The sequence below is a fragment of the Enterobacter cloacae complex sp. I3 genome, assembly GCF_014896175.1.
GTDB classification, from domain to species: Bacteria; Pseudomonadota; Gammaproteobacteria; order Enterobacterales; family Enterobacteriaceae; genus Enterobacter; species Enterobacter bugandensis.
Window position 1 is genome coordinate 1 of sequence record NZ_JADBQZ010000012.1, and the last position, 114,004, is coordinate 114,004.

109 protein-coding genes, 1 tRNA gene and 1 pseudogene are annotated in these 114,004 nt (G+C 56.6%); 47 read left to right on the forward strand and 64 right to left on the reverse strand.

The genetic code is table 11. The annotated features are described in order from the left end of the window. Positions 1 to 169: 169 nt before the first annotated feature. From IM271_RS10885 to rraB, 8 genes are all read right to left on the reverse strand, one after another. Positions 170 to 484 (reverse strand): hypothetical protein, encoded by a 315-nt coding sequence (locus IM271_RS10885; protein ID WP_001019184.1) that lies wholly within the window; start codon positions 482 to 484, stop codon positions 170 to 172. A 21-nt stretch (positions 485 to 505) separates the two neighbouring features. Beyond that, on the reverse strand, positions 506 to 712 hold the full coding sequence (locus IM271_RS10890; protein ID WP_193052584.1) for an AlpA family transcriptional regulator: 207 nt from the start codon (positions 710 to 712) through the stop codon (positions 506 to 508). Positions 713 to 878: 166 nt separating this feature from the next. Further along, entirely contained in the window at positions 879 to 1,688 is an 810-nt protein-coding gene (locus tag IM271_RS10895) for a DUF6387 family protein (protein ID WP_193052585.1), read from the reverse strand. Positions 1,689 to 1,798: 110 nt separating this feature from the next. Beyond that, a complete protein-coding gene (locus IM271_RS10900) occupies positions 1,799 to 3,049 on the reverse strand; it encodes an integrase arm-type DNA-binding domain-containing protein (protein ID WP_040252005.1) in 1,251 nt (416 codons plus the stop codon). A gap of 189 nt (positions 3,050 to 3,238) precedes the next feature. Further along, positions 3,239 to 3,323, reverse strand: a tRNA-Leu gene (locus IM271_RS10905). Positions 3,324 to 3,427: 104 nt separating this feature from the next. Then, on the reverse strand, positions 3,428 to 4,150 hold the full coding sequence (locus IM271_RS10910; protein ID WP_193052586.1) for a topoisomerase II: 723 nt from the start codon (positions 4,148 to 4,150) through the stop codon (positions 3,428 to 3,430). Positions 4,151 to 4,180: 30 nt separating this feature from the next. Next, positions 4,181 to 4,939, reverse strand: coding sequence for a tRNA isopentenyl-2-thiomethyl-A-37 hydroxylase MiaE (gene miaE / locus IM271_RS10915; protein WP_193052587.1), 759 nt, complete (start codon positions 4,937 to 4,939; stop codon positions 4,181 to 4,183). Positions 4,940 to 4,986: 47 nt separating this feature from the next. Further along, positions 4,987 to 5,412, reverse strand: coding sequence for a ribonuclease E inhibitor RraB (gene rraB / locus IM271_RS10920; protein ID WP_003862940.1), 426 nt, complete (start codon positions 5,410 to 5,412; stop codon positions 4,987 to 4,989). Positions 5,413 to 5,511: 99 nt separating this feature from the next. Here rraB and IM271_RS20225 point away from each other — a divergent pair, with 99 nt between their 5' ends. The 5 genes from IM271_RS20225 to xynR all read left to right on the forward strand — a co-directional run bounded on the left by IM271_RS20225 (position 5,512) and on the right by xynR (position 8,630). Next, positions 5,512 to 5,607, forward strand: a complete 96-nt coding sequence (locus IM271_RS20225; protein WP_213014347.1) for a hypothetical protein — start codon at positions 5,512 to 5,514, stop codon at positions 5,605 to 5,607. Then, positions 5,577 to 6,581 (forward strand): ornithine carbamoyltransferase, encoded by a 1,005-nt coding sequence (gene argF / locus IM271_RS10925; protein ID WP_193052588.1) that lies wholly within the window; start codon positions 5,577 to 5,579, stop codon positions 6,579 to 6,581. The genes IM271_RS20225 and argF (IM271_RS10925) overlap by 31 nt, the downstream gene beginning before the upstream one ends. Before the next feature lie 277 nt (positions 6,582 to 6,858). Then, positions 6,859 to 7,221: a CHAP domain-containing protein gene (locus IM271_RS10930; RefSeq protein ID WP_193052589.1), complete on the forward strand. Its 363-nt coding sequence runs from the start codon at positions 6,859 to 6,861 to the stop codon at positions 7,219 to 7,221. A gap of 1 nt (position 7,222) precedes the next feature. Further along, positions 7,223 to 7,675 carry a DUF3828 domain-containing protein gene (locus IM271_RS10935; RefSeq protein ID WP_193052590.1) on the forward strand — a complete coding sequence of 151 codons (453 nt, stop codon included), beginning with the start codon at positions 7,223 to 7,225 and terminating at the stop codon, positions 7,673 to 7,675. Between the two features lie 193 nt (positions 7,676 to 7,868). After that, entirely contained in the window at positions 7,869 to 8,630 is a 762-nt protein-coding gene (gene xynR, locus IM271_RS10940) for a DNA-binding transcriptional repressor XynR (protein WP_100170992.1), read from the forward strand. Here the strand turns inward: xynR and IM271_RS10945 are convergent. From IM271_RS10945 to IM271_RS10965, 5 genes are all read right to left on the reverse strand, one after another. Continuing rightward, positions 8,615 to 10,225 (reverse strand): glycoside hydrolase family 43 protein, encoded by a 1,611-nt coding sequence (locus tag IM271_RS10945; protein WP_193052591.1) that lies wholly within the window; start codon positions 10,223 to 10,225, stop codon positions 8,615 to 8,617. The two genes, xynR and IM271_RS10945, sit on opposite strands and share 16 nt — an antisense overlap. A gap of 11 nt (positions 10,226 to 10,236) precedes the next feature. Then, positions 10,237 to 11,619, reverse strand: a complete 1,383-nt coding sequence (locus IM271_RS10950) for an MFS transporter (protein ID WP_193052592.1) — start codon at positions 11,617 to 11,619, stop codon at positions 10,237 to 10,239. A gap of 226 nt (positions 11,620 to 11,845) precedes the next feature. Next, complete coding sequence (yagF, locus tag IM271_RS10955) at positions 11,846 to 13,813, reverse strand: xylonate dehydratase YagF (protein ID WP_193052593.1); 1,968 nt, start codon at positions 13,811 to 13,813, stop codon at positions 11,846 to 11,848. 14 nt (positions 13,814 to 13,827) lie between these two features. Then, the gene (gene yagE / locus IM271_RS10960) at positions 13,828 to 14,736 is read right to left on the reverse strand and encodes a 2-keto-3-deoxygluconate aldolase (protein ID WP_193052594.1); all 909 of its coding nucleotides are present in this window, start codon (positions 14,734 to 14,736) and stop codon (positions 13,828 to 13,830) included. Positions 14,737 to 14,938: 202 nt separating this feature from the next. Further along, the gene (locus IM271_RS10965) at positions 14,939 to 15,391 is read right to left on the reverse strand and encodes a YhcH/YjgK/YiaL family protein (protein ID WP_193052595.1); all 453 of its coding nucleotides are present in this window, start codon (positions 15,389 to 15,391) and stop codon (positions 14,939 to 14,941) included. 675 nt (positions 15,392 to 16,066) lie between these two features. Here IM271_RS10965 and arcA point away from each other — a divergent pair. The 5 genes from arcA to IM271_RS10990 all read left to right on the forward strand — a co-directional run bounded on the left by arcA (position 16,067) and on the right by IM271_RS10990 (position 21,250). After that, the gene (gene arcA, locus IM271_RS10970) at positions 16,067 to 17,287 is read left to right on the forward strand and encodes an arginine deiminase (RefSeq protein ID WP_008501384.1); all 1,221 of its coding nucleotides are present in this window, start codon (positions 16,067 to 16,069) and stop codon (positions 17,285 to 17,287) included. Positions 17,288 to 17,296: 9 nt separating this feature from the next. After that, positions 17,297 to 18,208 carry a carbamate kinase gene (gene arcC, locus IM271_RS10975; protein WP_193052596.1) on the forward strand — a complete coding sequence of 304 codons (912 nt, stop codon included), beginning with the start codon at positions 17,297 to 17,299 and terminating at the stop codon, positions 18,206 to 18,208. 26 nt (positions 18,209 to 18,234) lie between these two features. Continuing rightward, the gene (argF, locus tag IM271_RS10980) at positions 18,235 to 19,239 is read left to right on the forward strand and encodes an ornithine carbamoyltransferase (protein WP_193052597.1); all 1,005 of its coding nucleotides are present in this window, start codon (positions 18,235 to 18,237) and stop codon (positions 19,237 to 19,239) included. 47 nt (positions 19,240 to 19,286) lie between these two features. Next, complete coding sequence (locus IM271_RS10985) at positions 19,287 to 20,690, forward strand: YfcC family protein (RefSeq protein WP_193052598.1); 1,404 nt, start codon at positions 19,287 to 19,289, stop codon at positions 20,688 to 20,690. Between the two features lie 80 nt (positions 20,691 to 20,770). Next, positions 20,771 to 21,250: an arginine repressor gene (locus IM271_RS10990; protein ID WP_028015317.1), complete on the forward strand. Its 480-nt coding sequence runs from the start codon at positions 20,771 to 20,773 to the stop codon at positions 21,248 to 21,250. 3 nt (positions 21,251 to 21,253) lie between these two features. Here the strand turns inward: IM271_RS10990 and IM271_RS10995 are convergent. Further along, positions 21,254 to 21,371 (reverse strand): annotated as a pseudogene (locus IM271_RS10995) (hypothetical protein). Here IM271_RS10995 and IM271_RS11000 point away from each other — a divergent pair. The 5 genes from IM271_RS11000 (at position 21,351) to gbpA (ending at position 24,947) form a co-directional block, all read left to right on the forward strand. Then, the gene (locus IM271_RS11000) at positions 21,351 to 21,455 is read left to right on the forward strand and encodes a pyrBI operon leader peptide (RefSeq protein WP_022646880.1); all 105 of its coding nucleotides are present in this window, start codon (positions 21,351 to 21,353) and stop codon (positions 21,453 to 21,455) included. The pseudogene IM271_RS10995 and the gene IM271_RS11000 overlap by 21 nt on opposite strands. Before the next feature lie 34 nt (positions 21,456 to 21,489). Further along, on the forward strand, positions 21,490 to 22,422 hold the full coding sequence (gene pyrB, locus IM271_RS11005; RefSeq protein ID WP_028015316.1) for an aspartate carbamoyltransferase: 933 nt from the start codon (positions 21,490 to 21,492) through the stop codon (positions 22,420 to 22,422). A gap of 12 nt (positions 22,423 to 22,434) precedes the next feature. After that, positions 22,435 to 22,896, forward strand: coding sequence for an aspartate carbamoyltransferase regulatory subunit (gene pyrI, locus IM271_RS11010; RefSeq protein WP_010427352.1), 462 nt, complete (start codon positions 22,435 to 22,437; stop codon positions 22,894 to 22,896). 73 nt (positions 22,897 to 22,969) lie between these two features. Beyond that, positions 22,970 to 23,356: a 2-iminobutanoate/2-iminopropanoate deaminase gene (ridA, locus tag IM271_RS11015; RefSeq protein ID WP_003863373.1), complete on the forward strand. Its 387-nt coding sequence runs from the start codon at positions 22,970 to 22,972 to the stop codon at positions 23,354 to 23,356. 139 nt (positions 23,357 to 23,495) lie between these two features. Continuing rightward, positions 23,496 to 24,947: an N-acetylglucosamine-binding protein GbpA gene (gene gbpA, locus IM271_RS11020; RefSeq protein ID WP_045259606.1), complete on the forward strand. Its 1,452-nt coding sequence runs from the start codon at positions 23,496 to 23,498 to the stop codon at positions 24,945 to 24,947. Positions 24,948 to 25,032: 85 nt separating this feature from the next. Here the strand turns inward: gbpA and IM271_RS11025 are convergent, their stop codons facing one another. Then, entirely contained in the window at positions 25,033 to 27,417 is a 2,385-nt protein-coding gene (locus IM271_RS11025) for a beta-N-acetylhexosaminidase (RefSeq protein ID WP_193052599.1), read from the reverse strand. A 178-nt stretch (positions 27,418 to 27,595) separates the two neighbouring features. Next, positions 27,596 to 30,304 (reverse strand): magnesium-translocating P-type ATPase, encoded by a 2,709-nt coding sequence (mgtA, locus tag IM271_RS11030; RefSeq protein WP_045259608.1) that lies wholly within the window; start codon positions 30,302 to 30,304, stop codon positions 27,596 to 27,598. Positions 30,305 to 30,694: 390 nt separating this feature from the next. On the opposite strand from mgtA, the gene treR reads away from it, so the two are divergent. The 4 genes from treR to IM271_RS11050 all read left to right on the forward strand — a co-directional run bounded on the left by treR (position 30,695) and on the right by IM271_RS11050 (position 35,777). Beyond that, positions 30,695 to 31,642 (forward strand): trehalose operon repressor TreR, encoded by a 948-nt coding sequence (gene treR, locus IM271_RS11035; protein ID WP_193052600.1) that lies wholly within the window; start codon positions 30,695 to 30,697, stop codon positions 31,640 to 31,642. A 127-nt stretch (positions 31,643 to 31,769) separates the two neighbouring features. After that, entirely contained in the window at positions 31,770 to 33,188 is a 1,419-nt protein-coding gene (treB, locus tag IM271_RS11040; protein ID WP_045259643.1) for a PTS trehalose transporter subunit IIBC, read from the forward strand. Between the two features lie 51 nt (positions 33,189 to 33,239). Further along, positions 33,240 to 34,895, forward strand: coding sequence for an alpha,alpha-phosphotrehalase (treC, locus tag IM271_RS11045; RefSeq protein WP_193052601.1), 1,656 nt, complete (start codon positions 33,240 to 33,242; stop codon positions 34,893 to 34,895). 135 nt (positions 34,896 to 35,030) lie between these two features. Then, a complete protein-coding gene (locus IM271_RS11050) occupies positions 35,031 to 35,777 on the forward strand; it encodes an oligogalacturonate-specific porin KdgM family protein (RefSeq protein ID WP_045259644.1) in 747 nt (248 codons plus the stop codon). A gap of 8 nt (positions 35,778 to 35,785) precedes the next feature. Here IM271_RS11050 and IM271_RS11055 read toward each other — a convergent pair whose 3' ends face one another. Then, entirely contained in the window at positions 35,786 to 36,445 is a 660-nt protein-coding gene (locus tag IM271_RS11055; RefSeq protein ID WP_041911449.1) for a MurR/RpiR family transcriptional regulator, read from the reverse strand. Positions 36,446 to 36,624: 179 nt separating this feature from the next. Here IM271_RS11055 and IM271_RS11060 point away from each other — a divergent pair, with 179 nt between their 5' ends. The 5 genes from IM271_RS11060 (at position 36,625) to nrdG (ending at position 44,261) form a co-directional block, all read left to right on the forward strand. After that, on the forward strand, positions 36,625 to 38,022 hold the full coding sequence (locus tag IM271_RS11060) for a fructose-specific PTS transporter subunit EIIC (protein ID WP_193052602.1): 1,398 nt from the start codon (positions 36,625 to 36,627) through the stop codon (positions 38,020 to 38,022). 10 nt (positions 38,023 to 38,032) lie between these two features. Beyond that, a complete protein-coding gene (locus IM271_RS11065) occupies positions 38,033 to 40,630 on the forward strand; it encodes a glycoside hydrolase family 38 C-terminal domain-containing protein (protein ID WP_193052603.1) in 2,598 nt (865 codons plus the stop codon). 1 nt (position 40,631) lies between these two features. Beyond that, positions 40,632 to 41,204 carry a fructose PTS transporter subunit IIA gene (locus tag IM271_RS11070; protein ID WP_193052604.1) on the forward strand — a complete coding sequence of 191 codons (573 nt, stop codon included), beginning with the start codon at positions 40,632 to 40,634 and terminating at the stop codon, positions 41,202 to 41,204. 369 nt (positions 41,205 to 41,573) lie between these two features. Next, positions 41,574 to 43,712, forward strand: coding sequence for an anaerobic ribonucleoside-triphosphate reductase (gene nrdD / locus IM271_RS11075; protein WP_041911452.1), 2,139 nt, complete (start codon positions 41,574 to 41,576; stop codon positions 43,710 to 43,712). An 84-nt stretch (positions 43,713 to 43,796) separates the two neighbouring features. Next, a complete protein-coding gene (nrdG, locus tag IM271_RS11080; RefSeq protein ID WP_193052605.1) occupies positions 43,797 to 44,261 on the forward strand; it encodes an anaerobic ribonucleoside-triphosphate reductase-activating protein in 465 nt (154 codons plus the stop codon). A 31-nt stretch (positions 44,262 to 44,292) separates the two neighbouring features. On the opposite strand, the gene IM271_RS11085 is transcribed toward nrdG, so the two are convergent. Genes IM271_RS11085 through IM271_RS11130 form a run of 10 tightly spaced genes read right to left on the reverse strand, consistent with a single transcriptional unit; the run spans position 44,293 to position 52,867 of the window. After that, positions 44,293 to 46,203, reverse strand: coding sequence for a PRD domain-containing protein (locus IM271_RS11085; protein WP_193052606.1), 1,911 nt, complete (start codon positions 46,201 to 46,203; stop codon positions 44,293 to 44,295). A 19-nt stretch (positions 46,204 to 46,222) separates the two neighbouring features. Beyond that, positions 46,223 to 47,359, reverse strand: coding sequence for a lactonase family protein (locus tag IM271_RS11090; RefSeq protein WP_193052607.1), 1,137 nt, complete (start codon positions 47,357 to 47,359; stop codon positions 46,223 to 46,225). 25 nt (positions 47,360 to 47,384) lie between these two features. Next, positions 47,385 to 48,125: a KDGP aldolase family protein gene (locus IM271_RS11095; protein ID WP_041911457.1), complete on the reverse strand. Its 741-nt coding sequence runs from the start codon at positions 48,123 to 48,125 to the stop codon at positions 47,385 to 47,387. Beyond that, positions 48,122 to 49,240 carry a DgaE family pyridoxal phosphate-dependent ammonia lyase gene (locus IM271_RS11100; protein WP_028015299.1) on the reverse strand — a complete coding sequence of 373 codons (1,119 nt, stop codon included), beginning with the start codon at positions 49,238 to 49,240 and terminating at the stop codon, positions 48,122 to 48,124. The genes IM271_RS11095 and IM271_RS11100 overlap by 4 nt, the downstream gene beginning before the upstream one ends. Beyond that, positions 49,224 to 50,357 carry an amidohydrolase/deacetylase family metallohydrolase gene (locus IM271_RS11105; protein ID WP_028015298.1) on the reverse strand — a complete coding sequence of 378 codons (1,134 nt, stop codon included), beginning with the start codon at positions 50,355 to 50,357 and terminating at the stop codon, positions 49,224 to 49,226. Before IM271_RS11105 ends, IM271_RS11100 begins: the two co-directional genes overlap by 17 nt. A gap of 42 nt (positions 50,358 to 50,399) precedes the next feature. After that, the gene (locus tag IM271_RS11110) at positions 50,400 to 51,041 is read right to left on the reverse strand and encodes a DUF4310 family protein (RefSeq protein ID WP_003856081.1); all 642 of its coding nucleotides are present in this window, start codon (positions 51,039 to 51,041) and stop codon (positions 50,400 to 50,402) included. Between the two features lie 13 nt (positions 51,042 to 51,054). Next, the gene (locus tag IM271_RS11115) at positions 51,055 to 51,831 is read right to left on the reverse strand and encodes a DUF4311 domain-containing protein (protein WP_023310182.1); all 777 of its coding nucleotides are present in this window, start codon (positions 51,829 to 51,831) and stop codon (positions 51,055 to 51,057) included. Between the two features lie 22 nt (positions 51,832 to 51,853). Continuing rightward, complete coding sequence (locus IM271_RS11120; protein WP_008501409.1) at positions 51,854 to 52,153, reverse strand: DUF4312 family protein; 300 nt, start codon at positions 52,151 to 52,153, stop codon at positions 51,854 to 51,856. Positions 52,154 to 52,155: 2 nt separating this feature from the next. Beyond that, positions 52,156 to 52,518, reverse strand: coding sequence for an SFCGS family glycine-rich protein (locus IM271_RS11125; protein WP_023293430.1), 363 nt, complete (start codon positions 52,516 to 52,518; stop codon positions 52,156 to 52,158). Positions 52,519 to 52,528: 10 nt separating this feature from the next. Beyond that, positions 52,529 to 52,867, reverse strand: coding sequence for a PRD domain-containing protein (locus tag IM271_RS11130; RefSeq protein WP_026080657.1), 339 nt, complete (start codon positions 52,865 to 52,867; stop codon positions 52,529 to 52,531). 449 nt (positions 52,868 to 53,316) lie between these two features. Between IM271_RS11130 and IM271_RS11135 the strand changes: the two genes are divergently transcribed. Then, entirely contained in the window at positions 53,317 to 53,439 is a 123-nt protein-coding gene (locus tag IM271_RS11135) for a Hok/Gef family protein (protein WP_223825222.1), read from the forward strand. Between the two features lie 70 nt (positions 53,440 to 53,509). On the opposite strand, the gene cybC is transcribed toward IM271_RS11135, so the two are convergent. Together cybC and pmbA are read right to left on the reverse strand one after the other, a co-directional pair. Then, positions 53,510 to 53,896 carry a cytochrome b562 gene (cybC, locus tag IM271_RS11140; protein WP_028015297.1) on the reverse strand — a complete coding sequence of 129 codons (387 nt, stop codon included), beginning with the start codon at positions 53,894 to 53,896 and terminating at the stop codon, positions 53,510 to 53,512. Positions 53,897 to 53,936: 40 nt separating this feature from the next. Further along, positions 53,937 to 55,289 carry a metalloprotease PmbA gene (gene pmbA / locus IM271_RS11145; RefSeq protein ID WP_193052608.1) on the reverse strand — a complete coding sequence of 451 codons (1,353 nt, stop codon included), beginning with the start codon at positions 55,287 to 55,289 and terminating at the stop codon, positions 53,937 to 53,939. Between the two features lie 95 nt (positions 55,290 to 55,384). Here pmbA and yjgA point away from each other — a divergent pair, with 95 nt between their 5' ends. After that, a complete protein-coding gene (gene yjgA / locus IM271_RS11150) occupies positions 55,385 to 55,936 on the forward strand; it encodes a ribosome biogenesis factor YjgA (protein WP_126326220.1) in 552 nt (183 codons plus the stop codon). A gap of 73 nt (positions 55,937 to 56,009) precedes the next feature. Here yjgA and mpl read toward each other — a convergent pair whose 3' ends face one another. Further along, the gene (mpl, locus tag IM271_RS11155; protein ID WP_028015294.1) at positions 56,010 to 57,383 is read right to left on the reverse strand and encodes a UDP-N-acetylmuramate:L-alanyl-gamma-D-glutamyl-meso-diaminopimelate ligase; all 1,374 of its coding nucleotides are present in this window, start codon (positions 57,381 to 57,383) and stop codon (positions 56,010 to 56,012) included. 197 nt (positions 57,384 to 57,580) lie between these two features. On the opposite strand from mpl, the gene fbp reads away from it, so the two are divergent. Further along, positions 57,581 to 58,579 carry a class 1 fructose-bisphosphatase gene (gene fbp / locus IM271_RS11160; protein ID WP_028015293.1) on the forward strand — a complete coding sequence of 333 codons (999 nt, stop codon included), beginning with the start codon at positions 57,581 to 57,583 and terminating at the stop codon, positions 58,577 to 58,579. A 148-nt stretch (positions 58,580 to 58,727) separates the two neighbouring features. Next, complete coding sequence (locus IM271_RS11165) at positions 58,728 to 59,084, forward strand: LysR family transcriptional regulator (protein WP_136343870.1); 357 nt, start codon at positions 58,728 to 58,730, stop codon at positions 59,082 to 59,084. Here the strand turns inward: IM271_RS11165 and IM271_RS11170 are convergent. From IM271_RS11170 to ytfQ, 5 genes are all read right to left on the reverse strand, one after another. Beyond that, a complete protein-coding gene (locus tag IM271_RS11170; protein WP_155026588.1) occupies positions 59,056 to 60,627 on the reverse strand; it encodes a methyl-accepting chemotaxis protein in 1,572 nt (523 codons plus the stop codon). The two genes, IM271_RS11165 and IM271_RS11170, sit on opposite strands and share 29 nt — an antisense overlap. 93 nt (positions 60,628 to 60,720) lie before the next feature. Next, on the reverse strand, positions 60,721 to 61,722 hold the full coding sequence (yjfF, locus tag IM271_RS11175; RefSeq protein WP_021240694.1) for a galactofuranose ABC transporter, permease protein YjfF: 1,002 nt from the start codon (positions 61,720 to 61,722) through the stop codon (positions 60,721 to 60,723). Continuing rightward, complete coding sequence (gene ytfT / locus IM271_RS11180; RefSeq protein ID WP_192831207.1) at positions 61,709 to 62,734, reverse strand: galactofuranose ABC transporter, ATP-binding protein YtfT; 1,026 nt, start codon at positions 62,732 to 62,734, stop codon at positions 61,709 to 61,711. The genes yjfF and ytfT overlap by 14 nt, the downstream gene beginning before the upstream one ends. Before the next feature lie 10 nt (positions 62,735 to 62,744). Then, positions 62,745 to 64,247 (reverse strand): galactofuranose ABC transporter, ATP-binding protein YtfR, encoded by a 1,503-nt coding sequence (ytfR, locus tag IM271_RS11185; protein WP_041911465.1) that lies wholly within the window; start codon positions 64,245 to 64,247, stop codon positions 62,745 to 62,747. A 65-nt stretch (positions 64,248 to 64,312) separates the two neighbouring features. Next, positions 64,313 to 65,269, reverse strand: a complete 957-nt coding sequence (ytfQ, locus tag IM271_RS11190) for a galactofuranose ABC transporter substrate-binding protein YtfQ (RefSeq protein WP_021240696.1) — start codon at positions 65,267 to 65,269, stop codon at positions 64,313 to 64,315. 309 nt (positions 65,270 to 65,578) lie between these two features. Here ytfQ and ppa point away from each other — a divergent pair, with 309 nt between their 5' ends. The 3 genes from ppa to IM271_RS11205 all read left to right on the forward strand — a co-directional run bounded on the left by ppa (position 65,579) and on the right by IM271_RS11205 (position 67,380). After that, the gene (gene ppa / locus IM271_RS11195) at positions 65,579 to 66,109 is read left to right on the forward strand and encodes an inorganic diphosphatase (protein WP_041911466.1); all 531 of its coding nucleotides are present in this window, start codon (positions 65,579 to 65,581) and stop codon (positions 66,107 to 66,109) included. A gap of 219 nt (positions 66,110 to 66,328) precedes the next feature. Beyond that, the gene (locus tag IM271_RS11200; RefSeq protein ID WP_028015288.1) at positions 66,329 to 66,913 is read left to right on the forward strand and encodes a hypothetical protein; all 585 of its coding nucleotides are present in this window, start codon (positions 66,329 to 66,331) and stop codon (positions 66,911 to 66,913) included. Then, the gene (locus tag IM271_RS11205) at positions 66,910 to 67,380 is read left to right on the forward strand and encodes a hypothetical protein (RefSeq protein WP_028015287.1); all 471 of its coding nucleotides are present in this window, start codon (positions 66,910 to 66,912) and stop codon (positions 67,378 to 67,380) included. The genes IM271_RS11200 and IM271_RS11205 overlap by 4 nt, the downstream gene beginning before the upstream one ends. Positions 67,381 to 67,694: 314 nt before the next feature. On the opposite strand, the gene IM271_RS11210 is transcribed toward IM271_RS11205, so the two are convergent. Genes IM271_RS11210 through tamA form a run of 3 tightly spaced genes read right to left on the reverse strand, consistent with a single transcriptional unit; the run spans position 67,695 to position 73,548 of the window. Beyond that, positions 67,695 to 68,039: a gamma-glutamylcyclotransferase gene (locus tag IM271_RS11210; protein WP_008501424.1), complete on the reverse strand. Its 345-nt coding sequence runs from the start codon at positions 68,037 to 68,039 to the stop codon at positions 67,695 to 67,697. 2 nt (positions 68,040 to 68,041) lie between these two features. Beyond that, positions 68,042 to 71,818, reverse strand: a complete 3,777-nt coding sequence (tamB, locus tag IM271_RS11215; RefSeq protein WP_193052609.1) for an autotransporter assembly complex protein TamB — start codon at positions 71,816 to 71,818, stop codon at positions 68,042 to 68,044. Further along, positions 71,815 to 73,548, reverse strand: coding sequence for an autotransporter assembly complex protein TamA (gene tamA, locus IM271_RS11220; protein WP_045259622.1), 1,734 nt, complete (start codon positions 73,546 to 73,548; stop codon positions 71,815 to 71,817). Before tamA ends, tamB begins: the two co-directional genes overlap by 4 nt. Positions 73,549 to 73,771: 223 nt before the next feature. Between tamA and msrA the strand changes: the two genes are divergently transcribed. Then, on the forward strand, positions 73,772 to 74,413 hold the full coding sequence (gene msrA / locus IM271_RS11225) for a peptide-methionine (S)-S-oxide reductase MsrA (protein WP_028015284.1): 642 nt from the start codon (positions 73,772 to 73,774) through the stop codon (positions 74,411 to 74,413). 211 nt (positions 74,414 to 74,624) lie between these two features. Next, positions 74,625 to 75,962: a hemolysin family protein gene (locus tag IM271_RS11230; protein WP_028015283.1), complete on the forward strand. Its 1,338-nt coding sequence runs from the start codon at positions 74,625 to 74,627 to the stop codon at positions 75,960 to 75,962. A 75-nt stretch (positions 75,963 to 76,037) separates the two neighbouring features. On the opposite strand, the gene IM271_RS11235 is transcribed toward IM271_RS11230, so the two are convergent. After that, a complete protein-coding gene (locus tag IM271_RS11235; protein ID WP_008501430.1) occupies positions 76,038 to 76,244 on the reverse strand; it encodes a DUF1107 domain-containing protein in 207 nt (68 codons plus the stop codon). A 324-nt stretch (positions 76,245 to 76,568) separates the two neighbouring features. Here IM271_RS11235 and IM271_RS11240 point away from each other — a divergent pair, with 324 nt between their 5' ends. Then, on the forward strand, positions 76,569 to 77,126 hold the full coding sequence (locus tag IM271_RS11240) for a YtfJ family protein (RefSeq protein ID WP_028015282.1): 558 nt from the start codon (positions 76,569 to 76,571) through the stop codon (positions 77,124 to 77,126). Here the strand turns inward: IM271_RS11240 and cysQ are convergent. Next, a complete protein-coding gene (cysQ, locus tag IM271_RS11245; RefSeq protein ID WP_193052610.1) occupies positions 77,120 to 77,860 on the reverse strand; it encodes a 3'(2'),5'-bisphosphate nucleotidase CysQ in 741 nt (246 codons plus the stop codon). The genes IM271_RS11240 and cysQ overlap by 7 nt on opposite strands. 190 nt (positions 77,861 to 78,050) lie before the next feature. Between cysQ and IM271_RS11250 the strand changes: the two genes are divergently transcribed. Next, a complete protein-coding gene (locus IM271_RS11250) occupies positions 78,051 to 79,994 on the forward strand; it encodes a bifunctional 2',3'-cyclic-nucleotide 2'-phosphodiesterase/3'-nucleotidase (protein ID WP_193052611.1) in 1,944 nt (647 codons plus the stop codon). Between the two features lie 40 nt (positions 79,995 to 80,034). Here the strand turns inward: IM271_RS11250 and IM271_RS11255 are convergent, their stop codons facing one another. Next, on the reverse strand, positions 80,035 to 80,421 hold the full coding sequence (locus IM271_RS11255) for a helix-turn-helix domain-containing protein (RefSeq protein ID WP_028015279.1): 387 nt from the start codon (positions 80,419 to 80,421) through the stop codon (positions 80,035 to 80,037). Between the two features lie 84 nt (positions 80,422 to 80,505). Here IM271_RS11255 and IM271_RS11260 point away from each other — a divergent pair, with 84 nt between their 5' ends. From IM271_RS11260 to IM271_RS11270, 3 genes are all read left to right on the forward strand, one after another. Then, positions 80,506 to 81,354: an SDR family oxidoreductase gene (locus tag IM271_RS11260; protein WP_041911470.1), complete on the forward strand. Its 849-nt coding sequence runs from the start codon at positions 80,506 to 80,508 to the stop codon at positions 81,352 to 81,354. A gap of 81 nt (positions 81,355 to 81,435) precedes the next feature. Beyond that, on the forward strand, positions 81,436 to 82,260 hold the full coding sequence (locus IM271_RS11265) for an AraC family transcriptional regulator (RefSeq protein WP_059357775.1): 825 nt from the start codon (positions 81,436 to 81,438) through the stop codon (positions 82,258 to 82,260). Positions 82,261 to 82,335: 75 nt separating this feature from the next. Then, complete coding sequence (locus IM271_RS11270) at positions 82,336 to 83,301, forward strand: DMT family transporter (protein WP_041911471.1); 966 nt, start codon at positions 82,336 to 82,338, stop codon at positions 83,299 to 83,301. A 79-nt stretch (positions 83,302 to 83,380) separates the two neighbouring features. Here IM271_RS11270 and IM271_RS11275 read toward each other — a convergent pair whose 3' ends face one another. Beyond that, positions 83,381 to 85,030: a methyl-accepting chemotaxis protein gene (locus tag IM271_RS11275; RefSeq protein ID WP_059357773.1), complete on the reverse strand. Its 1,650-nt coding sequence runs from the start codon at positions 85,028 to 85,030 to the stop codon at positions 83,381 to 83,383. A gap of 244 nt (positions 85,031 to 85,274) precedes the next feature. Here IM271_RS11275 and ytfE point away from each other — a divergent pair, with 244 nt between their 5' ends. Beyond that, positions 85,275 to 85,937, forward strand: coding sequence for an iron-sulfur cluster repair protein YtfE (gene ytfE / locus IM271_RS11280; protein ID WP_047366985.1), 663 nt, complete (start codon positions 85,275 to 85,277; stop codon positions 85,935 to 85,937). 86 nt (positions 85,938 to 86,023) lie between these two features. Here ytfE and cycA read toward each other — a convergent pair whose 3' ends face one another. Both cycA and fklB read right to left on the reverse strand, forming a co-directional pair. Next, positions 86,024 to 87,433 carry a D-serine/D-alanine/glycine transporter gene (gene cycA, locus IM271_RS11285; RefSeq protein WP_047366984.1) on the reverse strand — a complete coding sequence of 470 codons (1,410 nt, stop codon included), beginning with the start codon at positions 87,431 to 87,433 and terminating at the stop codon, positions 86,024 to 86,026. A gap of 312 nt (positions 87,434 to 87,745) precedes the next feature. Next, positions 87,746 to 88,366: an FKBP-type peptidyl-prolyl cis-trans isomerase gene (gene fklB, locus IM271_RS11290; protein ID WP_008502892.1), complete on the reverse strand. Its 621-nt coding sequence runs from the start codon at positions 88,364 to 88,366 to the stop codon at positions 87,746 to 87,748. Positions 88,367 to 88,599: 233 nt separating this feature from the next. Here fklB and IM271_RS11295 point away from each other — a divergent pair, with 233 nt between their 5' ends. Continuing rightward, positions 88,600 to 89,238 (forward strand): OapA family protein, encoded by a 639-nt coding sequence (locus IM271_RS11295; protein WP_028015272.1) that lies wholly within the window; start codon positions 88,600 to 88,602, stop codon positions 89,236 to 89,238. Between the two features lie 46 nt (positions 89,239 to 89,284). Here the strand turns inward: IM271_RS11295 and IM271_RS11300 are convergent, their stop codons facing one another. From IM271_RS11300 to rpsF, 5 genes are all read right to left on the reverse strand, one after another. Then, positions 89,285 to 90,214, reverse strand: coding sequence for a DMT family transporter (locus IM271_RS11300; RefSeq protein ID WP_193052612.1), 930 nt, complete (start codon positions 90,212 to 90,214; stop codon positions 89,285 to 89,287). A 152-nt stretch (positions 90,215 to 90,366) separates the two neighbouring features. Further along, on the reverse strand, positions 90,367 to 90,816 hold the full coding sequence (gene rplI / locus IM271_RS11305; protein WP_006810372.1) for a 50S ribosomal protein L9: 450 nt from the start codon (positions 90,814 to 90,816) through the stop codon (positions 90,367 to 90,369). A gap of 41 nt (positions 90,817 to 90,857) precedes the next feature. Then, the gene (gene rpsR, locus IM271_RS11310; RefSeq protein ID WP_000135199.1) at positions 90,858 to 91,085 is read right to left on the reverse strand and encodes a 30S ribosomal protein S18; all 228 of its coding nucleotides are present in this window, start codon (positions 91,083 to 91,085) and stop codon (positions 90,858 to 90,860) included. A gap of 4 nt (positions 91,086 to 91,089) precedes the next feature. Beyond that, positions 91,090 to 91,404 carry a primosomal replication protein N gene (gene priB / locus IM271_RS11315; protein ID WP_028015270.1) on the reverse strand — a complete coding sequence of 105 codons (315 nt, stop codon included), beginning with the start codon at positions 91,402 to 91,404 and terminating at the stop codon, positions 91,090 to 91,092. Positions 91,405 to 91,410: 6 nt separating this feature from the next. Beyond that, on the reverse strand, positions 91,411 to 91,806 hold the full coding sequence (gene rpsF, locus IM271_RS11320; RefSeq protein WP_014068637.1) for a 30S ribosomal protein S6: 396 nt from the start codon (positions 91,804 to 91,806) through the stop codon (positions 91,411 to 91,413). Between the two features lie 340 nt (positions 91,807 to 92,146). Between rpsF and yjfY the strand changes: the two genes are divergently transcribed. Then, positions 92,147 to 92,422, forward strand: a complete 276-nt coding sequence (yjfY, locus tag IM271_RS11325; RefSeq protein ID WP_041911476.1) for a DUF1471 family protein YjfY — start codon at positions 92,147 to 92,149, stop codon at positions 92,420 to 92,422. A gap of 139 nt (positions 92,423 to 92,561) precedes the next feature. Here yjfY and IM271_RS11330 read toward each other — a convergent pair whose 3' ends face one another. The 6 genes from IM271_RS11330 to ulaA are packed head-to-tail and all read right to left on the reverse strand — an operon-like array spanning position 92,562 to position 96,969. Beyond that, positions 92,562 to 93,248 carry an L-ribulose-5-phosphate 4-epimerase gene (locus tag IM271_RS11330; RefSeq protein WP_193052613.1) on the reverse strand — a complete coding sequence of 229 codons (687 nt, stop codon included), beginning with the start codon at positions 93,246 to 93,248 and terminating at the stop codon, positions 92,562 to 92,564. Beyond that, positions 93,241 to 94,101, reverse strand: coding sequence for an L-ribulose-5-phosphate 3-epimerase (locus IM271_RS11335; RefSeq protein ID WP_193052614.1), 861 nt, complete (start codon positions 94,099 to 94,101; stop codon positions 93,241 to 93,243). The genes IM271_RS11330 and IM271_RS11335 overlap by 8 nt, the downstream gene beginning before the upstream one ends. A 9-nt stretch (positions 94,102 to 94,110) precedes the next feature. Next, positions 94,111 to 94,761, reverse strand: a complete 651-nt coding sequence (gene ulaD / locus IM271_RS11340; RefSeq protein ID WP_023334265.1) for a 3-keto-L-gulonate-6-phosphate decarboxylase UlaD — start codon at positions 94,759 to 94,761, stop codon at positions 94,111 to 94,113. Positions 94,762 to 94,773: 12 nt separating this feature from the next. Further along, positions 94,774 to 95,241, reverse strand: coding sequence for a PTS ascorbate transporter subunit IIA (gene ulaC / locus IM271_RS11345; protein ID WP_028015266.1), 468 nt, complete (start codon positions 95,239 to 95,241; stop codon positions 94,774 to 94,776). Between the two features lie 9 nt (positions 95,242 to 95,250). After that, positions 95,251 to 95,556 (reverse strand): PTS ascorbate transporter subunit IIB, encoded by a 306-nt coding sequence (gene ulaB, locus IM271_RS11350; RefSeq protein ID WP_003856022.1) that lies wholly within the window; start codon positions 95,554 to 95,556, stop codon positions 95,251 to 95,253. 12 nt (positions 95,557 to 95,568) lie between these two features. Further along, a complete protein-coding gene (gene ulaA / locus IM271_RS11355; protein WP_028015265.1) occupies positions 95,569 to 96,969 on the reverse strand; it encodes a PTS ascorbate transporter subunit IIC in 1,401 nt (466 codons plus the stop codon). Between the two features lie 358 nt (positions 96,970 to 97,327). Between ulaA and ulaG the strand changes: the two genes are divergently transcribed. Further along, positions 97,328 to 98,392, forward strand: a complete 1,065-nt coding sequence (gene ulaG / locus IM271_RS11360; RefSeq protein ID WP_193052615.1) for an L-ascorbate 6-phosphate lactonase — start codon at positions 97,328 to 97,330, stop codon at positions 98,390 to 98,392. A gap of 110 nt (positions 98,393 to 98,502) precedes the next feature. Continuing rightward, the gene (gene ulaR, locus IM271_RS11365) at positions 98,503 to 99,258 is read left to right on the forward strand and encodes an HTH-type transcriptional regulator UlaR (RefSeq protein ID WP_024907324.1); all 756 of its coding nucleotides are present in this window, start codon (positions 98,503 to 98,505) and stop codon (positions 99,256 to 99,258) included. Here the strand turns inward: ulaR and yjfP are convergent. Next, complete coding sequence (gene yjfP, locus IM271_RS11370; RefSeq protein WP_193052616.1) at positions 99,255 to 99,977, reverse strand: esterase; 723 nt, start codon at positions 99,975 to 99,977, stop codon at positions 99,255 to 99,257. The two genes, ulaR and yjfP, sit on opposite strands and share 4 nt — an antisense overlap. A 137-nt stretch (positions 99,978 to 100,114) precedes the next feature. Here yjfP and bsmA point away from each other — a divergent pair, with 137 nt between their 5' ends. The 3 genes from bsmA to IM271_RS11385 all read left to right on the forward strand — a co-directional run bounded on the left by bsmA (position 100,115) and on the right by IM271_RS11385 (position 102,971). Beyond that, the gene (gene bsmA / locus IM271_RS11375; protein ID WP_028015263.1) at positions 100,115 to 100,444 is read left to right on the forward strand and encodes a biofilm peroxide resistance protein BsmA; all 330 of its coding nucleotides are present in this window, start codon (positions 100,115 to 100,117) and stop codon (positions 100,442 to 100,444) included. Between the two features lie 136 nt (positions 100,445 to 100,580). After that, a complete protein-coding gene (yjfN, locus tag IM271_RS11380) occupies positions 100,581 to 100,868 on the forward strand; it encodes a DUF1471 family protease activator YjfN (RefSeq protein WP_032644956.1) in 288 nt (95 codons plus the stop codon). A 171-nt stretch (positions 100,869 to 101,039) separates the two neighbouring features. Next, the gene (locus tag IM271_RS11385) at positions 101,040 to 102,971 is read left to right on the forward strand and encodes a methyl-accepting chemotaxis protein (RefSeq protein ID WP_193052617.1); all 1,932 of its coding nucleotides are present in this window, start codon (positions 101,040 to 101,042) and stop codon (positions 102,969 to 102,971) included. Here the strand turns inward: IM271_RS11385 and IM271_RS11390 are convergent. Further along, positions 102,968 to 104,590 (reverse strand): isovaleryl-CoA dehydrogenase, encoded by a 1,623-nt coding sequence (locus tag IM271_RS11390; RefSeq protein WP_193052618.1) that lies wholly within the window; start codon positions 104,588 to 104,590, stop codon positions 102,968 to 102,970. The two genes, IM271_RS11385 and IM271_RS11390, sit on opposite strands and share 4 nt — an antisense overlap. A gap of 194 nt (positions 104,591 to 104,784) precedes the next feature. Here IM271_RS11390 and IM271_RS11395 point away from each other — a divergent pair, with 194 nt between their 5' ends. Further along, complete coding sequence (locus tag IM271_RS11395; protein WP_193052619.1) at positions 104,785 to 106,059, forward strand: MFS transporter; 1,275 nt, start codon at positions 104,785 to 104,787, stop codon at positions 106,057 to 106,059. Positions 106,060 to 106,149: 90 nt separating this feature from the next. On the opposite strand, the gene rlmB is transcribed toward IM271_RS11395, so the two are convergent. From rlmB to hflK, 7 genes are all read right to left on the reverse strand, one after another. Further along, entirely contained in the window at positions 106,150 to 106,884 is a 735-nt protein-coding gene (gene rlmB, locus IM271_RS11400) for a 23S rRNA (guanosine(2251)-2'-O)-methyltransferase RlmB (protein WP_028015258.1), read from the reverse strand. A 71-nt stretch (positions 106,885 to 106,955) separates the two neighbouring features. Continuing rightward, positions 106,956 to 109,397, reverse strand: a complete 2,442-nt coding sequence (gene rnr / locus IM271_RS11405) for a ribonuclease R (RefSeq protein WP_028015257.1) — start codon at positions 109,395 to 109,397, stop codon at positions 106,956 to 106,958. A gap of 38 nt (positions 109,398 to 109,435) precedes the next feature. Continuing rightward, positions 109,436 to 109,861 carry a nitric oxide-sensing transcriptional repressor NsrR gene (nsrR, locus tag IM271_RS11410; RefSeq protein ID WP_028015256.1) on the reverse strand — a complete coding sequence of 142 codons (426 nt, stop codon included), beginning with the start codon at positions 109,859 to 109,861 and terminating at the stop codon, positions 109,436 to 109,438. Positions 109,862 to 110,053: 192 nt separating this feature from the next. Continuing rightward, entirely contained in the window at positions 110,054 to 111,352 is a 1,299-nt protein-coding gene (locus IM271_RS11415) for an adenylosuccinate synthase (RefSeq protein WP_006178975.1), read from the reverse strand. A gap of 103 nt (positions 111,353 to 111,455) precedes the next feature. Next, positions 111,456 to 111,653 carry a DUF2065 domain-containing protein gene (locus IM271_RS11420; protein WP_047364109.1) on the reverse strand — a complete coding sequence of 66 codons (198 nt, stop codon included), beginning with the start codon at positions 111,651 to 111,653 and terminating at the stop codon, positions 111,456 to 111,458. Between the two features lie 71 nt (positions 111,654 to 111,724). After that, positions 111,725 to 112,729, reverse strand: a complete 1,005-nt coding sequence (gene hflC / locus IM271_RS11425) for a protease modulator HflC (protein WP_028015255.1) — start codon at positions 112,727 to 112,729, stop codon at positions 111,725 to 111,727. 2 nt (positions 112,730 to 112,731) lie between these two features. Beyond that, a complete protein-coding gene (hflK, locus tag IM271_RS11430; RefSeq protein ID WP_028015254.1) occupies positions 112,732 to 113,991 on the reverse strand; it encodes an FtsH protease activity modulator HflK in 1,260 nt (419 codons plus the stop codon). Positions 113,992 to 114,004 lie beyond the last annotated feature (13 nt).

Below are 114,004 nucleotides of genomic sequence, written 5' to 3' on the forward strand. Positions count from 1 at the left end.
GAGATAGACGATTATTCCTGTCAAATTATCATCTGGTAGATCTAGTTTATATTATGTACACCTAATACTTAGAAAACTCTCTCACTGCCTTGCTAATAAACGGCAACCAAAATAATGTAAGTTATTTTGTAAGGTTTTAAGCCAAAATATGGGACCAAACTTTACATTTTTACAAAAGAGTTTTCAGCCCAATATGGTATTGGATTATTCGCTTTGAAAGACTTTTCATTTCTACAGGGCATTTAATAAGCGAGAACCATGTTTCATAGACATAAAACTGATCGAAAATATTAAGCTCAAAAATCGCATCTAGCGGGTCTCTCAGATTCCCAACTAAATACTGGCTTAACCAGTAAACAATCTTTCTGTTAAATTCATTATCAGGTAAGTCATAAATCGCTCCGGGTTCGAAAATCTTACCAAAAAGATCTTCGCCTAAATTGCACATATGGTTTTCTTCACTCATAAATTCTTCGATATTCATAACAATCTCTCCCAGGTTTAATTAAGCAACTTTTATTCTGCTTGTTTCGATAACTGATTGAATCCACTCTTCAACTTCACTCTCGACAAAAGCAACAGCACGAACTCCGATCTTCACTGGTGCCGGAAATCGACCTTCACTGATCAGACGATAGATCCATGCCTTGCCGAAACCAGTTCGTTTCAAGACTTCTGGTAAACGAATTAAGCTTTGATTAGTTGTAGTCATTTGGCTGTCTCCTCCGCTTCCGTTACGAAGATATTAGCCACACAGATTTGTATCTATGAAGGGAATGCTAATAACTGAAAAGTTAGATGAGGGAAGAATGAAAGAAAATTCCGGGGAAGAAAAATATTTACGCCCTCCCCTTGACAATTAACATGATGATTTACAACTAGAAAGAGCCGAGTTCAAAAATCGGTATGTTGAGGAGATGGCTGTTTTTGCTGATAAAGTATTCCAGACTACGGGTTGTTTCTCCATTCAATGACTTTTCTGCAACAGGCCTGTCTGTATCTTTAATGTGTTCTTCTCCTCTGATCTCATTTGTAAAGTCGGGATACAAGACACGAGACAACACCATATTTGAGATTTTTACTTTTTTAAATTTTGCCCAAATCAATAGATCCATCATTGGGATAATATTGTAATCGACAAGTTTTCTTATTTTTGCCAGTCCAATTTTTTCTGTTTTTACTGGCTCAATTTCATATTCTTTCCTGAGAACGGGTAGCATCGTTTGTAAGGCTGTTATAATTTCTTCATCGCTGGACATTCCTAAATCAAATGAAACATACATCTTGCTGCTATTTTGGTTAAGAAAAAAGTCTCTCATAGTTTTTGTTATTGGTTTCTTTTTCAACTCTTTTTTGAAATCGCCATTTTCTTCAAAAAAATCCATGCTAAACATTATTAACTTGTTCTCTAATTTTTTTATATCACCAAAGCTAACCTGCGCAACATGTCTTTGACCCTTGCCAAAATGACCATGATTATTATCTTGTCTGCTTAAAATAGGATTACCTTCAAGGATAGACCTTAAATTTTGGTTATCATCTTCCCATCCAAAATTTACACTGTCGAAAATCGCTTCTCTAAAGGCAAGCTCAGTATGCAGTTCTTTGATTGTAAGTGATTTTAACTGCTCATAGTTTTCGAGACTAAACCAGCTTTTTAATTCTTCATAAGGGCTTACTACTTTCATTAATCCCTCCACTGTATTCAAAGCTTGAATGAGTTAACACTGCTTATTTGAATTACTTCTCCCTTAACAAGATTGATAAGGGAGAGCGATTGATCATCTACTATTCATAGTTAAATCTTTTTAAAATCAAATGGTGAAACTTGTCGTATTCTAAGGAGGTCAAGGTAATCGGCCCACCACTGCAACATAAGCTTTCTCTCATCAAGGTGCTCTGCTTTATGTATGTAGGCAGCACGAACTGAGTTCCGCTCCTGATGGCTCATTTGCCGTTCAACAGCATCTTTCGACCACAAACCGGATTCAATTAAAGCACTACAAGCCATAGCTCTGAATCCATGTCCACAGACCTCCACGGTTGTGTCATAGCCCATAGACCTCAAAGCCTTGTTTACCGTATTTTCACTCATGGGCTTTCTGAAATCATGGTCGCCAATGAACACGAGTTCATGGTCACCGCTGATCTCTTTAATTTCCATCAACACAGACAATGCCTGACAACTCAAAGGAACAAGGTGTGGAGTTCGCATTTTCGAACCACGATGCGAATGTTTCACTCCGGGTAATGGCTCTCGCTCTGCAGGAATAGTCCACATGGCATTGTCGAAATCTATCTCTGACCAACGAGCAAACCTGAGTTCACTCGAACGAATGAAAATGAGCAATGTAAGCTTTACGGCTAACTTCGTGAGCTTTCTACCTTTGAATATTTCAATTCGCTCCAGGAGTTCAGAGAAGCGATCAAACGGTAATGCCGGTCGGTGGGTTCTTTTTGCTACCGCAATAGCTCCTGCCATCTCCTGAGCAGGGTTGTAATCTATCAGCCCGTTCTGGACAGCATATCGCATCACTGCCGTTGTTCTTTGCTGTAGGCGGGAAGCAACTTCCAGTCGCCCAGAAGCTTCAACAGCCTTGATAGGGGCAAGAAGATCTCTGGTACTAAGCTCGGATATTTTTCTTTTACCAATAGCAGTAAAGAGACCATCTTCCATGCTTTTTAGAACTCTCTCGCTATGGGAATCTGACCATTTCCTTTTACAAGCCTTATGCCAGTCTCTGGCAACAGATTCAAAAGTAAGAGCTTCGCTCTGCTCGATCTTGTCGGCTTTTTTCTTCTCAGAAGGATCAATACCAACAGATACCAACTTTTTGGCCTCATCTCGTTTCCTGCGAGCTTCACCAAGAGAGACCATTGGATAAACACCCAATGCTAAAACTTTCTGTTTGCCATCGAAACGGTATTGAAGTCGCCAGTATTTTGAACCATTGGGGTTGATCAGCAGGTGCATACCCTGCCCATCTGTGAGTTTGAAAGGTTTGTCGGAGGGCTTGGTAGTCCTAACTTTGATATCGGTGAGAGCCATCAGTTGATACCTCCAGTGTTGGTACCAAAATCAATCGAACCGGGAATACCATCAGTTATACCATCATCGGTTGGTATATGTTCAAGGAATTGAGTAGACGTGAACAGACTAAGCCAAGTCAGAAATTCGCTTAACTTACTGTTTTTGTAGACTAAAGTAGACGTTAGTAGACTTGAAAAAAGCTTTGTATGGTGCCGAAGGCCGGACTCGAACCGGCACGTATTTCTACGGTTGATTTTGAATCAACTGCGTCTACCGATTTCGCCACTTCGGCACTGAAGGGGATGCGGAAACGTTGTGGATTATACCTGTCGCGCGCCGCCATGCAAGCGACGACGCGCGAAACCCACTCTAAGTGCCCAAAAAACCAGCGCCCCTTCACTCCAGCTCAGACACCGCCAGACGAATCACCCCTGCCGCCTTCTGCTCCGGCAGCGCCAGCACCTTCGCCCACATATCCTGCACCATATCGCAGGAGAGCTTCTCTTTGCCCGCCGCCTTCTCCGGCATCTGCAACAGCTGGATGTCCTCGCCGTACTTATCGGCAAGTTCCTTCATAATCGGCCGCACGTCCTCGACAGCCGCCTCGCGTTCGGCCTGGGTCACGGTGTGGCGGTTTTTGCCGTAGGCCGCGCGCATCATGTCCGCGTCGGCCTGCATGCGCCGCGTCATCAGGTCTTTATCAAGCATGCGCATCGGGTTCACGCCGCCCTTCACCGTCGGGTAGAGGAAGCGGAAGCAGGCGTCGTCGCTCACCTTCTGGATGGCGGCGGTTTGCTCCATGTTGATGGTCATGTAGTTCACCACGTTGGCGTCCGGGGCGTTTTGCAGGCGCGTCATCTGCAAATGCAGGATCTGCGGCTGGATGGTGTCGATAATGTGCTGCTCCGGCTCGCCGGCCTTTTGCAGGGCGGCCATCTGGTCGAGGATGCGCTGATGCAGCACAGGCTCCTGCTCCTTGATCACCTGCCAGGCGGGCATCGCGTGGAGGGCGGTATCAATTTGCGCTTCCGGAGCGCGCTGCCTGTCGAAGAAGACCCAGAACGCCACGGCGGCAGCCGCGACAATAACAATGACCGTACTGATCCACGTTTTTTTCATCTCGCATCCTTATCCTTGCGTTATGCCGGTTTACACCGGCACGCCGCTGTGGAAGCGAAACTCGTTGTCCGGTGTCGAGATAAGTGTGGCTTCAATTTCGCCAAAATGCTGTATGCGCGGTGAGATATCGTCGTCGCTTACCTGCTGGGCCAGCGTCAGGTAGTCCTGGTAGTGGCGCGCTTCCGAGCGCAGCAGCGAGAGATAGAACTTCTGCAAATCATCGTCGAGGAACGGGGCCAGCGCGGCGAAGCGTTCGCAGGAGCGGGCTTCGATGTAGGCGCCGCAGATGAGCTTGTCGATCAGCGTCAGCGGTTCGTGAGTGCGCACTTCCTTCAGCATCCCTTTGGCGTAGCGGCTGGCGGTGATTTTGACGTACGGAATGCCGCGGGCCAGCATCGCCTCGCGCACCTGCCAGAAGTGGTGCAGCTCCTCTTTAATCAGCAGCACCATGCTGTCGATGAGCGCCTGGCCCCACGGGTCGTCGGTTTTGGGCATTACGCTTTTGCCAATCTGCCTGTGCAGGGCGATGAAGTCCGGCTCCGGGCCGTCGCGAAAGGTGAACTGTTCGTAGGGTTTGAGCCAGTCGAGCAGCGCGTCGGCACCGCTTTCGTCGGCGACGTATTTACGCACGAGTAATAACGCGGTCTGGGCGGCCTTGAGCTCGCACACCATGTGGTCGGTGAGCAGCAGCGGCAGGTTTACCGGGTCGCGGGCTTTATCAATCCATGCTTGCGGGGTCGGGCACTGGAGGAAGTTGAGTACGGGGGCGAGTATCTGCGGGTAATCCATGGTTCTGCCTTGAAAAAAGCGGTGGCGCGCGCCACCGCCTGAATCACTTAGTGACGCACGCCGTCGTCGTCTTCGTCGACGTAATCTTCGTCGTCGCCTTCTTCGCCGTCTTCACCGTTCGGATCTTCGAAGTAGGTTCCCCAGCCGTCGTATTCCACCTCAAACTTCTCGGCCAGGTTCATCAGCTGTTCTACCTGCGCGTCGATCAGCTCCGCCTTCAGCGCGCCTTCGCTCAGGATGTCGCAGCAGATGACGGTGTCGCCCTCTTCCACTTCCAGCTCTTCCGGCTCGGTCACTTCGTAACCCAGCTTGAAGGCCTCCACGGCCATTTTTTCCAGCGCGTCGAAATCATCCGCAGAGAAATGGTGCTCGATGGTGTACAGCGCGTCCGGATCGCTACCGTCTTCCAGCAGCTCTTCAATAATCAGACGCGTCTCTTCGCGTTGCTCTTCCAGTAATTCCGGGTTTGCCATGGCTCAATCCTCTTTAAAGTGCGGCAGATACTTCTATTTTCACACACGGACGGGTTTGCCTCCACCTTTGTTGGAAAGATTTGTGAAACGGGGTTGCAAATGAATAATTACACATATAAAGTGAATTTTAATTCAATAAGTGGCGTTCGCCATGTGAGGATAAAATGTCTGATCTGTACAAGAAACACTTTCTGAAATTGCTCGACTTTACCCCTGCACAGTTCACTTCTCTGCTGACCCTTGCCGCACAGCTCAAGGCCGATAAAAAAAAGGGCAAGGAAGTACAGAAGCTTACCGGTAAGAACATCGCGCTCATCTTCGAAAAAGACTCGACCCGTACACGTTGCTCTTTCGAAGTTGCCGCATTTGACCAGGGCGCGCGCGTTACCTATTTAGGGCCGAGCGGCAGCCAGATTGGGCATAAAGAGTCAATTAAGGACACCGCACGGGTTCTCGGGCGGATGTACGACGGCATTCAGTATCGCGGCCACGGCCAGGAAGTCGTCGAAACGCTGGCGCAGTATGCGGGCGTGCCAGTGTGGAACGGGCTGACTAACGAGTTTCACCCGACGCAGCTGCTGGCGGACCTGCTGACCATGCAGGAGCACCTGCCGGGGAAGGCGTTTAACGAGATGACGCTGGTCTACGCGGGCGACGCGCGCAACAACATGGGCAACTCGATGCTGGAAGCGGCGGCGCTGACCGGGCTGGATCTGCGCCTGGTGGCCCCGAAAGCCTGCTGGCCGGAAGAGAGCCTGGTGGCGGAGTGCAGCGCGCTGGCGGAGAAGCACGGCGGCAAAATCACCCTGACGGAAGACGTGGCGGCGGGCGTGAAGGGCGCGGACTTTATCTATACCGACGTCTGGGTGTCGATGGGCGAAGCCAAAGAGAAGTGGGCGGAGCGGATTGCGCTGCTGCGGGGGTATCAGGTGAACGCGCAGATGATGGCGCTGACCGGCAATCCGAACGTGAAGTTCCTGCACTGTCTGCCCGCGTTCCATGACGACCAGACCTCGCTCGGCAAGCAGATGGCGAAGGAGTTCGACCTGCACGGCGGGATGGAGGTGACGGACGAGGTGTTTGAGTCGGCGGCGAGCATCGTGTTCGACCAGGCGGAAAACCGGATGCACACGATTAAGGCGGTGATGGTGGCGACGCTTGGGGAGTGATTGGCTCGTCTGCGGTCTGGTGCCCTCACCCCGGCCCTCTCCCACAGGGAGAGGGAGAAAACCCTAAAATATGACAACAGCGTTATGGTCTGGCAGAAAAATATTTTTACTGCCGCTTTCTCAGATAGACATTAACCATAATAAGTATTTATGTTTTTATTAACCATTATTTATTGAGCAGATAGTGGTTAACATCAGGTCATTATCAATTACAAAATACCGTATTTTATCGGCGTAATATTTCCTTATTGTTGCATTTCGTTAATGAGGATTATTTATGTCATGGAATAAGCATGAAGCTGTGTCGTATGCCCGCAGCCACGCACATCATAAAAGTACCGGTTACTGCGCCCGCGCCGTTGCTGCAGCTATCCGCGCCGGAGGACTGAAGATTGATGGCGCTGATGCAAAAAACTTCTGGCATTCTCTTGAGAAGGCAGGATTCAGTAAAGTGTATGGCACCCCTATTGAGGGTGATGTTGCAGTCATTGACGCATTACCTGGAGCGCATCAGAACGGGCATGCTTGTATCTACGACGGATCGGGTACCTGGTATTCAGACTTTAAACAGAATAGCCTTTATCCCGGCCAGACATATCGGAAGATACAGCCCAAAATCACCCTTTACAGGCACTACTGATATGAAAAATATCTTACTGCTTCTCTTCATATTCTCTTTTTCTGCAATGGCTGGCCATTCTGATCCGATTGAGCGTGCTGAAAAATTTAACAGCTGGTACGTAAATCAAATCAACAAAGACATATTTCCCATCACTGATGGAAACGAAATAGATAAATATGTCACAGCATCAACAATGAAAAAACTCCGTCACGCGCAGGATCCTCGCTATGCAGACGAAGACTTTTACGAGGCTGATATATTTTTAAAAGCGCAATACGTCGGCGATGACTGGCCGCAGAATGTAACAGCCATAGCCGGGGATACCGATCCAGTCTGTGTCAACGTATACATTGCATTCGGTAAAAAGCAGGACCACGTAGTCATAGACTGCATGGTTAAAGAAAACAACTTATGGAAGGTGCAGTCGGTTTCTGCTGTTGAATTTTCAAGAAACCTGACTATACCGAACTGAGCCAAACAACGTACTGACATGATATTGGATCGGTGCGATCTTCCTGCCGGGTGACACAGCGCTTACCCGGCCAACAAAACCCGTAGGCCCGTGCAAGCGAAGCGCCGCCGGGCAAACCGGCTCCCCTTAATTGATTTTTCACCCCGAAAAAGGTACGTTTTCGCCTTCATTCCAGCGTGGACATGCCAGCATTATGCCGATTATTCAGTCTGTTGAACGTGCGTTGCAGATCCTCGACCTGTTCAACGAACAGGCCACCGAGCTTAAGATCACCGACATCAGCAAACTGATGGGGCTTAGCAAGAGTACCCTCCACTCGCTGCTGAAAACCCTGCAGCTTCACGGCTATATCGATCAGAACCCGGAGAACGGCAAATATCGCCTCGGCATGAAGCTGGTCGAGCGCGGCCATTTTGTCGTGGGCTCCATCGATATTCGCCAGAAGGCGAAAGGCTGGCTGACGGAGCTGTCCCAGCGGACCGGGCAGACCACCCATCTGGGGATCCTGGACGGGCGTGAAGGAGTCTATATCGAGAAGATTGAAGGCAAGCTCGCCGCCATCGCCTATTCGCGCATCGGCCGCCGCCTGCCGGTTCACGCCACCGCCATCGGCAAGGTGTTGATTGCCTGGCTGGGCGAGGCCGAGCTTAACGCCCTGCTGGAGGGCTATCAGTACACCACCTTTACACCCGCTACCCTCGCCTCCCGCGAAGCGTTAATGACCGCCCTGGCGCAGACCCGCGAGCAGGGCTACGCCCTGGACAGCGAAGAGAACGAGCAGGGCGTGCGCTGTGTGGCGGTGCCGGTGTGGAACCACGAATCCCGCGTGATTGCCGCCCTGAGCCTGTCGACGCTCACCTCCCGCGTGGACGACGCCGAGCTGGCCCGCTTCCGCGAGGAGCTTCAGCAGGCCGGGCTCGAGCTCTCACGCGCGCTGGGCTATACCGGCTCGTAAGTGAAGTAGTCGAAGTCCGCGTGACAGCCGTCGCCGCTGATGTCCTCGCAGTGCAGCCCCACAAACGCGCCGGTAAAGAAGCCGCGCCCGCCGATGTAGTCATCCGACAGCTTCCACGCTTCATAGGTCACCGGCACGGCGTGCCACGTCTCGCCGTCGAACGAGTAGCTGTAGCGGTAGACCAGCGTATCCACGTCCACGCGTAGCCATACGCTCTCCGCATGTTCCGGCACCGGAATCGGCTGCTCGTGCAGCGGCCACGACGGCACGTTGTGGTCGAGCTGGATCACCTTGATGGTTCTCCCCTGCCCCTCCTCGTAGTCCACAAAGCAGTAGCTCCAGTTTTTGCTGTTGTAGTAGCAGGTCAGCCCCGCACTCTGCTGGAAGTGAACCGGCGAGAACTGCATCCGCGTCTCGGCGCGAAAGGTGAAGTGCTGCCAGCGGCGCGCCACGGTCGACTGGGTGAAGGTCGAGTTGAGCGAGTCGTTGCCGTAGAGCCGTAAGTAGCCCGGGCGGGCGGTGAGCGAGCCGAGGGTGTCGTCGAACGGAATGCGCAGGGTCTGTAGCTGCGGGTCAAGCGTGTTGCCGTCAAAATCATCCCGCCAGTTACCCTGAGCGGCTGCGGGCTGCTCCGCCACCTGTGGGCCGGGCACGGTCAGCTGCGCGTGCTTGCCGCCCTCCACGGACGGCCAGCCGTCGCGCCACGCAATGCGGGCGATGCCGGTCTCGCGCCCCAGCGGGCAGTAGCCGCGCCCGCCGGAGGCCAGCAGCGGCACGCCGGGCAGACGCAGCGGGCGGCTGGTGAGGTAGGCCATGTACCATTCACCCGTATGGGTCTGCAGCAGCGAGCCGTGGCCGCTCTTCTGCAGTGGGTTCTCCGGCAGGTGCCAGCTGGTCATCATCGTCACGTCCGGGTGCAGCTCGTACGGCCCGTCGATGTTTTTGGAACGCAGTACCACGACCGCGTGCTCGTAGCTGGTGCCGCCCTCGGCAACCATCAGGTAGTACCAGCCCGCGTGGCGATAAAGATGTGCTCCTTCGGTGTAGCAGAGCGGCGTACCGGTAAACAGCGTTTTGCGCTCGGGCGAGAGCGTGCCGGTCTGCGGGTCAAACTCCTGCATCACAATGGTGTTGTGCGGGTTGCTGTGGTGACGCGGCCCCCACGGACGGTAGAGGTAGTATTTGCGGCCATCGTCGTCGTGGAACAGGGACGGATCGAACCCACCGTTGCCCATCGGGATCGGCTCGCTCCACGGCCCCTCAATGGACGGCGCGGTGACGAGGAAGTTGCGGCCATTTTTCCACGGCGAGTCGACAATCTTCACGTCGGTATAGAGCAGCCAGAATTTGCCGTCGGCGTAGCTCAGGCACGGCGCCCAGATGCCGCCGGAGTCCGGGTTGCCCTTCATGTCCAGCATCGACACGCGGTCCAGCGGCGTGCTGACCAGCGACCAGTTTTTCAGGTCGCGGGAGTGGTAGATGCGCACGCCCGGGAACCACTCGAAGGTCGAGGTGGCGATGAAGTAGTCCTCGCCCTGACGGCAGAGGGACGGGTCCGGGTTGAAGCCGGTCAGGATCGGGTTGGTAATTTCCATGTTGCCTCCGGTTAATGGGATGCGGCTGTCGCGGCGTCGGGAACGGCCTCGCCCTGCGCCGCGCGGTGTTTGATCAGCTGCTGGCTGATGGCCTCCACGCGGTCGTCGGTGAGCTTGTAGAACGACAGCATGATGAACATGCCCGCGTAGAGCACCACCGGCACCACGCAGAACAGAATTTTGATGGTGGTGAGCACCTCAACCGGCTGCACGCTGCTGCTGGCGGAGTAGTTCACCCAGGCCAGGATCCAGCCCACCACCGCCCCGCCAATCGCCAGGCCAATCTTCAGGCTGAACAGGTAAGTGGAGAACACCAGCCCGTCGAGGCGACGCCCGCTGCGGCTCTCCTCGTAATCCACCACGTCGGAGGCCATCAGCCACTGTAGCGGCGTGGTGGTGTTAAAGACGAACAGGAACAGGATGTTAAGGGCGAAAATCAGCGCGATGTGCTCGGCCGGGGTGACGAAAATCAGCAGGCTGATGAGCGAGTAAGCGACGATGATCCACTTAAAGGCGGTGACGCGGTCGAAGCGGCCCAGCAGGCGGGACGAGCAGAGCGAGCCGAACATGGTGGCGAGGCTGCCGTAAAGTAAAAACTGGGTCGCCATCTCCGGGTGATCCATCACGTATTTCACGAAGTAGAGCGTCGCCCCGCCGCGCACCACGTTGGAGCAGGTCGCCATCATCTTGAATGCGCACATGATGCGCCACTGGCCGTTGCCCAGCAGCAGCCTGAGATCTTTCGCCACCGACGAGCCCGGCTGCACCTCAAAGGTGTAGCGCTCTTTGGTGGTGAAGAAGCAGACGTAGAGCAGCACCACGCCGGTCAGCCCCAGCACGCACATGGCGCCGAAATAGCCCACCTGCTCGTCCCCCTTACCGATGATGCTGACCAGCGGCAGCGCGATGCCGCTGATGGCGAGCGAGCCCGCCGCGGCGAGGAAGAAACGCCAGGACTGAAGGGCGTGGCGCTCTTTTGGGTCGGCGGTGATGACGCCGGGCATGGCGCAATAGGGCACGTTAACGAAGGTGTAAACCAGGGTCAGGAGAATGTAGGTCACGCAGGCGTAGATGATTTTGCCCTGCGCGGAGAAGTCCGGCGTGTAGAAGGTCAGCATGCAGACGATGCCAAACGGGATGGCGCCCCACAGCAGGAACGGGCGGAACTGGCCGTGCCGCGTGCGGGTGCGGTCTACCAGCAGCCCCATCAGCGGGTCGGTCACGGCGTCGAGCACGCGGGAGACTAAAAACAGCGTGCCCATAATGCCCGCGGAGAGACCAAACACGTCGGTGTAGAAATAGGCCAGCAGGAACATCGTGGCCTGCCAGACAAAGCCGCAGGCGGTGTCACCCAGCCCGTAGCCAATTTTGTCTTTCATGGTTAATTGCGTCATCAGAATTACACCCTTATTTAGTGTGCTGAATTACAACATCGTGTTAATGGAGTGTAATGAGCTGTTCAATTAACCAGCAATGGTCATATCTTATTTCTGAATTACGTTATTTTGCTTTTGTGACGCCATCGATATATCGCAACGTATTGTTTAAATTAACAAATTACAGATGAGTAAAAGCCGCCCACGGAATATATTCCGTAGACGACAATCGCGTGAAAAATAATTAAATGCCGAGCGCTTTTTTACCGGCGTTAATTACCTCGATAATTTTATCGGTGTCATAAATACAGCCTTTCCAGGTGCCGCCGCTCACCGACTGCAATGCCGCCCACAGCCGGGTATCGTCCGGCAAAAAGTCGTGGGCGTGCAGGTCCGGGTGCGTCTGCCGCAGCGCCAGCTCGCGCGCGCCCTCCTCGGGCGTCAGCGGGTTATCCGCCGTGCCGATAAAGTTCACGCTGCCTGTTAATGTCAGGCGGTCGACGGCAATCTCGATGATGTCGTTGTCGCGCAGCTTGCCAATCGGTCCGCCCGCCAGCGCCTCCGGCGACACGTGCCCGAAGCAGGCGCCCGTCGACACGCCCGAGAAGCGCGCATCGGTGATTAACGACACCGTCTTGCCCCACGAGATATGCTTCAGCGCGGAGGTGAGCTGATAGGTCTCCTCCATGCCGGTGCCGGACGGGCCGCCGCCGATCACCACCATGATATCCCCCTGCTTAATCTCTTCCCGCTTGATGGCCTTGATCGCCTGCGCTTCCGAGACGAACACCCGCACCCGGCCGGTGTGGCGGTAAACGCCATCGTCATCCACCACCGACGGGTCGATCGCCGTGGCCTTGATCACCGAACCTTCCGGCGCGATGTTGCCCGTCGGGAAGCAGACCGTCGAGGTCAGCCCTTTCGCTTTGGCCTTCTCCGGCGGCAGGATCACGTCATCCGGCTCCACGCCGTCCTGCTCGCGCAGGCACTGGCGGAAGCGCTTACGGCGCTCGGACGTCTGCCACCAGTCGAGGTTCTCGCCCACCGTCTGGCCGGTGACGGTCATGGCGTCCAGGTGCAGCAGGCCGAGATCGCGCAGGTGGAGCATCACTTCCGGCACGCCGCCCGCGAGGAACGCGCGTACGGTCGGGTGGTAGTCCGGGCCGTTGGGCAGCACGCTCACCAGGCGCGGCACCCTGCGGTTGACGCGCGTCCAGTGCTCTACGTCCGGAATAGTGCAGCCCGCCGCGTGGGCGATGGCCGGGATGTGCAGCAGCAGGTTCGTGGAACCGCCGAACGCCGCGTGGATCACCATGGCGTTTTCGATGGCTTTATCGGTGAGGATATCGCGCGTGGTGATGCCGCGGTTATCCAGCTCGCTCACCGCCCGCGCCGACTGGCGGGCGATCTCCAGCCACACCGCCTGCCCGGACGGCGCCAGCGCGGAGTGCGGCAGCGCCAGCCCCAGCGCTTCCGCCACCACCTGCGAGGTGCCCGCCGTGCCGAGGAACTGGCACCCGCCGCCCGGCGACGCGCAGGCGCGACAGCCGAGCTCGGCGGCCTCCTGCAAGGAGAGCTCGTGGTTGGCAAAGCGCGCGCCGATGGTCTGCACCTTGCCCGCATCTTCCCCCACGGTCGGCGGCAGCGTCGCCCCGCCCGGCACCAAAATGGTCGGCAGGTCGTGCATGGAGGCCAGCGCAATCATGGTGGCGGGCAGCCCTTTATCGCAGGTGGCCACGCCGATCACCGCCCGGCGCGTGGGCAAGGAGCGGATCAGACGGCGAAACACGATCGCCGCGTCGTTACGATACGGCAGGGAGTCGAACATGCCGTGCGTGCCCTGCGAGCGCCCGTCGCACGGATCGCTGACGAAGGCCGCAAACGGGATCCCGCCGTTGCGGGTGATCTCCTTCGCCGCCGCCTGCATCTGCATGCCGATTTCCCAGTGCCCGGTGTGGTAGCCCAGCGCAACCGGGCGTCCGTCCCCGGCGCGAATACCGCCCTGGGTACCGATAATCAGCACCTCTTTGCCGGTCAGCTTGTTGGCGTCCCAGCCCATCCCGGCGTTCTGCGTCATGCCGAACAGGTTGCCGCTGGGGGATTCCATCAGCATCTGCGGGGTCAGCGGCAGCGCGCCCTGCGGCCCCGCCGCGTGGGTGATCACCGCATAAAACGCATCGTCCTGCGGGGTGAAAATTTTCTCAATGGTCATCGTTATCGTCCGGCTCAGCAGAGCTTGAGCTGTTGCAGCAGGGTTTTCAGCTGCGCCTTACGCGGCTTGTCCAGCGGCGTGGCGGGCGGCAGCACGTGCGTGGAGACAGGACGACCACAAAGCACGATCGCCTCTTTAATGACGTTCACAAACGGCGTATCCAGCTGATACATCTGCGGGATTTGCAGCAGGGTCTGATGATACTCAGCCGCTTTCGCCACGTCTTTATCCCGCCAGGCTTTCAGAAGATCCACCGACACCTGCGGGGCGAAGTTGCCGCTCGCCGAAATCGCCCCGTCGCCGCCGAGCAGCAGGGTATTAAACAGATGATCGTCGTAGCCGCACAGCACGGTGAAGTGCGGATGAGCGGCTTTAACGGTGAGGATCATGCTGCGCAGGTGGGCGACGGAGTCGATGGTGTCTTTGATGCCGATAATATTGCTGCGCGAATCGGCCAAGGTTTTCACCAGCGCCGGAGTCAGATCCTGCCCGGTCAGCGCCGGGAAGTTATAGAGCATCACCGGCAGCGTGACGCTGTCGGCCACCTGCTCGAAATAGCGGATCAGGTTCGCTTCCGACACCTTCCAGTAGTAGGGGTTGATCACCACGATGCCGTCCGCGCCCGCCTGCTGCGCGTGCTGGCTGAGTTCAATGGTTTCCCGGGCGTTGGTACCGCCGGTGCCGATCAGCACCGGCACTCGACGATCGACGTGATCGATAGCAAAGCGGGCAATGGTTTTACGCTCTTCGGCGCCGAGCTGGGAGAACTCGCCGCCGCTGCCCAGGAAGAACAGGCCGTCAACGCCCGCTTTGATGAGATCGTCGATCAGCGCGGCGGTGCCCTGCTCATCAAGCTGGCCGTCGGCGGTAAAAATGGTGGAGACAGGGGGAATAATTCCCGTGAACAACGCGGACTGCGGCATGAGATCTCCTTGTTGAATCATTTTGTTCTACATTATAGAACAGCGTTCATTAATTTAACGATCATACTATGACGCAGAAAAAGGGGAGGTAAATGGGAGATGAGGAGGGAGTGCGGGAAGTTTAAGCTGGATCACATTATGCGTGGGTGCAGTCTGGTGCCCCAGCCCTCTCCCTGTGGGAGAGGGCTGGGGTGAGGGGGAATTACTCCACCAGCATTTTAACAACCACTTTTCTGACCTTAGCAGGCTCCCCCACCGCGCACAGCGGCTTATGCACTTCACCCGGCCAGAACACCACAAAATCCCCTTCGCTCAGCACCACGGTTTTCTCCTGCTCGCCTTCCGGCAGGAACGCGATGTCTTTATCCGCCAGCCAGTCGGTGTCCGGCGTGCCGTGCGGCAGGGTGCTGAACGTCATCCCTTCCTGGCCCTTCAGCACAATCTGGATATCCAGATAGCGCGCGTGGTACTCGGCGCGGCGCTCGGCGAACGGCTGGGTCATGTCTTCTGACACAAGATAAAACAGGCTGGTGCCGTTGATGTCGTGCTTGCCGTGCGGCGTGGCGTCGGTGACGTGGGCTTTAACGTGCTCAATGGCCTGGCGCAGCGCGTCAGGCAGCCAGGACTGCAGATGGTGGATGTTGCCGATAATCATGTTTCAATCCTCAATATAAAACAATGTTTCATTTTTATCTTTTATACGAGAATCCAAGCTGCCATACCAGCCCTTTTTCGACGAGGCTTGCGCGAGCGCATGTTTATCGGGAAAGGTGTTAACCCGCTGTTAATCCTGCCCAGGCAATTATGCAGCGGTTATGCATAACCTCATTTCGCACACACTAAGGCTCTCACATAACCCACTGAAATAAAGAGCTTAATAACAAAACCCGCTGCCGTATCACATTTTACGACTTTGATAATTTCCGTTATAAGCCAATAATTATTTATGGATTTTCCTTAAGTCAAAAATAGTTAATTGTCATTATTGCATAGCCATTCTTTCAATTTCATTTAATCGTTTAAAATCAAATGGATAACCAATAATTACAAAATGTGTAATTCTACAAAATAATAACAACCTCAAATAATGCCACCGGATCCTGCTTAGCTATTCAACTCCCAATAATATGAAATTAATCATTATCTGATGCGAATCATGCAAATGAAAACAAACTCATTAATATCCATTTTCGCGTGAGCAATATCACATTACGGATTATTTAACTGCCTAGTATAAATCACGAAATCAATTGAGCTTAGCCGCCATGTAATTAAACACACCACATGGCGCATGCCCTTTTTATTCTGAAAAACAGTTAAAGGAATAATTATGGAAAAGCATTACGTCGGTTCTGAAATTGGTCAATTGCGTAGCGTTATGCTGCACCGCCCTAATTTAAGTCTGAAGCGGTTAACGCCCTCAAACTGTCAGGAGCTGTTATTTGATGATGTACTGTCGGTTGAACGGGCGGGTGAGGAGCATGACATCTTCGCAAACACGTTGCGCGAGCAGGGTGTGGAAGTCCTGCTGTTGACCGACCTGCTCACGCAAACGCTTGATATTGCAGAAGCGAAAGCCTGGCTTCTTGAAACGCAAATCTCCGACTATCGCCTCGGGCCAACCTTTGCCGGCGACGTGCGCGGCTGGCTGGCGGATATGCCGCACCGCGAACTGGCGCGGCGATTAAGCGGGGGATTAACCTACGGCGAAATTCCGGCAGCCATTAAAAATATGGTAGTGGATACCCACACGGCGAATGATTTTATTATGAAGCCGCTGCCGAACCATTTATTTACCCGCGATACCTCCTGCTGGATTTATAACGGCGTGTCCATTAACCCGATGGCGAAACCCGCCCGCCAGCGTGAAACCAATAATCTGCGCGCGATATATCGCTGGCACCCGGCATTTGCCGACGGCGATTTTATTAAGTATTTCGGCGACGAGAATATTAATTACGACCACGCCACCTTAGAAGGCGGCGACGTACTGGTGATTGGCCGCGGCGCGGTATTGATCGGCATGTCTGAACGCACGACGCCGCAGGGCGTGGAGTTCCTCGCCAACAGCCTGTTCAAACACCGTCAGGCCGAACGCGTGATTGCCGTTGAGCTGCCAAAACACCGCTCCTGCATGCACCTCGACACGGTGATGACCCACATCGACGTGGACACCTTTTCCGTTTATCCGGAAGTGGTGCGTAAAGACGCCCAGTGCTGGACGCTCACCCCGGACGGACGCGGCGGCCTGCTGCGCACGCAGGAAACCGACCTGCTGCACGCCATCGAGAAAGCCCTCGGCATTAACCAGGTACGGCTGATCACCACCGGCGGCGACGCCTTTGAAGCCGAACGCGAGCAGTGGAACGACGCCAACAACGTTTTGACCATCCGCCCGGGCGTAGTGATCGGCTACGAGCGTAACGTCTGGACCAACGAGAAGTACGACAAAGCGGGCATTACCGTGCTGCCGATCCCCGGCGACGAGCTGGGACGCGGTCGCGGCGGCGCGCGCTGCATGAGCTGCCCACTGGAACGCGACGGAATTTAAGGAGCCATCATGGAACGAAAACCCACTCTGGTTGTGGCCCTGGGCGGCAACGCGCTGCTCAAGCGCGGCGAGCCGCTGGAAGCGGATATCCAGCGCCAGAACATCGAGCAGGCCGCCCGCACTATCGCCGGGCTGACGGCGCAGTGGCGCGTGGTGCTGGTGCACGGCAACGGGCCGCAGGTCGGGCTGCTGGCGCTGCAGAACAGCGCCTACGACAAAGTGACGCCCTACCCGCTGGACGTTCTCGGCGCGGAAAGCCAGGGGATGATCGGCTACATGCTCCAGCAGGCGCTGAAAAACAGCCTGCCTCAGCGTGAGGTGAGCGTCCTGCTCACCCAGGTGGAAGTGGACGCCGCCGATCCGGCCTTTAGCAACCCGACCAAATACATCGGCCCGGTGTACAGCGAAGCGCAGGCGAAAGCGCTGGCCGCAGAAAAAGGCTGGACGTTCAGGGCAGACGGCGCCTATTTCCGCCGCGTGGTGCCCTCTCCGCAGCCGAAGCGCATCGTGGAGAGCGATGCCATTACGGCGCTGATCCAGCGCGACCACCTGGTGATCTGCAACGGCGGCGGCGGCGTGCCGGTAGTGGAGAACGCCAACGGCTATCGCGGCGTTGAGGCGGTGATCGACAAAGACCTCTCCGCCGCCCTGCTGGCGCGCCAGATCGAGGCCGACGCCCTGCTGATCCTCACCGATGCCGACGCGGTGTACCTCGACTGGGGCAAGCCGACCCAGCGCCCGCTGGCGCAGGTGACGCCGGAATTGCTTAAAGACATGCCGTTCGACGCCGGATCGATGGGGCCGAAAGTGGCCGCCTGCCGCGAATTTGTTGAGGCCTGCAACGGCATTGCCGGGATCGGCGCGCTGGCCGACGGCGCGGAGATCCTGGCGGGCGAGAAAGGCACGCTGATTCGTAACTGATCACTCATTTTAAAAAGGATTTACCCATGACCATCAACCTGAAAAACCGCAACTTCCTCAAACTGCTGGACTACACCCCGGCGGAAATTCAGTACCTGATCGACCTCGCCATCGAGCTGAAGGCGGCCAAAAAAGCCGGGCGCGAGAAGCAAACCCTGGTCGGGAAAAACATCGCCCTGATCTTTGAAAAAACCTCCACCCGCACCCGCTGCGCTTTCGAAGTGGGCGCGTTTGACCAGGGCGCGCAGGTTACCTACCTCGGCCCAAGCGGGTCGCAGATCGGCCATAAAGAGTCGATGAAAGACACCGCCCGCGTGCTGGGCCGCATGTATGACGGCATCGAATACCGCGGCTACGGCCAGGCCATCGTCGAGGAGCTCGGAGAATACGCGGGCGTGCCGGTGTGGAACGGCCTGACCGACGAGTTTCACCCAACGCAAATTCTCGCTGACCTGATGACCATGCTGGAGCACTCCCCGGGCAAAACCCTGCCGGAGTTAAGCTTTGCCTATCTCGGCGACGCGCGCAACAACATGGGCAACTCCCTGATGGTCGGCGCGGCCAAGATGGGGATGGGTATCCGCCTTGTGGCACCGAAATCCTTCTGGCCGGAAGCCGGGCTGGTTGAGCGGTGCCGCGCCATCGCCAAAGAAACGGGCGCGCGCATCACCCTCACCGACGACGTGGAAGAAGGCGTGCACGGCACCGATTTCCTCTACACCGACGTGTGGGTCTCCATGGGAGAGCCGAAGGAGGCCTGGGCCGAGCGCGTCAGCCTGATGAAGCCGTATCAAATCAACGCGGACGTCATGAAGGCCACCGGCAACCCGAACGTCAAGTTCATGCACTGCCTGCCCGCGTTCCACAACGAGCACACCAAAGTGGGCCGCGAGATCGAGATGGCGTACGGCCTGAAGGGGCTGGAGGTGACGGAAGAGGTCTTTGAATCACCGAACTCCATCGTCTTTGACGAAGCAGAAAACCGCATGCACACCATTAAGGCGGTCATGGTGGCGACACTCGGCGACTAATCACCGCCCGGCGCGCCGCGGGGTGCGCCGGGTTTCAGGAGAACATCATGGGCAAGTTCAAGTTTCCCTCCGCTTACACCATTCTCTTTTTTCTGATTGCCGTGGTTGCCGTGCTGACGTGGATTGTTCCGGCCGGGCAGTACCATATGGCGATGAACGAGGCGCTCGGCAAAGAGGTGCCGGTTGCCGGCACCTATGCGCACGTGGTATCGCATCCGCAGGGGCTGGTGTCGGTGCTGATGGCCCCGATAGCCGGGCTGTACGATCCGGAGTCCGGCCAGGCTGGGGCGATCGACGTTGCGCTGTTTATCCTGATCATCGGGGGATTTCTCGGGATCGTCACCAAAACCGGAGCGATTGACGCCGGGATCGAGCGCGTCACCACTAAGCTGCGCGGGCGCGAAGAGTGGATGATCCCGATCCTGATGGCGCTGTTTGCCGCAGGCGGCACGATTTACGGCATGGCCGAAGAGTCGCTGCCCTTCTATACCTTACTGGTGCCGGTGATGCTGGCGGCGCGGTTCGATCCGGTGGTTGCCGCGTCCACCGTACTGCTCGGGGCGGGGATCGGCACGCTCGGGTCCACCATTAACCCGTTCGCGACGGTGATCGCCGCCAACGCCGCCGGGATCCCCTTCACCAATGGGATCATGCTGCGCATCGCGCTGCTGGTCATCGGCTGGATCATCTGCGTGGCGTGGGTGATGCGCTATGCCCGTAAGGTGCGCAAAGATCCGTCGCTGTCGATCGTGGCGGATAAACAGGAGGAGAACCTCGCCCACTTCCTCGGCAACAAGGGCGAGCAGTCGCTGGAATTTACCCCGGTGCGCAAACTCATCCTGGTGATTTTCGCCCTCGCCTTCGCGGTGATGATCTACGGCGTGGCGGTGCTGGGCTGGTGGATGGCGGAGATCTCGGCGGTATTCCTCGCCAGCGCCATTATCGTTGGGCTTATCGCCCGCATGAGCGAAGAGGAGCTGACATCGACGTTTATCAACGGCGCGCGAGATTTGCTGGGCGTCGCGCTGATTATCGGCATCGCGCGCGGTATCGTAGTGATTATGGATAAGGGCATGATTACCCACACCATTTTGCACAGCGCCGAGGGGATGGTCACCGGATTGTCGACGGTGGCGTTCATTAACGTGATGTACTGGCTGGAGGTGGTGCTGTCGTTTCTTGTGCCTTCTTCGTCCGGCCTGGCCGTTCTGACGATGCCGATCATGGCGCCCCTTGCCGATTTCGCTAACGTCAACCGCGACCTGGTGGTTACGGCTTACCAGTCGGCGTCCGGCATCGTTAACCTTATCACCCCCACCTCTGCCGTCGTGATGGGCGGGCTGGCTATCGCCCGCGTGCCCTACGTGCGTTATCTGAAATGGGTCGCGCCGCTGCTGGGGATTTTGACGGTGGTGATTATGGTGGCGTTAAGCCTGGGCGCGTTGTTGTGATTTGCCGGATGGCGCTGCGCTCATCCGGCCTACGGATCGGTGCGGTGCCACCGGTTATTTCGGGAACTGATATGGGAACTATGATGGATTACGAAGAGTACTCTCCCAAAGAGCAACTACAGCTAACGGTCTGCCAGCGTCTGATCGCGGAAAAGAGCTATCTCTCTCAGGAAGAGATCCGCCGCGACTTGCAGGAGCGGGGTTTTGAGACCATCAGCCAGTCCACCGTTTCACGTCTGCTCAAGCTGCTTGGCGTCATAAAAATTCGCAATGCCAAAGGGCTAAAGATTTATTCGCTGAATCCCCAGCTGCGCCCTGCCCCCGACGCCGCGCGCACCGTCTCCGAAATGGTGGTGAGCGTGGAGCACAATAGCGAATTTATCCTTATTCATACCGTTGCCGGATATGGCCGCGCGGTGGCGCGTATTCTGGATTATCACCAGTTACCGGAAATTTTAGGCGTGGTGGCGGGAAGCAGTATCGTCTGGGTCGCGCCCCGGGTGGTGAAGCGTACCGCGCTGGTGCATAAGCAAATTAATTATTTACTCAGAATGCATTAATATTCATAAAGAACCGTTTGCATTGAGTAAAGCGTGCATTAAATCGCTTGATCCCAAAAACGAGCTGCGTATAATGCCCGACAATTTGCCGGGAGGAAGCATGGTCAAGCGTGTACGACATAACGTCTTACCGCGTCTGAAATCAGACGCTGGCCTGCCGTTTTTCTTCCCGTTGCTAAACCTATTCCCAGAGCCCCTCATTTGAGGGGCTTTTTTTTGCCCGGCGTCAGGAGATAAACATGAATCCGCTTTATCAAAAACACATCATTTCCATAAACGACCTCAGCCGCGAAGAGCTGGAACTGGTTCTGGAAACCGCGGCAAAACTGAAGGCCAATCCGCAGCCAGAGCTGCTGAAGCACAAGGTGATCGCGAGCTGTTTCTTTGAAGCCTCGACGCGCACCCGCCTCTCCTTTGAAACCTCCATGCACCGCCTGGGCGCGAGCGTGGTGGGCTTCTCGGACAGCAGCAATACGTCGCTGGGCAAAAAAGGCGAAACCCTGGCGGATACCATTTCAGTGATCAGCACCTACGTTGACGCGATTGTGATGCGCCACCCGCAGGAGGGCGCGGCGCGTCTGGCGACCGAGTTTTCCGGCGGCATTCCGGTGCTGAACGCCGGTGACGGCGCCAACCAGCATCCGACGCAGACCCTGCTGGACCTGTTCACCATTCAGGAGACCCAGGGCACGCTTGAAAATCTGAACATCGCCATGGTCGGTGACCTGAAGTACGGCCGCACCGTCCACTCCCTGACCCAGGCGCTGGCGAAATTTAGCGGCAACCGCTTCTTCTTCATCGCCCCGGACGCGCTGGCGATGCCGCAGTACATCCTCGACATGCTGGACGAGAAAGGCATTACGTGGAGCCTGCACGCCAGCATCGAAGAGGTGGTGGGCAACGTGGATATTCTCTATATGACCCGCGTGCAGAAAGAGCGTCTGGATCCGTCCGAATACGCCAACGTGAAGGCGCAGTTCGTGCTGCGCGCCAGCGACCTCGACGGCGCGCGCGACAACATGAAGGTGCTGCACCCGCTGCCGCGCATTGATGAGATTGCCACCGACGTGGATAAAACGCCGCACGCCTGGTACTTCCAGCAGGCCGGGAACGGCATCTTCGCTCGCCAGGCGTTACTGGCACTGGTTCTGAATCGCGAATTAGCTCTGTAAGGGGAGACGACCATGACACACGATAACAAACTCCAGGTTGAAGCCATCAAGCGTGGCACCGTGATTGACCACATCCCTGCGCAGGTGGGCTTTAAGCTGCTGACGCTGTTCAAACTGACCGAAACCGACCAGCGCATCACCATCGGCCTGAACCTGCCGTCCGGCGAAATGGGCCGTAAAGATCTGATCAAGATCGAGAACACCTTCCTGACCGACGAGCAGGTCAACCAGCTGTCGCTGTACGCGCCGGACGCCACGGTTAACCGCATCGACGATTACGACGTGGTGGGCAAATCCCGCCCGAGCCTGCCGGAGCGCATCGAAAGTGTGCTGGTCTGCCCGAACAGCAACTGCATCAGCCATGCCGAGCCGGTTTCCTCCAGCTTTGCAGTGAAAAAGCGCGCCAATGACATCGCACTCAAATGCAAATACTGCGAAAAAGAGTTTTCCCATTATGTGGTGCTGGCCAACTAATTGAGGTTGGTAATGAAATCCCGGCTGTTATAATGGCCGGGAACATTCTTAACGCTGTAATTCTGGAGAAAAAATGAGCAAAGTACTCGCGACGGAAAATGCACCAGCGGCTATCGGCCCATACGTTCAGGGCGTTGATCTGGGCAGCATGATCATCACCTCTGGCCAGATCCCGGTAAACCCGAAAACCGGTGAAGTACCGGCCGACGTGGCGGCGCAGGCGCGTCAGTCGCTGGAAAATGTGCAGGCGATCGTTGAATCTGCGGGCCTGAAAGTGGGTGATATCGTCAAAACGACGGTGTTCGTGAAAGATCTTAACGACTTCGCCACCGTTAACGCCACTTACGAAGCGTTCTTCACCGAGCACAACGCCACCTTCCCGGCGCGCTCCTGCGTGGAAGTGGCGCGTCTGCCAAAAGACGTGAAAATTGAAATTGAAGCGATCGCCGTACGTCGTTAATACATTTCAATAAACAGAAGGCAGCTCGGGCTGCCTTTTTTATTTCGGTTATTTTTACTCTCCGGGTAAAATGACACAGAGCCAGATCCATTATTAGACTCTCCCTCGCCTAGTAATATTCTCTAATAATGGATGAGTAATGAAACTTTCAAAAATTGCACTTGCCCTCGCAACAGTGACCGTTGCATCTTCGGCATTTGCTCACGGATATATTGAATCTCCTGCCAGCCGCGCCTATATGTGTAAGCTGGGTCAAAATATTGATTGCGGCTCCGTACAGTATGAACCGCAGAGCGTAGAGAAAACCTCCGGCTTCCCGACCGGGGCAGAGCCAGCAGACGGACACCTCGCCAGCGCGGGTATCTCTCAATATTCTCAGCTGGATAAGCAGAGCCTGAATGCGTGGACTAAAAACCCGATGACCGCGGGCCCGCATGAATTTGTCTGGCACCATACTGCGCCGCACAAAACCACCAACTGGCGTTATTACATTACCAAACAAAACTGGGACCCAAATAAGCCGCTAACTCGCGATCAGTTTGAATTAACCCCGTTCTGTACAATTAACGGAAATAGCCAGGCGCCAGCCGTAACTAAATCCATGACCTGTAATGTTCCTGAACGCACAGGCTATCAGGTAATTTACGGCGTATGGGAAATTGCAGATACCACAAACAGCTTCTATCAGGCTATCGACGTTGATTTCGGGAATGGCGGCAACGTTACCCCGGACGAAACGCCTGCGGTTGTGTCCGAGTGGAGCAAAACCCTGAGCGGCCAGATTGCCGGTAATAACCTGAACGTGGGCGATAAAGTTATCGCACGCTTCTTCGACGCCCACGGCGAAGTGACCGCCATGCGCACCGAGATGACCATCGGCTCTGCTGAACAAGGCGACGCTAACCAGTGGTCCTACGATCTGGCGCAGAAGATCAACACCGCACAGCACGACGTGCGCGTCGGCGTGAAAGATGAAGCCGGTGACATCAGCCCGGTTCACGGCGCCAACAGCGTATTCGTGAAAGACGGCAGCACGCTGCAGTCCGTTGCTATCTCTTATGAAGAGCAAAAAGCGCAGGTGAATGAGACCATTGCCGTTACCGATCTGCAATACAGCAAAATCGAACATGGCAACGCGACCGTGACCTTCCACGTGAATACGCAGGGCGACGTGAATTTTGAAGCACACGTGATGAACCACCACGGTGCGGAAAAAGGCTACCTGAAGCAGGACATGAACAACAGCAATCAGGACGTCACCATGACCCTGACCGACGTGACCGCCGGTCACCACATGCTGAAATACTACGCGACCAATAAAGACGGCACCCTGTTCGCGCAGGACGTCCTGAACCTGATGCTGGAAGGCGATGCCGCTGCGGATAGCACCGGCCACCACGACTTTACCTTCCCGGACAATATCGCCTCCTACAAGGCGGGTACCGTGGTGCTTCAGCCTAAAGACGGTAAGACCTACGAATGTAAGCCATTCCCGTACAGCGGCTTCTGCGTGCAGTACAGCCCAACCGCAAACCAGTATGAGCCAGGCGTTGGCGCACACTGGAAAGAGGCGTGGGTTCTGAAGAACTGAGTGGCCTTTACGCCCGGCGGCACTGCGTTTGCCGGGCCTACACACCACGTAGGCCCGGTAAGCGCAGCGCCACCGGGCATGCGTGTTACTGATTTCGCGTGGCGCGTAGCAGCGTCTCCAGCGGATAGACCGCCGCAATCACCACCTCATCCTGCACCTTCGCCGCGCTGTCCAGCTCGCTCTGGATCGACGCGATCTCTTTGTCGTCCAGCGTCCCCTGACGCGCCACCAGATCCGTCAGCCTCAGGCCAATCGAGGCCAGCTTATCCACCTCCAGAATGACCGGCTTAATGGCCTTCAGCTGATAGCTGTTTTCGCTCAAGGCCAGCACATCGCTGGTGTTGTTCTGCCAGCGGTTAAAGACGTGGCGCAGCGCCTCGGCGCTCTCCGTGTCTTCCGCGTCGCTCACCAGGCGGTCCGCCCACTTGTGCATCTGGCGCACGGTGGCGCTTTCGGCGTTCAGCGCATCTGCAAGTCTGTTAAGCGGCTCAAACTGATGGTAGTTTCCGGCCTGGAACTTCAGGTGCTGGCGGGTGTAATACTGGGTCGGCTCGAGCGCCTGAGCGAGGATTTGCAGCGGCAGGGTATCCGCATTATTTGCCAGCCGCGTAAACTGTACCAACTGCTGGGTGTGCTGCTGTAGCCCAACCGACACCGTGGACCAGCTGTCCATCGCCTGTAGCCGGGTATACATGTTGTCGACATCGTTGACGTCCTGCGCGGACCACAGCCGCTCCGCCACCGCAAAGGCGCGCGGCCACAGGCGAATGTCCAGCACCGGCGCGACCACGTTTTCCGCCCACAGCGCGGCTTCGCCGCCGAGCAGGTTGGCCTGATTCGCCACGTCCGGCACGACCGGAGGGGTACCTTTCGGCACATCGTCCAGACGCGCGCCGCTAATCGGGTAGCGGGTGTTTCCCACCAGGAAATAGCCGGTGAGTTTGTCGTTATCAACGTTGACCACCGGGCGCGTTTCACCCATCCAGGTGTCGACGGTAAAGGTCACCTGGTTGTCGTCGCGCCACTGAATGTTATTCACCGCCCGACGCGATTTCCCGGCAAAATCAATAAAACCGCGCCAGCCGGCGTCGCCTTTCACCAGCGTAAAGCTGCCTTCCACCGGCTTGCCCTTCAGGCGCGGCATGGAGAAAGCCCAGCTCTGGACGCTGTCGGTGTCCGCTATCACGTCCACGCCATTCAGCCCCTGCGGCACGATTTCGTTGCGGTAGTGATAGGCGGTGGACTGGGGCTGGTCGAGGTAGAAGCCGGTTGAGAGAATGCCCTTATAGCCGTTCTGCGCCACCTGCCCCAGCGCGTCCTGTCCCTGCCAGGACTGGATCAGAATGCTTTTCGGCAGATCGGGATGGTAGATCTCGTCCCAGCCGACCATCTGCCGGTAGTGCTTCTCAAGGATCGTCTCCAGCTTGCGGTTGAAATACGCCTGCAGCGCGTGGCTGTCCGCCAGTTTGTTGTCGCGCATAAATCTCTGGATCGCCGCGTTTGCCTTCCACTGGCTGTCGTCCACCTCATCGCCGCCGATATGCAGATACGGATCGGGGAAGATCGCCGCCAGTTCGCTGACCATCGCGTCGGCAAAGGTGTAGGTCGCCTCTTTGGTGGGATCCAGCACCGGCTTCAGCACGCCCCAGTGGCGCTCCATAGCGTACGGCCCCGGCGCGCTCATCAGTTCTGGATAGGCGACGGCAATCGCTGAGGCGTGGCCCGGCATATCGATTTCCGGCACCACGCGTATGCCGCGTTCGGCTGCGTAACGCACAATCTCACGCATCTGCTCAGGGGTGTAGTACAGCCCGTCGCTGGCAAGCTGGGTTAATTTTGGATAACGCTTCGAGGTAAAGCGCCAGCCCTGATCGTCAGTCAGATGCCAGTGCAGGACGTTGAGCTTAGCCGCAGCCATGCCGTCGATCTGGCGCTTGATATCGGGTAACGGGATGAAATGGCGCGCCGAATCGAGCAGCAGCCCGCGCCACGGGAAGCGCGGCGAATCTTCGATGGTAACCCACGGAATCGAAGTGTTTTCGGCACCGTTCTGCATCAGCTGGAGCAAGGTTTCCATTGCGCGCAATGCGCCAAAGCGGGTGTTAGCGGAGATGTTCACGCCGTTGGCATCCACAATGAGTTTGTAGCTCTCATCGCTGTCCGGAAGCGGCTGCGGCTTCACCTTTTTAGCGATGGCGATACGGATGGTCGGCTTGTCAGGTTTTTCGGCCTGTGGCTGTAGCGTCCAGCCGGTTTGCAGCGCAATGCGCTGGCGCAGGCGGTTGACTGCGTCCCCCAGATCGTCGCCGCTGACGCTCACGGAGAGTTGATTGTTAAGCACCAGCGCGCCCTGCGTCGTCGGGCGTTCAACCTTCGCAGGCCAGGGCATCAGGGGAAGGTCGCCTGCCGGCGCGGCAAAAGCGGAGGCGCCGAGCATAAGCCCGGCGGTTAAGAGACTGTACCGTAACATGAATGTTCCTTATCTGACGGGCCAAATACAGGCAAAACATTCTGTTAACATGCGTACAAATTGTCGTCAAGCGAATGCGCCGACGGAGATCACAGGTTGTTGAATTTGGGAGGAAAGCCAGATGCCGAGTGGCGGCTTCGCCTTACCCGGCCTACGTCTGGACTGTGGCAAAATGAGCTTACTGCCACCCATATCGACGCGCATAGAACCCTTTCACCATCTGCGTCAGCACCATGTAGCCCGCGAGGATCGCCACCAGCCACGGGAAGTAGCTCAGCGGCAGCGCCTGCAGCTGCAGGTAACCTGCCAGCGGCGAGAAGGGCAGCGCGATACCCAGCGCCATCACAATGCCCGTCATTACAATCAGCGGCCACGCGGCACGACTCTGGATGAACGGAATGCGGCGCGTGCGGATCATATGCACAATCAGCGTCTGGGACAGCAGACCTACCACGAACCAGCCGGACTGGAACAGCGTCTGGTGTTCCGGGGTGTTGGCGTGGAACACAAACCACATCAGGCAGAAGGTCAGAATGTCGAAGATGGAGCTGATCGGCCCAAAGAACAGCATAAAGCGGCCCAGATCGGCCGGGTTCCAGCGCTGCGGCTTCTGGATCTGCTCGTCATCCACGTTATCAAACGGGATCGCTACCTGAGAGACATCGTACATCAGGTTCTGGATCAGCAGGTGCAGCGGCAGCATCGGCAGGAACGGCAGAAACGCGCTCGCCACCAGCACGCTGAAGACGTTACCGAAGTTGGAGCTGGCGGTCATTTTGATGTACTTGAGCATGTTGGCGAAGGTGCGGCGCCCTTCAATGACGCCCTCCTCCAGCACCATCAGGCTTTTTTCCAGCAGGATGATATCCGCTGCCTCGCGGGCGATATCCACGGCGCCGTCCACGGAGATGCCAATGTCCGCCGCACGCAGCGCGGGCGCATCGTTGATGCCGTCGCCCATAAAGCCCACCACGTGCCCTTCACGACGCAGCAGCGTCACAATGCGCTCTTTGTGCATCGGCGTCAGGCGGGCAAACAGCGTCGTGCGCTGGGCAAGCTGCGCCAGTTCGTCGTCGGTGAGGTGCTCAATGTCGCTCCCCACCACCACGTCGCCCGCGTCCAGCCCCACTTCGTGACACACTTTGGCCGCCACCAGCTCGCTGTCGCCGGTGAGAATTTTGACGGTGATGCCGCTCGCCTTCAGCGCCTTCAGCGCCGGTGCGGTGGTCTCTTTCGGCGGATCGAGGAATGCGATGTAACCCTCGAGGATCAAATCGGATTCGTCGATACGCTGATAGTCCCCCTCCCGCGCGGGCAGGAATTTGCTCGCCACCGCCACCACGCGCAGCCCCTGACGGTTCAGGTTGTCGGTGACGCGCTTGATGCGGCGCAGCATGGTGTCGTCCAGCGGCACGATCTCCCCGTTATGGCGCACCTGCGTGGAGACGTTCAGGATCTCCTGCAGCGCGCCTTTGCAGATCAGCTGGTGCACGTCCGGCTGCTCGCTGACCACCACCGACATGCGGCGGCGCTCGAAGTCGAACGGGATTTCGTCCACCTTCTGCCAGCGGCCGGAGAGCGTACGGGCGGCCTCCTCGTCCACGCCTTCCAGCACCGCCACGTCGAGCAGGTTTTTCAGCCCGGTCTGGTAGTGGCTGTTCAGCCACGCGCTGTGGAGCACGCGCTCGCTGGTTTTACCGGCGATGTCGGTGTGGTTCTCCAGCACGATTTTATCCTGCGTCAGGGTGCCGGTTTTATCGGTGCAGAGAATGTCCATCGCGCCAAAGTTCTGAATGGCGTCGAGGTGTTTGACGATCACCTTTTGTTTAGAGAGTTTGACCGCCCCGCGCGCCAGCGTGGAGGTAACGATCATCGGCAGCATTTCCGGCGTCAGGCCAACGGCCACGGAGAGCGCAAACAGCGCCGCCTCCCACCAGTCGCCTTTGGTGTAGCCGTTGATCAGCAGGACAATCGGCGTCATGACCATCATAAAGCGGATCAGCAGCATGCTGACGCGGCCAATCCCTTTCTGGAACGCATTCGGCTCGCTCTCCTGCTCGCTGACGCGCCCGGCAAGCTGTCCAAACCAGGTATTGCCGCCGGTGGCGGTGACAATTGCCTGCGCCGTGCCGCTGACCACCGTGGTGCCCATAAAGCACAGGGTGTCGCACTCGAGCGGGTTCATCTGCTGCGGGTCGCGGCTGCGCGATACCTTCTCAACGGGCAGGGACTCCCCGGTCAGGGAGGCCTGCGCCACGAACAGATCCCGCGCCTGGATGATGCGTAAATCCGCCGGGATCATGTCTCCCGCCGCCAGCTTCACCAGATCGCCCGGCACCAGCTGGTCAATAGGCAGCTCAACCCAGGCGTTTTCGCCGAGGTCGTTAATCACGCGCGAGACGGTTGCGGTGTTGCTGACCATCGCTTTCAGGGCGTCTGCCGCTTTGGTGGAGCGGGCTTCCTGAATGAAGTTCAGCAGCGTGGAGATACCCACCATCAGGGCAATCACGCCCGCGGCAAAGAGATCTTCCGTCGCGTAAGAGATGATGCCGAGCACGGTCAGCAGCAGGTTGAACGGGTTGCGGTAGCAAAGCCACAGGTGCACCCACCACGGAGAGGGCTTCTGCGCCGGGATCTGGTTATCGCCGTGCACGGCGCGGATTTTTTCCACTTCAGACGCGTTCAGCCCTTCCGGATGGCCGCCAAAGGCGCGCCAGACTTCGTTTTCATCCATCGCCGCGACGTTCAGGCAGCGTTCGGTCAGGGACGCCGGGATCGCCGCTCCCGCCATGTTTTTGGCATTGGGCAGCGGGTCGCGCTGAACAAGACGGTGTGGCAGATGGCGGCTCAGCAGCGCCTGCAGCTGCCGGGTGATATTTTTAAACATAGACATTCCTCCGCATCCGCCAGGCGGACGCAGCATTCCCTTCAGGCGTGGCAAAGCCGTACCTGTCAGGCACTCAATTTTTCAAGCAGGAACGTTTGGGACGTTGCTGCCTCACATTACCGGTGAGACAGCAAAAGCTGGCTTACCGGAAAGAACAAATTCTCCCGTTCAGGAGAGGTGCGGGATCGGGATCCATAAAGCCTCCGGTAAGTAAAAAAACAGGGTGTCGCCGCGCAGTATAAAGATTTAAGCGTACCCTTTGTGACGATTCGGGCGGTATTATACGCGCCTGCAAATAAACAGTACGTAAACCAGACTTTGCCCATAGCGAAATCGCGCTATAGCATTAGGCTCAATTGACCATTTTGTCGTTGTTACAGGGAATACAGCATGCAGAACCGCCTTACGATTAAAGACATCGCGCGTTTAAGCGGCGTGGGGAAATCAACCGTCTCACGCGTGCTGAACAACGAAAGCGGCGTCAGCGAACGCACCCGCGAGCGCGTTGAGGCGGTCATGAATCAGCACGGTTTTTCCCCTTCCCGCTCTGCGCGCGCCATGCGCGGGCAGAGCGATAAAGTGGTTGCGATCATCGTTTCGCGTCTGGATTCCCTCTCCGAAAACCTCGCCGTTCAGACCATGCTGCCTGCCTTCTACGAGCAGGGCTATGATCCGATCATGATGGAGAGCCAGTTCTCGCCACAGCTGGTGGAAGAACATCTCGGCATGCTCCAGCGCCGTAACATTGACGGCGTGGTGCTGTTTGGTTTTACCGGCATTGACGAGGAGATGCTGAAACACTGGCAGCCGTCTCTGGTGCTGCTGGCGCGCGATGCCCACGGTTTTGCCTCCGTCTGTTATGACGATGAGGGGGCGATTATCACCCTGATGCAGCGCCTGTACGAAGAAGGCCACCGCCACATCAGCTATCTGGGCGTGCCGCACTCAGACGTTACCACTGGCAAGCGCCGCCACGAGGCCTATCTGGCCTTTTGCAAAAAGCACAATCTCCCTGCCGTGGCCTCCCTGCCGGGGCTGGGCATGAAGCAGGGCTACGAGCAGGTCGCCAGCGTCCTGACGCCGCAGACCACCGCGCTGGTGTGCGCCACGGATACCCTTGCGCTGGGTGCCAGCAAGTATCTGCAGGAGCAGCGCATTGATAACCTGCAGGTGGCGAGCGTCGGCAGCACGCCGCTGATGAAGTTCCTGCACCCTGAAATTATCACCGTCGATCCGGGCTACGCCGAGTCCGGCAGGCAGGCCGCCGCGCAGCTGATCGAGCAGATCAACGGGCGGAGCGAGCCGCGCCAGATCGTTATTCCTGCCCGTCTCTCATAACCCCCCTGAATCGTTTATTGTGATCTTCGCCCGATTTCGGGAACGTTCCCATTTTCGCCGTCACGCTGAAGGAGTAGGCTTGCGCTCAGGTCATTACCCCCCTCAACATCTGTCATGAGGTTTCATGATGAGTAAAGTCAAACAAGCAGATATCGATCGGCTGATCGTCCTGGTCGGCGGCCGCGAAAACATCGCCACCGTCAGCCATTGCATTACCCGCCTGCGCTTCGTGCTGAACGATCCGGCCAAGGCCAACCCGAAGGCGATTGAAGAGCTTTCCATGGTGAAAGGCTGCTTCACCAACGCCGGACAGTTCCAGGTGGTGATTGGTACCGAAGTGGGCGATTACTATCAGGCTCTGCTGGCGACCACCGGACACTCTTCTGCCGATAAAGAGCAGGCGAAGAAGGCGGCGCGCCAGAATATGAAGTGGCACGAGCAGCTGATTTCCCACTTTGCAGAAATCTTCTTCCCGCTGCTGCCGGCGCTGATCAGCGGGGGCTTAATTTTGGGCTTCCGTAACGTCATCGGCGATGTGCCGATGAGCGACGGTAAAACCCTGGCGCAGATGTACCCGGCGCTGCAAAGCATCTATGACTTCCTGTGGCTGATTGGCGAGGCGATTTTCTTCTATCTGCCGGTGGGGATTTGCTGGTCCGCGGTACGCAAGATGGGCGGTACGCCAATTCTCGGTATCGTACTGGGCGTCACGCTGGTCTCTCCGCAGTTAATGAACGCTTACTTACTTGGTCAGCAGGTGCCTGAGGTATGGAACTTCGGCCTGTTTACCATCGCCAAGGTGGGCTATCAGGCGCAGGTCATTCCGGCCCTGCTGGCGGGTCTGGCGTTGGGCTTTATTGAGACGCGTCTGAAGCGCATCGTGCCGGATTACCTCTACCTGGTGGTGGTGCCGGTCTGCTCGCTGATCCTGGCCGTCTTCCTGGCGCACGCTTTTATCGGTCCGTTTGGCCGCATGATCGGCGACGGCGTGGCCTTCGCGGTGCGTCATCTGATGACCGGCAGCTTCGCGCCAATCGGTGCCGCGCTGTTTGGCTTCCTGTATGCCCCGCTGGTGATCACCGGCGTGCACCAGACCACGCTGGCCATCGATATGCAGATGATCCAGAGCCTCGGCGGTACCCCGGTCTGGCCGATTATCGCCCTCTCTAACATCGCACAGGCCTCTGCGGTGACCGGCATCATTATCGTTAGTCGTAAGCACAACGAGCGTGAGATCTCCGTTCCGGCGGCCATCTCCGCCTATCTCGGCGTCACCGAACCGGCGATGTACGGCATCAACCTGAAGTACCGCTTCCCGATGCTCTGCGCGATGATCGGCTCTGGCCTGGCGGGCCTGCTGTGCGGCCTGAACGGCGTGATGGCGAACGGGATTGGCGTCGGCGGCCTGCCGGGGATCCTCTCCATCCAGCCTACTTTCTGGCAAGTGTTTGCCCTGGCCATGGCGGTGGCGATTATCGTCCCCATGGCGCTCACCACCGTGGTTTACCAGCGTAAGTTCCGTCAGGGCACGCTGCAGATTGTTTAACTTCATCTTTCGGGGCGCAGTTGCGCCCCTTCGCATTTGCAGGAACGCATTATGAATACCCTTCCTCACTGGTGGCAGAACGGCGTCATCTACCAGATTTACCCAAAGAGTTTTCAGGACACCACCGGCAGCGGCACCGGCGATCTGCGCGGCGTGACGCAGCGGCTGGATTACCTGAAAACCCTCGGCATCGACGCCATCTGGCTGACGCCGTTTTATATTTCCCCGCAGGTGGATAACGGCTACGACGTGGCGAATTACACCGCCATCGACCCGTCCTTTGGCACGCTGGATGACTTTGACGAGCTGGTTGCAGAAGCGCACGAACGCGGCATTCGCATCGTGCTGGATATGGTGTTTAACCATACCTCCACGCAGCACGCCTGGTTCCGCGAGTCGCTGAACAAAGATAGCCCGTACCGCCAGTTCTACATCTGGCGCGACGGCACGCCGGAGCAGCTCCCCAACAACTGGCGCTCCAAGTTTGGCGGCAACGCCTGGCGCTGGCACGCCGAGAGCGAGGAGTATTATCTTCACCTTTTCGCGCCCGAGCAGGCGGATCTCAACTGGGAAAACCCGGCGGTGCGCGCCGAGCTGAAAAAGGTATGCGAGTTCTGGGCCGATCGCGGCGTGGACGGCTTGCGCCTGGACGTGATTAACCTCATCTCTAAAGATCGGGATTTCCCGGACGACATCATTGGCGATGGTCGCCGCTTCTACACTGACGGGCCGCGCATCCACGAATATCTCCAGGAGATGAGCCGCGACGTCTTCACCCCGCGCAACCTGATGACGGTGGGCGAGATGTCGTCAACCTCGCTGGAGAACTGCCAGCAGTACGCGTCGCTCGACGGGCGCGAGCTGTCGATGACCTTTAACTTCCACCACCTGAAGGTGGACTACCCCGGCGGCGAAAAGTGGACGAAGGCAAAGCCGGACTTCGTGGCGCTGAAAACCCTCTTCCATCACTGGCAGCAGGGCATGCACAACAAAGCCTGGAACGCGCTGTTCTGGTGTAACCACGACCAGCCGCGCATCGTGTCGCGCTTTGGCGACGAAGGGGAACACCGCGTTCACGCTGCAAAGATGCTCGGCATGGTGCTGCACGGCATGCAGGGCACGCCGTATATCTACCAGGGTGAAGAGCTGGGCATGACCAACCCGCACTTCAGCCGCATCACCGACTACCGCGACGTGGAAAGCCTGAACATGTTCGCCGAACTGCGGGCCAATGGCCGTGAGCCGGATGAATTACTGGCGATTCTGGCGAGTAAATCCCGCGATAACGGCCGAACCCCAATGCAGTGGGACGCGTCGCACAATGCGGGCTTTACCGAGGGCGAGCCGTGGATTGGGGTCTGCGATAACTATGAAACCGTGAATGCCCGTACGGCGCTGGACGACCCGGATTCAGTGTTCTACACCTATCAGTCGCTGATTCGTCTGCGCAAAACCCTCCCGGTGCTGACGTGGGGAGATTATGACGATCTGCTGCCGGAACACCCTTCCCTGTGGTGCTATCGCCGCCAGTGGCAGGGCCAGACGCTGATGGTGGTGGCAAACCTGAGCCGAGAGCGCCAGCAGTGGCAGCCGGACCCGGTACAGGGCGCATGGCAGGTCGCACTCAGCAACTATGAGGACGTCCCCTCTCGTCCCGATACGCTGCAACTGCGCCCGTTTGAAGCCATCTGGTGGGTGCAGGAATAAACGTCAGGAGATACAGCATGCTGTATCTCCTTTTTTATGTTTAGCGATACGCTAAATGTACGACGATAACTTTTACATCACGGCGTACCGAAAATAAAAATAGCCCTGCCAATTAAATAACCTCGGCAGGACATGATGAAAAAGACAATTATTAAAGTAACGTGTATTAGCGCATTATTATTGAGCACACAGGGATGGTGCGGAAATACGTCCGTCGACCTTCGCTTTGGCCATAATACGCGCTCTGACGTAAATGATTCACGTATTAAGGTTATGCATCAGGCGGATAACGGTTTTTACTTCTCCGTTGAAGCCGCACAAAACCACAACGATACCTTTTTTGGTGATACCGACCGAAATAATCCCGATGACAAAGGATTAACGGAGGCGGCACAGGAGATTGAAACGCGCTGGCGCTTCAATCTGGGCAATGGCTTTGCCGTTGCGCCTGGCATGGTGACGGTTTTCACCCCCAGTAATACCCACTATCGCCCCTTCATTCAGGGCTGGAAAGCGTTTGATAACGGTCTGAATCTTTCCGCCCGTTACCGTTATAACACCGTCAATGACGCGCACAGCGACAAAGAACTCGACGGCAGCGGCTATACCCGCCGCCAGTCACACCAGTTCGACATTTGGTTCGCGTACAACATTGGCAAATTCGGTATGTCCTACAACCCGCGCTTCCGCTGGCAGGATAATGTCGATCAGGGAACCGGGGATGATACCTACTGGGAGCATACCGTTGCGTTCAACTACCAGCTCGACGATGGCTGGACGCCTTACGTCGAGCTGGTGTCACTGGATAAAACCTATATCAACAATGACGGCAACCATGAAAATGATTATGCCGTACGTCTGGGGATAGTGAAGCAGCTCTGACGGCCTGACTACACCGTATCGTGCTGCAGCAGCCTGCAGCCGATACGGTCCACGGCGCTTAACAGTTCAAGCTGGCCCTCCCGCTGATACAGCGATACCGCGTTAATGTCGATCGATAACGGCCAGCATAGCGTTGAGATCGACGCCAGCGTCGCCCCCTGACGGGTAATTGCAATAATCTTTAAGCCCTTGCGCAGCGCGTTTCGCGCCATTTCTATCAGCGACTGTGTCTCCCCGGATTTGCTGATCAGCACCAGCGTCCCCTTCGATACCCGTGTCAGCTGGTGCATGTCATTCAAAATAAGATGCGGCAGGCTCGCCAGCGATAAAAAGCGCGACAGGTAGTTGAGGCTGGTAAGCGAGGCGCCGCGTGCGTACAGATAGATATGGCTGGAATGGATGAGCAGTCTGGACACCTCCGCCACAATGTCGTCCGCCTGCGGACCCGCGTCGGGCACTGCAGGCGCCGGGGTAAAATGATCGCGTAAAAAACGATACCGAAGCTCGGTATAGCTTTTATACCCCATTTTTTTACACACACGATTAACGGATGTTGTCGTTGTAAAGGTATCACGGGCAATCTCTTTTGCCGAAATATTAGAAATATTACACGCGTGATGCTGAATGTATTCAAATATCAAGCGTTCACTTCCCTGGAATGAATTCATATATTACACCCTGTTTAATCCCGGCATGATATTAACACAACAGAGAAATAGTCTCTGGAAGGCGCTTCACACATTGCATTTACGCGTATCACGATACGTAATTAGTATTAGCAAACGTTAAAAACTGTTTTAGGTTCTCTTTATACTTTCCCTGTTTTCACATCCAGGGAATTATGACAATGACGAAACAGAAAGTTGTCGCGGTAACGGCGTGCCCGACGGGCATTGCACATACCTTTATGGCGGCGAATAAAATTATTGCATGGGCTAAAGAGCACAATATTGAGGTTAAGGTCGAAACGCAGGGCAGCGACGGCGTTAAAAACCGCTTAACGAAGCAGGATATCGCCTCCGCCACGGCCATTATTCTGGCAACCGACGTCCCCATTCAGGATGCCGAGCGCTTTGAAAACATTCCCCACCTTCAAACCCGCACGCAAGAGCTGATCAAGCATACCGATCGCTATCTGCGTCAGGCGCTTGCCATGGAAAAAAACGTCACGACTGTCGTACATGAAGACGAACTCCAGCCTTCGGCTTACCAGATTTTTATCGGCCATATCATGGCGGCCATCAGCTATATGCTGCCGGTGGTGGTCATGGGCGGGCTGATGATGGCAACGGCCAAAATTACCGGCCAGTTTATTAACATCGACCATTCGCCGTTCAGCGTGCTGGATAAAGTGGGCTTTATGACCATTGAGTTCATGTATCCGGTTTTCGCCATGTATCTGGCGTTTTCCATTGCCGGCAAACCGGCGCTGATCCCCGGACTTATCGGCGGCATCATGTCAGACGAGGTCTACAAGCGCTTCTTTGATATCGAAGGCTTTATGCCGTCCGGCTTTTTCGGCGCGATCGGCATTGGCTTTTTTGTGGGCTATCTGGTGCGCTGGCTGAATGATTCCATTCACGTCCGCCAGCAGCTCACCACCATCAAGACCATGCTGGTCGTCCCACTGATCACCGGCATTACGCTGGTGATGGTCATGGAATATTTGATTAACCCGATTTTTGGCTCGCTTAACCAGTTGATGGTGCTCTTTTTTACCTCGGCAGGTGATACCGGGCGCGGATTCTATTCCGCGATGATCGCCGCAGGCACCGCGTTCGACCTGGGCGGCCCGGTCAACAAGGCGGCAGGCTCGGTCGCGCTCGGCCTGAATGGCATGAGCGAAACGTTTGATCTCACCGCCCGCGAACTCTCCATCGTGATCCCCTCTATTGGCGTCGGCTTTGCCGCGTTCCTCAACGGCCGCTTTGGACTACCGGATGTTTTTAGCCGGGAAGAGAAAACCGTTGGCAGCACCTCGTTGCTGCTTGGCGTGATTGGGATCTCCGAAGGCGCGATCCCGTTCATCCTGAAAAACCCACGTCTGATCCCGGTGTTCATGACCGGTGCCGTTGCCGGCGCGCTGGTCGCCATTGCACTCGGCGTGAAGCAGACGCTGCCGCTGCCGGCCATCTGGGGCTGGCCGCTGGCAACCAACGTGGCGGGCTACCTGGCGAGCGTCTTTATTGGCGCACTGATTTGCGCCCTGGGCGTGCTTTACGTCAGCCCAAAGAACGCCAGCTAAGGGGAAGGTCATGAATCAGATCCACGTCATTGCCCATACGCACTGGGATCAGGAGTGGTATTTCACCCGTCAGGACAGCATGGTGCTGGCATCATATAACTTTGCGGACGTCATCGACACGCTGGAGCAGGACCCGGCTTACAGCTGCTATCACCTTGACGGACAGATGGCGGTGGTAGAGGACTTTCTCGCCATCAATCCCGAGTATCGCATCAGGCTGGAGACGCTGGTCAGAGAGAAAAGGATTTTTGTGGGGCCGTGGTATACCCAGACGGACACCTACAACGTGCATGGCGAATCCATTATCCGCAACCTCAAATACGGCATCTTCTCTGCCCGTAAGCTGGGGCACGCCATGCAGGTTGGGTATCTTCCGGATACCTTCGGCCACAATGCGCAGATGCCCACAATTTTGCAGGGCTGCAATATCGACAACATCGTCTTCTGGCGCGGCATCGATCACGACGGACAGGCGAAAAGCAGCCAGTTCCTCTGGCGCGCGCCGTCAGGGGCGACCGTTATCGCCTGCGCGATGGCGCTCGGTTATGGCGCGGCTAAAAACATCTCTTCAGACGCGAGCCATTTGCAGGGAAAAATCTTCCCGATGGTCAATCTCCTGCGCTCGCGGGCCGGAATAAATGACCTGCTGCTGCCCTGCGGCGGCGATCAGGTCAGCATCGACCCGGCGCTGCCGAAAATCCTGCAGGTCGCCAGCGCACGCTCCCCGGATGAGGACCGGTACGTCATCAGTTCGCTGGAGCGCTACGTCGACATTCTGCGCGCGCAGCGTGAGCAGTTTGAATTCTGGGAAGGAGAGCTGAAATCGCCGCGCTACACCCGCATCCATAAAACGATCGGCTCCGTGCGCTACGACATTAAAAAGAAAAATGATGCAGTTGAGCAGTTCATCCTGCGGCAGCTGGAGCCGACAATCGCCATGGCGCGTCATCAGGGGCTGCCGGTCAACCTCTCGGTGGTCGATACGCTCTGGAAGAAGCTGTTGCGAAGCCATGCTCATGACTCCATCGGCGGCTGTAACAGCGATGCCACCAACCGCGATATTCTGCATCGACTGGAGCAAACCGAACAGCTGTGCCATAGCCTGTGGAATCTGGTGGTGAAAACCCTGGCCGCCGCCTGCGCTCGGGAAGGCGATCTGCTGATTTTTAACCCGCTGGCCACGCAAACGCAGCGCGTGGTGAAAACCACTCTCTATAGCCGCGCTGAAAATATCGCCCTGATGTATCAGGGGCAGGCCATCCCCTTCGACGTCCTGGAAAGAGACGTGTTGCCCGGCGGAACGGCGATCTCCCTTAACGCCGAAGGCGAGTGTGAAACGCCCCTTCCCCCTTATTACCGCTGGCACGTTGCTGTGAAAACACCGGTTCTGCCGCCGGTCGGCTATCTCAGCGTTAACGTTGAAGATAACCCGGCGCCTTTACGGCAGCCTGAACAGACAACGGGCAGCGAGATAGAGAATGCACAGTATCGATTAACGCTGGACGACGGAACGCTAACCCTGCACGACAAACGCAGCGGCAGATGCATCCCCTCGTTCTTTACCCTTGAAGACTGTGCAGATGCGGGCGACAGCTACGATTTCTCACCGCTTGCGGGCGATACGCCGACGCGATGCGACCATTTCACGCTCGTCGACTGCCTGAAAACGCCGCTTGTCGAAAAGCTGATCGTTGAAGCCACCCTGTTTCTTCCGCCAGATCTCGCCGGACGCAAGGATACTGCCCGAACGCCGTTATCCATTCGTCTGGAGTGCACATTACGCGAAGACGATCCGAACCTGTACGTCGAGGCTTCGCTGGAAAACAGCCACTGCGATCACCGGCTACGTTTACTGATCGGCAGCGATATTCGCACCCGTCATGCTATCGCCTCCCAGCCCTTCGCGATAATCCAGCGCGATACGGGGTGTGAGAGTGAAAACTGGCAGGAGCGCTATCGCGAGATGCCCGTGGATATCGAAACCACCGAAGGCATTATCGCTGTCGCGGAAGCGGGCAAAGCGCTGGTGGTGAATAGTCGCGGTATGAAGGAATTTCAGATTATCGGCAGCGAACCCGCGACGATTGCCCTGACGTTATTTAAAGCGACGGGCGTGCTCGGGCGCAACGATCTCGACTGGCGACCGGGCCGTGCGTCCGGCATTAATAATACGGTGGTTGAGACCCCCGACGCCCAGTTACTGAAACCGTTGCGCTTCACGTTTACCGTCGCGCTGGCCGACAGCGCCGATCATCTCACGCTTCGCCAGCTGGAAAACCAGGCTGCGGGACAGCCTTTCACCTATCAGCGGCAAACGCTACATACGCTCGATCACCGACTTGAACGCTTTGCGTTGCGTCTGCCCGAGCATCAGCTTCCGGCACAATTCTCATTATTGACTCTGCCGGAGCCGCTAGTCCTTTCTGCCCTGCCCCATGCGCAACGGTCGAATGGGACCGTCGTCCGCGTGTTTAACGCCGGGACGCAGCCGGTTCCCGTCCCGGAAAGTCTGGTGGGGCTATGTCAGATCAACTATCTGGAAGAGCCTGTGCCGCCGGTAACGGCAATCCCCCCTTTCGCAACCTGCGATTTTTTGATGGAGGCTTAATATGAACTTGCTTGCATTGACGCACCCCGATCTGGTTTTTATCAACCCGCCGCACCGTACGCCTGAAGCGCTGATCCGCTGGCTCGCCGAACCGCTCGCCAGGCGAAAAATCATCTGCGATAAAGAAACATTCATCCAGAGCGTGTTACAGCGCGAAAGCGAAGGCCCTACCGCGCTGGGTGAAGCGCTCGCCGTTCCGCACGGTAAAACCGAGGCGGTGCAGCAGGCGGCGTTTTGTCTGGCACTCTTTGACGACCCGATACGCTGGCCGGGGCTGGACGGTGATGAAGAGGTCAGAATGGTTTTCCTGCTCGCCATTCCGCCCGCGGAAGCAGGCAGTACCCATATGCAGCTGCTGACGACGCTGACCAGTTTATTGACAGAAGATCGAGTGCGCGCGCAGCTTCTGGCGGCGCGCACCCGGGAAGAGGCGATGTACGCCCTGAGTGCTGAAGAACCTCAAAAACAGGATGCGGCCCCTGACCGCTCCCTTCTCATTCCGGTGATACTGGGCAGTATCGCTACCGCAGCCTTTTTACAGGCAGGATTGAGCTGGGCCTGCGCGGTGAGTTAACCGAACGGCGCTCAGCACGTACCGCGTTGAGCGCTTGTTTTTGTTGAATAATTAATCAGATTTTTCCTGCACGTATTTACAATTGCTCCAGCGCCCGCCGTTTGTACTCTCGTCTTTTTACTTTGTTCTGCGTCAAATAAATCGCAAACTTGTTTGATGCAAATCACTATATGTAGAACTTAAAATGCACGCCGACCCAACATCTTGTATTAATCGTCTACTATTCCAACAACAAGACGGCGCTTACGCTGGCCGGAATTGTGGATAACACGAGCTGGGAACGGGGGAAGTCTTTGGCCTGGCGGGGAATACGTCCGGTGAATACTTCTCCACCTCTGTGGATAACCTGTTTTTAAAAATGGAGTGATCATGACACCGCATGTGATGAAACGTGATGGCTGTAAAGTGCCGTTTAAATCAGAGCGCATCCAGGAAGCCATTCTGCGTGCAGCTAAAGCAGCGGGAGTCGATGACGCAGATTACTGCGCCACCGTCGCAGAAGTCGTTAGCAGCCAGATGACTGAACGCAGCCAGGTCGATATCAACGAGATCCAGACCGCGGTTGAAAACCAGCTGATGGCAGGCCCCTACAAACAGTTAGCCCGCGCCTACATTGAGTATCGCCACGATCGCGACGTGCAGCGTGAGAAGCGCGGTCGCCTGAATCAGGAGATCCGTGGCCTGGTGGAGCAGACCAACTCTGCCCTGCTCAATGAAAACGCCAACAAAGACAGCAAAGTGATCCCGACCCAGCGCGATCTGCTGGCCGGTATCGTCGCCAAACACTATGCCCGCCAGCATCTGCTGCCGCGCGACGTGGTCTCGGCACACGAGCGCGGCGAGATCCACTATCACGACCTCGATTACTCGCCGTTCTTCCCGATGTTCAACTGCATGCTGATCGACCTGAAAGGCATGCTGACCCAGGGCTTTAAAATGGGTAACGCCGAGATTGAACCGCCTAAGTCGATCTCCACGGCGACAGCGGTAACGGCACAGATTATCGCTCAGGTGGCGAGCCATATTTATGGCGGGACCACCATTAACCGCATTGACGAAGTGCTGGCCCCGTTCGTGACGGCGAGCTTCAACAAGCATCGGAAAACTGCCGAAGAGTGGCAGATCCCGGACGCGGACGGCTATGCGCACTCCCGTACCGAAAAAGAGTGCTACGACGCGTTCCAGTCGCTGGAATATGAAGTGAACACGCTGCACACCGCCAACGGGCAGACGCCGTTTGTGACCTTCGGTTTTGGCCTGGGTACCAGCTGGGAATCACGCCTGATCCAGCAGTCCATTCTGCGCAACCGTATTTCCGGCCTCGGCAAGAACCGCAAAACCGCGGTGTTCCCGAAGCTGGTGTTCGCCATCCGTGACGGCCTGAACCACAAGTTTGGCGATCCGAACTACGACATCAAACAGCTGGCGCTGGAGTGCGCGAGCAAACGCATGTACCCGGACATCCTGAACTATGACCAGGTGGTAAAAGTCACCGGTTCGTTTAAAACGCCTATGGGCTGCCGCAGCTTCCTCGGGGTGTACGAGGATGAAAACGGCGAGCAGATCCACGACGGGCGTAACAACCTGGGCGTCATCAGCCTGAACCTGCCGCGCATCGCGCTGGAGGCCAAAGGCAATGAAGCTGAATTCTGGAAACTGCTGGATGAACGCCTGCAGCTGGCGCGTAAGGCGCTGATGACCCGTATCGCACGCCTTGAAGGGGTGAAAGCCCGCGTGGCGCCCATCCTCTATATGGAAGGGGCCTGCGGCGTGCGCCTGAAGGCAGACGATGACGTGTCCGAGATCTTCAAAAACGGCCGCGCGTCGATTTCGCTGGGCTATATCGGCATCCACGAAACCATCAACGCCCTGTCTGGCGACGCGCATATGTACGACAGCGCGGCCCTGCGCGAAAAAGGTATTGCGATTGTCCAGCGCCTGCGCGACGCGGTTGACCAGTGGAAAGAGGAAACTGGCTACGGGTTTAGCCTCTACAGTACGCCGAGCGAGAACCTGTGCGACCGCTTCTGCCGTCTGGACACCGCCGAGTTCGGGATTGTGGAAGGCGTGACCGACAAAGGGTACTACACCAACAGCTTCCACCTCGACGTGGAGAAAAAGGTAAACCCGTACGACAAGATCGACTTCGAAGCGGCCTATCCGCCCATCGCCAGCGGCGGGTTCATCTGCTACGGCGAGTACCCGAACATTCAGCACAACCTGAAGGCGCTGGAAGACGTGTGGGATTATAGCTATCAGCACGTGCCGTATTACGGGACCAATACGCCAATCGACGAATGCTACGAGTGTGGCTTTACCGGTGAGTTCGAGTGTACGAGCAAAGGCTTTACCTGCCCGAAATGCGGCAACCACGATGCAGCCCGTGTTTCCGTGACCCGTCGCGTGTGCGGCTATCTCGGCAGCCCGGATGCCCGTCCGTTTAACGCCGGCAAGCAGGAAGAGGTGAAGCGCCGGGTGAAACATCTGGGGAATGGGCAGATCGGTTGAGCCACTGCCACAATTTGCCCGGTGGCGCTACGCTTACCGGGCCTACAATCCGCACTCACACTGTACCCGGCTTGGTTAACCGCTATGAACTACCATCAGTACTACCCCGTCGACATCGTCAACGGCCCCGGTACCCGCTGCACCCTGTTCGTTTCAGGCTGCGTTCATGAGTGCCCCGGCTGCTACAACAAAAGCACCTGGCGCGTAAATTCCGGCATGCCGTTTACCGCCGAAATGGAAGACCGCATCATCGACGACCTGAACGACGCGCGCATCAAACGCCAGGGGATTTCGCTCTCCGGCGGCGATCCGCTTCATCCGCAAAACGTGCCGGAGATCCTGAAGCTGGTGAAGCGCATTCACCGCGAGTGTGCGGGAAAAGATATCTGGGTCTGGACGGGATATAAGCTGGAAGAGCTGAATGCTGCTCAGAGGGAAGTCGTGGATTTGATTAACGTGCTGGTGGACGGCAAGTTCGTGCAGGATTTAAAAGACCCGGCCCTGATCTGGCGCGGCAGCAGCAACCAGGTTGTGCATCATTTGCGGTGAATGAAGGCGGATAACCTCTATCCGCCTGGCCTCAAAACCGGCTCAAACTCTCCATCGCCTCAGCCTTAAACGCCGCAAAATCCTCGCACTGGCACAGGCGCGTCATCGCGCGTTCTCGCAGGAAAGTGACGAAGATGTCGTAAATCGCCATCGCCTCTTCGTACTCGCTTTTGCTGATGGCGAGCAGGAAGATGACGTGCGCCGTTTCATCCCCCCACTGAATACCCTGCGGAGCCAGCACCGTATAGACCACCGTTTTCTGTGCCAGCAGGCCGAGGGAGTGCGGCAGCGCGATGCCGTCGCCGAGCATGGTGCTGACGATAGCTTCACGCTCAACGACCGAATCCAGAAACTCCGCGCCGACAAAGCCTTCGCGTTCAAGCTGGTCACACAGCTCGCGGAACAGCGTTTGCTGGTCAACAGGCTTGTAGAGAATGCGGAAATGGGCCGCGTCGAAGTATTTCTCCAGCATCCACGGGCGGGTGCGGTCCACCAGCACCAGCTTGCCGATCTGCTCTAACTGATAATCGGTCGGGAACGGAGCGATCGTCACCACCGGTTTAGATTTTTCACTCACGCGGGCGGTGGAGATGACAAAGTCTTCACCGATGGCATCCGCCAGCTCGTACTCGCGCAGAGTGAGCGTGCGCGTCACCTCGATCTGCGGGTATTTGCGCTGGAGCACCGCCTCGATCATGCGCACCATCGCATTACCGGCGTCGCACACCAGCAGCACGCGTGGCTGGCGCTGGTAGCCGATGTTATAGTGGCGCTCCAGCCCCACGCCGATGTGCAGCACCAGAAAACCAATCTCGTTTTCGCTGATCGCATATGGCGTGTATTTCCCCCAGCTCGACACCGCCGCGAGGGTCATATCCCACGCCATCGGATAGTGCTGCTTGATGTTGTCCAGCAGCGGATTGGGGATCATGATTTGATAGCGCACGCGGGTGATCATGGTTTTGATGTGCGTGAGCAGATCGGCGTGCAGCTGCGCGTCGCTGAGCAGGTTGTAGTTATAGTGGGTGTTGATGTAGCGCAGGATATAGTTGACCAGCGCTTCGTCGTCGTCGGCGTTAATCGCGCTGGGGGCAATCTCCTGAATCTGCCGCGCCGCGATGTGGACGCACAGCCAGCTCTCTTCCGATGGCGCAAGCGCCTTGCCCGCCAGCTCCTGAATGGCCACCGCGATATCCTTCGCCGCCTCGCGCACGTTCTCTTCCACATCATCCGCGTGGAATTCCGGCAGCGGATACCCCTCGCTGATGCGCCGCACCGACACCGCGCAGTACAGGCGCAGGAACAGTTCGCCTTCGTCGGTCAGACGAATGTGATGGCGGGTGAGCGCGTCGTGAAGCACGACCACCATCTGCTCCGGTACCCCAGCGTTGAGCGCGACCTCCGTCACCAGCGGGTTAAGGCTGTCCTGCTGCGCCAGCTCCCACAGAAGATCGGTCAGGCAGGCGCGGACCGACATCTCGCTGCCAAACAGCTTCATGCCGTGGCGCGGGCGGGTTTCCAGCGTCAGGTTATAGCGCTGGAACCACTCGCGCACTTCCACCATGTCGCTCTGCAAGGTGGCGCGGCTGACAAACCACTCGTCGGCCAGATCTTCAAGCTTAAGTGAAAACGCCGACGTCAGGAAACGCACCACCAGATAGTGCACGCGCTCCGGTCCCGTTCGGGGAATACGCAGCGCGCGCGGGTGCGATGCCTGCAGCTGCTGATAGCGCTCGGCATCGTCAATTTTAAGCTGGTAGCCGTTACCCCGGCTCAGAATAAACTGCGCGCCGTGGCTCGCCAGCAGCGCGTTCAGGGCGGTGATATCTGCGCGGACGGTTCGCGTGGAGACCGACAGCCGCTGCGCCAGCTCGTCCTGCGGCAGCGTCTCGTTTTGCAACAGATCGAAAAGTTGCGCTAAACGTTGGTTCGGAAATCGCACGTCGTTGTCCTCTTACTGCTCAGGGTGAAATGACCATCTGGGATGGGCTGCCGACCGGGGTATAGTCTGGCTCGGCGCTCAGCTTGCCGTCCGGCGCCACGCGGAAACGGGTAATGTTGTCGCTGCGCTGGTTCATGACGTACAGCCAGCGTCCCTGCTGATCGAGCGTCAGGGTGCGCGGGTAGTCGCCGCGCGTCCAAACATCCTCCTGATGCGTCAGCGTGCCCTCCGCTGTTACGGTAAAGTGCCCGATGCTGTTATGCAAACGGTTCGCCACATACAGCTGTTTACCATCGGCGCTTAGCGCCAGCCCGGCAGCAAAACTGGTGCCTTTGTAACCGTCCGGCAGGGCAGAGACCGTTTTGCCCTCTTTCAGCCTGCCGCTGCTGTCCAGCACATAATGGGTGAGCGTCGACGCCTCTTCGTTAATCAGCCACAGGGCATCGCCTTTCGGCGTAAAGACGAAGTGGCGCGGACCGGCACCTTTCGAAGAGGCGCTGATAAACGGCGGATCGTTCGGCGTTAGCTTTCCGGTTCGATCGTCAAAGCGGTACTGATAGATACGATCCAGCCCAAGATCGGTGGAAAAAACGTACTTCCCGCTCGGATCGGCGGCGATCATGTGCGCATGCGGGCCGTTGTGATCGCTGATCGCGAAACTGCCCTCAACGGCCGCTTCCGGCTTCGCCACGCCCGGTTCGCCCTGGTCCTGATGTCTGTCCGTCGCGTCACCCAGGCTGCCGTCCGCGTTGACGGGCAAAACGGCAATCGATCCGCTGACGTAGTTCGCCACCAGCAGATGCTTGCCGTTTGGCGTTAGCGAAAGATACACCGGCCCGGCGCCGCCGGAGGCCACCTGATTCAGCTCGCTCAGCTCACCGTTATCGCCGACGCGCAGCGCCTGCACCACGCCCTGCTCTACTTCGCTTGCCAGATACAGCGTTTTACCGTCTTGCGAAAGGGTCAACTGCGCCGCGTTCGGCAGTTTGCTCACCAGCGTTTTATCGTCCAGCGCGCCGGTTTGCGGGTCAACGGTAAAACGGTACAGCCCTTCACCGTTCGGATTATAGGTACCCACCCAGGCGTATTGCGTCTGGGCGATGGCGGCGGTGGCGAGCATTGAGAGTGAAGCGACAAGCAGGTTACGGGTGTGCATGGTGGCTCCTTTATATGTGTGAGTTCTACTTCACCAGCTTCTTCGTCATCGCCAGCAGCGTACGCACATCTTCCGGACGCGTATCGCCGCTGGCTTTGTCGATAATCGAGCTGTAGATATGCGGGATGATTTTGCTTACGCCCGCGTCGAGGGCGATCTGCAGGATCGCCTCATAGTTTTCCAGATCGATACCCCCCGTCGGCTCCAGCCAGAAGTCGTGACGGGCGCAGGCTTCCGCCACCGCCTGGTATTCGTCACGGCACTTGAGGCCGCCCATCGGGAAGTACTTGATCGAGCTGCCGCCGAAGTCTTTCAGCAGGGCAATCGCCGTTTCAACCGGCACGATGCCGTCTGGCGCTTTGCTGCTCAGCGGGCCGGTGGAGATTTTCACCATGCCGACGGTACCGGTCGGAGAGACCAGGCCATTGACCACCGATTCATTCTGCCCCAGCAGCGCGCGGCTCGCTGCCACGCCGGTGAAGACCTGATTAACGTGCTGCGGCTGCACCTGGCGGGAGATCTCGCTCACCATCGCCGACTGGTTCGGATCGCCCGCGCCCAGCCCCACGGAGAGCGCGTTATCAATCAGCGCCGCGTATTCACGCATATCCGCGACCGCGCTCGCCACGTCCGGGTAATTTTTGGAGAGCACGCCCACCAGCACATGACCTTCCGCCGCCTCGTAAATGGCGCTGGCGTTGGCCTTTGAGCCGGCCAGCACGTTCAGGCAGACGCGATCACGGTAAAAATTGGGGGTCAGTTTCATGCGTTTTTCTCCTGTCCTAATACTTCACTAATGCGGCGGTAGACGATGTTCAGCTGGTCAGCACTTACGCTGCGCACGTCCGCTTCGATAATCCCTTCGTTGGCCTTGTAGCCACGGAAATAGATGGCGTATTCGCCCTGCTTGAGCGCGTTCACCAGGTCACCCGTGCCGACGCCTGTGGTGGCTTCGTCGAACTTAATTTCGGTGCGGGCGATATCGCGACCCGCGCTGTCCCAGACCACGCGGGCGGTGACGCCGTTCAGGGTGTTGAGCGCGTCGATAAACGGCGTCATTTTCGCCACCATCTCGGCACCGCTTTCCTTGGTGGCCGTCAGGTAGTGTTCAATGGCGCAGGTCAGGCCGAGGATCCCCTCTTTACCCACCTTCATGGCGCGGCCAATGCCTGCCGTCTGGCGCTTCACCCACTCGACGTACTGGGTTTTGCCGATCACCAGGCCGCTGGTTGGCCCCTCGATCGCCTTCGCGCCGCTGTAAATCACCAGATCCGCGCCGGAGCGGTAGTACACGTGCAGATCTTCTTCCGCCGCAGCATCAACGATCAGCGGCAGGGAGTGTTTACGTGCGACGACTGCCGCCTGCTCGACGCTGAGCATGCTTTTCTGCACGCAGTGGTGCGATTTGATGTAGAGGATCGCTGCCGTGCGCGGGGTGATGGCCGCCGCCAGCTGGTCGGCGGAGCATTCGTTGGCGTAACCCGCTTCCACCAGCTTGCCGCCGCCCAGCGCCACCATGGTGCCGACCGGCGCGCCAAAGTTAACGTTGTGGCCTTTCGGCAGGACGATTTCATTGTTCTCGATAGGGGTGACGTGCAGGTTTTCCAGCAGCCAGTCGCTGTCTTTTACCAGCACCGCCGCCACGGACTGGGCGATGCCCGCCGACGCGCAGGAGACCACCGTCGCGCCTTCCACATCCAGCAGCTTCGCGATGTATTCCCCGGTTTTATTGACCAGATCCTTCATCTCGAAGTAATGATTCATGCCGTCCATCGCCGCCTGCACTACTTCCGGGCGCGGCGTGGAGACGCCCAGCGCCGTCATGCGGCCAGAGGTGTTGATAACCTGCTTTAAATTATACTTCTCATAAATCGAAGGCATGTTCCGTGCTCCCTTGTTCGGTCATGTAGCCCTTGCCCGCGCGGATCGCGGCAAGCGGCACCAGAATGTGTTCAGCCTGCAGGCTGTCGTTTTCAGCGTCCGTCAGCACCGTTGGCTGGCGTTTAATCGTGAACAGCGTCAGGTCGGCGTCGAGACCCGGCTGAATGCGGCCCTTGCGCGTCAGGCGCAGGCCGTCGGCGGCGTTCGAGGTCACGCAGTCAATCACCTGCGGCAATGACATGCCGATGGCGAGAAACTTCGACATCACGCTTGCCAGCGAGCCAACCGGGCCGTTGATGCGGTTGCGGCAGTAGATATCCGAGCTGATGGTGTGCGGCAGAATGCCCATCGCGATGGCGCGTTTCGCCACCTCAAAGCTGAAGCTCGCCGTGCCGTGGCCGACGTCCAGACGCACGCCGCGCTTAAGGGCGGAGGTGATGGAGGCGCGCAGCTCGCCGGACGGCGTCAGAATGCGGTTAGGCTTGCCGTTGTAGCAGTGGGTAATGATGTCGCCGGAGCTTAACAGCTCGGCGATTTCGTCGAGGTTCGGCGGGTTATTGCCGATGTGTACCATCAGCGGCAAATCGCCATTCTCTTTCTGGATGGCTTTGGCGCGCTCCAGCGGCGTAATGCCGTTTTCACCGACCACGCTGCTGCTCATGCGCGCCTTCAGGCCGACGATAAAATCAGGGTGGCGCTTCACCGCCTGCTTCACCGCATCGGCATCAATGTTTGCCATGTTAGCCAGCTCGTTCTGGGCAATCAGCCCCACGCGGGAGATATTCAGCAGGGCAAAGACGTCGGTGGAGGCTTTGCGGGTGATTTCATAAAAATCGTCCACGTCGTCGGCCCCGGTACTGCCCGCGTCCACCACGGTAGTGACGCCGGTGGCAATGCCCACGCTGTCCGGCTCGTCGTGGTAAATCGGTGAGTTCGGGTAGCAGTGAACGTGGGAGTCAATCCAGCCCGCGCTAACGTACACGTCACCGTTAAGCTCAACCGTTTTACGGGCGGGAGCGTCAATTTCGCCCGTCGCGGCGATCTTCCCGTCCTGAATGGCGATATCGGTCAGGGTATCGTCGGCGAGGCGCGCACGGCGCAGGAGTAAATCAAACATGAGGATCTCCTGATAGGGCGGGCGCAGATGCGCCCGCGGGTATTAAAGGGCGACCGGGAACAGCCAGCCCAAAATCATTGCGCCGAGGATGGCGCCACCGGTAATCGGCTTCTGCCAGATGTAGAACAGCAGCGCGCCTACCAGCGAACCGACGCCGATTGGAATGGAGGCGGTCATCGCGCTGAGGATAATCAGCGGCCCGAGGAAGCGGCCCGAGGCGTTACCCGCGCCCATCATCACGTCTGCGCCGTAGGTGGAGTTGCTCTGGTTGATGGTGAACTTACGCGCCAGGATGATGACGTAGCCAATCGCCAGACCAATCACCAGGCCGGTAATCAGCGAGGCAATGAAGTTGGTCACCGGGAACATGATCCCCGCGCCCAGCAACAGCGCCGGTACGCCGAGGCCCACGCCGGTCTGGATCGCCCCGCCGATGTCGAGAATACCCACCAGCGACCCTTCAATAATGCGGGCGAACAGGAAGCTCGCGCCGAACGCCGCCACCGCGCCGTAGACGCCGGTATCGATGCCCGCTTTCAGCATCGCCACGAAGGCCACTTCGTTAAACGCGCCGATGCCGTAGAGGTAGTACATGTGCGTCCCGGCGAAGACGCCGGAGGAGAGCAGGCCAACGAAGATCGGGAACGACCAGTCGGCATACCAAAAACCTTTATTCTGTTCCATTTAGAGGCTCCTGTTATTTACCGCTGAGCGAGTTGTGGATCATGTCGAGCCAGTTCGGCACGGTCAGATGGAAGGATTCGATCATCTTCATGTCGAAGCCGCGGAAGAAGCCGCTCAACACGAACAGCAGGACGATCGCCGCCATCATCACTTTGGTGACGTGGTTCCAGCCGCTCTCCTCAACGCCTTTACCGATCAGGATGCCGAGAACCAGACCCGGTACGGCGTTCCCCATGATCAGCTGCGCCGCGCCGCCAAAGATGGTGGCCCAGAAGCCCGATTTTTTACCCGCGTCGATGGCCGCCAGCCAGAAGATCACCGGCATCACGGTGTTAACCAGCAGGTTCGCGGCAGGCACCAGCACCTTCACGGCGGTGACCTGCAGCGCTGCCGGCACGGAGGAGGCGGTCAGGTTCAGGAAGGTGACGACGAGCATGCCAATCACGCCGCAGGCAATCGCCATTTTGCGGGGATCGTGCAGCGTTTCGCCGACGTTACGGTTTTTGATCATCAGTGCAGCAGCACCCCAGTTCGGGATGATGCGGTGGTCAACGTCCTGTGTGAAGGCACCTGCAGCCACGGAAGAGGCCCAGGCGTTAAAGAAGAAACCTAACCCAAAGGAGAAGTGGGACGCCGGATCCCCTTCACAGGAGTTCAGTTCCCCCAACGTACGAAACGCGCCCATACCCTGAGTGGTAGGCGCATGAAACATGCGTGCAGCCCCGGCTCCGACACCGACGCCAACCAGGCCGCCAATGATGAGCGATTTTATTAATATAATTAAGAACATCAGTCTGCCCTTTTATGAATAATCAGCGTTGCGTGACGAAATCCACCCGGTCAAGATTGATGGCGGTCACGTTGACGGTCACATCCAGCTCCACGCTGTAGGTGCGTCTTTCCCGGCGCAAAAAGAAGAACAGAAACGCTTCTTTACGCACCGCTTCTTGCGCCTGAACAACCTGCACATCCTGTGGCTCAATACGCAGTAAGATATGCGGTGAGGCTTTCATCACCGCGGCCTGAACGTGGTTAAGCGCGTCGGCAAAGGCGCGCGCTTTGGCGTCGCCCTTCCCCTTCACTCTCACCGTGGTTGTGAACTGTTCTTTCATGCTTATGCGCCGTATTTCTTCTGCCACGCCTGCACCAGACGCTCGCCCAGCTCTTCTTTATCCATAAAGCCAAAGCCCAGCACGTTGCAGCCTTCGTTGATGGCGGTCACGCCCTCTTCCACGGAACGCATGCCGTATTTGGCCTTGTAGCCATATTTGGTTTGGGCGGTGATGGCACCCGCGCCGCCGCTGCCGCAGAAGGAGATGCCGAAGGTGGCGTTTTCCGCTTTCATTACGTCGCCGAGCTTCATGTCCGCCGCCATGCCCGGCACAACCACTGCGCGTCCACCTGCTTTTTCCACACCCGCAGCCACTTTCTGACCTTTACCCAGGCGATCGCCAATCACGACTGTAATCTGTTCCATGTGTTGCTCCTTAAAGGTTGTCTTTCGCGACTTCAAAGTGAACGGAGAGCAGCCAGGCCTCTTCATCAGGAAGGTTGCCAAACTGCGCCACCACTTCACGGGCAAGCTGCATTGAATCTGGTGAAATTTCGTCGAACAGCTCTGCTTCAACCTCCGGCAGTGGCTCGCCGGTCACGGACCGGTGCGCCATTGCGCGAACGTGGGAGGTGAGCATCTGCTCCTGTACCGCATTGGGGATGATGTTGTGCCGGGCCAGCAGGGCATAAACCTGCTGCAGCATGGTGTTCGCGAGCTGTTCTGTTTGCACCGCCTGTTCCCCAACGTCGTTCATTACCGCTCCGTTAATCACTCGTCTTACCCCGTTAATGGCTCTGGAATAAAACTAACGTTGGGCGTGAAGGGTTTGTAGCGAGTTGTTTTCCACTTCGAAGTGGAAAGGCGAGCCGCAGCAGTGATCTGTGCCACATAAATATGGTGAATCTGGATTAACGGCCGCATTTACGTGATGAATATCACGCTATTAAGCGGCACTAAACAGGTAAGCGGAGTGGAAAAGTTTACGAGCAGGCTCGTAGAAATGTGACGTGGATAAGGTTTTCTTATGGGGATTCGCTAGAGTGGCAGCGGGTGCTTGAGACTGACCGTCTCAGGCATGGGACGGAAAGTGGAAAGCCCCGCCTGATAGAAAATCAGGGCGGGGGCTCGAAACGACACGTCGGACCGTGGAGTTCGCTACCTCGCCCGCTTTAAAGCAAGGAGGCATCCATGAAACGCCAATCCCCAATTATCCGGGTTTCGATGATTGTTGCTTTGACAATAATCATCTTAACGCTGGTGACGAGGAAAACACTGTGCGAGATCCGTTTTCGAAACGGCTCGCTTGAAGTGACAGCGCGGATGGATTGTCGCTCCGGCCAGTAGGGAGCAAGGATGCGGGGGCGCTTAGTGCGCCTCCGCATACGGAGGAAGGACGTACAGCTCAGGCACCCAATTAACGGTATTTCTTGTGATACGTGTTGCGCGTCGCCACAAACTGGTCGGCCGCCGCCTGGGCTTCCTTCACTTTGCCTTCGTTAGCCAGCTTCAGCGCGCCGTCGATCTGACCGACCAGCACGTCAAAGCCGTGGCGATAGTCTTTCATCTCTGCGCTGTCTGCCGCTTTGCTTTCCAGCTTTGGCGGCGTCGCTTTTTGCGCGTCCAGCGCCGCTTCACGCATTTTGGTCAGTGCGCCTTTCATTTCCGCCGCATTGTCCGTTTTCTGCACTACCTTCAGGTTTTGACTGAGGATGTCCATGTTGTCTTCGAGATCGGCAGCAAACGCAGAAGAGCCAAGAACCAGCGTTGAAGCCGCGACGATCGCTAACAGGTGTTTACGCATTGCTCACTTCCTTTTTTATTATTAAAACGCTTTTCGGGTATTACTGGCCGGCGATTTTCATTTCCGGCAGTAATACAGAACCACACTGTATATTGCTACGTGTTTCAATATCGTTACCGACCGTAACGATATTGCGCCACATGTCCTTCAGGTTACCGGCGATGGTAATTTCGCTCACCGGATACTGAATTTCGCCGTTTTCGACCCAGAAGCCTGCCGCACCGCGAGAATAGTCGCCGGTGATGCCGCTTACGCCCTGGCCCATCAGCTCGGTGACCACCAGACCGGTGCCCATCTCTTTCAGCATCTGCTCGAAGTTCAGGCCCTGACCGGCAATGCGCCAGTTGTGGATCCCGCCCGCATGTCCGGTGCTTTTCAGCCCCAGCTTGCGCGCGGAGTAGTTGGTCAGCAGCCACTGGGTCAGAATGCCGTCTTTAACGATATCGCGGCGTTCCGTGCGCACGCCTTCGCTGTCGAATGGCGTGGAGGCCAGCCCTTTCAGCAGGTGCGGATGTTCTTCGATCGTCAGCCACTCCGGCAGGATCTGCTTGCCCAGCGAGTCGAGCAGGAAGGTCGATTTACGATACACCGAGCCGCCCGCGATAGCGCCCACCAGATGACCAAACAGGCCGGTCGCCACTTCATTGGCAAAAATGACCGGGGCCTTCATGGTGGAGAGCTTACGCGGCGACAGGCGAGACAGCGTGCGTTCGGCACACTCTTTGCCCACCCACTCAGGGGACTTCAAATCCCCCAGCGCGCGGCCAATGGTGTAGGCGTAGTCACGCTCCATGTCGCCGTTCTCTTCGGCAATCACGCAGCTTGAAAGCGAGTGACGGGTGGAGCAGTAGCCCTGCAGCATGCCGTGGCTGTTGCCGAAAACTTTGATGCCGTAGTGGCTGTTGAAACTACCGCCTTCGGTATTCGTGATGCGCTTGTCAGCCTGCAAAGACGCCTGCTCGGCGCGCGCGGCCAGCTCAATCGCTTCATCCGGCGTGACTTCAGCCGGGTGGAAAAGATCGAGATCCGGCGCGTCAAACGCCAGCAGATCTTTATCCGCCACGCCTGCGTAAGGATCCGGAGAGGTGTAACGGGCGATATCCAGCGCCGCCTGCACCGTACGGGCGATGGCATCCGGGCTGAGATCGGTGGACGACGCGCTGCCTTTGCGGTTCTGGTGATACACCGTGATCCCAAGCGCGCCATCGCTGTTAAATTCTACATTCTCCACTTCGCCATAGCGGGTGCTCACGCTAATGCCGGTGGTTTTGCTGACCGCCACTTCGGCGCCATCTGATTTACCTGAAGCGAGCGTCAGCGCGGTGGAGACGGCTTCTTCCAGAATCTTACGCTGCGCTTCAACTTGTGAGGTTACTTTCATCGCAAATGCCATACTGTAAGAGAGAGTTAAGTGAAGTCTAACAGAGAACCGTTTTTCAGTGCGCGTCTTAACTGGTAACATTAGCCTCTTTTTTTAAGGAGCCTGACATGACTAAGCAGCCCGAAGACTGGCTCGACGACGTTCCCGGTGATGACATCGAAGACGAAGATGATGAGATCATCTGGGTCAGTAAAAGTGAAATTAAACGTGACGCCGAAGAGTTAAAACAGCTTGGCGCAGAAATGGTAGAACTGGGTAAAAACGCGCTGGATAAGATCCCGCTCGACCAGGATCTGCGTGATGCCATTGAACTGGCACAGAAAATCAAGAAAGAAGGCCGTCGTCGCCAGCTTCAGCTTATCGGTAAAATGCTGCGTCAGCGCGACGTGGATCCGATCCGTCAGGCGCTGGACAAGCTGAAAAACCGCCACAACCAGCAGGTTGCGCTGTTCCATAAGCTGGAGCAGATCCGCGATCGTCTGATTGAACAGGGTGATGATGCGGTACCGGAAGTGCTGAACCTGTGGCCGGATGCCGACCGCCAGCAGCTGCGTTCTTTGATCCGCAACGCGAAGAAAGAGAAAGAGGGGAATAAGCCGCCGAAATCCGCGCGTCTGATTTTCCAGTATCTGCGCGAGCTGTCTGAGAACGCAGATTAATTCCCTTTCCCCAAAGGGGAGAGGGAGAAGAGATAATGTAGGCCCGGTAAGCGCTAGCGCCACCGGGCTTTTTTTACTCTGCGGCCGCGGCTTTCTTCGCCAGACCGTCCAGCAGCTTCTGATGGATCCCACCGAACCCGCCGTTGCTCATCACCAGAATGTGGTCGCCAGGCTGTGCGGCTTTGACCACCATATCCGCTAAGACATCCACGTCCGCGCTCCAGTGCGCAGGCTGAATGCAGGCGTCGGCCACTTCAGCCACCTGCCACGGAATATGCTGCGGCTGCAGCAGGAAGACTTCGTCGGCACGTCCCAGGGACGGCGCGAGGTCGTCTTTGCAGATGCCCATTTTCATGGTGTTCGAGCGCGGTTCCAGCACCGCCAGAATGCGCGCGGTGCCGCCAACCTTGCCACGCAGGGCGGCAAGCGTCGCCAGAATGGCCGTTGGGTGGTGCGCGAAATCGTCATACACCGTCACGCCGTTCGCTTCGCCGCGCAGCTCCAGGCGGCGGCGGGCGTTGATAAACGTCCCCAGCGCATTGGCCGCATCCGCAGGCAGCACGCCCACATGGCGCGCCGCGGCGATCGCCATCAGGCCGTTGTGCATGTTGTGCTCGCCCACCAGGCCCCACTTCACCTCGCCCACTTTCTCACCGTCGAGCAGTACTTCCCACTCGGAGGCATCCGCGTTGAGTTTTTTCGCCTGCCAGTGGCCCTGCTCGCCCACCAGTTCCTGCTCGCTCCAGCAGCCCATCGCCATGGTCTGCTTCAGGTTGATGTCGTTCTCCGGCAGGATAATGCGGCCCTGGCCCGGAACAATGCGCACCAGGTGGTGGAACTGTTTCTGAATGGCTTTCAGGTCGTCAAAGATATCCGCGTGGTCAAACTCAAGGTTGTTGAGGATCAGCGTGCGCGGGCAGTAGTGCACGAATTTGGAACGCTTGTCGAAGAATGCGCAGTCGTATTCATCCGCTTCAATCACAAAGAACGGGCTGTCGCCGAGACGCGCAGAGACGTCGAAGTTACCCGGCACGCCGCCGATCACGAAGCCCGGCTTGTAGCCGCAGGCTTCGAGGATCCAGGTCGCCATGCCGGCGGTGGTGGTTTTGCCGTGGGTACCGGCTACGGCAACCACCCAGCGGTCGCGCAGCACGAAATCATGCAGCCACTGCGGGCCGGACATGAACGGAATATTGCGTTCCAGCACCGCTTCAACGCACGGGTTACCGCGGGTCATGGCGTTGCCAATGATGACCAGATCCGGCTCGGGATCCAGCTGGCTGGCATCGTAGCCCTGAATTAAAGAGATGCCCTGTTTCTCCAGAAGCGTGCTCATCGGCGGATACACATTGGCGTCCGAACCTGTCACTTCATGGCCCAGCGAGCGCGCCAGCATTGCCAGTCCGCCCATGAAAGTGCCACAAATCCCCAATATATGAATGCGCATACGTCACTATCCTTCTTTAATGTGGCGCACATTTTACTCACATGTTAGCGGCTGTGAAACGCATTTCAGGTAAATCCGTATGTTGCTGGCGCGATTCACCTCTGCGCTACTATTTGAATATTTGTTAAGATTGTTGGGCTTTAGTCGTTTTAGTGAACATACAATCGCTCTACTCACAAAGATGCAGGGAAAGTGTTATGAAAACGTTAGGTGAATTTATTGTCGAAAAGCAGCACGAGTTCTCTCATGCTACGGGTGAACTCACTGCTTTGCTGTCGGCAATAAAGCTGGGCGCTAAGATCATCCACCGTGATATCAACAAGGCCGGTCTGGTCGATATCCTGGGTGCCAGCGGTGCCGAGAACGTTCAGGGCGAGGTTCAGCAGAAACTCGATCTGTTCGCAAATGAAAAACTGAAAGCTGCACTGCGCGCGCGCGACATCGTTGCGGGTATCGCCTCCGAAGAAGAAGATGAAATTGTTGTATTCGAAGGGTGTGAACACGCGAAATACGTCGTACTGATGGATCCGCTCGACGGCTCCTCCAACATCGACGTTAACGTTTCTGTCGGTACCATTTTCTCCATCTACCGCCGCGTCACGCCTGTTGGTACGCCGGTAACCGAGGAAGATTTCCTGCAGCCGGGCAGTAACCAGGTTGCGGCCGGTTACGTCGTTTATGGCTCGTCCACCATGCTGGTCTACACCACCGGATGCGGGGTTCACGCCTTTACCTACGATCCGTCGCTGGGCGTCTTCTGCCTGTGTCAGGAACGTATGCGCTTCCCGGAGAAAGGCAGCACTTACTCCATCAACGAAGGCAACTACATCAAGTTCCCGAACGGCGTGAAGAAGTACATCAAATTCTGCCAGGAAGAAGATAAAGCGACCCAGCGCCCTTACACGTCCCGCTACATTGGCTCTCTGGTCGCGGATTTCCACCGTAACCTGCTGAAGGGCGGTATCTACCTCTACCCAAGCACCGCCAGCCACCCGGACGGGAAGCTGCGCCTGCTGTACGAATGCAACCCGATGGCGTTCCTGGCCGAACAGGCGGGCGGCAAGGCGAGCGACGGTAAACAGCGTATTCTGGACATCGTGCCGGAAAGCCTTCACCAGCGTCGTTCGTTCTTCGTTGGCAACAACCATATGGTTGAAGACGTTGAACGTTTTATCCGTGAGTACCCGGACGCGTAATATCTCTCCCGGGGAGCCAGTCTGGCTCCCCAACACATTTATATATTTTACCGTATAAGTGTTTATAAAAATCACGCTTTAATCTTCACCCCTGCTCCTGCATTATTTCCATAACAGTTTGACATTTATTTCCTGGAGCAGAATTGCAATGAAAAATTATTCCCGGGCTAATACCGGCATTGATTTAAATCTTATCCCTGTATTTATTGAAGTCGTCCGCTGCGGCAGTATGGCAAAAGCCTCTTTGCGCCTGGAGATGTCCCGTCCTGCGGTGAGCCTGGCGTTGAAGCGTTTTAATCAACTGTTTGATGAGCCGTTATTTTTCCGCAAAGGTTTATATCTCGAGCCGACTGAAAAAGCGTTAGCGTTAACCAGCTCGCTGGAATTATTAATGGGTGATATTCACGATAATATTGCGGCGATAAATTCCGCGAGAAATAAAGCCCCGGCACAGAACGCACCGGGGCTGGGAAATATTATGCCGCAGTCTGAGCCGTCACTTTAAATGATGACATGGCTTCCATCAGCTGACGCGACTGCTCCTCAAGGGAGCGGGTCGCGGCGGAGGATTGCTGCACCAGCGCCGCATTCTGCTGCGCGGTTTCATCCATCTGGTTCACCGCAATATTCACCTGCTCGATGCCGCGGCTCTGCTCCTGAGACGCGGTGGCAATTTCACGCATCAGTTTGGTCATCCGCAGCACTTCGGTGGCAATCTCATCCATCGTTTCACCCGCCTGCTGGGCCAGCTCGCTGCCCTCGTTAACGTGGGCCTGCGAATCGCCGATCAGAGAGCGGATCTCTTTCGCCGCGTCGGCGCTGCGGCTGGCAAGGTTGCGGACTTCACCCGCGACCACGGCAAACCCGCGCCCCTGCTCGCCCGCGCGCGCCGCTTCCACGGAGGCGTTAAGCGCCAGAATGTTGGTCTGGAAGGCAATACCGTCAATCACGCTCAGGATGTCGGCGATGCGCGCCGAACTGCCGGAGATATCGCGCATTTTTTCAATCACGTAGCAGACCATTTCGCTGCCGTGATCGGCGGTGTCGGAAACAGACTTCGCCAGCTGGTGCGCCTGCTCGGCGTTGTCGGCGTTAAGCTTCACCGTGGCGGTGATCTGCTCCATGCTGGCGGCGGTCTGCTCCAGCGACGTGGCGGTGGATTCGGTGCGCTCGGCAAGATCCCGGTTCCCCGCCGTCAGCTCGCGGCTGCCGGTATCAATTTGCGAGCTGGCATCGCGAACCCGCAGAACCGAGCTCATCAGCGACTGACGCATCTCCTCTATCGCCGCGTTGAGGCGGTTAAACTCCTGGCTCGCCGGGGCATTCAGCGTGTGGGTTAAATCGCCCGCTGCCACGTTCTCCAGCTGAGCAATCGACGCCGAGAGCGGCTTGAGCAGCATATGGCGCAGCGCCAGCCAGGCGAGCACGATAATGCCCGCCGTCAGCAGCGCAGCGACAATAATCAGGATCAGCACGCGGGTTTTACTCGCCTGTACGGCACGCACTTCCGCCTGACCTCGCGCTTCGCTCCATTTCTGAAACGCCTGCATGTCGTTATCGAACTGCTTCGCCACCGGAATCAGCGTGTTCTCCAGCAGATCGTAATAGCTGTCTGCGCTCTGGTCATTCAGGGTTTTCAGCATCGGGCCGATCCCCTGCTGGTTATACGTCGCCAGGCTGGCCGCGACTTTGTCGAGGAGCTGCTGCCCCTGTTCGTCAGCCACGCCGCCGTCAATCACGCCTTTTAACGTTTTCCGGGCCAGGGCGACTTCCTGATTGATGTTTTTTACCGCTTTGGCCGCATCGTCCAGCATGCCGATTTCCATCATGCGGACGGCCTGACCCGCCTCATTGCGTGCGCGCAGGATCAGCGTATAGCCGGTGTTCAGCTGCACCATCTGCTCACCCTGAAGGTGATTAATGCGCTGCAGTGAGGAAGAACTCTGTGTGAGGGCATAAATGCCGATGCCGCTGACAATCAGCAGCAGAAGGGTCATAACGGCCAGTAAAGAGAGCAAGCCGGTACGAATCGATAGCGTTTTAAGCATGATATTATTTCCGGTAGCGAGATATTTCTGGGCATAAAAGAAGAGTATCGGCCGCTACCGGAAAATGTTTAGACTTTAAGCAAATTCAGGGTGTTATCGCTCTGTTACCGATGTGTTTACGCGGGTAACAGGCGAGCTTTGACGGTTCTCCCAGAGCACCGTCAGCCCCCGCTGCAGGGCAATAAAAATAAACAGCAGAATGCCAATGGCGATCTTCGTCCACCACGAGCTGAGCGTGCCGTCAAAGTTGATATAGGTTTGTATCAGCCCCTGAATCGCCACGCCGAACAGCGTTCCCAGCACCGTCCCTACCCCGCCGCTGAGCAGCGTGCCGCCGATAACCACCGAGGCAATCGCATCCAGTTCCACGCCGACGCCTGCAAGGGCATAGCCCGCCTGGGTATACACCGAGAAGACAATACCCGCCAGCGTTGCCAGGCCGGTCGAAAGCATATAGATGCGGATGGTGGTGCTGCGGGTTGAGATCCCCATCAGGTTGGCCGACGTGGCGTTGCCGCCAATGGCATATACCTGATTGCCGAACCGGGTGCGGTGGGCGAGGAAAATGCCAATCACCACCACGCCCAGCATCAGCAGCCCCATCGCGCTCAGGCGACCGCCGCCGGGAATTTTCCACGCCAGGCTGGAGAGCGTGTCATACACCGGATGGTTAATCGGAATCGACTCCTCAGAAACCAGATAACTTACGCCGCGCAGGAAAAACATCCCGGCCAGCGTGATGATAAAGGCCGGAATTTTCAGCGCGTCGATCAGAAGCCCCATAAAGGCGCCAAACGCGCAGCCCATCACCAGCACCAGCGGAAACGCCACCAGCGGCGAGATGCCCCAAAAGCCGATCGCCTTCGCAAGGAATACCCCCGTGAACGCGATCACCGAGCCAACTGAGAGATCGATCCCGCCGGAGAGGATCACAAAGGTCATGCCGACGGCGATAATGCCTAAAAAGGCGTTGTCCGTCAGAATGTTGCAGATCACGCGCGTTGAGGCAAAACCGGGGAACTGCGTGAGGCAGTAGAGATACCCCAGCACAAACACGCCCAGCGTGATCATTAACGGTAAATTACGTTTTATCATGGCCACGGATCCCCTTAATGATGCTGACAAAGCGCGGCGACTGGACGATCAGCACGCAGAGTACAACTACCGCTTTTACCACCTGGTTGAGTTCCGGCTGGAATCCCGACAGCAGGATCCCGGTGTTCATGCCCTGAATGATCAGCGCGCCGATCACCGAGAGCAGCAGGTTAAAGCGCCCGCCCATCAGCGACCCGCCGCCGATCACCACCGCGAGGATCGCATCCAGCTCCAGCCAGAGCCCGGCGTTATTGGCATCGGCCCCGCGAATATCGGCGGCGACGATGACACCGGCAATGGCGGCGCAGAAGCCGCTCAGCACGTAGGTCAGCATCACCATCAGGCGGGTGTTGACCCCGGCGTTGCGCGCGGCGCGAATGTTGATCCCCACCGCCTCAATAAACATGCCGAGTGCCGTTTTGCGGGTGAAGAGCCAAAAGACAATAAGCGTGACCAGGGCAATAATCACTGGCGTCGGGAAGAACAGAAGGTTGCCGCTGCCAAGCCATGCCAGGCTCGGAGAGTTGAAGGTAACAATCTGCCCCGAGGTGATCAGCTGTGCGACCCCGCGCCCGGCCACCATCAGGATCAGCGTAGCGACAAAGGGCTGAATTTTCAGCACCGCCACCAGAATGCCGTTCCATAGTCCGGCCAGCACGCCGGTGCCTAAGGCCGCCAGCAGTACCACCGGCAGGCTGTGACCGGCCACGGTCATTGAGGCTGCCGTGGCCCCGGCGATAGCCATCACCGCGCCGACGGAGAGATCTATTCCGCCGGTGGCGATCACCAGCGTCATCCCAATCGCCAGCAGCGCCACGGGCGCGGCGCGGTTTAAAATATCGATCGGGCTGCCAAACAGGCGGCCATCCTGAACAATAATCTGGAAGAAATGCGGTGCGACAAGGCTATCTACCAGCAGCACCACCAGCAGCGCTGCAATTTGCGGCGTGCCGGTTGGCCAGCTAAAGCGGCGCTTTGACTCACCGGTTTGCGAAAGCGAACGGGACATCACGATTCACTCCTTACGCCGCGATGGCATTCATGATTGCCGGAACGGACAGTTTATCCAGCGGGATCTCTGCCACCTGTTTGCGATCGCGCATGATGATGACGCGATCGGCATAGCCCACCAGCTCCTCCAGCTCGGATGAGATAACCAGCAGGGCCAGCCCGTCCGCACAGAGCGTTTCGATAAGCCGGATAATTTCGGCGTGCGCGCCCACGTCGATACCGCGCGTCGGCTCGTCAAGGATCAGGAACTGCGGTTTGGTCAGCAGCCAGCGGGAGAGCAGCACCTTCTGCTGGTTACCGCCGGAGAGAAATTCAATCGGCTGTTCCGCGCTCGGGGTGCGGATGCCGAGCTGGCGGATAAAGCGCTCGGCGATGGCGTTTTGCTCTTTACGAGGGATCGGGCGTAGCCAGCCGCGCTGGGCCTGCAGGGCCAGGATGATATTTTCCCGCACCGAGGCGGCGGCAATGATGCCGTCCGTTTTCCGGTCTTCCGGGCAGAAGCCAACGCCCAGACAGGAGGCCTGATGCGGCGATCGCAGGGTTTGCGGTTTGCCCTTGATCAGCGCGGTGCCGCTGTCGGCAGGCTTGATCCCGAAGATCACCTCGGCGGTTTCGGTTCGGCCCGAGCCCAGCAGGCCCGCCAGCCCGACAATTTCGCCGGGACGCACCTCAAGGTTAAACGGCGATATCACGCCTTTCTTGCCGTAATCGCTGAACGCGGCAACCGGTTTTTCGCTCAGCAACGTGCGGCCCGCACGCTGGAGCGCGTTGGTTTCCAGTTCGCGGCCCAGCATCATTTTCACCAGCTCGATCTGCGGCAGCTCGCGGGTTTCGCGGCAGCCGACAAAGCTGCCGTTGCGCAGCACCGTAATGCGGTCGCTCACCTCATACACCTGATCGAGAAAGTGCGTGACGAAGATCAGGCTCACGCCCTGATCGCGCAGCTGGCGCATCAGGGTGAAGAGCATCTCCACTTCCTGGGTATCGAGGCTGGCGGTGGGTTCATCGAGGATCAGCACCTTCGCAGAGAGATCGATCGCGCGACAGATGGCGACGATCTGCTGCATCGCCACGGAAAAGCGGTTCAGCGGCTCGCGAACGTCGAGGGAGAAGCCGTAGGACTCCATCAGCTTCGTGGCGCGCGCCTCCATCTCTTTGCGGCGCAGCAGGCCAAAGCGGCGTGGCTCGCGGCCAATAAACAGGTTGTCCGCCACCGACATATTCGGCAGCAGGTTCACTTCCTGGTAAACCGTCCCGATCCCCAGCTGCTGGGCGTGGGCGGTATTTTTTGGCGAAATGGCGTTGCCTTCCAGCCAGATGGTGCCGCGATCGGCGTGATAAACGCCGGTCAGCGATTTAATCAGCGTCGATTTTCCCGCGCCGTTCTCGCCCAGCAGCGCCATGATCTCACCGCGCCGCAGGCTGAAATCAACGCTATCCAGCGCCTTCACGCCGGGGAAGAATTTACTCAAGCCCTCTGTGCGGAGGATTTCCTGGTGTTGTTCAGTTTTCATATTCATGTCCCCGGCACGTTCCCGTAGGCCGGGTAAGCGCAGCGCCACCCGGCAATTTCACTGGATCAGTAGCCCATATTTTTCTTCTTCTCTAACTCTTCTTTCGCTGTATCAGGCAGGTAGAGCGTGGACTTGGTGACGGTCACCTTCTCAGGCATCGTGCCGTCTTTCTTGAATTTCTCCAGCGCGTCGAATGCCGGGCCCGCCATGTTCGGCGTCAGCTCGACGCTGGCATTGGCTTCACCGTCGATCATCGCTTTGTAGATGTCCGGCACGCCGTCGATAGAGCCGGTGAGGATATCTTTGCCCGGCTTCAGGCCCGCTTCTTTAATCGCCTGAATCGCCCCGATCGCCATGTCATCGTTGTGGGCGTAAACCATGCAGATATTCTTGCCGTTGTTTTCAGCCTTGATAAAGCTCTCCATAACCTCTTTACCCTTACTGCGGGTAAAGTCGCCGGACTGGGAGCGGATAATCTTGATGTTTGGCGCTTTGGCAATAGCCTCAGCAAACCCTTTCTTACGGTCGATGGCCACGCTCGCGCCGACGGTGCCCTGCAGTTCAACGACGTTACACGGCTTGCCGTCGACCTGTTTAATCAGCCAGTCGCCAATTAACTGCCCTTCAAGCACGTTATTCGCGGTGACGGTGGTCATATAGAGAGATTTGTCTTTAACATCGATGGAACGGTCGAGCAGGAAGACCGGAATTTCAGCGTCTTTCGCTTCCTTCAGAACCGGTTCCCAGCCGGTCGCCACCACTGGCGCAATAAAGATGGCATCCACGCCCTGGGCGATAAACGAGCGCACGGCTTTGATCTGGTTTTCCTGCTTTTGCTGACCATCGGCGATTTTCAGGGTGATGCCGCGTTTCTGGGCCTCGCTTTTCGCAACGTTGGTTTCCGCCGCACGCCAGCCGGATTCAGAGCCAACTTGCGAAAAACCTACGGTTAAGGGAGCGGCCATCGCCATAGACGACATGGCTGCCGAAACTGCTGTGACAAGAAGTAAGCGCTTCCACATATGAGCGTCCTCGTAGGGGTGTTTATTGTTGGTTAAAAGATGTTCTGCGAAATGACTATAGCCAATGAAATATGTAACGAATTGCGTTACATCACACTTCAGGAAAGTGAATAAAATGTTAATCACAAGTTTGTAATCGCTTTCATTTCACCATTAAAAATGCGGCTGAGTTTATGGATTTTCCTGTCATGGAAACGGTCTGAAAAGTGGGACTTGCGGGGAGAGAAAGCGAAAAGAGGCGGAGACATTCAGCGTGAGTTGGCTATAATACCTGCCACTTGTTTACCATCCATTTTAAAGGACACCGACATGAGCTTACTCAACGTCCCAGCGGGTAAAGAACTGCCAGAAGACATCTACGTTGTTATTGAAATCCCGGCCAACGCAGATCCAATCAAATACGAAATCGACAAAGACACCGGTGCGCTGTTCGTTGACCGTTTCATGTCTACCGCCATGTTCTATCCGTGCAACTACGGCTACATCAACCACACCCTGTCTCTGGACGGTGACCCGGTTGACGTGCTGGTTCCAACGCCATACCCACTGCAGCCAGGCTCCGTCATTCGCTGCCGTCCTGTTGGCGTGCTGAAGATGACTGACGAAGCGGGTGAAGATGCGAAGCTGGTTGCGGTACCGCACACCAAGCTGAGCAAAGAGTACGATCACATTAAAGATGTGAATGACCTGCCAGAGCTGCTGAAAGCGCAGATCGCCCACTTCTTCGAGCACTACAAAGACCTCGAAAAAGGTAAATGGGTTAAGGTTGACGGCTGGGACAACGCAGAAGCGGCGAAAGCAGAAATCATCGCCTCTTTCGAACGCGCTGCTAAGAAGTAATTCTTACTGTCGATTGATGAAAGCCCCGCATACTGGGGCTTTTTTTATCTTTGTTAAAAGCAGCATACATTAGCTTTTAAGATAAATCCCATTCCCTTTGGCTTTCATGTTAATACAACAAAGACACCCTCTCATTTATGGTGGGAGTGGTTGAATAGGCTGTCAATTAATCACATACTGTCATAATGAGCATTAATCCCCATTGATTACAGGATTCATATGTCATCCATTAACATTGATGTTGCCCGCCCAACTGGAATTTACTTTATTATTGAAAGGCTATATTCCCGCGATGGACTTATGCCTTCCGTTGGGGAAATCAGCCCCTCTTTGACACAGGTACACCGCACTGTCATTCAGCTAAAACGCAAGCAAGATATGTTTATGGATGGTGTTAAGGTTACCCCAAAAGATATTACACTTTGGCAACAGATAAAATATCTTACGGGCTCGAAAGTAACGACCAAAGATACAGATACGTTAGTGTATACGACTGATTTTATCGGCTCTCTTGTAGCCACTACACCTTTAGGCAATATTGAGCATGAAAATATTCCTCGCTTCCTCACGACAGAGTCTATTCACTCCCTTCCTCAGGCGGTGAGCTATGGGCGTGATCCCATCCCACAGGTCCTTCTTTATGGTCGTAAGGATATTGTCTTCTTTATGGACAATGGTGGTAAAGGAACGCCAACCGCTATTGCAAAATATAATCACAACAATCGTGACCTTGCCATAATCAAAGATCAGCTGGAGGCCAGTAAAACGATGAAGGAACTGCTTTCTAAGGGAGCAAAATTATGAGTAAGAAAATCCATATCGTAAGTCTACTCGTCATTATTATTGCCTCCTTTATCTTTGGCAGAAGTACGTATACTCAATATCTGGCATGGTATTATGGAAGCGATAATTTAATATTCAGCGAAATAAACAGCTCCTTACTATCCAGTTTATTTAACGGGCTTTACTTCGCTCTTTCAGCAAGTATTATTTATACGTTACTCACTCTATTAAAAAGAATTCCAGCGAATATTGTCACTTCTTGTCTGCTTCAGTTCTTTATTAACATCGGGCTATATACGCTTTTTGTTGCAGTAGATAGAGGATATAGTAAATTACATACTTTAAGCTCGGGTGCTACTGATATCACCCACAGCTATTTTTTAGGAGCGTTGCTGACGAGCACGCTTCTGACCGTCGCGATCGTGAGCGTTATACATGCTAAGTTTCTTTCTTCAAAGCATAAAGATGGGCTACATAAAGGCGTTTGACTGTTACGGCAAAGACAGCAAATGGCAGTATCTCTGCATCCTGACATTCCAACTTGCCTGGTTTTTGTTTTACTTATGGATCCCTTATCGAAGCGATTATGCGATTTTGCTGTTTTTACTGTTTTTCCTGCCCGTCATATCAAGCAATACGCGATGCATAAACTACTATGGCCGTTCACGCGCCTTGTGTTTTTTATGGCTTATTGCCCCATACATCATGCTGTTCGTTCCTCTTTTTTTAACCCGACGCAGGGATACAGAAGAGAATTGAAAGTGAAAAAAACAACGCCACCTCACGGTGGCGTTGTCGTTTTTCAGTACTGGTCTCTGTCTAACCAGTTACCGCTTACAATCCGCGTTAACCCGTCGACCGGACGCTGGTAGACATACATCCACGCGCTTCCGTACGGTGTCTGGATCAACTGGCGAGCGTATTCACCGCCCCTGGTGCGCAAGGCATCAAGTTCGGCAAGTGTAGCATTATCAATACGATAAACTTCACCCTGTACTGTTCCTTCGCCGGGAACCGCGCCTGGATAGTGGCCCAGGCTGTACAACTGGTAGTTCTCGATATTGTAATTCCCCAGTAGCTGGGCATTGGTCATCCAGTGACTGTTGCCTTGCCTGGTTCGTAAACTGCCGTAGACAAATATTCGCATTGCTAAAACTCAAACTGATAGAGCAGATCAAGTGCCTGGTCTACGCCGGACACTGCTTCCAGATATAGCTTAGGCATCAGGCGATAGCGTAACGTGAGTGTTGCCAGTGAGTCAAAGATCCCCACACCATATTTTACCTGCAGACCCGGCAGTACATAGCCGCTGACCACCACCTGCGAGGAGTCACCCACGCCCTGGGTGTCCAGCGCCAGATTGCTTACGCCGAACGTCTCGCCGATTTTACCCACAACCTGCCCACTTTGTGCAACCCCCAGACCGACCAACATTGAGGTCATCGCCGCACTGTCGCTTTGTCCGCTGTCCAGACCTTGTCCGCGCAGCAGATAAGAGAGGGCTTCCTGCTGCGACATCGCCGGGTCGGAGAAGATCTCCGCCTTCGGTTCGTCGGCAGAGCCGGTGACGCGTACGCCAGCAATGACGTCGTTTTCCGTCGCTTCCGGGTTACGAATCGCTTCGATGTTCAACAATGGTTGATCCGGTGGGCCGGAGAACAGCAGCTCGCCTTTACGGACAATCAGATCCTGACCATAGGCATGAAAACGCCCTTCAGGAATATTGATCTGCCCGTTGAGGCCAAGCCCTTGTTTATCCTGCGCCACTTTCAGGTCGCCCGTGAGCCTCGCCTTCAGCCCAAACGCATCCAACCGCACGTTATTTCCCACGTGCACGATAAGGTTACTATTAATCGGTATGCCAGCGCTCTTCTCTTCGGCAGGTTTCAGATTTTCATTGAGCATAACTTCATCACTGGAGACGCCGACCGCGCTTTCCGGCACCTCGTGAACCACGATGCGCGCCCACGGCACGTCCACGCGGCCATCCAGGGTGAAGAGGCTTGGCGTCGCCTCAAAGACCACGTCCGGCGAGACGTCCAGGCGCACCATTGGCGGTACGGTGATGCGCACCTTACTGCCTTTCGCGGCAATACGGGCGCGCCAGTTGTCGAGCTGGCTCCAGTCCGCGTCGCCGCTCAGGTTGATTTGCCCCTGCTGAGTTAATACCGAGCCGTTCAGCGTCGAGCTCATGCCGTTGAAGTTCATCGCAATCTGGCTGGGCTGCATATCGAACGGCATAAAGTTACCGTCGATATCCACACCGCTGAGCCGCAACTGACCGAACAGCTGAGGGCTTTGCGCGTTGCCCGCCAGGCGCAGGTTGGCATTTACCATACCCTCGGCTTTTTCCCCGCGGGCGAAGATTGGGTTGACCATCGCCAGGTTGAAGTTACGAATATTGACGTTGCCGCCCAGATTGCGCCGCCCCTGCGGATCGGTAATCTGTATCTGCCCGTCCATCTGGCCGTTGTTGGTCAGACGGATAAGCCACCCCAGCTCCGCACGGTTGTTATGCAGGTCTGCACTCACATTCAGGGTGTCGAAGGCCACCGGCAGCGGCGCGTCGTTGACTTCCTGCGTTACCTTCACGTTGCGCCCGGAAAGCGTGACGCTGCCCTGTGGAAGCCCCTCTTTGGTGGTGTCCCAGGCGACATCGGCTTTCCCGCTGAAGACGCCGCTGGCCTGCGTGGTGTCCGGCATAAACGGTTTCAACATCGCCAGATCGAAGCGGTTCAGGTTGATCTGCGCGCGCCCTTCCGCCCCCGCATCAATGGTCTGCGGCACGCACAGCTCCGCGTTCGGGTTGGTCCAGCAGTGAGGCCCGATGCTGATCTTCTGCTCGGCGTTGCGGTAGTCCAGCGCAATGGAGCGCGACAGCGACAGCGGCCCCACCGGGGTGTTGAAGCGGGTGTTGTCCAGCGTTCCTTTCCAGCGCGTTTCCTTCCGGTCGAAGCTGCCGGTCAGGTGAAGCTGGCCGGAGACGGGCTCGCCCTGCACGCGCAGCTGGAGGTCGTGCTGCTTCTCGTTCCCTTTGGCGTCCAGAGTCACCAGGCTGATGTTCACGTCCGGCTGGGAAATGCGCTCCACGCGCAGGTTCAGGTTGCCGCCGATCTGATCGGTGGATTTCACATCCCCTTCCACGCGGACGCGGGCAACGCTCAGCTCCTGCCAGCGCAGATTGTTGGCGGTGATATCTGCCAGCAGCTGCGGCGCGTCCACGGTGCCGCGCACTTTCACGAGTCCTTTCGCCGTACCGCCCAGACCCGGCAGGGCGTTATCCAGATTTGGCGCGTCGATGGTGGCGTCAAGATTGAGATCTTTTACCCCCAGCTCGCCTTTGATATCCGCCGTGTTGCGGCCCAGCGCCACGTGCAGTCCCGGGATAATCCACTGCAGGTAGCTGTTGCCCTTCACCGAGCCTTCAACGTTCACCTTGTTCTGCTTCACGTTCCCGGTGAGCTTGATTTCCGGCACGTCCATCTGCCACGTGCCGCCGTAGAGGCTGCCGCGGGTTTTGATCAGCCCGTCCAGCTTCGACGGCCAGTCCGGCACCTCTTTGGCGGTGTTAATTCCCGTCAGCTTCAGCTCGCCGCGCCAGCTGATCGCCTGCTGCCAGTCGAGCAGCGCGGTCAGTTCCGTTTTGCCTTCCAGCGCCGCGACGGTCAGCTTGTCGAGGTTAACCTGCTGTTCGTTGCCTTTTGCATCCAGCGTGATGGTCGCGGGCGGCACGCCCTGCCCCTTCACCGCAGTGCGGAACGAGAGCGTATAGTCGGTCATCTTGCCGCTCAGCTTCAGCTTCAGATCGTCGGCCTGATACTGTTTTTCGCCGGTAAACGGCCAGTAAAGCTGCTTGCTGACAACCTCCAGATTGAGCGGCAGCCCGGCTTCCGCCAGCTGGGTTTGCGCGCGCAGGGCCATGTCTACCGGGCCGGAGAGATTCACCCCGATATCCAGCTTCTCGCGCAGCGCCCCGCCCACTTTAACCTTCACTTTTTCGCCCTTCAGCGGGTCGATATTCAGGGCGCTATTGAGGGTGATATCCACCGGCCAGCTGTCGCGCAGCAGGGCGTTGCCTGACGCGTTCACCGAGCCCTGGTTGGTATCGATATCCAGCGCGTCGAGCTTCATGTTGCCGTCAATGCTGCTGACTTTCAGCAGCATGTTAAAGACCGTCAGATCGGTGTCGCCGGTCAGGCGCAGCTGTTCGCCTTTGAACTCCTCAATGTTGAGGTTCAGCGGCAGATGCACGTCGGTCATTTCAGGCAGGACAGGCTTCGAGAAGAGTTCTTTCAGCGTTTCGCCCAGCGGCTTCTCTTCCGGCTGCGGGTTCTGGATCTTCGGTTCGACGATCTCTTCCTGCGCCACGTCCGCCACTTTCGGCAGCGCGATCAGCAACCCTTGCAGCGAGGTTGGCGTCAGGGTGAGGTTTTTCTCCTGCCAGCGCAGACCGGAGGTGAAATCCATCACCGAAACGGTGGTGTCGTCGATTTTGATATTGACGTTATCGAGCGCCACCCGATAGAGCGCAATCGGGTACGGCGTGGAGAGATTCAGCGGGCCGCTGTCCTCTTCCTCAACCGGCGCAGACTTCGGCATTTTCTTTGAGTCTATCGCCACGTTGACGTCTTTTAGCGACAGATCGTTCACGCAGAGTTTGCTGTCCCGCAGGCAGCCCAGCTTCACCGCGAGATGGAATTCCCCGGCGTTGACCGCCACGCCCGGCTGCTCGTAGCGGATGTTCTTCAGACGCAGGTCTCGCCAGCCGCCCGTTACCTGACCAATTTCCAGCCCCGGCACCCAACGGTTAGCGGCGTTAAACAGCAGATGCAGCCCGGTCGTCGTTCCCACCAGAAACGCCACCGTACCGAGCAGCAGCACGATAAAAATCAGCACCCCGAGGCTTATTTTCTTCCATAAACTCATAATTCAGGCCCCAGACCGATGTAAAACTGTAATCCGTGTTCATCTTTGTCGCCCACCGGCACGGCGAAGTCGAGCTTGATGGGTCCGACGGGTGACTGCCAGCGTACGCCCACGCCTGCACCGGTTTTGAAATCGCTGCGGCGGATATCGTTCACCGCTTCACCACCGTCAACAAACATGGCACCCCACCACTTGCCGCTGACGTTGTACTGATACTCCAGCGATCCGGTCGCCAGTTTGGATGCCCCGGTCAGCTGGCCTTTTTCGTTTTCAGGTGAGATCGATTTGTACTTATACCCGCGAATGCTGCGGTCGCCCCCGGCGAAGAAGCGCAGGTCCGGCGGAACGCGCTCGAAATCACCCGTCTCAATCCAGCCGAGATTGCCGCGCATCACAAAGCGGTGTTTGTCATACAGCGTGCGGATCCAGACGTTTTGCGCCTGCACCACCGTGAAGTCGACGTCAGAGCCCCACATCGTATTGGAGTAGTCGATAGAGTAACGCTGTGAATCACCCCAGGTTGGCATCAGGCCGCCGCGCGAGCGGGTGCGGCTGATCATCACGCCCGGATAAAGCAGCATAGTGGTGTTGGTGACGTTTGCCTGGGTAAAGTGATCAAGGCTCCAGCGCAGGTTAATGGCGCGCTGCCAGCCGCTGGAGAGATCCCAGAAGCGTGAAACCGCAAGCGTTGTCGAGTCCTGCTCGGTATCGTTCAAATCGGTACGCTTAAAGCCGCCCTGCACCAGGTAATATTGCTCAAGCGGGTTTTTCAGCAGCGGTATTTTATAGCTGAAATCAAGCTGCTGTTCCGGTGCGGAAATGCTGGCGCTGGTGGTCAGGCTGTGGCCGTAGGAGTTCATCCACGGTTTTTTCCAGGAGGTCTTCACGCGCGGACCGACGTCTGTCGAGTAGCCAACACCGGTCTCAATGGTGTTCTCGGTGCGCGGCGAGACAACGCCATGCAGCGGCAACACCTTGGTTTTGCGAGACTTATCAAATTCCGGTGCGACAACCACGGAGTTAAACCAGCCGGTAGCGGAGAGGCGACGGTTCAGCTCCGCCAGATCGCTCGACTGGTAGTAATCGCCTTTTTTAAACGGCACGAGGTTTTGCAGATACTCTTCACGAATTTGCGAACCTTCAAACGTTACATCGCCAAAGCGGTAGCGCTCACCGCTGTCGTAGTCAATATCCCAGAAGGCCTGACGTCGCTCCAGCGCGATGCCCAGCTGGCTTTTATTGAACTGGCTGTCGAAGTAGCCCTTGCGCAGAGAGACGCTCGTCAGCTCTTTTTTGAAGTGATCGTAGTCACCGTGGTTGAGCACGGTGCCGATTTTCGGCCGCGTGCTGAGCAGGTCCAGGTAGTCGCGGTCGGTACGCGCGCCGCCGCGCAGGATGACGTTCGTGCCGCCAATCAGCACCGGCTCGCCCGGCGAGACGCGGGCAATAAGCACCTGACGCCCCTTCTTTGGCGGCGGGCGGAGATCGAAATCAATGGTGGGTTCGTAATACCCCAGCGCTTTTAGCCCTTCACGGATCGCGTCATCCACGCGCGCGCGAAAACGCCGGTCCGGCGTCACCTCATCGCTCTGGATGGTCGACAGCTGCGCACGCACGTTTTTTTCCAGCGTCCCGGATAACCCCTCAACCTGCAAACGGACATTCGCCGCGCTGGCAACCCCGCTTGTCAGCAATACACTGACTAAACATAACTGGCGGATTTTTGTCACGTTTTCTCCTGAATATCCCTTTTCCACCCTGGAAGCAAATGAAGCGCCGCCGTGCGGCAAAATACGGCCTGGAAGCCAAAAACCCAAATCGTGGGTTGAAAACGGGTGTAACACCCAAATATTTCTTATGATTAAATCTAGTCTCATTCAGCGCATTTATTGTGTTCAATTAAACGCTTCGTGACAACCTTAACCGAAACATCGCACCCCGGGAGGCCCCATCGTGAGTTTATTCGACAAGAAGCATCTGGTTTCACAAGCTGATGCATTACCGGGACGCAACACCCCTATGCCTGTGGCGACCTTACACGCCGTCAATAACCATTCAATGACCAACGTTCCTGATGGAATGGAAATCGCCCTGTTCGCCATGGGCTGCTTCTGGGGCGTTGAGCGCCTCTTCTGGCAGCTGCCCGGCGTTTACAGCACCGCGGCCGGCTACACGGGCGGCTACACGCCAAACCCAACCTACCGCGAAGTCTGCTCCGGCGAAACCGGCCATGCGGAAGCGGTACGCGTGGTATATGACCCGACGGTCATCAGCTACGAACAGCTCCTGCAGGTCTTCTGGGAAAACCACGACCCGGCGCAGGGCATGCGTCAGGGCAACGACCACGGCACACAGTATCGCTCGGCCATTTATCCGCTCACGCCTGAGCAGGACGCCGCCGCGCGCGCCAGCCTTGAGCGTTTCCAGCAGGCCATGCGTGAAGCAGGCGATACGCGCGAGGTGACCACGGAAATCGCCACCGCGAAGCCGTTCTACTATGCCGAGGACGATCATCAGCAGTATCTGCACAAAAACCCGTACGGCTACTGCGGCATCGGGGGTATCGGCGTCTGCCTGCCACCACAGCTGGCCTGATTATTAACCGTTAAATCGTCACCCGTACCGGACAGCGCACGCTGTCCGGTCTGTTTTATGCCAAAAATGTGACCTCTGGCAGATTTACATCTCTTTACGCTATACTACCGCTGAAATAATCGGCTCAACGCTACGAGCTGACGTTCTACGTGTTTTCACACAAATGGTATCAACTCCCCTTCTGAGGATCTGGCGAGAAGCCGGATAAACTATGTTAAACAGTATTTTAGTAATACTTTGTCTTATTGCCGTCAGTGCATTTTTCTCGATATCTGAGATTTCGCTGGCCGCGTCCCGCAAAATCAAACTTAAGCTGCTTGCCGACGAGGGCAACATCAATGCCACCCGCATCCTGAAAATGCAGGAAAACCCCGGCATGTTCTTCACCGTGGTGCAGATTGGCCTTAACGCGGTCGCCATTCTCGGCGGTATCGTGGGCGATGCGGCCTTTTCTCCAGCGTTTTATAGCCTCTTTGTGAAGTACATGTCCGCTGAGCTTGCCGAACAGCTGAGCTTTATTCTCTCCTTCTCGCTGGTAACCGGCCTGTTCATCCTCTTTGCAGACCTGACCCCGAAACGCATCGGTATGATTGCGCCAGAAGCTGTAGCTTTGCGTATCATCAACCCGATGCGCTTCTGTCTGTACGTGTTTCGTCCGCTGGTGTGGTTCTTCAACGGCCTGGCGAACGTGATTTTCCGCATCTTTAAGCTGCCAATGGTGCGTAAAGACGACATCACCTCTGACGACATTTATGCGGTGGTGGAAGCCGGCGCGCTGGCCGGGGTGCTGCGTAAGCAGGAACACGAGCTGATTGAGAACGTATTTGAACTGGAATCCCGTACCGTGCCCTCTTCCATGACGGGCCGTGAAAACATTATCTGGTTCGATTTACATGAAGATGAGCAGAGCCTGAAGAACAAAGTAGCGCAGCATCCTCACTCCAAGTTCCTGGTCTGTAATGAAGATATCGACCACATCATCGGTTACGTCGACTCCAAAGACCTGCTGAACCGCGTGCTGGCAAACCAGAGCCTGGCGCTGAACAGCGGCGTGCAGATCCGCAATACCCTGATTGTGCCGGACACCCTGACGCTCTCCGAAGCGCTGGAAAGTTTCAAAACCGCCGGGGAAGACTTCGCGGTGATCATGAACGAATACGCGCTGGTGGTGGGTATCATCACGCTGAACGACGTGATGACCACGCTGATGGGAGACCTGGTTGGCCAGGGACTGGAAGAGCAGATTGTTCAGCGTGACGATAATTCATGGCTGATCGACGGCGGTACGCCGATTGAAGACGTCATGCGCGTGCTGGATATCGACGAGTTCCCGCAGTCCGGTAACTACGAAACCATCGGCGGCTTTATGATGTTTATGCTGCGTAAAATCCCGAAACGCACCGACTCGGTGAAGTTCTCCGGCTACAAGTTTGAGGTGGTGGATATTGATAACTATCGCATCGACCAGCTGCTGGTGACGCGTATCGACAACAAGCCGACCGTACTGGTGCCGAAGCTGCCGGACGCGGAAGAGAAGGTGTCGGCGTAACGTTCCTGCCCCCACAAACATCAACGGCTCCCATCGGGAGCCGTCTTTTTAACTACCTACTGCATAGCACGTTGGTTAAGCCATCTCAGTTTGCAGACGCATAACCTGACGGTTGACTTCGGACATCACAGACAGGTGCTGTTTGTCCTTCACTTTTGGGACAAGGATCTTGCCCTTATCAAACTCAAAAGCGCCAACATCCTTGATGTACAACCGTCCACGGAACAGGATCTTCACGTACTTCGCCACCTGAAGCGGGTTGTAGCGTTGGAAAATTTTCATTCTTGTATCTCCTGCGAATCATACGCTCTTGCGGTGCCACAATCGGCCCGACTGTCCTGAGCGCAAATTTTGATGCCCAATGACTATAGACCAGAACTACGGTGTTACCCAGTGTGCATAAGTTTATTTACCGTTTGATTACAATTATTCAGAATAATCTTTGCAAAGCGTGATAGAGAGCAGTATAAGCCGTCGTTTTTTCATGGATATGTGCGTTCACCCGCAAACTGGCACTCGGATTGCGGGAAAACCACATTGATCGCACTTATGATTAAAAGCGTATGACCAAGTGGTCGGATCACCTGCAAACAATAAGGAAACGCCATGACCCTACGTAACATCCTTGCGGCAGCCTGCCTGCTGCTGCCCCTGTGGGCTTCCGCTCACAGCATTGAAAAAGGACAACGTGTACCGCCAGTCGGCATTGCTGACCGGGGAGAATTGATTCTCGACAATGATAAGTTTAGCTATAAAGCCTGGAATAGCGCGCAGCTCGCGGGCAAAGTGAGAGTTGTACAACATATTGCCGGTCGTACATCCGCAAAAGAGAAGAATGCCAGCCTGGTGGAGGCGATCAAGGCCGCAAAATTCCCCCATGACCGCTACCAGACCACCACGATTGTGAACACCGATGATGCCATTCCTGGCTCCGGGATGTTTGTGCGCTCAAGCCTTGAGAGCAATAAAAAGCTCTACCCGTGGTCGCAGTTTATCGTCGACAGCAACGGCGTGACGCGTAAGGCCTGGCAGCTTGAGGAAGAGAGTTCCGCGATTGTCGTGCTGGATAAGGACGGCCGCGTGCAGTGGGTGAAAGACGGCGCGTTAACTCAGGAAGAGGTGCAGCAGGTTGTCGCCCTGCTGCACAAACTGCTGGCTCAGTAAAGAGAGACGCGGAAGCCGGGGTTGAGGAATGATTCGCGCGGGGTATAGTCCAGCGGCTTGCCCTGCCAGTCATGGACATGCGCCCCGGCGGCCGCGGCAACGGCATGGCCTGCCGCGGTATCCCAGACGTTGGTTGGCCCAAAGCGCGGATACAGCTGCGCCTGACCTTCCGCCACCAAGCAGAATTTCAGCGACGAGCCAATCGAGGTGGTCTGGTGTTCACCCAGCTGTTGCAGGTATTCCTCCAGCTCGCTGTCGCTGTGCGAGCGGCTAATCACCACCAGCGGTGGACGGGCATCGCGCACCTGGATCTGCTTGCGTACGCCGCACTCCTCCTTCCAGGCCTTCCCTTCTGCAGCGCTGTACATCACCTTCATTACCGGCGCGTAGACCACGCCGAGCACCGCTTTACCCTTCTCAATCAGGGCAATATTGACGGTGAACTCACCGTTGCGCTTGATGAACTCTTTTGTCCCGTCCAGCGGATCGACCAGCCAGTAGCGCTGCCAGTGCTGGCGCTCGTCCCAGCTTTGCGGCGCTTCTTCAGACAGAACGGGGACATCCGGTGTTAAGGCCTGTAGACCTTGCAGGATCACCTTATGCGCCGCGATATCGGCCGCCGTGACCGGGGAGTCGTCCGCCTTGCTGACGACCTCCATCGGTTTAACACCGTTATACACCTGCATGATGGCATCTCCCGCATCCCGTGCGAGCTGACAAATCTTATCTAGCATTTTCCACCTCTTTGTTAACGCAGTGAGGTTAACTCTTTGTTTTAGTTATATCGTAATGTGAACAATTCCGCTATCTGTGAAGCAATTCCGGTTTCAGGTCGCTTTTTTCTGTCAGGATTCACATTTCTGTAAGCAACAAACGATAGATACATACTCTTTTGTGGAACGGATCGAAAAAAGGACTCCTCTGATGATTAAGTTTAGTGCAACGCTTCTGGCGACGCTGATTGCAGCGAGCGTGCAGGCGGCGACGGTAGATCTGCGTATTCTGGAAACGACCGATCTGCACAGCAATATGATGGACTTCGATTACTACAAAGATACCCCTACGGAAAAATTCGGACTGGTACGTACAGCAAGTTTGATCAACGCCGCGCGGGATGAAGTCAAAAATAGCGTGCTGGTGGACAACGGCGATCTCATTCAGGGCAGCCCGCTCGGCGACTACATGGCGGCGAAAGGTCTGAAGAAAGGCGAGATCCATCCCGTTTATAAAGCGATGAACACGCTGGACTATGCCGTCGGCAACCTGGGCAACCATGAATTTAACTACGGCCTGAAATACCTGCACGATGCGCTGGCCGGCGCGAAGTTCCCGTACGTTAACGCCAATATCATCGACGTTAAGACGCAAAAGCCGCTCTTTACCCCTTACCTGATTAAAGAGAGTGAAGTTGTCGATCGGGACGGTAAAAAGCAGACGCTGAAAATCGGCTATATCGGCTTCGTACCGCCGCAGATCATCACCTGGGATAAAGCCAACCTCGACGGCAAAGTGACCGTTAATGACATTACCGAAACCGCGCGCAAGTACGTGCCGGAAATGCGCGCGAAAGGCGCGGATGTCGTTGTCGTGGTGGCTCACTCAGGCCTGTCAGCCGACCCGTACCAGGCCATGGCGGAGAACTCCGTTTATTATCTGAGCGAAGTCCCGGGCGTTGACGCGATCCTGTTCGGCCACGCTCACGCCGTTTTCCCGGGTAAAGATTTTGCCAGCATTAAAGGGGCGGATATCGAGAAAGGGACGCTCAACGGCGTGCCGTCGGTGATGCCGGGCATGTGGGGCGACCACCTTGGCGTGGTGGATCTGGTGCTAAATAACGACAGCGGCAGCTGGAAGGTGACGCAGTCAAAAGCCGAAGCGCGCCCGATTTACGACGCGGCGGCTAAAAAATCCCTGGCTGGTGAAGATAAAAAGCTGGTTGACGTGCTGAAGCACGACCACGACGCCACCCGCGAATTCGTCAGCAAGCCGATCGGCAAATCCGCCGACAACATGTACAGCTTCCTGGCGCTGGTGCAGGACGATCCGACCGTTCAGGTGGTCAACATGGCCCAGAAAGCCTATGCCGAACACTTTGTTCAGGGCGATCCGGATCTGGCAAAACTGCCGGTGCTGTCTGCCGCTGCGCCATTCAAAGTGGGCGGACGCAAGAACGACCCGGCAAGCTATGTTGAGGTCGAAAAAGGCCAGCTCACCTTCCGTAACGCCGCCGATCTCTATCTCTACCCGAATACCCTGGTGGTGGTTAAAGCCACGGGGAAAGAGGTGAAGGAGTGGCTGGAGTGTTCTGCCGGACAGTTTAACCAGATTGACCCGCACAACAGCAAGCCGCAGTCGCTGATTAACTGGGACGGCTTCCGCACCTACAACTTCGACGTGATCGACGGCGTAAATTACCAGATTGACGTCACCCAGCCGGCGAAATATGACGGCGAGTGCCAGGCGATTAACCCGCAGGCCGAACGCATCAAAAACCTGACCTTCAACGGCAAGGCGATCGACCCGAATGCCGCCTTCCTGGTGGTGACCAATAACTACCGCGCCTACGGCGGTAAGTTTGCCGGTACGGGCGATAGCCACATCGCTTTTGCGTCACCGGACGAAAACCGCTCGGTGCTGGCGGCGTGGATCGGCGCGGAGTCGAAGAAGGCGGGCGAAATTCACCCGGCGGTGGATAACAACTGGCGTCTTGCGCCAATCCACAGCGATGCGAAACTGGATATCCGCTTTGAAACGTCACCGTCCGATAAGGCAGCCGCGTTTATTAAGGATAAGGCGCAGTATCCGATGAAGAAGGTTGCGACGGATGATATCGGGTTCGCGATTTATCAGGTGGATTTGAGCAGGTAGCGGTGATTGTGCCGGGTAAGGCGAAACCGCCACCCGGCTTTTACGCCGCACGCTCATCCCGATTCGCCATCACCTTCGGCGTATTGACTTCAATCCAGTCCGCCAGCGCGGCGACTTTCTCGCTCACCTCAATGCCCATCGGTGTCAGGCTATACTCGACGTGCGGCGGCACGACCGGATACGACACGCGATCGACAAACCCGTCCTGCTCCAGCGCCTGAAGCGACTGGGACAGCATCTTTTCGCTCACCCCGCCCATTTTATGGCGCAGCTCGCTAAAACGGTGCGTTCCTCCGCGCAGAGCCAGCAGGATCAGCACGCCCCAGCGGCTGGTAACGTGTTTAAGCACCTCCCGTGAAGGGCACTGTTCCGCGAAGAGATTGCCATCGCGCATTTGCTCACTGAGCGTTGGGATCGTTTTTTTCATACTTACCTTTTTGTACGTACTTACTAAAAGTTAGCTATGGTGATAGTGTGCCACAACACCAGACAAACACGAAGGAGATTTATCATGATCGCGATTACCGGCGCTACCGGCCAGCTTGGCCAGCACGTTATTGAAGAACTGCTGAAAACCGTTCCAGCAAACCAGATTGTTGCCATTGTTCGTAACCCGGCGAAAGCTGAAGCGTTAAGCAACCAGGGTATTGTGGTTCGTCAGGCGGATTACACCGATAAGGCCGCCTTTACTGCCGCGCTGAGCGGCGTGGAAAAGCTGCTGCTCATCTCCTCCAGCGAAGTGGGCCAGCGCGCGACCCAGCACCAGAACGTAATCAACGCCGCCAAAGCGGCAGGCGTGAAATTTATCGCCTACACCAGCCTGCTGCACGCGGATAAATCACCGCTGGGTCTGCACGTTGAACATGTCGAAACCGAGAAAGCGCTGGCAGAATCTGGCGTGCCATACGCCCTGCTGCGCAACGGCTGGTACACCGAAAACTACCTGGCGAGCGCGCCGCCTGCGCTGGAACACGGCGTATTCATTGGTGCCGCAGGCGAAGGCAAAATTGCCTCTGCCACCCGCGCAGACTATGCCGCGGCGGCAGCCAAAGTGATCGCTGAAGAGGGTCATGCGGGCAAGGTATACGAACTGGCAGGCGACCACGGCTGGACATTGAGCGAGCTGGCGGCGGAACTGAGCAAGCAGAGCGGTAAACCTGTGGCGTATCAAAACCTGAGCGAAGCGGACTTTGCAGCCGCATTGAAGAGCGTGGGTTTACCCGCCGGGCTGGCGGATATGCTGGCGGACTCCGACGTGGGCGCGTCCAAAGGCGGCCTGTTTGACGACAGCCGTACCCTGAGCAAGCTGATTGGCCGCCCGACTACACCGCTGGCGGAGAGCGTCAAAGCCATTCTGTAATTGTTACGGATTGGTTATTTTTTGTGGCATCCCCTCGGGTCATCTCTGATAATGTAGTGATGACCCATGAGGAGGCTCATCGTGCAAGGCGTACCGGAACAGTTTACTGACGAGAGAGACAGCGCGCGCTTTCGCCATCTGGCGCAGCTGCCGGGCCTTGAACTCTATCACGCGCATATCTCTGACTACGCCTTTGAGCCCCACACCCATGAAGCCTTCGGCATCGGTACCATCGAAACCGGCGCCGAACGCTTTCGCTATCGCGGCACCCAGCATCTCGCACCTGAAAAATCCGTTGTTACCATGAACCCGGACGAGATCCATACCGGGGAGTCCGCGACCGAAGACGGCTGGCGCTACCGGATGGTCTACATCGAACCCGATCTTCTGGAAGAGGTAACCGGCCTGCGCCACTGGTGGTTCAGCGACGTAACCCGTTACGACCCGCAGCGCTCTCAGCAGATCGGCAGGCTAATTTACGGCCTGTGGCATACGGACGATCCGCTGGCGCAAAAAGGCTTATTGCTGGATCTGATCGAGACCTTTCAGCCGCTAGCCCATCACGCGCCGGTGGTTCAGGAAGGCGCACACCGTTTCGAGCGCGTGCGCGAGTATTTGCACGACAACTATATGCACGCCCTGACGCTGGACGAACTGGCGAACGTTGTCTCGCTCAGCCCGTACCATTTCCAGCGCCAGTTCAAAGCCCATTTTCACGTTACGCCGCACCAGATGTTGATGGCTATCCGCCTGTGGCGCGCCAAGGCGTTTCTCACCCACGGTATGCCCGCCGCCGAAGTCGCCGCCGCAACGGGGCTGACCGACCAGTCGCATTTAACCCGCGCCTTCACCCGCCGCTACGGCATTACGCCCGTGCGCTACCAGAAACAGGTCACCCGGCGCTAATGCGCAATCTCATACAATACGCGCGCGTTTCCCCCTTCTAGACTGAGTGCAGAGTAAATCAATGTGGATGGAAAAATGATTAGCGGCGTGTTGTATGCCCTGCTTGCAGGTTTGATGTGGGGGCTGATCTTTGTCGGCCCTCTGATCGTGCCGGAATACCCGGCGATATTGCAGTCTACCGGACGTTATCTGGCGCTCGGGCTGATTGCCCTTCCTCTGGCATGGCTGGGGCGTACACGCTTGCGACAGCTCAGCCGTCAGGACTGGGGCACCGCGCTGGCGCTGACCATGATGGGCAATCTCATCTATTACGTCTGCCTGGCAAGCGCCATTCAGCGAACCGGAGCGCCGGTGTCGACCATGATTATCGGCACGCTGCCGGTGGTCATCCCCATCTTCGCGAATCTGCTTTATAGTCATCGGGACGGCAAGCTGGCGTGGTCGAAAATGATACCCGCCCTGGCCTGCACCGCCGTGGGGCTGGTGTGCGTCAATATCGCCGAGCTGCGCCACGGCCTGGCAGACTTCAGCTTATGGCGTTACGGTTCGGGGATCGTTTTAGCGTTCATCTCGGTCGCGTGCTGGGCCTGGTACGCCCTGCGCAATGCGCGCTGGCTGCGGGAGAACCCGGACAAACACCCGATGATGTGGGCAACGGCGCAGGCGCTGGTCACGCTCCCCGTCTCGTTAGTGGGGTATGCCGGCGCATGCCTCTGGCTGGGTCATCAGCAGCCGGAATTTGCCCAGCCCTTCGGGCCAAGACCCTGGGTCTTTATTGGCTTAATGGTTGCGATTGCGGTGCTGTGCTCCTGGGTGGGCGCGCTGTGCTGGAACATTGCCAGCCAGAAGCTGCCGACGGTGATCTTAGGGCCGCTGATTGTGTTCGAAACCCTGGCCGGGCTGCTGTACACCTTCCTGATGCGCCAGAGCGTGCCGCCGCTGTTAACGGCCTGCGGGATCGCGCTGCTGGTGGTGGGGGTGGTGATGGCGGTAAGAGCGAAGCCGGAAAAACCGAGGGTCGTTCCGGCTTCGGAGATGTAAGTAATGCCCAGCGGCGCTACGCTTGCAGGGCCTACAAAACAGTAGGTCTGGTAAGGCGTAGCCGCCACCGGGCAAGCCCTTAAAACGTTTCCCAGTTCGCTTCAGACGCCGTCGCTGCTGGCTGCGCTTTTGGCACATAGGTTTTCACCGGTGCCGCTTTGACCGCCTGATTACGCGTTATTTTGAACACCGCTACCGCTTCGTTCAGGCGTGCGGCCTGATCTTCCAGCGCCGCCGCTGCCGCCGCAGACTCCTCCACCAGCGAGGCGTTCTGCTGGGTCACGCGGTCCATCTCGGCTACCGCCTGACCAACCTGGTCGATACCGCGGCTCTGCTCGTCAGAGGCAGAGGCAATTTCGCCCATGATGTCGGTCACGCGGGTAACCGCGTTAACGATTTCCGCCATCGTCGCGCCCGCTTCGTTCACCAGCTGAGAACCCGCGTTCACGCGTTCGCCGGAATCATCGATCAGCGCCTTAATCTCTTTCGCCGCCTGGGCGCTGCGCTGGGCAAGCGTGCGTACTTCTCCTGCAACCACCGCAAAGCCACGGCCCTGCTCGCCCGCACGCGCCGCTTCCACCGCCGCGTTCAGCGCCAGAATGTTGGTCTGGAAGGCAATGCCGTCGATAACGTTAGTAATTTGCGCGATTTTGCTGGAGCTGGTGGCGATCTCATCCATGGTGCGCACCACGCCTTCCACCACGTTACCGCCCTTCTTCGCGGTTGAGGAGGCATCCAGCGCCAGACGAGACGCCTGACGCGCGTTATCCGCGTTCTGCTTCACGGTGGCGGTCAGCTGTTCCATGCTGGCTGCCGTCTCTTCCAGAGACGCGGCCTGCTGCTCGGTACGGGAAGAGAGGTCGTTGCTGCCCGCCGAGATTTCACCCGCACCGGTATAGATGGTATCTGCGCCTTCACGCACCACGCCCACGGTGTTCGCCAGCGAGGTTTGCATCTCCTGCACGTTGCGCGCCAGGATAGCCATTTCGTTCCTGCCTTCAGCCTGAATCGGCTGGGTTAAATCCCCTGCCGCGATGGCGCGGATATGGTTGATCACCTCTTCCAGCGGCAGCAGCAGCACCCGGCGCATGGCGATCCAGCTGGAGATAATCACCGCAATGACGAGTATCATGACGGCAGAGAGGATCCACAGGATGCGCTTGTAGTCGCTTTCGTTATCCTGAATGCCTTTACTGGTGAGCGCAGCCTGCGCCTCGCGCCACTCGCGATAGACCTTTTGCATTGCCGTCTGCTTCTGTTCTGCATTCTGCTTGAACATATCTTCCAGGTTGCCCTGGCCCAGCAGAACGTTCATTTGCGTCAACGTGGCGGAGTAGATGCGGTACTGCTCTTCCAGCCGATCGGCCAGGTTCTCATCCAGACCCGGGGTATTCGGCAGGGCGTAGTATTTGTCGTAATGGACCTGCGCATTGGCCAGCAGATTTTTCGCGGTGTTAACCAGCTCGTTCAACTGTCCGCCGTTAATCTGAGAGGCCATGCTGCTTTGCAGACGCAGCATCCCGCGGTTTAGCGTGACGCGCGCCTGGTTCAGGCTGATCCAGGCGTCGGTAAATTCCGCCACGTTCTGGCTGGAAAGCTGCGACACGGTGAAGTTGTCTTTATCGTTATTCAGCGCGTTGATAAAGATACCCGCGGAAATCACTTGCATGATGCCGAGCACAAGCAGCACCGAAATAAGAAGAGTAATGACTTTTATACGTTTAAACATGCGTTGCCTTTGTTATATGCAGGTTTGTCTGACGTGTATCTATCGGCACGCGCGGCGGGTTGTTTACTGTTTCTCCACCTTTAAAAACTTTCTAAACCACTTTCCTAAATCCATTCAGGGAGTTAAACGGGACATTTTTTTGTGATCCGTGTCGCACTTTCTCCCTTCCCTCTAAAGGGTTATAGCGCCACCTTAAAGATGCATTTAATATGCATCTTATATTTTTAATGACGAGGTAACTGCTATGGCCTTTCGCGACCACCCCCTCGGCGAGCTGGCGCTCTCCATCCCTCGCGCTTCCGCGCTGTTCCGTAAATACGATATGGATTACTGCTGCGGCGGTAAGCAAACGCTGGCGCGAGCGGCCTCGCGCAAGGAACTGGACGTGGAGGCTATCGAAGCGGAACTGGCGCTGCTGGCTGAACAGCCTGTTGAAAAAGACTGGCGCACCGCCCCGCTCACGGAAATCATCGACCATATCATCGTGCGTTACCACGACCGCCACCGTGAACAGCTGCCTGAGCTGATCCTGCAGGCAACGAAAGTTGAGCGCGTACATGCCGACAAGCCTTCCGTGCCGCGCGGTCTGGCAAAATACCTGACCATGCTGCATGAAGAGCTTTCCAGCCACATGATGAAAGAAGAGCAGATCCTCTTCCCGATGATTAAACAGGGAATGGGAAGCCAGGCGATGGGACCTATCAGCGTAATGGAAAGCGAGCACGATGACGCGGGCGAACTGCTGGACGTGATCAAACACACCACTAACAACGTCACACCGCCGCCGGAAGCGTGCACCACCTGGAAAGCGATGTACAACGGCATTAACGAGATGATTGACGATCTGATGGAGCACATCAGTCTTGAGAATAACGTGCTGTTCCCGCGGGCATTGGCGGGGGAATAAAAAAGCCCGGTGGCGCTAGCGCTTACCGGGCCTACAACGTCCTCGAACATAGGCCGGGTAAGCGTCAGCGCCACCCGGCAACATGCTTAACGCATTCCTGCCATCCGTTTCTTACCGATAAACAGCCAGCCCAGCCCCAGCGCGATAAACCACAGCGGCGTGACGACCAGCGCCTGACGGGTGTCATCTTCGAGCGTCAGCAGCACCAGCACGAACACGAAGAACGCCATGCACACCCAGCACATCAGCTTGCCCAGCGGCATCTTGTAGATCGACTTCTCATGCAGGTGCGGACGCTGTTTGCGGTACACGAGGTACGAGCACAGGATAATGGTCCAGACGAACATGAACAGGATCGCCGACACCGTGGTGATCATGGTAAACGCGCCAATTACGCTTGGGTTCACGTAGAGCATCACCACGCCACCCAGCAGGCACATGCAGGAGAAGGTCAGCCCTTTCGCCGGTACAGCACGTTTAGAGAGTTTCGCAAAGGCGCTCGGCGCCACGCCCTCCTGCGCCAGACCAAACAGCATACGGCTGGTTGAGAACACGCCGCTGTTCGCAGACGATGCCGCAGAGGTCAGCACCACGAAGTTAATCAGGCTCGCCGCAGCAGGCAGCCCTACCAGCACGAACAGCTCAACGAACGGGCTCTTGCTGGGCACCACGGAGCTCCACGGCGTCACGGACATAATGATGATCAGCGCGAAGACGTAGAACATGATGATACGCACCGGTATGGAGTTGATGGCGCGCGGCAGGGACTTCTCCGGATCTTTGGTTTCCGCAGCAGTCGTTCCGACAAGCTCAATCCCCACAAACGCAAACACCGCAATCTGGAAGCCCGCAAAGAAGCCGCTGATGCCTTTCGGGAACCAGCCGCCGTCATTCCACAGATGGGTGAAGGACGCCTGAACGCCCGTTGGCGACTGGAAGTGCGTCAGGACCATCACCAGGCCCACCACAATCAGCCCCACGATAGCGACAATCTTGATCATCGCGAACCAGAACTCCATCTCACCGAACATTTTCACGGTGGCAAGGTTCAGGCTCAGCAGCAGAATAATCACCGCCAGCGAGGCGACCCAGTCCGACAGCCCCGGGAACCAGAACTGCGCGTAAGCGGTAATCGCCACGACGTCCGCCATGCCGGTGACCACCCAGCAGAACCAGTAGGTCCAGCCGGTAAAGTAGCCCGCCCACGGGCCGAGCAGGTCCGACGCGAAGTCGCTGAAGGATTTGTATTCGAGGTTCGAGAGCAGCAATTCACCCATTGCGCGCATAACGAAGAAGAGCATAAAACCGATGATCATATAAACGAAGATGATCGACGGCCCGGCAAGACTGATGGTTTTGCCGGACCCCATAAACAGCCCGGTGCCGATGGCTCCACCAATGGCGATAAGCTGTATATGACGGTTTGTGAGATTGCGCCGTAGCGACTGTTCAGACGTCGCCTCTTCTGCAGCGGCGACTTTGACCTGATCTACCATGTAATTTTTCCTGTTTATGCCTGTCTGTGTTGTTAAGGCTCTTCTGGCCTTTAAAAACGTCAAATAAATGACGGTCCCTTCGTAAGGGTTTATCGATATTAGGTAAGAATCGGCGGGATGAATACTATGATTTAGATATTATGTTAATAATATGTTGAAAGTGAGTGTCATATCACTCATACAGCGCGAAACAGCTCACAAAAATACACGCAACAGTTTCGTTTGCAAGATAAAATGTTGATTCCGTCGTAACTATGGGTTTTATCACTATTTTCCTCTCCCCGGGCGGAGAGAGGAAATAAGAAAAGTCGATTACAGAATTTCCAGCAGCTCGACTTCAAATACCAGGGTGCTGAATGGCGGGATGGACGCGCCAGCGCCACGCTCGCCGTAAGCCAGGTTGTGCGGGATGGTCAGTTCCCATTTGGAACCCACTGGCATCAGGGTCAGGGCTTCGATCCAGCCCGCGATAACGCCGTTGACCGGGAACTCAGCCGGTTCGCCGCGCGCCACGGAGCTGTCGAACACGGTTCCGTCGATCAGCTTACCGGTGTAGTGCACGCGAACGTGGTCGGTACGCGCCGGGATAGCGCCGTCGCCCTGGTTGATCACGCGGAACTGCAGGCCGGATTCGGTGCTGTTCACGCCTTCGCGCTCGCGGTTCTCTTCCAGATATTTCACGCCTTCGGCTGCCATCTCTTCGAAGCGCGCGCGACGCACGGCGTCAGCACGTTCGTGGATTTCACGCAGCGCACGATGCACAACGTCAACCGGAACGGCAGGCTGTTTGCCTTCCAGCGCATCAGCGATACCCGCCACCAGCGCTTCAGGTAACAGACCTTCCAGGCCGGATTCGCTCAGCTGCTGTCCTACCTGCAAGCCGATACCGTAACTTGCCTGCGCTTCGATAGTGTCAAAAGTCGGGGTGGTCATGGGTTTTCCTTCCATCACATTTAAAGTAGCGGGCAGCATATCAGCCATGCCCTTATGGGTAAAACTTTGTCTGAAGTTAAGGTGACAAACCGCGACGAAACAGAAACAATAGAGACAACCAGGATTAATCCCGAACTGATGTCACGGATGTCCGGTTTGCTACGTCGTTCAGGCAGTTAGCGAACTATACTTCGAAGCACAGGATATAAAAGACGCGGAGCAGGAGGAGAGCCATGCCCGGGCGATTTGAACTGAAACCTACCCTGGCGAAAATCTGGCAGGCGCCGGACAATTTTCGCATTATGGACCCGCTGCCTCCTCTGCACCGCAGGGGGATCATCATTGGTGCGCTGATGGTGATCGTGGGCTTCCTGCTTCCTTCCGGCGGTGATGATGTTGATACCGCGCCGGTCACCCGCAATGCGCAGCTGGATCTTCAGTCGCAAACGCGGCCGCAGCCTGACGCGCAGCCGATGCAGACGCAGCTGGTAACCCCGTCTAACGATCCAGGTCAGGTCGCGCCTGTTGAACCCGAACCCGTTCAGGATGAACAGGAGCAGGCTGCAGCGCCGTCTGAGCCGCAAACCCAGCAGCCGACCGGCATCGAGCAACAGTGGCGTTCCTATCGCGTGGAGCCGGGCAAAACCCTGGCACAGCTTTTCCGCGACCACAACCTGCCGCCGACCGACGTGTATGCCATGGCAAAAGTGGAAGGCGCAGGTAAACCGCTGAGCAACTTACAGAACGGCCAGATGGTGCAGATTCGCCAGAACGCCAGCGGGGTGGTCACCGGGCTGACCATTGATACCGGAAATGGGCAGCAGGTGCTGTTTACCCGCCAGCCGGACGGCAGTTTCATCAGAGCACGTTAATGGCGTATGCCGGGTAAGGCGAAGCCGCCACCCGGCACTTTTGTTCTCAGGCACTCCGTTTATTCACCCACCAGATCCCCGAGCAGACCAGCACCAGCGCAATCGCGTATTTGATATCCAGAATGTTTTCGCCGAGGAAAATGGCGGAAAGCACCGTCCCTGCAACAGGAATGACAAAGTTGAACGGAGCAATCATGCTTACCCGGTTCACTTTCAGCAGCGCGCTCCACAGGGCGAACGCCACCGATGAGAGCAGCGTCAGATACCCCAGCACCGCAACGGCCTTCATGCTGTGCACTTCCAGCGTTCCGCCCGTGGCATAACCTCCCGCAACCAGCGCAGCCCCGCCTATCGCCAGCTGCCAGCCGGTCATCACCGTTGGGTCGACGGTCTGGGAAATACGTTTCCCATAAAGCGTGGCGGCAGAGAGAATAAAAGCCGCCAGCACCACAAAGCCGTCGCCTTTCCAGATAAACTGGAAATCGCTTAACCCACTGTGAAAGTTCACCAGCATCACCCCGGCAAACCCAAGAATACAGCCCAGCGTTTTGTTATAGCTGAGTTTGTCATTGTGGTAGATAAAGTGCGCCAGCAGTACGCTGAAGAAAGTCCCGGTGGCGTTCATGATTGAGCCGTTTACCCCCGTCGTGTAGGCCAGTCCTATATAGAAGAAAGTGTACTGAATGGTGGTCTGGGTCAGCCCGAGGATCGTGAGCTGGCCAAACTGCGTGGGTGTGAGCCTGCCAATCGGTTTGCGCTGGGCCAGCGCAAACAGCAGCAGCAAGGCACCGGCAAACAGAAAACGGTATCCGGCAAAAACGACTTTGGACGGAATATCATCGGTCGCGATCTGAAAGAGTTCGTAGCCATTTTTAATGGCCGGGTACGAGCTCCCCCAAAGCAGGCAGCAGAGCGTGGCGCAGACGTAGGCCACATGTCGACGGGCAAAGACGGGCGTGGGCAGAGCGGTATCCATGACAAATCTCATAAATAAAATTGCGTTTCAATTTATTATCAGAGAATGCGTCAGGAATAGCTACCATACGAGATAAAAAGAGAATTTCCGGTAGCTTTAAATAGCAAAACGCCGGCACAAGGCCGGCGCTTCGACGCGAGCAGAGTAAAAAATTACTCAGCTACAACGTTAACAACCAGTTTAGCGAACACTTCGCTGTGAACCTGGAAGTCAACTTCGTGCTCACCAGTGGTACGCAGAACGCCGTTCGGCATGCGAACTTCGCTCTTAGCCACTTTAACGCCTGCTGCAGTAACTGCATCAGCGATATCGCGGGTACCGATGGAACCGAACAGTTTACCTTCGTCGCCAGCTTTGGAAGCGATGGTAACAGTGCCCAGTGCGTTGATTGCTTCAGCGCGAGCGTTAGCAGCCGCCAGAACGTCAGCCAGTTTGGCTTCCAGTTCAGCGCGACGTGCTTCGAAAAACTCTACGTTTTTCTTAGTAGCTGGAACAGCTTTACCCTGTGGAACCAGGAAGTTACGAGCGTAGCCCGCTTTAACGTTAACCTGATCACCCAGGCTGCCCAGGTTTGCTACTTTATCAAGCAGAATAACTTGCATTACCTTATCCTCTTAAAGTCGTATTAATGGACCGTGCCCGATTACTGATGACGATCAGTGTACGGCAGCAGGGACAGGTAGCGAGCGCGTTTGATAGCGCGAGCCAGCTGACGCTGATATTTTGCACGAGTACCGGTGATACGGCTTGGGACAATCTTACCGCTTTCGGTGATGTAGTTTTTCAGCGTTGCGATATCTTTATAGTCGATCTCTTGAACGCCTTCCGCGGTGAAACGGCAGAACTTGCGACGACGGAAATAACGTGCCATATGGCTAGTCTCCAGTATCTATCAAATCAATCTGCTCGGCATGCAGAACCATTTTGCTCAGGCCGTTCTTTGCCTTGTGGCAAGAGATGAACCCCTGAACGATTACTGCGCTACCGACCGTTAAACTGTGAGTAATGGCCTGGTTTTCGTGTCCGCTAATAATAACGGGCATTTGGCACCACGCCTGCCGGTGAAACCCGGCTTCCTCTTGCACAGAACGATGCTCAAGCACGAACTGGCAATGCGGAATTCCTGATGGACTGACCTTTCGAAGGGGAGCCCTGCATACGATGCCGGACAACGCCAGACGGTTGGTCATCAGAAATTACTCTTCAGAATCCCCAGCATCAGAATCATCTGCGGTTTCGTTTGCGAAATCATCGCGACGCTCACGGCGCTCGTCTTTCGCTTTAACCATCGGAGATGCTTCGGTAACTGCGTTTTTGGTACGCATAACCATGCTGCGGATAACGGCATCGTTGAAGCGGAAGGTAGTTTCCAGCTCATCGATCACTTCCTGCGGCGCTTCAACGTTCATCAGAACGTAGTGTGCTTTGTGCAGTTTGTTGATCGGGTAAGCCAGCTGACGGCGGCCCCAGTCTTCCAGACGGTGGATCGTACCTTCTGCACCAGTGATGGCAGCAGAGTAACGCTCGATCATACCCGGAACCTGTTCGCTCTGGTCAGGATGGACCATAAAAACGATTTCGTAATGACGCATCGAATTGCTCCTTACGGATTATTCAGCCTCCTGTCTGGGTCAGCCGAGGCCCGGGGAGGCAAGGAACGTGTTAAAGGTCGGCTGAAAAATTGACGCGTCATAATACTTGCCCCCCCCAGGAAACTCAAGCTGATTGCACAAATAATTCGCACAAAGCGTAAAGCTGGTCTAAGTGGGTGATTTAAAATTAATCGCATCAGGAAGCGTTGTTTTTTTGAACAACTGCATCAGAAATGGTCACGCATCCCCGCCGGAGGAATGATTACACTTTAATCAGAGATCAGCTCAATTAAAGAAGGAGTATTCCCCTCACACAGCACGCAGTCGTGGAGCGCATATCATGAAAAAAATCGCAGTAGCCATAATGGCGGCGCTTTTGCTCAGTGCAAACGCGATGGCAGCCATCAAAATAGACGGCCGGCAGGCCAGAAACATGGATGATGTGCACAGCTTGGGCGTAATCTATATCAATCATAATTTCGCCACTGAAAGCGAAGCAGATCGGGCACTAAATGAAGAGACCGATGCCCAGGGCGCAACCTATTACCACGTGATGTTAACCCGTGAGCCCGGCAGCAACGGCAACATGCACGCCAGTGCAGATATCTACCGGTAACCTTTAACGCTAGCACCAGGAAAGCCAACAACGAGAACATAGCCATAGTTGACGTTGCCCCCTGTCCGGGGGCTTTTTTTGTGAATGGCTCCGGAATACCACCGGTTACAACTGTTTTTCGGTATTCCAGAGCACTTATTCACTTCTGCCCGTAGTAGGCATTCGGGCCGTGCTTGCGCATGAAATGCTTGTTCATCAGGTAATCGTCAATGCCCTGAAGCTGTGGATTAATGTCGCGGGCAATCCACGCCATTTTAGCTACCTCCTCCATCACGACAGCATTATGTACCGCGTCGTGAGCATCTTTACCCCAGGAGAACGGACCGTGCTGATACACCACAATACCCGGCGTATGCAGCGGTTCGCTTTCACCCAACGTTTCGATGATGACCTTCCCGGTGTTGAGCTCGTATTCGCCTTCCACTTCAGCCTGCGTTAATGCGCGCGTGCAGGGGATGTCGCCAAAGAAGTAGTCCGCATGCGTTGTTCCCAGCGCCGGAATCGCCAGCCCCGCCTGTGCCCAGGCGGTGGCATGCGTGGAGTGGGTATGCACAACGCCACCCAGCGATGGATAACGCTGGTACAGCGCCAGATGGGTCGCCGTATCAGAAGAAGGACGCCATTTGCCCTCAACGACGTTTCCTTCGAGGTCGACCACAACCATATCGTCCGCTTTCATGATTTCATACGCCACGCCGCTCGGCTTGATCACCACCAGACCTTGTTCACGGTCGATGGCGCTCACGTTGCCCCAGGTGAACGTTACCAGGCCATAGCGCGGCAGATCCATATTGGCCTCAAAGACCTGCGGTTTCAGCTTAAGCATGTTCAGCCTCCAGTAACCCCGCGCGCGCCATACGCTCGCGCACCCAGTCCCGCGCTTTTGCCACTTCCGCAGCCGGATCGTCTGACGTTTCGCTCCACATCTCAATCAGATAAGGCCCGCAATACCCTGTCTGTTTGAGCGTCTCGAAGCACCGTTCGAAATCCACCACCCCGGTGCCGAACGGTACGTTTTTAAACACGCCAGGGCGGGTATCTTTGACGTGCACCGCCACGATATGCCCGATGCCCGCCTGCAGCTCCATCTGCACGTCGTTATCCCAGGCCGACAGATTGCCGATATCCGGATAAAGCTGGAACCAGGGGTTATTCAGATAGTGCGCATAGCCCAGCGCCTTGCTGATGGAGTTCATCAACGGGTAGTCCATGATCTCCATCGCCAGCGTGACCTGCGTGCGGCTTGCCATCTCAACGCTCTCTTTCAGGCCGTCACGGAAACGACGGCGCGTTTCGTCGTTGGCTTCCTGATAGTAGACGTCGTAACCCGCCAGCTGGATCACGCGGATGCCGACATCCTGCGCAAAACGAATGGCTTTGCGCATGATCTCCAGCCCTTCAGCGCGCACGGCATCGTCTTCACTGCCGAGCGGAAAACGGCGGTGGGCGCTCAGACACATGGACGGCACGCGCACGCCGGTTTCGGCAATGGCGCGCACCAGCGCCAGGCGCTGCTCGCGACGCCAATCCAGGCGAGAAAGGCGCACATCCGTCTCATCCACGGACATTTCGACAAAATCGAAACCCAGCTGTTTTGCCAGCCGTAACCGCTCCAGCCAGCACTCCCCTGCAGGGAGTGCCTTTTCATAAATGCCAAGCGGGACCTGTTTTGACAACATACCCGCTCCTTAACCCCAAAGCTGAGCGATTGAGCGTTTGAACTGACGCGCCGCTTCCACCGGAGATGCCGCGTCGCGAATGCTGCGGCCAGCGATAAAGACGTGAATAGGGATGCCCTGGAACAGCGGCAGATCTTCCAGCGCCAGGCCACCGGTGACGGTGACTTTGAAGCCCATATCCGCCAGACGCTTAATCGCGCTGATATCCGCTTCGCCCCACGCCACGCCTGCGGCTTGCGCATCGCGGCTGCGGTGATACACCACCTGCTGGATGCCCGCATCGCGCCACTCCTGCGCCTGCTCCCAGGTCCAGAAGCCGGTCAGTTCAATCTGAACGTCGCCGTTAAACTCTTTTGCCACGTCCAGCGCGCCTTTGGCGGTGTTGATATCCGCACAGCAGATCACGGTGACCCAGTCGGCGTTGGCTTCAAAGCACATGCGGGAAAGGATTTTGCCTGCGTCAGCAATCTTGGCATCCGCCAGCACGATTTTGTGCGGATAGAGCGCTTTCAGGTCACGAACGGCGCGCACGCCTTCGCCCACGCACAGAATGGTCCCCACTTCGATGATATCCACCTCTTCCGCAATCAGGCGGGTGGTTTCGTAAGCGTGAGACAGCGTCTGGTTATCCAGCGCAACTTGCAACATTGGTAATGACATGTTCAATTCCTCTTAAACGGCCGCCGCAGTGGCGTTATCAATTAAATCCAGCACTTCCTGCGCGGTGCGGCAGGCGCGTAAACGGTCAAAATTGGCTTCGTCATCAAACAGGTTGACGATCTGCATGATGCCCACCTCCTGGTGGGTGTTGGCATCAACGGCCGCCATGGTGATGAGAATGTCGACCGGGTCGTTATCTTCGTGGTTGAACACCAGCGGCGTTTTCAGCGTCACCAGTGCAAAACCGGTTTTCTTGACGCCCTCTTCCGGGCGGCCGTGCGGCATGGCCAGGCCCGGCGCAATCACGAAATAGGGGCCGTGCTGCGCCACGCCATCCAGAATGGCCTGGTAATAGCGCGGCTCGACAACGTCCGCCTTAACCAGCAGATCCACACTCAGCTTCACCGCTTCCTGCCAGGTGCTGGCGTCGGCCTGTAAAAGGATGGAGTTATTCTCTGCCAGCGAATCACGTAGCTTCATGTGGCATCCTTACTTCACGTCTTGTGGGAAGTGTTCTTTGATTACTTCCAGCAGTTTTGGCCCGAAATCCGCAGGCGACAGCATGTTGCGCACGCCTACCACATATTTGTTGCCCGACACGCTAATCTCACCGGCAATATGAGTTGAAGCGATGATGATGTCCGCGCCGTTCAGTTCACTTTTGTATTCACCCACTGCGCAGCTGTTCACCGTGTGGTCGATGTTTGACTGGGTCAAAAACTGGTCCACTTTCATCTTCATGATCATGGAGCTACCTTGCCCATTGCCACACACAGCCAGGATACGTACGGTCATAATCGAAACTCCTTAATGAGCAGACACTTCTGCTGTTTGTTTTTCCGCATCTTCTTCAGCTCGCAGCGAACGGCCAGCGAAGAACATATAAGCCAGAGCAATCAGGATGATGACGGCCATAAAGGCCAGACCGACGGAGGCAAAGCCCTGCATCATCGGCGGTGCCAGAATTGACCAGTCCGCCATGCCCATCCAGGCGCTCATACCAGTGAGCTTGACCGCCCACACGCAACCGAAGATTTCCACCATGCCCATCACCAGACAGATCTTGAGCGCCGCGCGCCAGCCGCCGAAGTGGTTCGCAAACACGCCAATGGTGGCGTTGGAGAAGAACATCGGGATAAAGCCAGGAATGATCAGGATTGAGGAGCCGCAGCCCACCAGGATGCCCACCGCAATCAGCTGGCCGATGGTGCCCCACATAAAGCCCCAGACGACGGCGTTTGGCGCAAAGCTATAGATAGCCGCACAGTCAATCGCCAGTACCGCACCAGGGATCAGGCGCTGAGAGATGCCGTTAAAGGCTTCCGACAGCTCGGCGACGAACATACGCACGCCCTGAGTGATGATGAAAATCGCTACCGCGAAGGAGAAACCGGTCTGCAGGATATAGACCGTCCAGTGGGTTTTACCCGCCATCGCCTGCACGACGTCAATGCCGAAAGAGAGCAGAATGGCGCCGAAAAATAGGGTCATCACAATCGCCGTTGAGACGATGTTGTCGTGGAAGATATTCAACCAGCCAGGCAGTTTGAGGTCTTCGACACTCTCCTCTTTTTTGCCCAGGTACGGCGCAACTTTATAGGCAATCCAGGCGGCAAACTGCTGCTGGTGACCGATGGAGAAGCCACAGCCGTCGGTCACGATCTGCGTTGGCTTGTACATCATGTTGGAGGTGATACCCCAGTAGAGCGAGACCAGCACCGCGGTGCAGATAATCGTGGTCCACATTGGGTAACCGAAGATATAGAGAGAAACCGCGATCAGCCCCGCCTGCTGGAACATGATGTGCCCGGTGAGCATGATGGTGCGAATGCCGGTAATGCGGCGCAGGAGCACGTATATGATGTTCAGCGCCAGTGCGAGCAGCACCGCATACCCCACCCAGCTATAGGCATCACCCATGCGATCGATGGTCGCCATCATTGAGGCGTAGGTATCAGAGATAGCGCCGTTGATGCCATACACTTCCGACATTTTGGCGACGACCGGCTTAAACGTGCTGGTCAGAATGCCTGACCCCGCCTGCAACAGCATGAAACCGATAATGGTTTTGATGGTGCCTTTAATAATCACGCTGACGCTTTTGCGCAGCAGGATGTAGCCCAGGCACGTCACGATACCCAGCAACAGCGGGGCGTTGGTCATTACCTGATTAAAGAAAACGGTAAAGACGTTGTAGAGGATCTCCATAACTCTCTCCAGAAATGAGAACACGAGGGGCAATCCCTGTGCGGTTGGTGCCATCACTCTATTAATCACAAATAATCACCACAAGATTGCATTTGATTATTTGTGACGCATCACGCAATTTATTTCCACGCTGTTAGTAATGATTTTCACTACCGCACCACAAAAATAAATTAATCCTTACAATTCATCAAATTAATGTTTAATGCAGGATAATCTAACAAGTAAAGAGTGGAGAGTCCGTGAAGTCGCGCAGATAAAATTCCGCATTTTGACCATTGCAAAGCACGTCAAATAGTGCCAGCATTAATCATAACAAATCACCATGTGATTACTTTTGATTAAACCAGGAGTCAAAACGATGAGTAAAGTGAAAACCATTACCCGTGAATCATGGATTCTGAGCACCTTTCCGGAGTGGGGTAGCTGGCTGAACGAAGAGATCGAGCAGGAACAGGTTGCTCCTGGCACGTTTGCAATGTGGTGGCTGGGCTGCACCGGTATCTGGCTGAAATCTGAAAGCGGCGCCAATATCTGCGTCGATTTCTGGTGCGGCACCGGCAAACAGAGCCACGGTAACCCGCTGATGAAAAAAGGCCACCAGATGCAGCGTATGGCCGGCGTGGAAAAGCTCCAGCCGAACCTGCGCACCACGCCGTTTGTGCTTGATCCTTTTGCCATTCGCCAGATCGATGCCGTGCTTTCTACTCACGATCACAACGACCATATCGACGTGAACGTGGCGGCAGCGGTGATGCAAAACTGCGCGGACGACGTACCGTTTATCGGGCCGCAAACCTGCGTAGATCTCTGGATTGGCTGGGGCGTGCCGAAAGAGCGCTGCATCGTGATGAAGCCTGGCGACGTGGTGAAAATTAAAGACATTGAAATCCACGCGCTGGATGCCTTTGACCGTACCGCGCTGATTACCCTGCCGGCCGACCAGAAGGCTGCTGGGGTACTGCCAGACGGCATGGACGAGCGTGCGGTGAATTACCTGTTCAAGACGCCGGGCGGCTCCCTGTATCACAGCGGTGATTCCCACTACTCTAACTATTACGCGAAGCACGGCAACGAACATCAGATTGACGTGGCGCTGGGCTCGTACGGGGAAAACCCGCGCGGTATTACGGACAAAATGACCAGCGCCGATATGCTGCGCATGGCGGAAGCGCTCAACACCAAAGTTGTGATCCCGTTCCACCACGATATCTGGTCAAACTTCCAGGCCGATCCGCAAGAGATCCGCGTGCTGTGGGAGATGAAAAAAGACCGCCTGAAGTACGGCTTCAAGCCCTTTATCTGGCAGGTAGGCGGCAAGTTCACCTGGCCGCTGGACAAAGACAATCTCGAGTATCACTACCCGCGCGGCTTCGATGATTGCTTCACCATTGAGCCAGATCTCCCGTTCAAATCCTTCCTCTGACTGTGAGGCCACATCGCCAGACCCTGTGTCTGGCGATTTCATATTTATTTTAGTAATTTCACGCTATTTCAAATATCATCTTTTCAAATCAATTCTTATCGGAATAGCTCATGACGGAAGCGCAACGGCATCAAATTTTACTGGAACTCCTGGCGCAAACAGGGTTTATCACCGTCGAGAAAGTGATCGAACGTTTAGGGATCTCCCCCGCCACCGCGCGGCGAGACATCAACAAGCTGGATGAGAGCGGCAAGCTGAAAAAAGTCCGCAACGGCGCAGAAGCCATCAGCCAGCAGCGTCCACGCTGGTCGCCGATGAATATTCATCAGGCGCAGAATCACGATGAAAAAGTACGGATTGCCAGAGCGGCGTCGCAGCTGGTGAACCCCGGTGAGAGCGTCGTCATCAACTGCGGCTCCACGGCGTTTTTGCTGGGCCGTGAGATGTGCGGCAAGCCGGTGCAAATCATTACCAACTATTTGCCGCTGGCTAACTACCTGATCGATCAGGAACATGAAAGCGTGGTGATCATGGGCGGCCAGTACAACAAAAGCCAGTCCATCACGCTCAGCCCGCAGGACAGCGAAAACAGTCTCTACGCCGGGCACTGGATGTTTACCAGCGGCAAAGGCCTGACCGCTGACGGCCTGTATAAAACCGATATGCTGACCGCGATGGCGGAACAAAACATGCTCAACGTGGTGGGCAAGCTCGTTGTGCTGGTCGACAGCAGCAAAGTCGGTGAACGCGCAGGCATGCTGTTCAGCCGCGCAGAACAGATCGACATGGTGATCACCGGCAAAGGGGCGAACCCCGAGATCCTCCAGAAGCTGGAAGATCAAGGGGTGAAAGTCCTGCGCGTTTAAAGATGCTTGCGGAAAAACGCCACCGTGGCGTCCAGCGCCGCTGGCGTGATGCGGTGGCGGACGCCTGATTCCCACAAACAGGTCAGATTAGCGTCCAGTCCTTCATTCTTTAACGCCTGCTGCAGGCGGAAGGTTCCATCGGGCGGGACAACATCGTCCGCGTCACCATGCCATAGCAGCAGCGGGCGATCGGCCAGGCGCGGCAATGCCCGGGTCACTTCCCACTCTGCCAGCCTCGGCGTAATTTCCGTTAAATCCTGAGGGGGGAAAAGCGTCTTCGCCAGCGAGGTAAAATAGCCCGAGCCCATCAGACAGGCGACAGACCGCACGTCAGGATGATGCGTCATAATCCCCAGCGCCGTCATGCCGCCCATCGACGCCCCGGCCACCGCCAGCCGATTATCGGCCACCAGCCCTGCCTCATAGAGCGCATCGCGCAACCCGGCAAACTCGGTCAGGCTGCCGTGCAGAATGTGCCAGAACTGCCCCAGTCGCGCCCGCTCATTGCCCGTAAAGCGCGCGCCGTGGTCAGGCGCATCCGGCATTACCACGCGAAAACCTGCCTGAGCCAGCGCCACTGCAAAATAACTGTAAACCAGTTTCGATGAGGTAAACCCATGATAAAAAACCACAACAGGCAGCGATTTATCACGTTTCCCTGCCGGAACAGCGTGTAAAATTTCATGGTCGCCGAGATGGCGTATTTCAATTTCAATCATTGTCGACCCTGTACGAATGAATGATTCATAATGTTGAGAACTGGATTACGGTTTGACGCTATTTTCATTCGAAAATTACGTCCCAGATAACACTTCGGGAACATTCCCCCAAAACTAAATTCGCAGACAACTACACTATGGCTAACAGGAAACGAGATATGGTTATGCACAGGTTTGCTGCTTTATTGCTGGTGTTTCTGCTCAGCGGCTGTAGCGCACTGCAGGGTACACCGCAACCCGCTCCCCCGGTTGCCGATCATCCGCAGGAGATTCGTCGTAATCAGACGGAAGGATTACAGCGAATGGGCACCGTCTCCGCGCTCGTTCGCGGTTCGCCGGATGACGCAGAAGACGCAATAAAGGCACAAGCCGTCGCTGCCAAAGCAGATTATTACGTCATTATTATGATCGACGAAACCATCATAACGGGACAATGGTATTCACAAGCCATTTTGTACCGGAAATAATGGTTTACCTTTGAACGACATTTACACTGCTTTGCGTCCATAGACATTTTCCTGTCCACAATAAACTCCATGCCAGCGACAAGGAATGGGAGTTTATTCGCGAAGGATTGCCCGGCGGATACCGGAAATATGTGAAATGGAGCTGACGATGAAACGAACTCTTGCTTTGACCTCTCTGTTGCTCTCTGCAGGCCTGGTGAGCACCACCGCGCAGTCAGCAGAATTCGCCAGTGCGGATTGCGTAACAGGTCTGAATGAAATAGGCCAGATCTCCGTCAATAACATTCCGGGGAGCCCGCAAGACGTTGAACGTATCGTGGCATTAAAGGCCGATGAACAGGGCGCGTCATGGTATCGCATCATCCAGATGCAGGAAGATAACCATATCGACCAGTGGCGGGTACAGGCCATTCTCTACGTATAAATCCTTCCTGATAAAAGCCACTTATTTTTAGTGGCTTTTCGTTTTTGCAAATTTTTTATCTAATTTAAAACCACTCTAAAACAATAAAATAACATTTTGTTACATTAATTCAGTAAACGTAATCTCCGCTCTGCCGTTGAAGAACCATACCTTTTCAATGATGAGCAATTTATGATCAATGTTTTCCGCCGTGCGGGCCTTGGAACAAAGCTGTCGCTGCTGACGGGCGTCAGTGTCGCCACGCTGTTTCTGCTTTTCACTTTCCTGCTCAGCCAAAAAGCCAGCCAGCAGCTTGAAGCCCTCGCGGTCGAAGATCTGCATAATCAGTCCACCGGTATGGTCGACATGGTGCAGATGTTTAATACCAGCCTGAGCGAAGAAGTCGAAAGCTACACCAGACTGTTTACGACATTTCTGCCTCAGCCGTTTAGCGTCGATACTCAGCAGACCCGGACCATAAACGGGCTCGCCGTTCCCCTGCTGAAAGGGGGCGACGCTGAACTCCATGAAAATACAACGTTTTCTGATGATTTTCTGAGCCGTACGGGAGCGATCTCAACGCTGTTTGTTCGCAGCGGTAACGACTTCATTCGCGTTGCCACCTCCCTGCGCAAAGAGAATGGCGAACGCGCTATGGGGACGGTTCTGGACACGAGCAGCCCGGCGTTTGCCTCCGTCTCGAAAGGCGAGGTGTACCGCGGCCTGGCGCTCCTGTTTGGCAAGCGCTACATAACCCAGTACCAGCCCGTGAAGAACAGTGAAGGTCAGGTTATCGGGATCATCTTCGTTGGGGTGGATATCACTCACTCCTGGAATGTCATGCGCGAGAAAATCCTCAACCGCCGCCTGGGCGAGAGCGGGCACTTCTTCGTGCTGGACCGCAGCAACGGCAAAACGCGCGGTCAGTATCTGTTCCACGCCAGCGAAGAGGGAAAACAGCCGAAGTGGGATAGCGCCACCCAACAGCAGCTGATGAGCGATTCCTCAGGCACGCTGGAACGCGTAAGCGACGACGGTCGTACGCTGAAAATGGCCTATACGCCGCTGCCCGGCTGGAACTGGACCATCGTCGGTGAAGTGGATAAATCAGTCCTGCTCGCAAACGTTAACGCAATGCGCGACCGTTTCCTGCTGGCCGGCGTAGCGCTGTCCGTCCTCTTCGCGGGCCTGTTTGTGGTGCTTATTCGCCGGATGCTGACCCGTCCGCTGCGTAACGTGATTGACCTTGCCCGCCAGTATGCCGCGGGCGATCTACGCTCCAGCCTGCCCGTGACCCGCCAGGATGAGGTTGGCCAGCTGGTTGAAGCCATTAACGGTATCGGTGATGGGCTACAAAAAATTGTCCTGCAGGTCCGCGAGGCCGCGGGCGAGATCCATCTGGGCACCAATGCGCTGGCCTCCGATACCGGAGACATCTCCGAGCAGATCAACAAGCAGGCCAGCAGCGTTGAAGAGACCTCCGCCAGCATGGAGCAACTGGCCGCGACCGTGCAGCAAAATGCCGCCAACATGGAGCAAACGCAGCAGCTGGTAGGTGAAACCTCGCGCGCGGTTCATCAGGGTGGTGAAACGGTGACCCATGCGGTTGCCACCATGGACGACATTCGCGAAGCGTCAAAACGTATCGAAGACATCACCCGCGTGATCGAGTCCATCGCGTTCCAGACTAATATTCTGGCGCTGAATGCGGCGGTAGAAGCGGCACGCGCAGGCGAGCATGGAAAAGGTTTTGCCGTGGTCGCGCAAGAAGTTCGCGCCCTGGCAGGTCGAAGCGCCAACGCGGTGAAGGAGATTGAACATCTGATTGGCGATACCCTGCGAAAAGTGGGCGAAGGCCACGCGCTGTCTGAACAGACGCGTCTGGCGATGGATTCCATCATCGTTCATATCGACAACATCAGCCAGCTGGTCACGGAGATTAACCACGCGTCACGCGAGCAGTCCGCGGGAATCGGCCAGGTCAATCTTGCCATGACCCACATTGGCGAAGCGTCGCATATCAATGCCGATCGCATCTCACGCAGCGAGCAAACCGCACGCACGCTGCGCGAGAAAGGGTCACACCTTACCCAACTGGTCAGCCTGTTCCAGCTTAAACGCTAGCCAACCCTGCCCGTGGCGCGCAGCAGCAGATCGCTTTGCACCTGCTCATTCATGAGCGTACCGCCACGGGTATCCAGCATCATGCGGCACCACGCCTGCGCCACGGGCGGCGATGCGTGCCGCAGCATCTGACTGCCGGCCCCCAGCAAAAAGAGCTGCTGAGCGATCTCCTTCCCCTGCGCCTCCTGCGGTTTACGCAGCTTTTGCTGAAGCTGCCGCCAGCTGCGGTCAAAGTGTCTGTCCTGTCCTTTGACCTGGGCAAACTCGTCGGCAAGCAGGTCGTGGATACCTGACTGCTTCGCCAGCACCCGCAGCACGTCCAGGCACATGATATTGCCCGATCCTTCCCAGATGCTATTCACCGGCATCTCGCGATACAGGCGTGGAAGTTCATTCTCCTCGCAGTACCCGACGCCACCGAGTGCCTCCATCGCCTCCGCCACGAACGGAATGCCCGCTTTGCACACGCTGAATTTTGCGGCCGGGGTAAAAAGCCGCGCCCAGGCGGCCTCCTGCGGGTCGGTGCGGTTATCCCACGCCCGGGCCAGACGGAACAACAGCGCCGTGTGTCCCTCCAGCACCAGCGCCATACGGCTTAGCACTTCACGCATTAGCGGCTGATCGATAAGATTTTTGCCGAAGGTCTGACGCTGATGGGCGTGGTACAGCGCCACGGAAAGCGCCCGGCGCATTAGCCCGTGGCTGCCCAGCGCGCAGTCGAAGCGCGTCAGCCCGCCCATCTTCAGGATTTGCCGCACGCCTTCTCCCTCTTCACCCAGCAGCCAGCCGGAGGCATCGAGGAACTCCGCCTCGCTGCTGGCGTTCGAGCGGTTGCCGAGCTTATCTTTCAGACGTTCCAGCCGGACGGCGTTGCGCTGTCCGTCGGGTAAGAAACGCGGGACAAAGAAGCAGGACAAACCGCCTTTCGCCTGCGCCAGCACCAGATGCGCATCGCTCTGCGGCACGGAGAAAAACCACTTGTGGCCCACCAGACGGTAGCTGCCGTCGCTGCATTTTTCCGCTCTGGTGGTGTTGCTGAGCACGTCCGAGCCGCCCTGCTTTTCCGTCATTCCCATGCCGATCAGCAGGCCGCGCTTTTGCCCACCCGGCGCGAGATGGGGATCGTAACGGTCGCTCATCAGCGGCGTTAACCATTCATGAAACGGTTTTGGCAGCGACTGCTGCAACAGCGGCGTGGCGGCGAAGGTCATGGTCACCGGGCATAACGTCCCCGCTTCTACCTGAGCATGGAGCACGAAGCGCGCGGCCCTGGCGACGAAAGAACCTTTTCGTGCCTCTTCCTCCCATGCCAGATTATGTACCCGGTTAGCGCAGAGCCCCTGCATCAGCAGGTGCCATGCCGGATGAAAGCGGACGTCATCCAGCCGCTCTCCCGTGGGGTCGTAGCGTAATAGCTCCGGCGGATTCACGTTCGCCAGCCTGCCCAGCTCCAGCGACTCCGCCGTGCCTAACTGCTGTCCAATGCTGGCAAGAAGATCCATATCCCACTCGGCACCCTCGCGCGCAACCGCGTCGCGCAGGGCGCAGTCAGAGAGGAAAAGGTTGCTGTTAGAGAGTGGGGCTGGTTGATTAAAAACGGTATGGGTCTGCCAGTGCATGCTGTCTCCCTCCTTCAGTGGCAATGAAGGTAAGTATGGACAGACCGTATGAACGCTGCATGGGAGTGAGGTCACACGATGGCGATCCCGCTGATATCATTCGTGAAATAGCTCACAGAACATAAGAATAAACTATTTCATTACTCCGCTTATGTTGAATAATTTATTCTTAACCCGTCTTTGTGAGGATCGTTATGCAACAGGATGCGCACAAGCGAGCATTAATTGCAGGCTCCATTGGTAACTTTATCGAGTGGTATGAGTTTGCGGTCTACGGTTTTCTGGCGACCGTGATTGCGAAGAACTTCTTCCAGCTTGAGGGAGAGGCGGGACTGACCAGTCTGATCCTCACCTGGGCCTCGTTTGCCATTGCCTTCTTCTTCCGTCCGCTGGGTGCGGTGGTATTTGGCCGCATTGGTGACAGGATAGGCCGAAAACCGACGCTGATTATTGTGCTGGTGCTAATGACGCTCGCCACCACGGCCATCGGCATCGTGCCCGTCTACGCCAGCATCGGCATTGCTGCACCGCTGATCGTTACGCTGCTGCGCATCCTGCAGGGCCTGTTCGCGGGCGGCGAGTACGGCGGTGCGGTCTCACTGATGACGGAGTTCGCCCCGCGCGGCAAGCGCGGTCTGTACGGCGCGTGGCAGTCCTTTACCGTGGCGCTCGGGCTGTTAGCGGGCGCAGGTATTGTCGCGCTGCTCTCTGCCCTCCTCACGCCTGAAGCCCTGCACGACTGGGGCTGGCGCATTCCTTTCTTCCTTGCCCTGCCGATGGGCGCGGTCGCGCTATGGCTGCGGGTGAGCATGGAAGAGACGCCGAGCTTTGTGCAGCAGAAGGAAAAAGCGGTCATTGCTCAGGCCAGTACTTCCGCCACGCTCAAAACCATCCTGATGGGCATTGGCCGCGTGATGGTCTGGTCCGCGGCGGGGTATACCTACCTCGTGATCATGCCGGCCTATCTGCAGTCTGCGCTGCACACCGGGTTTAATCAGGCGCTGCTGATAGCGGTGATTTCTAACATTGGGTTTGCGCTCACCATCATTCCGTCGGGAATGCTGAGCGACAGGATCGGGCGGCGAACGGTGATGATTATCGCCACCGTGCTCCTGCTTATCCTTGCACTGCCGCTGCTGAAAATTTTGCAGGCGGAGTCCAGTACGATGGCGGTCAAAGCGATTGTGGTGCTGATTGCGGGCGGTCTGGTGGGCATGCTGGCGGGGCCGGGCCCGGCGATGCTGTCTGAGATGTTCCCGACGCGCGTGCGCTATACGGGACTGGGGCTGGCCTATTCGTTATCGAACGCGATTTTTTCGGGCTGTGCGGGGTTAATCATTACCGGGCTGATTAAGCAGACGGGTAACCTGGACATTCCGGCCTATTACGTGATGGCAACGGCGGTGGTGAGTATTTTCGCGCTGATGACGCTCAGGAAGGATGACCATTTACGGTCGTTAGAGGAGTGAGGTTGTCACCGTCTGGTGCCCTCACCCCGGCCCTCTCCTACGGGGAGAGGGAGAAAACACTAAAGGCCGTCCTTTGGACGGCCTTGCTGTTTATTCTCCGCGCTGACGCACCGCTTCAAACAGGCAGATACCCGTTGCAACGGAAACGTTCAGAGACGACACGCTGCCCGCCATCGGGATGCTGATCAGCTCGTCGCAGTGCTCGCGCGTCAGACGACGCATGCCTTCACCTTCCGCCCCCATCACCAGCGCCAGACGGCCGGTCATTTTGCTCTGATACAGAGTATGATCCGCTTCGCCCGCGGTACCGACGATCCAGATATTCTCTTCCTGCAGCAGACGCATGGTGCGCGCCAGGTTGGTCACGCGGATCAGCGGAACGTTTTCCGCCGCGCCGCAGGCCACTTTCTTCGCCGTCGCGTTAAGTTGGGCAGAGCGATCTTTCGGTACGATCACCGCGTGCACGCCCGCCGCATCCGCGCTGCGCAAGCACGCGCCGAGGTTATGTGGGTCGGTGACGCCATCGAGGATCAGGAAGAACGGATTCTCCAGCTCAGCAATCAGATCCGGCAGATCGTTTTCCTGATACTGACGGCCCGGCTTCACGCGGGCAATGATCCCCTGGTGCACCGCGCCTTCGCTTTTCTCATCCAGGAACTGGCGGTTCGCCAGCTGGATCACCACGCCCTGCGCTTCCAGCGCGTGGATCAGCGGCATCAGACGTTTGTCTTCACGCCCTTTCAGAATAAACACTTCCTGAAAACGCTCCGGTGCGCGCTCGAGAAGGGCCTGCACCGCGTGGATGCCGTAAATCATTTCACTCATTGATGGTTCTCGTAATAAATATTTCCCCTCTCCCGGTTGGGGAGAGGGTCAGGGTGAGGGTGAGGGGAGAATTATTCCGCCTGCTTTTTCTTGGCTGCGCGCTTCGCTTTTGTCGCGGCAGCGATTTTCTGCGTCTTCGCGGAAGGCTTTTTCGCTGAGCGAGCCTCTTTCTTCGCCGCCTTTGGCTTCTGTTTCTTCTCGCCGCGGAACGCGCTGTCCGGCTCGAAGTTTACCTTTTTGCCCGCCTGGCGACGTTTACCGCTCGCTTTGCCGTTTCCGCCTTTTTTCGCCCTTTCACGCTCGGTTTTACCGACGTTACGCGGCGCGCGCTCGCTGGAGATCAGGCTGAAGTCGATTTTACGGTCGTCCATATTCACGGCTTCGACCTTCACTTCCACGCGATCGCCCAGACGGTAGGTCTGGCCGCCTGATTCGCCAATCAGACGCTGGCCGACCTGGTCGAAGCGGTAGTAGTCGTTATCCAGGCTGGAGACGTGCACCAGACCGTCGATAAACAGCTCATCCAGACGAACGAAGAAACCAAAGCCGGTCACGCTGGCAATCACGCCCTTAAAGACGTTGCCCACCTGATCCAGCATAAAGTCACACTTCAGCCAGTCCGCCACGTCGCGCGTCGCTTCATCCGCACGGCGCTCGGTCATGGAACAGTGCTGACCCAGTTGCAGCACTTCGTCCATGGAGTAGTGATAGCCGCCGGTTTCGGTGGTGTTCCCTTTATGGCCCTGCTCGTGCGCCAGCAGATACTTGATCGCACGGTGCAGTGACAGATCCGGATAGCGACGGATCGGCGAGGTAAAGTGCGCGTAAGACTGCAGCGCCAGGCCGAAGTGCCCCCGGTTTTCCGGATCGTAAATCGCCTGCTTCATGGAACGCAGCAGCATCGTCTGCAGCATTTCTGCGTCAGGACGGTCGCTAATGGATTCCAGCAATTCAGCGTAATCGCGTGGCTCAGGCTTATTACCGCCAGGCAGCTCCAGGCCGAGCTCAGCCAGCACGGAGCGGAACGACGTAATGGCTTCCGTGGTCGGCTTATCGTGAATACGGAACAGCGCAGGCTCTTTGGCTTTCTCAACGAAGCGTGCCGCCGAGATATTCGCCAGAATCATACACTCCTCGATCAGCTTGTGCGCATCGTTACGCTGGGTCTGTTCGATACGCTCAATGCGGCGCTCGGCGTTGAAGATAAACTTCGCTTCTTCGCTCTCAAAGGAGATACCGCCGCGCTCTTCGCGCGCCTGCTCCAGCGTTTTGTAGAGGTTATGCAGCTCTTCAATGTGTTTAACCAGCGGCGCGTACTGCTCGCGAAGGTCCTGGTCGCCCTGCAGCATATGCCAGACCTTGGTATAGGTCAGACGCGCGTGCGAGCTCATTACCGCTTCGTAGAATTTGTAGCCCGTTAAGCGCCCTTTGGTGGAGATGGTCATCTCACATACCATACAGAGACGGTCAACCTGCGGGTTCAGGGAGCACAGGCCATTGGAGAGCACTTCCGGCAGCATCGGTACAACCTGCGACGGGAAGTAGACCGACGTACCACGGCTGCGCGCTTCGTTATCCAGCGGCGTGTGCGGACGAACGTAGTAGCTTACGTCAGCAATGGCCACCCACAGACGCCAGCCGCCGCCGCGTTTTTTCTCGCAGTAGACCGCGTCATCGAAGTCGCGAGCGTCTTCACCGTCGATCGTGACCAGCGGCAGACTGCGGAGATCCACACGGCCCGCTTTGGACTCTTCCGGTACTTCTTCGCGCAGGTTTTCGATCTGCTCTTCGACCGCTTTCGGCCAGACGTACGGAATTTCATGGGTACGCAGCGCCATATCGACGGCCATGCCGGTGCCCATGTTATCGCCCAGCACTTCGACGATTTTACCGACCGCTTTGGTGCGACGGGTCGGACGCTGGGTGAGTTCAACCACCACCACAAAGCCCATACGCGCGCCCATCACCTCTTCAGGTGGGATCAGAATATCGAAGCTCAGACGGCTGTCGTCCGGCACCACGAAGCCTACGCCCGCATCGGTAAAGTAGCGGCCCACAATCTGGCTGGTTTTTGGCACCAGCACGCGAACCACGCGCGCTTCGCGGCGGCCTTTACGGTCTGCACCCAGCGGCTGCGCCAGGATCTGGTCGCCGTGAATGCACATTTTCATCTGTTCGGATGAGAGGTAAAGGTCGTCCTTACGGCCTTCCACGCGCAGGAAGCCAAAGCCATCGCGGTGACCAATGACGGTCCCTTTCAGCAGATCGAGGCGTTCCGGCAGCGCGTAGCACTGGCGGCGGGTAAAGACCAGTTGCCCGTCACGCTCCATCGCGCGCAGGCGGCGGCGAAGGGCTTCAATTTGCTCTTCACCTTCAATATTTAATTCAACGGCAAGTTCTTCACGATTGGCGGGTTTTTCGCGTTTTGTTAAGTGTTCAATGATGAACTCGCGGCTGGGGATAGGATTCGCGTATTTTTCGGCTTCGCGTTCCTGGAAAGGATCTTGTGACATGTCGGTTCCTCCGTTGTCAGCTCCGGTGGAAATTTTCTTCATTCCACCAGCAATAATTTATAAAGCGGTTGATTCTCTTCAACCAAATCGGCCAGCGTGTAGTTATCCAGTTCCTTGAGAAAACTTTGCACGGCCTTAGAAAGCGCCTGTTTCAGGCGGCAAGCGGGCGTAATGTGGCAGAACGCGCTGCTGCAGTTCACCAGAGACAAGGGCTCCAGCTCGCGTACCACATCCCCGATACGAATACTCTGTGCCGGTTTACCAAGACGGATCCCTCCATTCTTCCCGCGGACGGCAGCAACGTATCCGGCACGGCTAAGTTGATTGATTATTTTGACCATATGATTACGGGATACACCGTATACCTCTGTGACTTCAGAGATACTGGTCATCTTCCCTTCGGGTAACGACGCCATGTAAATCAGCGCGCGTAAGCCGTAATCGGTGAAACTTGTTAACTGCACATCAACCTCAGGAAAAAGGGAAAACGCGGTCAAACCGCAGAGATATTCATTAATGATGATAAACCAGCCAGATAGTTAGCGGCTAATTTATTTGACAGACGGGGCGAAAAAGCGGAGATCCAGGAGCGGTCGCCGGTTGGCGCTACGCTTATCCGGCCTACGGGTCTCCCCGCAGGCCAGCAGTCACGAAGATTATGCGTCGAACGGGTCGCGCAGGATCATCGTTTCAGTACGATCCGGGCCGGTAGAAATAATATCGATCGGCACTTCGGTCAGTTCTTCAATGCGCTTGATGTAATCCAGCGCCGCCTGCGGCAGGCCGCTACGCTCTTTCACACCGAAGGTGGTCTCAGACCAGCCCGGCATGGTTTCGTAGATTGGCTCAATACCTTCCCAGTCGTCAGCAGCCAGCGGAGTGGTGGTCACTTCGCGGCCATCTGGCATACGGTAGCCTACGCAGATTTTCACTTCTTTCAGGCCGTCCAGTACGTCCAACTTGGTCAGGCAGAAGCCAGACAGGGAGTTGATCTGCACTGCGCGACGCACGGCAACCGCATCCAGCCAGCCGGTACGACGACGACGACCGGTGGTCGCGCCAAACTCGTTACCCTGCTTGCACAGGAACTCGCCGGTTTCATCAAACAGTTCGGTCGGGAATGGACCCGCACCTACGCGAGTAGAGTACGCTTTGATGATGCCCAGAACGTAATCCACATAACGTGGACCCAGGCCGGAGCCGGTCGCTACGCCACCCGCAGTGGTGTTCGAGGAGGTGACGTACGGATAGGTACCGTGGTCGATGTCCAGCAGCGTACCCTGCGCACCTTCGAACATGACGAAATCGCCACGCTTGCGCGCCTGGTCCAGCAGATCGGATACATCAACAACCATACCGGTCAGAATGTCTGCAATCGCCATGACGTCATCCAGCACTTTCTGGTAGTCAACAGCGTCAGCTTTGTAGAAGTTCACCAGCTGGAAGTTGTGATATTCCATCACTTCTTTCAGTTTTTCAGCGAAGGTCGCTTTGTCGAAGAGGTCACCCACGCGCAGACCGCGACGTGCAACTTTATCTTCGTAAGCCGGGCCGATACCACGACCGGTGGTGCCGATCGCTTTCGCGCCACGCGCTTTTTCACGCGCCACGTCCAGCGCCACGTGATAGTCCAGGATCAGCGGGCAGGCTTCGGAGAGCAGCAGACGCTCACGAACAGGGATACCACGGTCTTCCAGACCTTTCATCTCTTTCATCAGCGCAGCAGGAGACAGCACAACGCCGTTACCGATGATGCTGGTGACGTTTTCGCGAAGAATGCCTGATGGAATAAGATGGAGGACGGTTTTTTCACCGTTGATTACGAGAGTATGGCCTGCGTTGTGACCGCCCTGGTAGCGTACAACATATTTAGCCCGTTCAGTCAGAAGATCGACAATCTTCCCTTTACCTTCGTCACCCCATTGGGTGCCCAGTACGACGACGTTGTTACCCATTTTTTCAAAATCACCGTTTGCTTAAAAATGGATTCTACCATCGCTTTTTCAGATATACAGCACTTTTTGACCTTAAAATACGCCAATTGCGGCTAGTTTTTGATCAGCTAATCGTTTTCCTCAACATGTAGTAGATAACGATACCGGCAACCACAAGACCGCCGCCGAAACGACGCAAAATATTATCCGGTAGCTGGCTCATGGTCGCGATCATACGACGCCACGCGCGCGGATAGAGCATCGGGCCGAGACCTTCCAGCACCAGAACCAGGGCCAGCGCGAGCCAGATCGTTGAATTCATTTTTCATCCTTATAAAAGAAAACCACCGCTCCGTTGGGAGCGGTGGTTTGAATACTCAAACGAGCCTGAGTTTATCGCGTTGCGTTGGTCGGCGTCTTCATATAACGGAAGAAATCGCTGTCCGGGCTGAGCACCATCACGTCCTGGTTGCTCTTAAAGCTATTCTCGTAAGCGCGCAGGCTACGGATAAAGGCGTAGAAGTCTGGATCCTGGCTGAATGCATCGGCAAACAGCTTCGCCGCTTCCGCATCGCCTTCACCGCGCAGGATACGGCCCTGACGTTCAGATTCCGCCAGCGTCTTGGTCACTTCATAGTCCGCTGCCGCACGCAGTTTTTCAGCCTCTTCCTGACCCTGTGAACGGTGACGACGGGCTACCGCTTCACGCTCGGCGCGCATACGGTTGTAGATCGCCTCGGACACTTCCGCTGGCAGGTTGATCTGCTTGATACGCACGTCAACCACTTCGATACCCAGCGCTGCCATACTGTTCGGGTTGATCACCGGCACTTTACCGTTGGTTTCAGCCTGAACTCGTTCGGCCGCTTTAGCAATCGCGTCATCCGCTGCTGGCGTTGCCACTTCGTCTTCGGTGCCCGCTGTACCGGAGTTCAGCGCATCGCGCACTTCCAGGGTCAGACGACCGCGGGAGTCGGTCACGATGTCTTTCACATCAAGACGACCAATTTCAGAACGCAGACGGTCAGAGAACTTACGTTTCAGCAGCACTTCTGCCTGAGAAACGTCACCGCCGCCCGTTGCCAGGAAGTAGCGGCTGAAATCGCTGATGCGCCATTTGATGTAAGAATCAACGATCAGGTCTTTCTTCTCTTTAGTCACGAAACGGTCAGCCTGGTTATCCATGGTCTGGATACGAGCATCAAGCGTTTTCACAGACTGAATGAACGGCACCTTGAAGTGCAGGCCCGGCTCGTAAATCACCGGACGTTTGTCGCCATCACGCACGACGCTGCTGAACTGGAACTTGATCCCACGCTCGCCCTCTTTCACCACAAAGATCGAGGTATACAGCACGACCAGTACGATGACGATGATCGCAATAACTGACTTACGCATCCTTATTCCCCCTGACGCTGGTAGTCGTTACGCTGCGCGTTAGCACGGCGTTGGTCCATAATGTCACCATCGTTCGAAGAAGGCGTTGTGTTCGCGCTGGAGCTGCCTGATGAGGCTGGCGGCAGACGCAGCAGGTTGTTCGCTCCGCTGGTGTCTTTCGCTGCCGGTGCAGAACCGCCTTTCAGCATCTGATCCAGCGGCAGAACCATCAGGTTTCCGCCTTTGCTGTCGTTAACCAGCACTTTGCGGGTGTGGCTCAGCACTTTTTCCATAGTCTCGATATACAGACGCTCGCGGGTAATTTCCGGGGCGGCTTTGTATTCCGGCAGGATGCGCGCGAAGCGAGCCACTTCACCCTGAGCTTCCAGGATGGTCTGGGTCTTATACGCACGCGCCTCTTCCAGAATACGCTGCGCCTGACCGTTAGCGCGCGGCTGAACTTCGTTGGTGTACGCTTCTGCTTCGCGGATGTACTGCTGTTCGTTTTCACGGGCAGCAATCGCATCGTCAAACGCGGCCTTCACCTCTTCCGGCGGACGTGCAGCCTGGAAGTTGACGTCCAGCAGGGTGATACCCATGTTGTACGGACGAATCGTCTCTTCCAGCTCGCGCTGGGTATCGCTACGAATAACGGTACGACCTTCGGTCAGGATGCGGTCCATGGTGTATTTGCCGATCACACCACGCAGGGCGCTGTCGGTCGCCTGACGCAGGCTGTCATCGGCGCTGGTCACGCTAAACAGATAACGCTCAGGATCGGTCACGCGGTACTGCACGTTCATCTCAACGCGCACCACGTTTTCGTCCGAGGTCAGCATCACGCCAGAAGCGGCCAGTTCACGGACGGATTCCACGTTTACCGCAGTCACGTCGTCAATGAAGGTCGGTTTCCAGTTCAGGCCCGGCTCAACCAGGTGGCTGAACTTACCGAAACGGGTAACCACGCCGCGTTCTGCTTCTTTAATGGTGTAGAACCCGCTGGCTGCCCAGACGATCACCAGCCCGGCAGCAACGATGCCCACCAGGCGGCCACCTAATTGCGGGCGCGGTCCCTGGCTGGAACTGCCACCCGAGCCAGAACCTTTTCCTCCGCCAAGGCCACCAAGCTTTTTGCTCAGCTTGCGGAAGATATCATCCAGATCCGGCGGCCCCTGCTCGCGACCACCTTTGTTGCCATTTCCCCCAGAGTTGCCGCCTTGATTATTGCTGCTTCCCCACGGGTCGCGGTCTTGTCCGTTATTACCGGGCTGATTCCACGCCATGTATATGCTCCAT

Coding starts and splice junctions, on each gene's coding strand:
- mpl (WP_028015294.1), bottom strand. CDS start 57,383: ATGCGCATTCATATATTGGGGATTTGTGGCACTTTCATGGGCGGACTG.
- ytfQ (WP_021240696.1), bottom strand. CDS start 65,269: ATGTGGAAGCGCTTACTTCTTGTCACAGCAGTTTCGGCAGCCATGTCG.
- IM271_RS11200 (WP_028015288.1), top strand. CDS start 66,329: ATGTCATCCATTAACATTGATGTTGCCCGCCCAACTGGAATTTACTTT.
- IM271_RS11000 (WP_022646880.1), top strand. CDS start 21,351: ATGGTCAAGCGTGTACGACATAACGTCTTACCGCGTCTGAAATCAGAC.
- IM271_RS11260 (WP_041911470.1), top strand. CDS start 80,506: ATGATCGCGATTACCGGCGCTACCGGCCAGCTTGGCCAGCACGTTATT.
- IM271_RS11165 (WP_136343870.1), top strand. CDS start 58,728: ATGAAAAATTATTCCCGGGCTAATACCGGCATTGATTTAAATCTTATC.
- ulaC (WP_028015266.1), bottom strand. CDS start 95,241: ATGAAGCTACGTGATTCGCTGGCAGAGAATAACTCCATCCTTTTACAG.
- IM271_RS11275 (WP_059357773.1), bottom strand. CDS start 85,030: ATGTTTAAACGTATAAAAGTCATTACTCTTCTTATTTCGGTGCTGCTT.
- yagF (WP_193052593.1), bottom strand. CDS start 13,813: ATGACCATTGAGAAAATTTTCACCCCGCAGGACGATGCGTTTTATGCG.
- xynR (WP_100170992.1), top strand. CDS start 7,869: ATGCCGATTATTCAGTCTGTTGAACGTGCGTTGCAGATCCTCGACCTG.
- pmbA (WP_193052608.1), bottom strand. CDS start 55,289: ATGGCATTTGCGATGAAAGTAACCTCACAAGTTGAAGCGCAGCGTAAG.
- IM271_RS11105 (WP_028015298.1), bottom strand. CDS start 50,357: ATGTTTGATTTACTCCTGCGCCGTGCGCGCCTCGCCGACGATACCCTG.
- IM271_RS11100 (WP_028015299.1), bottom strand. CDS start 49,240: ATGCCTTCGATTTATGAGAAGTATAATTTAAAGCAGGTTATCAACACC.
- yjgA (WP_126326220.1), top strand. CDS start 55,385: ATGACTAAGCAGCCCGAAGACTGGCTCGACGACGTTCCCGGTGATGAC.
- IM271_RS10895 (WP_193052585.1), bottom strand. CDS start 1,688: ATGAAAGTAGTAAGCCCTTATGAAGAATTAAAAAGCTGGTTTAGTCTC.
- yjfY (WP_041911476.1), top strand. CDS start 92,147: ATGAAAAAAATCGCAGTAGCCATAATGGCGGCGCTTTTGCTCAGTGCA.
- IM271_RS10965 (WP_193052595.1), bottom strand. CDS start 15,391: ATGATTATCGGCAACATCCACCATCTGCAGTCCTGGCTGCCTGACGCG.
- IM271_RS10935 (WP_193052590.1), top strand. CDS start 7,223: ATGAAAAATATCTTACTGCTTCTCTTCATATTCTCTTTTTCTGCAATG.
- IM271_RS11235 (WP_008501430.1), bottom strand. CDS start 76,244: ATGAAAATTTTCCAACGCTACAACCCGCTTCAGGTGGCGAAGTACGTG.
- IM271_RS11250 (WP_193052611.1), top strand. CDS start 78,051: ATGATTAAGTTTAGTGCAACGCTTCTGGCGACGCTGATTGCAGCGAGC.
- hflK (WP_028015254.1), bottom strand. CDS start 113,991: ATGGCGTGGAATCAGCCCGGTAATAACGGACAAGACCGCGACCCGTGG.
- IM271_RS11255 (WP_028015279.1), bottom strand. CDS start 80,421: ATGAAAAAAACGATCCCAACGCTCAGTGAGCAAATGCGCGATGGCAAT.
- nrdD (WP_041911452.1), top strand. CDS start 41,574: ATGACACCGCATGTGATGAAACGTGATGGCTGTAAAGTGCCGTTTAAA.
- IM271_RS11115 (WP_023310182.1), bottom strand. CDS start 51,831: ATGTTCTTAATTATATTAATAAAATCGCTCATCATTGGCGGCCTGGTT.
- IM271_RS10945 (WP_193052591.1), bottom strand. CDS start 10,225: ATGGAAATTACCAACCCGATCCTGACCGGCTTCAACCCGGACCCGTCC.
- argF (WP_193052588.1), top strand. CDS start 5,577: ATGTCTGATCTGTACAAGAAACACTTTCTGAAATTGCTCGACTTTACC.
- IM271_RS11170 (WP_155026588.1), bottom strand. CDS start 60,627: ATGCTTAAAACGCTATCGATTCGTACCGGCTTGCTCTCTTTACTGGCC.
- bsmA (WP_028015263.1), top strand. CDS start 100,115: ATGGCTAACAGGAAACGAGATATGGTTATGCACAGGTTTGCTGCTTTA.
- gbpA (WP_045259606.1), top strand. CDS start 23,496: ATGAAACTTTCAAAAATTGCACTTGCCCTCGCAACAGTGACCGTTGCA.
- fklB (WP_008502892.1), bottom strand. CDS start 88,366: ATGACCACCCCGACTTTTGACACTATCGAAGCGCAGGCAAGTTACGGT.
- miaE (WP_193052587.1), bottom strand. CDS start 4,939: ATGGATTACCCGCAGATACTCGCCCCCGTACTCAACTTCCTCCAGTGC.
- ppa (WP_041911466.1), top strand. CDS start 65,579: ATGAGCTTACTCAACGTCCCAGCGGGTAAAGAACTGCCAGAAGACATC.
- IM271_RS10990 (WP_028015317.1), top strand. CDS start 20,771: ATGATGGATTACGAAGAGTACTCTCCCAAAGAGCAACTACAGCTAACG.
- rraB (WP_003862940.1), bottom strand. CDS start 5,412: ATGGCAAACCCGGAATTACTGGAAGAGCAACGCGAAGAGACGCGTCTG.
- ulaB (WP_003856022.1), bottom strand. CDS start 95,556: ATGACCGTACGTATCCTGGCTGTGTGTGGCAATGGGCAAGGTAGCTCC.
- cycA (WP_047366984.1), bottom strand. CDS start 87,433: ATGGTAGATCAGGTCAAAGTCGCCGCTGCAGAAGAGGCGACGTCTGAA.
- IM271_RS11060 (WP_193052602.1), top strand. CDS start 36,625: ATGACGAAACAGAAAGTTGTCGCGGTAACGGCGTGCCCGACGGGCATT.
- IM271_RS11025 (WP_193052599.1), bottom strand. CDS start 27,417: ATGTTACGGTACAGTCTCTTAACCGCCGGGCTTATGCTCGGCGCCTCC.
- treR (WP_193052600.1), top strand. CDS start 30,695: ATGCAGAACCGCCTTACGATTAAAGACATCGCGCGTTTAAGCGGCGTG.
- hflC (WP_028015255.1), bottom strand. CDS start 112,729: ATGCGTAAGTCAGTTATTGCGATCATCGTCATCGTACTGGTCGTGCTG.
- IM271_RS11135 (WP_223825222.1), top strand. CDS start 53,317: ATGATTGTTGCTTTGACAATAATCATCTTAACGCTGGTGACGAGGAAA.
- IM271_RS11270 (WP_041911471.1), top strand. CDS start 82,336: ATGATTAGCGGCGTGTTGTATGCCCTGCTTGCAGGTTTGATGTGGGGG.
- rplI (WP_006810372.1), bottom strand. CDS start 90,816: ATGCAAGTTATTCTGCTTGATAAAGTAGCAAACCTGGGCAGCCTGGGT.
- IM271_RS11415 (WP_006178975.1), bottom strand. CDS start 111,352: ATGGGTAACAACGTCGTCGTACTGGGCACCCAATGGGGTGACGAAGGT.
- IM271_RS11110 (WP_003856081.1), bottom strand. CDS start 51,041: ATGGAACAGAATAAAGGTTTTTGGTATGCCGACTGGTCGTTCCCGATC.
- rlmB (WP_028015258.1), bottom strand. CDS start 106,884: ATGAGTGAAATGATTTACGGCATCCACGCGGTGCAGGCCCTTCTCGAG.
- nrdG (WP_193052605.1), top strand. CDS start 43,797: ATGAACTACCATCAGTACTACCCCGTCGACATCGTCAACGGCCCCGGT.
- IM271_RS11095 (WP_041911457.1), bottom strand. CDS start 48,125: ATGAAACTGACCCCCAATTTTTACCGTGATCGCGTCTGCCTGAACGTG.
- treB (WP_045259643.1), top strand. CDS start 31,770: ATGAGTAAAGTCAAACAAGCAGATATCGATCGGCTGATCGTCCTGGTC.
- rpsF (WP_014068637.1), bottom strand. CDS start 91,806: ATGCGTCATTACGAAATCGTTTTTATGGTCCATCCTGACCAGAGCGAA.
- IM271_RS11070 (WP_193052604.1), top strand. CDS start 40,632: ATGAACTTGCTTGCATTGACGCACCCCGATCTGGTTTTTATCAACCCG.
- IM271_RS10930 (WP_193052589.1), top strand. CDS start 6,859: ATGTCATGGAATAAGCATGAAGCTGTGTCGTATGCCCGCAGCCACGCA.
- mgtA (WP_045259608.1), bottom strand. CDS start 30,304: ATGTTTAAAAATATCACCCGGCAGCTGCAGGCGCTGCTGAGCCGCCAT.
- IM271_RS10885 (WP_001019184.1), bottom strand. CDS start 484: ATGAATATCGAAGAATTTATGAGTGAAGAAAACCATATGTGCAATTTA.
- tamB (WP_193052609.1), bottom strand. CDS start 71,818: ATGAGTTTATGGAAGAAAATAAGCCTCGGGGTGCTGATTTTTATCGTG.
- ridA (WP_003863373.1), top strand. CDS start 22,970: ATGAGCAAAGTACTCGCGACGGAAAATGCACCAGCGGCTATCGGCCCA.
- IM271_RS11205 (WP_028015287.1), top strand. CDS start 66,910: ATGAGTAAGAAAATCCATATCGTAAGTCTACTCGTCATTATTATTGCC.
- arcA (WP_008501384.1), top strand. CDS start 16,067: ATGGAAAAGCATTACGTCGGTTCTGAAATTGGTCAATTGCGTAGCGTT.
- IM271_RS11240 (WP_028015282.1), top strand. CDS start 76,569: ATGACCCTACGTAACATCCTTGCGGCAGCCTGCCTGCTGCTGCCCCTG.
- yjfN (WP_032644956.1), top strand. CDS start 100,581: ATGGAGCTGACGATGAAACGAACTCTTGCTTTGACCTCTCTGTTGCTC.
- IM271_RS11295 (WP_028015272.1), top strand. CDS start 88,600: ATGCCCGGGCGATTTGAACTGAAACCTACCCTGGCGAAAATCTGGCAG.
- pyrI (WP_010427352.1), top strand. CDS start 22,435: ATGACACACGATAACAAACTCCAGGTTGAAGCCATCAAGCGTGGCACC.
- IM271_RS11090 (WP_193052607.1), bottom strand. CDS start 47,359: ATGCACACCCGTAACCTGCTTGTCGCTTCACTCTCAATGCTCGCCACC.
- fbp (WP_028015293.1), top strand. CDS start 57,581: ATGAAAACGTTAGGTGAATTTATTGTCGAAAAGCAGCACGAGTTCTCT.
- treC (WP_193052601.1), top strand. CDS start 33,240: ATGAATACCCTTCCTCACTGGTGGCAGAACGGCGTCATCTACCAGATT.
- pyrB (WP_028015316.1), top strand. CDS start 21,490: ATGAATCCGCTTTATCAAAAACACATCATTTCCATAAACGACCTCAGC.
- IM271_RS11125 (WP_023293430.1), bottom strand. CDS start 52,518: ATGGAACAGATTACAGTCGTGATTGGCGATCGCCTGGGTAAAGGTCAG.
- priB (WP_028015270.1), bottom strand. CDS start 91,404: ATGACCAACCGTCTGGCGTTGTCCGGCATCGTATGCAGGGCTCCCCTT.
- ulaR (WP_024907324.1), top strand. CDS start 98,503: ATGACGGAAGCGCAACGGCATCAAATTTTACTGGAACTCCTGGCGCAA.
- IM271_RS10950 (WP_193052592.1), bottom strand. CDS start 11,619: ATGACGCAATTAACCATGAAAGACAAAATTGGCTACGGGCTGGGTGAC.
- IM271_RS11330 (WP_193052613.1), bottom strand. CDS start 93,248: ATGCTTAAGCTGAAACCGCAGGTCTTTGAGGCCAATATGGATCTGCCG.
- IM271_RS11420 (WP_047364109.1), bottom strand. CDS start 111,653: ATGAATTCAACGATCTGGCTCGCGCTGGCCCTGGTTCTGGTGCTGGAA.
- IM271_RS10910 (WP_193052586.1), bottom strand. CDS start 4,150: ATGAAAAAAACGTGGATCAGTACGGTCATTGTTATTGTCGCGGCTGCC.
- rpsR (WP_000135199.1), bottom strand. CDS start 91,085: ATGGCACGTTATTTCCGTCGTCGCAAGTTCTGCCGTTTCACCGCGGAA.
- ulaD (WP_023334265.1), bottom strand. CDS start 94,761: ATGTCATTACCAATGTTGCAAGTTGCGCTGGATAACCAGACGCTGTCT.
- yjfF (WP_021240694.1), bottom strand. CDS start 61,722: ATGATAAAACGTAATTTACCGTTAATGATCACGCTGGGCGTGTTTGTG.
- cybC (WP_028015297.1), bottom strand. CDS start 53,896: ATGCGTAAACACCTGTTAGCGATCGTCGCGGCTTCAACGCTGGTTCTT.
- ytfR (WP_041911465.1), bottom strand. CDS start 64,247: ATGAAAACTGAACAACACCAGGAAATCCTCCGCACAGAGGGCTTGAGT.
- yagE (WP_193052594.1), bottom strand. CDS start 14,736: ATGCCGCAGTCCGCGTTGTTCACGGGAATTATTCCCCCTGTCTCCACC.
- IM271_RS11395 (WP_193052619.1), top strand. CDS start 104,785: ATGCAACAGGATGCGCACAAGCGAGCATTAATTGCAGGCTCCATTGGT.
- IM271_RS10890 (WP_193052584.1), bottom strand. CDS start 712: ATGACTACAACTAATCAAAGCTTAATTCGTTTACCAGAAGTCTTGAAA.
- IM271_RS11210 (WP_008501424.1), bottom strand. CDS start 68,039: ATGCGAATATTTGTCTACGGCAGTTTACGAACCAGGCAAGGCAACAGT.
- IM271_RS10900 (WP_040252005.1), bottom strand. CDS start 3,049: ATGGCTCTCACCGATATCAAAGTTAGGACTACCAAGCCCTCCGACAAA.
- ulaA (WP_028015265.1), bottom strand. CDS start 96,969: ATGGAGATCCTCTACAACGTCTTTACCGTTTTCTTTAATCAGGTAATG.
- IM271_RS11055 (WP_041911449.1), bottom strand. CDS start 36,445: ATGAATTCATTCCAGGGAAGTGAACGCTTGATATTTGAATACATTCAG.
- ytfE (WP_047366985.1), top strand. CDS start 85,275: ATGGCCTTTCGCGACCACCCCCTCGGCGAGCTGGCGCTCTCCATCCCT.
- IM271_RS11390 (WP_193052618.1), bottom strand. CDS start 104,590: ATGCACTGGCAGACCCATACCGTTTTTAATCAACCAGCCCCACTCTCT.
- IM271_RS11065 (WP_193052603.1), top strand. CDS start 38,033: ATGAATCAGATCCACGTCATTGCCCATACGCACTGGGATCAGGAGTGG.
- cysQ (WP_193052610.1), bottom strand. CDS start 77,860: ATGCTAGATAAGATTTGTCAGCTCGCACGGGATGCGGGAGATGCCATC.
- arcC (WP_193052596.1), top strand. CDS start 17,297: ATGGAACGAAAACCCACTCTGGTTGTGGCCCTGGGCGGCAACGCGCTG.
- IM271_RS10985 (WP_193052598.1), top strand. CDS start 19,287: ATGGGCAAGTTCAAGTTTCCCTCCGCTTACACCATTCTCTTTTTTCTG.
- rnr (WP_028015257.1), bottom strand. CDS start 109,397: ATGTCACAAGATCCTTTCCAGGAACGCGAAGCCGAAAAATACGCGAAT.
- IM271_RS11050 (WP_045259644.1), top strand. CDS start 35,031: ATGAAAAAGACAATTATTAAAGTAACGTGTATTAGCGCATTATTATTG.
- yjfP (WP_193052616.1), bottom strand. CDS start 99,977: ATGATTGAAATTGAAATACGCCATCTCGGCGACCATGAAATTTTACAC.
- IM271_RS11335 (WP_193052614.1), bottom strand. CDS start 94,101: ATGTTGTCAAAACAGGTCCCGCTTGGCATTTATGAAAAGGCACTCCCT.
- ulaG (WP_193052615.1), top strand. CDS start 97,328: ATGAGTAAAGTGAAAACCATTACCCGTGAATCATGGATTCTGAGCACC.
- IM271_RS11300 (WP_193052612.1), bottom strand. CDS start 90,214: ATGGATACCGCTCTGCCCACGCCCGTCTTTGCCCGTCGACATGTGGCC.
- IM271_RS11120 (WP_008501409.1), bottom strand. CDS start 52,153: ATGAAAGAACAGTTCACAACCACGGTGAGAGTGAAGGGGAAGGGCGAC.
- IM271_RS11230 (WP_028015283.1), top strand. CDS start 74,625: ATGTTAAACAGTATTTTAGTAATACTTTGTCTTATTGCCGTCAGTGCA.
- argF (WP_193052597.1), top strand. CDS start 18,235: ATGACCATCAACCTGAAAAACCGCAACTTCCTCAAACTGCTGGACTAC.
- IM271_RS11385 (WP_193052617.1), top strand. CDS start 101,040: ATGATCAATGTTTTCCGCCGTGCGGGCCTTGGAACAAAGCTGTCGCTG.
- IM271_RS20225 (WP_213014347.1), top strand. CDS start 5,512: ATGAATAATTACACATATAAAGTGAATTTTAATTCAATAAGTGGCGTT.